This is a genomic window from Streptomyces sp. NPDC028419, assembly GCF_055565515.1.
Map to the genome: position 1 here is coordinate 7,683 of NZ_JBVHUE010000032.1, position 106,677 is coordinate 114,359.

A 106,677-nucleotide genomic window follows, 5' to 3' on the forward strand; every position below is an offset into this window, starting at 1 on the left:
CGGCGCGGTGATGGGCTGCGCCATCGCACCGGACGGCACCTGGCTGGCATCGGCCGGCACGGACGGCTCGGTCCGCGTCTGGGACGTACGGTCAGGACGCTGCCGGACGGTGTTGACCGGCCACGACGGCGCGGTGATGGGCTGCGCCATCGCACCGGACGGCACCTGGCTGGCATCGGCCGGCACGGACGGCTCGGTCCGCGTCTGGGACGTACGGTCAGGCCTGCAACGGCTGTCCTTGACGGGCCACGAGGGCTGGGTCAACGCGTGCGCCGTGGCGGCCGACGGCGCCCTGCTGGTCTCCGCGGGTGCGGACCGCACCGTCCGCGTCTGGGATCCGACCACCGGGCACCTCGGCATCACCCTCTTCGGAGACACCGGAGGCGCCACCTCCTGTGTGCTGGCCCCCGATGCGAGCTGGATCGCCGCAGGTGGTTCGGACACCATGGTCCGCCTCTGGCGCCCGCGGTGGGGTGATCGGGACAGCGGCAGGCTCCGCGGAGCGGCAGCCGTGCGCACCCGGGTGCGCGGCCCGGTCGAACCGGTCCGCGAGTGCGCCGTCTTCCCGGACGGCAGTCGGATCGTCTCCTCGGGCGACGACGGCGCCGTGCGGCTCTGGGACGTCGCCACGGGAGACGAACTGACCGTAAGGAACGCCGGTACCGGCGGGGCGGCGTGCTGCGCGGTCGCGCCGAACGGCTCGTGGATCGCTTCCAGCGGAGCCGCCGACGGACACGACAGCACCCTCCATCTGTGGAAGCCCGACGGTGACGGCCGGCTCCCGCACCTCACCTTAACCGGCCACACGGCATGGGTCGAGCGCTGCGCGTTCACCCCGGACGGCGCACAGGTGGCCACCGTCAGCGGTGACGGGTCGATCCGCCTGTGGGACACCGCGGACGGTGCGCCCCTCGCCGTGCTCGGCACCGATCTCGGCCAGCTGTTCGGTTGCTCGATCTCCCGCGACGGGACCCGGCTCGCCTCGTGCGGCACGGATCGGCTCGTGCGCCTGTGGGACCTCCCGTCCCGCACCCTCATCGCCGTCCTGGCCGGCCACACGAACCGGGTCATCAACTGCACCTTCTCGGCGGACGGTGCGTGGTTGGCCTCCGCCGCCTACGACGGGACCGTCCGCACCTGGGACACCGCTACCGGGACCTCCTTGCTCACCATGGACGGCGGCAGCGCCGTCTGGGACTGCGCCATCTCCCCGAACGACACCCTGATCGCGAGCACCGGCACGGACGGCGTCATCCGGATCTGGGACGCCCTCACCGGCCGGTGCCGGAGCGCGCTGCGCGTGGGGCAGGAACTGCGCTCGTGCGCCTGGGTCTCCCCCTCCCGCCTGTGCGTGTCCGGGTACGCGGGCGTCTACGTACTGGACTACGCGGCTGGAGGTTGAGCTCACCTTCGTGGGGCTCCCTCCGCCGGGATGACGACGGCCGCGGAGCGCGGCGGCAGGTCGAGGCGCCCGTCGCCGACGCTGATCCACGTGTCGTCGCCGACGAGCCGGCAGAGCAGCCGGGAGCCGATCCCCTCGATCCGGACCGATGCGGACTCGGCGGCGTAGTTGGCGACGGCGAGAGCGGGCTCTCGCGTGTGGCGGTGCAGATGGACGGCGTACGGCTGGTGCGGCCGTCCGTCGGCGGACCGCACCTCGGCGCCCACGGTGTCGCGGAACGTGCCGTCCCAGAACCAGTCCCGCAGCTCGGTGCGGAGCGCGTCCATCTGCCGGCCGTAGGCGATGGTCCGGGGGAAGTCGGTCGGCCGTCCCTTGAAGTGGAACGGTTCGTAGCTGATGAGGTACCGGTACAGCAGGCACTGGTTGATCATGTTGCGGTCGTCGAAGCCGCTGACCGCGGTCATCATCGACGCCCGTGGAAGGAGGTAGCGGTGGAGCGGGAGGTGCCCGGGGTCCGCGCTCTGGAGGTACGACAAGTGGTACCGCTCGAATTCCCAGTCGTACAGGCGCTCCCCGGCGTAGAGGAAGTCGGGCGTCCGCAGCGTCTGCCGGGAGAACCGGCGGACGAGCTCGTTGTCGTTGGCGTAGACGGGCCAGGCGAGCGGATGGCCGTGGCCGAGGTCGAAGCACAGCCGGGCGTCGGCGTGGTGCTGGCACTGGTCGAACAGCAGACCCGCCGCGCCCAGCGCGACGACGGTGGCGAATTCCCTCTCGCAGACGGCCAGGTAGCGCTCGCTGCCGAAGCACATCGGGATCAGGTGACGGACGTTGATGCCGAGCAACTGGGTGGGGGTCTGGTAGCGGTAGTAGACGCCGTTGTAGGGGTCGCCGTACGGGTCCTTGACGGTGTCCGCGGCGATCTCCGGGTAACGGGGGGCGGTCCGGTCGCCCCACGTGAACTTGCAGAAGAGCACCACCTTGACGCCGAGCTCCTGGATCTGCGCGATCGCGTCCCGCAGTTCCTCGAAGGAGCCGAGCCGGGGATCGGGCTGGTGGAAGGGGTAGCCGCGGTCCTGGCCGCCCTCGTTCCACCCTACGAGCTGGATCGCACGGATTCCCGCGTTGACGCACTCCCGCCCCACTTCGGGCAACTCTCGGAAGGGGATGCGCAGTTCGTCCTCGGGAGAGTTGAGGTGCAGCTGTAGCCAGGCGTGCGGCTCGCTCGTCCAGGCGGGCGCCGTCGGTCCGGCCATCCACTCCTCGCGCCACCGCCGGTAGATGTCCGCGCCGGTGTGCCAGTCGCCCTGGAACAGTTCGAGCGTGATCGGGGTGAGCGCCTTCGTCGTGCCGGGCGCGATGAAGGGCAGGTGAACGGTGGAGAACCGGATCGTCGCATCCGGGTCCGGCTGTCGGGCGATGGTGTCCGCGTACCCGGGGACCAGCTCGGACCGCCAGCTCACGAGATCGTCACGGCGCTCGGCGACGCCGACGTACATCCCCTGGTCGCGCGCCAAGACCAGCATGAACGGGGAGCCGGGCGTCGCACCGGCATTCGGATCATCGAAGCTGGCCATCTGGGTCGGGTGATCGACGCCGTGGGGTGGGCAGTTGCCCTGGAAGCGCGGCCACAGCCGCTGTTGCACCGCGGTCGCCTGGGACAGGCAGAAGCTGCGCAGCTCCTGGTCCGCGGAGGGTGGGCGGAGGTCCCCGAGGCACGGTGTCCAGACGTTCTCGACGGCGTACTCGGACCGGTTGTCCACGACGGTCTCGAACAAGGCCCGTCGTCCAGTGACGCTGATCCGTTGGATCACGCTGATCGGGTGTTCGCCACCGTGCTCGGAGCGCACCCGCCGCCAGGACAACGTGATCCCGTCGCCAGAGGGGTCGGGCCGGATCTCAGGAGGGTCCTGTCGCACGCCGTCGGCGAGGTTGTTGCGGCGTCCGGGAAGCGGGATGAGCAGGCGGAAGCCGGCCGCCAGGTCGGTTCGGTCGGTGACCCGCCATCCGGTCCCCTTCGCCTCCACCCGCGCCAAGGCACCGGTGCGGCGGTCGATCGCCACCCGGATCCCGTCGCCGGACAGGTGGACCAGGTCGGTCGCCGTCATCGAGCCAACTCCTCTCCGAGTGGGGGCGTTGTCGTCGAAGCCTCCGGCTCGTGCGACGGCCTGGCCGCCCTCGTCGACCCGCACCACCCCCGCGGCCAGCTGCCCAAGAGGCGACCACGGAAGCGGCGTCGCGGTCAACCGGCCCGCGGCCCGGAGGAACGGCCGGCCCGAGCGGGTGTCAGGGGATGCCGGGGGGCCGGGTCGGGTCTCGCCAGATGTCCATCGGGACGGCGCGGACCGCGCGTCCGTCGGCGTCGAGGATCCGGCCCATCCGTTTCACGGTGCGCAGGGACACGCGGCGCTCGGCCACGCGCAGGTCGGGGAACCTGCGGGCCAGAGCGGTTTCCAGCCGCTGGACATCGGCGAGGGAGCGCTGCCAGACGGAGAGGATGAGATTGTGGGCGCCGGTGACGGATACGCACAACCGCACCTCGGGGAGGCGGGCGAGTTGATGGCCGACCTCGTCGAGCCGGTCCGCGGGCAGATCGGCCCGGAAGGTCGCCAGGACCGGTCGGCCGGCGTCGCGGGCGGCGATCTCGCAGCGGAAGCGGATCGCGTCGGAGGTGGCGAGCCGGTCGAGGCGGCGGCGCAGCGTGGACGGGCTGAGCCCGGTGGCGGCGGCCAGCTCGGCCTGGTCGAGGCGGCCGTCGACACCCAGCCTGATGAGCAACTCGCGGTCCTCGGCGCGGACTTCGGCTCGCAGTCCGGACGCCGTCCCGGTGCCCGCCGGGTGATCGTCGTGCAGCTCCACGCGCTGGGCCGGGTCCAGCGAGTCCAGCCGCCAGCGGATCCCCTCGGCGTAGAAGCAGGTCGCCAGGTGGACGCGTACGGCGGTGACCCCGCGGAGTCGGCCGAGGCGTTCGGCGGTGTACCGGGAGACCATCGACAGGTCGGTGAAGGCGGCGGTGACCACGAGGTCGCAGCCCTGGGAGTGATGTTCGATGCTCATCACATGTGGGTCCTCGGCCAGTTCGTCGGCGATCCCCCGCAGCCGGTCGGGCACGCAGTCGAGGTCGAGGTACGCGACGCATCCGCGGTCCTCGGGGTGCGGCAGACCGTACGCCGTCACCCAGGCGATGCCCGCCGCCGAGAGGCGGTGCCAGCGGCGGGCGGCGGTGACGGGGCTGATGCCGAGGGTCTGGCCGAGCAGCGACCATGGCGCCCGGGGCCGCAGCTGCATCGCGTTCACCAGGGCGAGGTCCAGTTCGTCCACCGTCACATCGGGGCCGCTCACCGGTGACATCCGGTGGATTCGTTCATCGAAGGGCCCCTGGTGGTGTCATCCTGCACAATCGCGGGAAACTCCCGCCTCGGCACCAAGAATCAGGGAACAAGATCGCTCTGCACAAGTTCCCGCACCCGTGGGTTCGATGGAGGTACCCGTGTCCCTTTACGACGATGCGCTCGGGCTGGCCCCGGACCTGGTCCGGCTCCGCCACGACCTGCACCGCTTCCCCGAGCTGGGCCTCACCCTCCCGCGCACCCAGGAGCGGGTGCTCAAGGCCCTGGACGGACTGCCGCTGGAGGTGAGCCAGGGCGCCGCGCTGAGTTCGGTCACCGCGGTGCTGCGCGGCGGGCTTCCGGGGCCGGTGGTGCTGTTGCGCGCCGACATGGACGGGCTGCCGATCACGGAGAAGGCCGCGGTGTCGTTCGCCGCCGACAACGGCGCCATGCACGCCTGCGGACACGATCTGCACACCGCCATGCTCGCCGGTTCCGCACACCTGCTCGCCGCACGACGGGAGCGGCTCCACGGCGACGTGGTCTTCATGTTCCAGCCCGGCGAGGAGGGCTGGGACGGCGCCGGAGCCATGCTCGCCGAGGGCGTGCTGGACGCGGCGGGCAGGCGTCCGGTGGCCGCGTACGCCCTGCACGTGGCGTCGACCATGCCGCACGCGGAGTTCAGCTCCCGGCGCGGGCCGATCCTCGCCGCCTCCGATGCGGTGAACGTCACCGTGCGCGGCGCGGGCGGCCACGGTTCGGTGCCGCACCGGGCCAAGGACCCCGTGCCGGCGGCCTGCGAGATGGTCACCGCCCTGCAGACCATGGTGACCCGCCGCTTCGACGTGTTCGACCCGGTGGTGATCACCGTCGGGCTCCTGCGGGCCGGCACCCAGCGCAACGTCATCCCGGAGTCCGCCTACTTCGAGGCGACCGTGCGCACCTTCTCCGCCGAGGCGCGGGCCAAGGTCGCCGACACCGTGGTGGAGCTGGTCGACTCCGTCGCCGCGGCCCACGGCCTGCGGGCGGAGGTCGAGTACCTTCCCGGGTACCCGGTGACCGTGACCGACGGCGCCGAGACCGACTTCCTGGCGGAGACCGTCCGCGAGGTCTTCGGCGAGGAGCGCTACCGGACGATGGCGAATCCGATGACCGGGTCGGAGGACTTCTCCCGCGTGCTCGAAGCCGTTCCAGGAGCGTTCGCGTGGCTCGGCGCGGCCCCGAAGGGAACCGACCCCGCCGACCTGCCGGCCAATCACTCGCCCTACGCGGAGTTCGACGACGCGTTGCTCCCCGAGGGAGCCGCGCTCTACGCCGAACTCGCCACCCGTCGTCTCGCCGCCTGACCCCCTCGACCGAGAACGGAAGGACCCACCCCATGACCGAACCGCGCGACGTGGTCGAGCGGCAGCTCGCCGCGTACAACAGCCACGACATCGACGCCTTCGTCGCCACCTATGCCGAGGACGTCACGGTCCACCGGGCCGACGGCAGCCAACTGCGGGGCCGGCAGGCCCTGCGTGACCGGTACGCCGGGCAGTTCACCGAAGGCCGCTGCAGGGCGGAGATCGTGGGGCGGCTCGGCGAAGGCGACTGGGTGGTCGACCACGAGATCGCCCACGGTCTGGCCGACGAGCCGGTCCGCGTCCTGGTCGCCTACCGGGTGCGCGAGGGTCTCATCGACCGCGTCGACTTCCTCGGCTGAGGAGCCCGGTGCCGAGAGGATCCCGCGCGGGGCCCAGCGGTCGCTCAGCTTTCGTTTCAGCTGTTTCGGCGCACGGGTACGTACTCCCCATGGGTACACGACGCTTTCTGCCCCTCGCCATGACCGCCCTCCTGCTGGGGGTCACCGCTCCGGTCGCCACCGCCGCCCCGGTGACCGCGCCGGCCCCCGCGGCGGATCCCTGCGGGTACTTCACGAAGAACTTCCTGGCCTTCTACAACCACTGCACCACGGACGGTTCCCACATCCAGATCAAGATCGACCGGATCAACGAGTGGGACACCAAGCACTGCGTCCGCCCCGGCGTCACGCAACTCGGCACCACGTCGCAGATCCGCAACGCCTGGTACACCGGCAAGCTCTGCTGAGGGCTCGACCCCGGTCAAGCGCCCGGGTCCGGGGAGCGGGCCGGAGGCCGCTCCTCCCCCGGCCGTGTCTCCAGCGGTCCGGTGCCCGGCTGGGCGCCCGGGCGGGTGTGCGTGAAGTGACCGAGGGTGCCGGTCAGGCGCAGGAGCCGGTCGAGCTGGGTGGTGCGGCTCTCCAGGTGGAGGGCGACCCCGGCGGCATCGGTGTGCCGGCGGACCATGAGCAGGGCGGCCAGGCCGGTGCTGTCGACGGTGGTCAGGCCCGCGCAGTCGACCCGTACCTCGTCCGGTCCGTCGTGCTCCGCGAGGGCGCGGCGGACGGCGTCGACGAGGAGTGCGGCGTGCCGGTGGTCGAGGTCGCCGTGCAGCTCCACGCCGACGACTCCGTCGGCGTAGTGGTGCGACAGGCGCAGCGGGGTGGTGGGGGAAGTCGTCATGCGGTGGTCCCGGTCGGGGTCAAGGGGGTACGGGTGCGGGTGAGCCGAGCCGCTGCCGCCTCCAGAGTGGCCGTGGCCCGGGGGAAGTCGGACAACTGGCGGGCCAGCAGGGCGAGCGCGGGCAGCAGCGAGGTGGCCGGTACGCCCCGCGATTCCAGTACGCCGGCCGTCCACAGCACGAAGCGGTGGAAGAGGTCCGCGTCGTCGGTGTAGAGCGACACGGCGAGGAAGTCGACGATGTGGGACAGGTCCTCCGCGGTGCGTTCGCGCTGGACCTCGCTGTACTCCCGCATCGGCGGGTGGTTCTCCAGGAGTTCGACGAAGACCTCGCGGACCAGCCGCTGCTTTCCGCGGGCCACCAGCGTGTACTCCTGGTCCCGCAGGTGCGGGAGGTCGTCGAGGGGCTGGTGGCCGGGGCTTGGGCGGCCGAGGGGGCCCCGGGCCAGGGCGTCAGCGGCCGTACGGGCGTCCGGCGCCCACGCGTCCGCGCCCAGGAGCCGGGCGTACCGGCCGTCGGGGCCGAAGGCGGCTCCGCCGACGATCACCGGGGTGCCGACGGCCTGACATGCGGTGATCGTGGCGTGCGCCGTGGGCAGGCGGGTGGGCAGGGAGCTGGAGAGGGCCACGGCGTACGGACCGGTGCGGTGCACGTGGGCGATCAGGTGCGGGGCGGGGACCTGGGCGCCGAGGTAATCGACGTGCCAGCCTCGCAGCCTGAGGACTTCGGCCAGCAACCGGGCCGGCAGGGCGTGCCATTCGCCGTCCACGCAGGCGACGGTCACCTTGCCCCGGTGCGGTCGCGTCCGGGCCGCGGGGTGCAGGGCGACCGCTCCGACGGCCCGGTCGTTGATCGCGGTCGCCGCATGCTCCTGGGCCACGGTGATGCGGTTGGCCGCCCATTCCTCGCCGACCCGGCCCTGGACCCGGGCGATGACGTCCAGCAGGGCGGATTCCGGGGCGAGTCCGTGGTCCATGGCGCGCAGTACCGCGGCGACGGCCGCGGCTTCGTCGAGGGCCAGCAGCGACTGCCAGAGCTGCTCCGCGACTTCCGCCGGGCGGGCGTGCGCCGAGCTCGGGGCGGGCGGGGCGGGGGACGCGGAGGTGTGGTGGGGACTCATCCGGTGAACCTGCCCCGTGTGTGGCCGTCCACCGCGCTGAGGTGGTTGGTGCGCGGGGCGGAAATGACCACGACGGCCATGTCGTCGTGGCGCCCGGCGCCGACCCACTGGGCGGCGAGCATCTGTACGCGTTCCACGACGGCCTCGGCGGGCATGGCCGCGCACTCGGACAGGGCACGGCGCAGCCGTTCCTCGCCGAACATCGCCCCGCCCAGCGGGCCGCCGCGGGCTTCGCTGATCCCGTCCGTGTACAGGACGCAGGCGTCGCCGGGGGCCAGCGTCACCGCGGCGGTCTTGGTGGTGATCTCGGGCAGGGCCCCGACGAGGGTGCCCCGGGTGGGAGCCTCCTCGATGCTGCCGTCGACACGCAGGATGAGGGGCGCCGGGTGGCCCGCGCTGGTCAGGCGCAGGCGCACGGCGTTGCCCTCGCGGGCCGCGGAGGCGAGCACCATCGTCGCGAAGCGGGTGCTCGCGGAGTTCAGCAGGGAGGAATTGAGCAGGCTGAGGACGTGGTGGTGGTCGTCCGCCATGGGCAGGAGGGCCTGCAAGGTGGTGCGGATCTTCCCCGTCATGACGGCGGCTTCGAGGCCCTTGCCGCAGACGTCGCCCAGCACCACCAGGGAGGCGTCGTCCCGGCCACCCGCCGGGTGGAGGTCGTAGAAGTCGCCGCCGACGCGCTCGTGGTCCTTGGAGGGCCGGTAGCCGCCCGCGTATTCCACGCCGGACGTCTGCCGGAGCCTCGGCGGCAGCAGTTCGCGCATCAGCGTGTCGGTGACGGCCGCCTGGTCGGCGTACAGGCGCGCCGCGGACATGGCGGCGCCGGCGCGCGCCGCGAACAGTCGGGCGAAGACCTCCTCGTCCTCCGTGAACGGGGCGCCCCCGGCCGCGCGCAGGAGGACCAGGGCGCCGGCGGGCACGCCGTGCCCGGGCAACGGGGTGACGACGATCGATCCGACCCGGGCCAGCCCGTCCGGCAGCAGCCAGTCGGGCGCGACCGCGGGGTCCAGCCAGCGGGAGGGGACGGGCGGGAACCCCTGGAGGGCCTCGGCGAGTCCGGGGGCCTCCCCCGGGTCGACCGCGAGGAGGGCGGTGGACGGGTGGCCGCCTCGGACGCAGGAGACGACGCTCAGGCCGCTGCCGTGGTCGGGGGACAGGACCAGGGCCGCGTCCGCGAAGTGCTCGGCGGCCAGTTGCGCCGTGGCCTCCATGCAGCGGTCGAGGTTGAGGGAGGACAGCAGCAGGTTGGAGGAGCGGACCAGGAACGCGGTGCGTTCGCGTTCGGTGCGCAGCTCCTCGCGGGCGGTCCGGTGGTGTGTTTCGTCCACCAGCCACCACGCCACCGTGCCGTCCTCGCGCGCGGTGGGGTGCGCTTCGTACGAGCGCGGGCCCACCGGCCCCCGGGCGGGGCCCGCCGGCGGCCCCGGCGGGCGCTGCGCGGGCGGTTCGGCGCCCACGCGGCGGGCGTGGGCCGCTGCGATCCAGGCGGGTACCGTGCCGGACAGGGGCGTGCCTGGTCGTGCGCCCGGGAACAGCAGGCGGGCCGCGTCGTTGGCGGCGACCAGGTGGAGCCGCGAGTCGGCCACGATCACGGGGTAGGGGGCTTCGTTCCCCGCGGGACCCGCGGTGGAGGAACCGGACGTGATCTGCGTGGAAGGAACCAAAATGGTCCGGGCCCACTGTGCGGACCCCTCACCTCTTCGTCTGGAGCGGAGACAACGGGAATGTCGTTGCCTTGCGGCAACCATCCTGCATCGACGGCGCCTTCCGCAACCGGACCCCCGGCCTCCGCACATGCAGTGTGACGCGGCGTCACCCGAGCGCACGAGCGCGCGTGCCCTTGTGCGGGACCTGATGCCGCGCGCCGGGCCCCGGCGTAGCAGAATGTCCGGGTGATCGGAGACGAACCGGGCGTCGCGGCGACGACGCGGAGCGGCGCGGCCCCGGGCCGGCCGCGCGGCGGCAGCGCGGTGCGGCGCCTGTTCGACGTGGCCGGCAGCGCGGAGGCGCTCCGGATCGCGGCCGGCATCGACGCGGCGATGGCCCCGTGAGCGGAGCCCGCGCCAGCGACGACGCGCCGGCACCCGACCAGCCGCTGGCACCCGACCTGCTGCCGGCGTGCGACCCCCTGCCGGTGTCCGCCGCGGACGCGCGGGCCCGGGTCCGCGCCCAGCTACCGGCCGGGACCGACCTCGACGGCGTGGGCGTCGCGGACGCCCTGCTGGTCACCTCCGAGCTGGTCACCAACGCCATCCGGCACGGCGGCGGAGTCACCGGCTTCCGTGCCGGCGTCGCCGGGTCGCTGCTGCACCTGTCCGTGGCCGACGCCAGCCCGCTGCTCCCCGTGTCGCGCACGGGTACCGTCGAGCGGCCGGGCGGCTACGGGTGGCCCCTGGTGCAGCGGCTCGCCGCGAGCGTGCGGTGCCGTGCGCACGACGGGGGAAAGACCATAGAGGCCGTGCTGTACCTGGGCTGAGGCCGCGGGACGCCTCACAGGAAGCGGCGCAGCGGCTGCACCGACAGTTCCCGCGCCCGTTCCAGCGCGGAGCGGCGCCGCCAGCGGGCCGGACCGATCGGGGTGCTCCGGCTCAGGTCGTGGTCGAAGTCCGCGTCCAGGGTCCGGGTGAACTCGGTGTCGAGCACGGCCAGCATGACCTCCTCGTCGTGGTCGAGGGAGCGCCGGTTGAAGTTCGACGAGCCGATGAGGGCGGCGATCCCGTCCATCGTGAGGATCTTGGCGTGCATCATCGTCGGCTGGTACTCGTGGATGCGGACGCCCGCGGCGGTCAGTCGCTCGTAGTGGTGGCGACCGGCCAGTTGGCACACGCGCTTTTCGGTGTGCGGGCCGGGCAGCAGGATCTCGACCGTGACGCCGCGGCGGGCGGTCGCGGCGAGCAGGTCGACGAAGTAGCGGTCGGGGGCGAAGTAGGCGGTGGCCAGGCGCACGCGCTCCTCGGCGGACTCCAGGACCACCCGCATCAGCGTCTGCATGTCCTGCCAGCCGAAGGCGGCCGAGCCGCGGACCACCTGGACGACCGCGGAGCCGGCGGGCTCGTGGTCCACGAAGCGGTCCCGGGCGTCGAAGAGCTCGGGGTGGCATTCCGCCCAGTTCTGCGCGAAGGCCGCCGCGATCCCGTCGACGGCGGGCCCCCGCACCTCGGCGTGGGTGTCGCGCCATTCGCGCGGGTTGCGGGCGTCACCGCACCATTCCTCCGCGATGCCCACGCCGCCGGTGAAGGCGGTCCGCTCGTCGACGACCAGGACCTTGCGGTGGCAGCGGTGGTTCTGCTTGAGCGGGGAGAGGAAGGCGGGCTTGCGGAACCAGGCGACGTGGACGCCCGCCCGCTCCATACGATCGAGCAGGTCCTGCTCGATCAGGCGGCTGCCGAAGCCGTCGAGGAGCAGCCGGACCCGGACGCCGTCGAGGGCCCGCGCGGCGAGCGCCTCGGCGAACCGGCGGGCGATGTCGCCCTTCCAGTAGACGAAGGTCATCATGTCGACGGTGTGCCGGGCGGAGGCGACGGCGTCGAGCATCGCGGTGAAGATCTCGTCGCCGTTGCGCAGCGGGCGCACGTGGTTGCCCTCGGTCGCGGCGATGCCGATCAGGCGCTCCAGCCGGCGCCGGACGCGGTGGATGCGCTCGTCCTGGCGGGCTCTGTCGTCCGGGTCGCCGTCGGGGGTGCGGACGTCCTGGGTGAGGCTCACGCGGACGCTCCGCGGGCCGGGACCGCGGTGGACGGCCCGATGGTGCTCCGTGCGGACGCGGCTGCGCCCTCCACGGCCGTGGTCATTCGAGGGCCCCTCTCCCCTGGGCTGCCGCGGTCCCCGCCCGGCAGGGGCAGGGGGCCGTGGCGGATGCCGACGTGTGTTCGACGCCCGTATGGCCGCGATGGCGGGGTTCAAACCGGGGACGGAGCTCCGATCGTCCCGGCTCAGCCGTGCCGGGGCGCGAGGGGCATGACCGCGGCCTCCTCGATGCTGGCGGCCACGGCGAAGGCCCGCTCCGCGCCGGTGACTTCCAGCAGTCGGGCCAGCCGGGGCGGCACGGTGCCCGCCAGGACCACGGGCCGCTCCAGAGTGGGGCGCAGCATGATGCCCAGGGCCGCCGAGTCGACGAAGGTCACCCCGGCCGTGTCCAGTACGTAGCGGGTGACGCCGGGTGCGTCGGGTGCCATCGCGCTGCGCAGTGCGGCCACGGTGTCCATGTCGAACTCCCCCGTCATCACGACGATGCGCACGTCCGCCTCGGTGCGCACGGTGACGCGGCCGGGCGTCTGGCCGCCGTACCCCCGCGCATCCGTAGTCGTGGCCGGGTGGTCGGTCATGTCGGTCCTCCTCGTGTCAGTGCGCGCGCGGCAGTTTGACCACGGTGACGAAGAAGTCGTCGATCTGCTGGATCGCGCGGATGAACTGGTCGAGGTCCACCGGCTTCGTCACGTAGGCGTTGGCGTGCAGTTTGTAGCTGCGCAGGATGTCCTCCTCCGCCGCCGACGTGGTGAGCACGACCACCGGGATGTGCTTCAGCTCGGGGTCGTTCTTGATCTGTTCGAGCACCTGACGGCCGTCGTACTTGGGCAGGTTCAGGTCGAGCAGGATCAGGTCGGGGCGGGGGGCCCCGGTGTGCGCGCCGCGGCGGTAGAGGAAGTCGAGCGCCTCCAGGCCGTCGCGCACCACGTGCAGCACGTTGCCGATCTTGTTGTCCTCGAACGCCTCGCGGGTCATCAGCTCGTCGCCCGCGTCGTCCTCGACGAGGAGGACTTCGGCGGGGGTGGCCTGCGGGCGATCGGCGGGGATGCTCATGAGTCGGTTCCTTCGGAGGGGGTGGCCGGGGCGGCGGGTTCGCCTTCGCCGGCGGTGTCCGGGGCGAGGGGTTCGGCTTCGCCGGCGGTGTCCGGGGCGTCGGCGACGGGGAGGGTCAGGACGATCCGGGTGCCCACCTCGTGGGCGGTGTCGATGCGGATGCGCCCGCCCGCGTTCTCGACGATCTTCTTGCAGAGCGAGAGGCCTATGCCGGTGCCGCCGTACGCGTCCCGGCTGTGCAGGCGTTGGAAGATCACGAACACCTTGTCGGCGAACTCCGTCGGCACGCCGATGCCGTTGTCCGTGACCGCGAAGGCCGCGAAGCCGGGCTCGGCGGCCGGGTCGTCGACCACCGCCACCTCGACCCTCGGGGGCCGGTCGGGCGAGCGGAACTTGACGGCGTTGCCCACCAGGTTCTGCCACAGCATGGTCAGCAGGGTCGGGTCGCCCACCACCTCCGGGAGCCGCTCGGGCCTGCTGACCTCGGCGTCGCCCTCCTCGATGGCGGTGGCCAGGTTCCGCAGGGCCCGGTCCAGGGTGGAGTCGAGGTCGACCCTCTCGCACCCGTCCTGGACCCGGCCCACCCGGGAGTACGTGAGCAGGTCGTTGATCAGGACCTGCATGCGCTTGGCGCCGTCCACGGCGAAGCCGATGTACTGGGTGCCGCGCTCGTCGAGCTGGTCCCCGTACCGCTTCTCCAGCAGCTGACAGAAGGAGGCCACCTTGCGCAGGGGCTCCTGGAGGTCGTGCGAGGCGACGTACGCGAACTGTTCGAGCTCGGCGTTGGAGCGGCGCAACTCCGCCGCCTGGGCGTCGAGTTCCACGGCCGTGCGGTCCAGTCGCTCGGCGTTGCGGTGCGAGGAACGGAGTTCGGCCACGGTGCGCCGGCGCATCGCCTCCACGGAGCGGGCCAGGGCCCGCAGGTCGGAGGGGCCGGCGAACGGGATCTCCTCGTCGAAGGCGCCGTCGGCCACCCGCTGGGAGGCGGTCCTGATCCGGGTGAGCGGGCGCAGGACGCCGATGTGGAGCAGGACCGCGAGTCCGGCCGCCGCCAGGAGGAGGCCGATGATGATCGCCAGCAGAATGTGGTCACGCTGCTCGCGCGCCTCGCTGAAGGTGGTGCGGGCCTCGGCCTGGACGGTGTCGAGCCGGTCCTGCTGTGCGGCGATCCGATGGCGCACCTCGTCGAAGCGGTCCTTGCCGCTCTGCGCCGAAGGTCGCGCCGTGCCGTCGCGCACCGCGCGGATGGCGGGCTCCGCGAACTCCTGCCGCCAGGTGCGCGCGGCCTCCTCCACGGCGGTCAGGTCCTCGCGCTCCGCGGAGTCGCCGCCGCCCTCGCCGTCGAAGACGGTCTTCAGCCGGTCGACGGCGGTGCGCTCCTCGACGAGGCCGCGTTCGTACGGTTCCAGCAGTGCGGGCGCGTCCGCGAGCAGGTAGCCGCGGACCCCGGTCTCCTGGTCCAGCAGGGCCGTCTCCAGGCGCAGCGCGTCGCGTTGGGCGGGCAGGATCCCGTCGACGAGCCGGTCCCCGGCGGTGGTGGTGTGCGAGAGCAGGACCGCGCCGAGCGCGCCGGTGCCGACGACCACGAGGGCCAGTACGACGAGCACGGTGTTCAGCCAGGTCTGCAGGCTCGGGCCGCGGCGGTCCTGCCGGGTCCGCCCTTCGGGGGTGGTTTCGGTTCCTGTGGGGACAGTCACGTGGGGGCGTTCCATTCGAGGTGGAGTACGGCGACGTCGTCGGCCAGGCCGCCCCAGTCCGCGGCGAGGCCCTGCGCCGCTTGGATGAGGGAGTCGACGAAGGGTTCGGCGGGCAGGTCGGCCTGCTGGCGGGCGATCTCCAGAAGGCCCTCCTCGTCGAGGCGGGCGGGTCCGGGGCCGATCCGTCCCTCGATCAGGCCGTCCGTGAAGAGCATCACGGCGCCGCCGGGCGCGACGGGGACCTCGGTGACGGGCCAGCCCGGGCCCCATCCGGGCATGATGCCCAGGGCGGGGCCGCCGGGGACGAGTCGCAGCTCGACCTCGCCGGGTGAGCGCACAAAAAAGCCGGGGTGGCCGGCGCGCTGCACGGAGACCGAGGCCGCTCCGGCGGGTCGGCTCAGGGCGGTGAGGGTGGTGAAGATCTCCGCGCCGGAGCGCTCCGCGAGCAGGATCTGTTCGAGCAGCCGCAGCAGTTCGGCGTCGCGGGCACCGGCCATGACGAAGGCCCGCCAGGCCACGCGCAGGCACACGCCGAGGGCCGCCTCGCTCGGGCCGTGTCCGGAGACGTCGCCGACGACGGCGTGGGTGGCTCCGTCGGGGGTCTGGACGACGTCGTAGAAGTCCCCGCCGAGGAGTGTCTGGGCGCGTCCCGGCTGGTAGCGGGCGCAGACCTGGACGGTTTCGGCCGGGTCGTCCAGGAGGAGGGGCGTGGGCAGCAGCCCGCGTTCGAGGCGGGCGTTCTCCTCGGCGCGCAGGATGCCCGACTGTACGGCGACGGCGGCGAGCTCGGTGTGCTTGCGCTGGATCGCGTAGCGGATGGCCCGCATGAAGACGTCGGCTTCCAGACGCCCCTTGACCAGGTAGTCCTGGGCTCCGGCGGCGACCGCGCCCAGGCCCGCCCGTTCCTCGGAGAGCCCGGTGAGGACGACCACCGCGGCCTCCGCGCAGACGCCCAGGACCTCCTTGAGGCCGTCCAGGCCCTGGGCATCGGGCAGGTGCAGGTCGAGCAGGACGCACTGGGGGGCCTCCGCCTCCAACAGGCGCAGGGCGTCGGCGAGGGAACGGGCCCGGCCGAGGCGGACGTCGATGCCGCTCTCCTCGACGAGCTCTTCGACGAGGACGGCGTCGCCCTCGTCGTCCTCGATGAGCAGGATGTACGGCGGCACGCCGTTCCAGAGCGCCAGGGACTCGTCCGTCTCCGCGACCGGGGCCAGGCGGGGCGGGAGGGCGGTCCGCTGCTGTGGCGCAGCGGCCGTGCGCCGTTGCGAACCCACTCCGATGGTGCTTCCCATGGTGTCGCGCTGGTCCTTCCCCCCGCTGAGCGCGGACACCTGGACGCCCGATTGCGCCGGCGCCACCCTAGTTCGATCATTTGCCTCTAGGCAATATTTTACAAGGTCAATTACCGGCCTGCTCGACCGGGCTCCGGGTCGGGCCGACCGTGCCAGTCGAGGCAGACCACCATGGCGTCGTCGGCGATCTCCACGCCGCCCCGGTGGCCGGCGAGCTCTTCCAGGAGGGCGCGGGGCACCTGCGAGGGCGGCAGCAGCCGGGTGTTCATGACGGCACGGGCGAGGGCGTGCTGGCTGTAGCGCTCGCCGCCCGGCGAGAGGACGTCGTAGACGCCGTCGCTGAGGAAGAACAACCGGTCGCCCGGCAGTACGCGGAAGCTCTGGCAGGAGTAGACGGTGTCCTCGAACATGCCGAGCGGCAGCTGCGCCTCCAGCACCACCTCCTCCACGAGGCCGCCGCGCAGTCGCCAGACGCGCGGCGATCCGGCGTCGATGACCTCGACCTCGCCGGTGTCCAGGCAGAACCGGAGCAGCAGCATCGCCAGGTGCACGCGGCCGTGGTACTGGCCGAAGACGGCCTGGTCGGCCAGGGCCACCTGGTCGGCGAGGCCGAGACCGGACCGCCGGGCGTTGCGCAGGGCGCTGACGGCGAGATTGGTCAGCAGCGCGGCATCGATCCCCTCGCCCATGCCGTTGTTGACGGTCAGCGTCAGGTGGTCGGGGCCGGACGACCAGTCGAAGCTGTCTCCGAAGACGGCGTAGGCGGGATCGAGCTGGGCTCCGAGGTCGTACTCGGGACGGGAGCAGGAGCGCCCCGGCAGCAGCTGCCACTGCATCTCGGCGGCGAGGGTCAGCCGGCGGGCCCGCCTGGCCTGGAGGAACACGTCCGTGTCCCGGTCGGCCACGAGGATCTCGTGGCCGAGCGCTTCGGCCACCTCCTGGAGCGGCCCGAGCCGCGAGCGGTCGTAGGCGCCGGCGGCGTACGCGACGCTCAGGACTCCGAGGCGGTCGCCGCGCACGCTCACCGGCAGGTGGACGACGACGTCGCCCCCGCCGGGACCCGCGGGGTCGTCCGCCCTCCCCCGGGCGACGTACGGTTCCTGGGAGCCGAAGGCCCGACCCGCAGGCCCTTGCCGCGCGGGCACCGACTCGACGGTGAAGGGCTCCTGCGTGAAGGGCTGGAGCCGGGCCGAGGCGTAGTCCGCCATCAGCAGTTCGACGCCGTGTGCGCCGTGCTGTCGGAGCAGCAGTTCACGTACCGCGTCGAACAGCTCGTGGGGGGCCGCCCCCCGCAACGCGCGCCCCTCATCGCCGCCCACCACGTCGACTCCAGCCACCGGACCGCTACCTACCTCTCGCGCAAATGCTAAGAATGGAGGACCACGAAACAGCCCGCCCGCACCAGCGGGATGCACGAATGTCCGGTAGGGAGTGTCACATGAGCCAGCGGCAGGTCCGCTCCGCCCGGCCCGTCGTGGCAGCCACGGAAGGCGCGGAAGCCGCGGTGGCGGAGACGAGCGAGCTGATCGAGATGCTGGCGGTCATCTGGGAGCGCGGCCGGGACACGGCCAGCGCGCCGCCCGTCTCTTCCGCGCAGGCGCGTGTGCTGTTCCTGATCGACGGGCACGGGGAGATGAACCTGCGGGAACTGGGGCGGCTGCTGGAGGCCGCCCCTCCGTCGGTGACCCGGCTCTGCGACCGCCTCCAGGCCGTCGGGTTCGTCGAGCGGCACCCCGGGGCGGACGACCGCCGAGAGGTCCTGCTGGCCCTGACGCCCGCCGGGCGGTCCTACCTCGCGGACCTGCGCGCCCGTCGGCAGGAGGCACTGGCCGCGGCGATGGGGACGATGTCGCCCGCCTCCCGCGCCGCGCTGGCGGTGGGCCTGGCCGAATTCTGCGCGGCGGTCGGCACCCCGCTCCGACTGGCCCGCGAGCGGACGGCGCCGCCCCGCACGGCCTGACCGGAAGGTCGCAGGGCCGCGTGGGGCGCGGGGCCGGCGGGCACGCCCACCCCTCTCGAACGTCAATATCTGCCAAAAAAAGACCGATTCGGTCATCTTCGGTTCAGTTCGACAAGTGGCCGCACGATCCGCGGATCGTTGAAACCATGGCAGGGCTTCGCCGTGCCCCATTCCGCGGGTGCGCGAGTCGCCTGCTGTCGCAGCCCGGACGGGCTGCGCTGGCGGTGCGGGGGGCGGGAGAGCAGCCGGGCGGTGTGCATGCCGTGGCCGGCGGGTCCGTCCTGTGCGACCGCACCGCCGCGGTTTCCCGGGGCCCGCCGGTTCCCGCCGTCGTGGTGCGGCCCTCGGAAGGAGAGGCAGTGACGCCTTCTCGTACGCCCGGAGCATGGCCTTCGCGCCGGACGCACCGCTCCCGGCACCGGCCCCTGATCGCCGCGGCCTGCTCCGCCGCCCTGGTCCTGACCGGCCTGACCGCCTTGGCCGGGACGCCCGCCCAGGCGAGCGCCGGGGGCCGGATGGCCTACGTCACGAACCTGCGCGGCAATTCGGTCTCGGTCATCGACACCGCGAGCGGTACGGTCGCCGCGACCATCCCCGTCGGCCGGTTCCCCGAAGGGGTGGCCGAGTCCCCCGACACCTCCCGCGTGTACGTCGCCAACGACGGGGACAACACCGTCTCGGTCATCGACACGACCACCAACACCGTCACCGCCACCGTCCCCGTCGGCCAGGTACCGGGCCCGCTCGCGGTCTCCCCGGACGGCTCCCTGGTCTACGTCGGCAACAACGTCGCCACGGGGGTCGGCGGGATCACCGTGATCGACGCCGCCACGAGCACGGTCACCGCGACGTTCGCCACCGGCAGCCAGCCCTTCGGAATCGCGTTCACCCCCGGCGGGGCCAAGGCGTACGTGGCGAACTTCGTCGGCAGCTCGGTCTCGGTCGTCGACACCGCCACCAGCACGGTCACCGCCACCCTCACCAACTCCGGTGCCAGGACGCCCGCGGCCGTGTCCGTCACCCCCGACGGAGCCCACGCCTACGTCGCCAACTTCAACAGCAACAGCGTCTCGGTGATCGACACCGCCTCCGACACCATCACCGCCATCATCGGTGGTTTCGGCGGGCCCGAGGGGGTGACCACCACCCCCGACGGGGCCCACGTCTACGTGGCCAACGCGAACTCCAACACGGTCTCGGTGATCGACACCGCCACCAACACCGTCACCGGCGCCGTCCCGGTCGGCAGCGCGCCCGTCACCGTCGTCGCCGACCCCCTCGGCAGCAACGCCTACGTCGCCAACTCCGGCGCCGGCACGGTCTCGGTGATCGACACCGCCACCAACACGGTCACCGGCATCGTCCCGGTGGGCAACACCCCGTTCGGCATCGCCGTGACTCCCGCGCCGTTGGCCGTGACCGGCCTCAGCGTCGGCCAGGGCCCGGCCTCCGGCGGGGCGAGCGTCACCATCACGGGCACCGGCCTGGCCGGCGCCCGCGCCGTACGCTTCGGCGCCACCCCGGCCACCGGTGTCACCGTCGTCAACGACCGGACCATCACCGCGACCGTCCCGGCCCACGCCGCGGGCACCGTGGACGTCACGGTCACCACCCCGGCCGGCACCAGCCCGACGTCCGCCGCCGACCGGTTCACCTACTTCGCCCGGCCGGCCGTGACCGCGGTCGGCCCCGGCAGCGGACCCACCGCCGGCGGCACCCCGGTCACCGTCACCGGCACCGGCCTGAGCGGCACCACCGCCCTCACCTTCGGCACCGGCAACCCGGCGACCGCCGTGTCCTGCCCGACCGACACCACCTGCACGACCACGTCCCCGGCGCACGCGGCGGGCACGGTCGACGTCCAGGTCACCACGCCCGGCGGGACCAGCCCGACCAGCGGCGCGGACCGGTTCACCTACGCCGACCCCGCCGCCGACATCGCCGTCACCGTCACCGGCCAGCCCCACCTGGGCATCCTGGTGCCCTACCTCACCTACACGCTGACCGCCCGCAACAACGGCCCCGACCCGGTCACCTCGGCCACCCTCACCGCGACATTGCCCCCCGGCGCCGGCGCCACCGCCCTCTCCTCCGGCTGCACCAGCACGGCCGGCCACGTGACGTGCGCCTACGGCGGCATCGCCAACGGCGCCAGCGCCGTGAAGTCCTTCCGCGTCCCGCTGAACCTCCTGTCCCTCGGCCCCGTCCAGGTCACCGGCCAGCGCACCGCCTCCGCACCCGTCGACACCATCCCGACCAACGACACCGGCACCGCGACCTGCACCGTCATCTCCATCGTCCTGGCCACCTGCCCGTAACCCCTCCCCCGCCGGGGGGGGGGGGGGGGGGGGGGGGGGGGGGGGGGGGGGGGGGGCGCGGGGGTGGGGGGGGGGGGGGGGGGGGGGGGGGGGGGGGGGGGGGGTGTACGACGGAACCCACCCCCCCCCCCCCGCACCCCCCCCCCCCCCCCCCCCCCCCCCCCCCCCCCCCCCCCCCCCCCCCCCCCCCCGCTCCCCCCCCCCCCCCCCCCCCCCCCCCCCCCCCGGTACGCCCCCAGTGCGGAGGTTGCGCCGAGAGGGCCTCCTCTTGGTGACAACCTGTCGGAAAGCCGAGGCAGCCGGCGCCCCTAGCATGGGTGCCCAACAAGGTCTCGAACGCGTGGAGTTGGGCGAATGGGTGACGTGATTCGAATCGGCTCCAGGGCGAGCAGGCTGGCCAGGGCCCAGGTCGCGGAGTGGCTCGCGCCGATCGCCGAACAGTTCCCCGACGTCACCTTCAAACGGGAGACCATCCTCGAAGGCGGCGATCAGGACCGGGTGACACCCACGCTCGCCGAGGTGGCCAGGACCGCTGGTGGGAGCGCCTTCTCCACGAACCAGGAAGCGGCGCTCGTGTCCGGGCGGGTGGACGTGATCGTGCATTCGCTCAAAGACCTCCCCACCTCCGTGCGCGAGGGCACCCTGCTGCTGACCACCCCCGGCCCGCGCGAGGACGTACGGGACGTCCTGTGCGGGGCGACGCTCGACGGCCTCCCGAAGGGGGCCCGGGTCGGAACCGGGGCTCCGCGCCGGGTGGCTCAACTGCTCGCGCTGCGGCCCGATCTGGAGGTGGTTCCGATCCGCGGCAATGTTCCGGCGCGCCTCGCCCGGACGACCAGGGGCGGCCTCGACGCGGTGGTGCTCGCCGCGGCCGGCCTGAACCGGCTCGGCCTGATGCCCGAGGTGCGCGAAGTCCTCGATCCCGCCGCCTTCCCGCCGTCCCCGGGACAGGGCGCGCTCGGCATCCAGGTCCGCGCCGGTTCCCCGGCCGCGAGGCTCCTGGAGCGGACGGGAGATCCGCGGACCGACGCGTGCGTACGTACCGAGCGCGCCCTGCTGGCGGAGCTGCACGGGGGCTGCTCGGTGCCGGTGGGAGCCTGGGGGCGGGTGGGCCCCGACGGGCTCCTCCACCTCTGCGCCACCGTGACCTCCCTGGACGGCGCCCGGCAGGTCACGGCGTCGGGGCGGGGACCGATCGACGCCCCGGAGAAGCTCGGCGCCTGCGTCGCGGACGATCTCCTCGCTCAAGGCGCCGCCGACGTCCTGGAGCGGATCAGGCGGGGTTGATCCCCCCTCTGGGCGCCGGCGCGCCGCCGCGCGTCAGGCCCCGGCTTGCAGGCGCAGGCCCGCGAGGGTGAGGTCCAGGGCCGAGCGGAACTGCTCCGCGTCGTCGTGGCCGTCGAACTCGTCGACGATCTCGTGGACGAACGGGAACTCCTCGGGGTCGAGCTCGCGCCAGGCCTGGGCGAACCGGCCGAGGAACTCGTCGCGGTCCGTGGCGCCGTCGAGGACCTCCTGGGGCGGCTCCTGGCCCAGGTCGACGGCGGAGCCGACGACCACGCCCGCGACAGCCGAGACCGCGTGGAAGCGCTGGCGCGCCGTCAGATCGAGGCGCAGGGTCGGGCGGCCGAGCTCCTCGTACAGGCGCAGGGAGTTCGACTGGAGCGAGGTGTTGCGCATGAAGTACGCACCGAGCCAGGGGCGTTTCACGATCGCGTCGAACAGGGTCACGGCCATCTCGCGGAGGTCCTCGATGGGGTCGTCGCCGCCCGGGAGCGCCTCGATGTCGACCAACACCGCGCCGATCACGTGGTCGGTGGCCAGGTCGAGCAGCTCGCCCTTGCTCGCGACGTACCAATAGATGCTGGCGACGCCGCCGCCGAGGCGCTGTGCGAGCGCCCGGAACGTCAGCGCGGGCGCCCCGGCCTCGTCGAGGAGGGCCACCGCTTCGGTGAGTACGGCCTCCATCGAATGCGAGGCGCGTCGGCGGGTCGCGCCGCCCCGACGGTTCTGCGGGCGCTCCATGGCGTCCATCCTTTCGCGTCTTGCCTCTCATCGAACGTTGTTCTATCGTACCCGATCGTACGCCGTTCGATACTCGAACCGCGTTCGATCGGAGGAACGTATGAAGACCGCCACATCACCCTCGCCGCCCCGGACACCGTCCGGGTATCCGTCCCTGCGCGCCGCATGGATCCCCCTCGCCGCCCTCTGCCTGGCGTTCTTCGTCGAGATGGTCGACAACACGCTGCTCTCCGTCGCACTGCCGACGATCGGCCGCGACATAGGCGGCGGCACGACCGCGCTGCAGTGGGTCACCGGCGCGTACTCGCTGACCTTCGGCGGACTGCTGCTCACCGCCGGATCGCTGGCCGACCGGCTCGGCCGGCGCCGGGTGCTGCTGGTGGGACTCGCCGTGTTCGGCTCGCTGAGCCTGTGCGCCGTCTTCGTGACCACGGCCGGCGAGCTCATCACCCTGCGCGCCCTGCTCGGTGTCGCCGCCGCCGCGATGGCCCCGATCACGAACTCGCTGGTCTTCCGCCTGTTCGACGACAAGGCCCTACGGATGCGCGCCATGACGGTGATGATCGTCGTCGGCATGTCCGGGTTCGTGCTCGGGCCGCTGCTCGGCGGCACCGCGTTGGCGCACGTCCGGTGGGAGTGGCTGCTGGTCGTCAACGCTCCGATCGCGCTCGTCGCATGCGTCGGTGTCCGGCTCGGCGTCCCGGCCGACCGCCCCGAGGACCTGACCTCCGACCGGCTCGACCTGCCGGGCGCCCTCCTCAGCGTCAGCGCCATCGGGCTCGCCTGCTACGCGCTGACCAGCGGTGTCGAGCACGGCTGGGCCTCGGCCATCACCCTCGCCTCGATCGCGGGCGCCGTCGTGGCCGCGGTCGCGTTCGTGGCGCACGAGCGCCGGAGCGCGGCGCCCATGCTCGACCTGCGCCTCTTCTCCAACGGCGCCGTGCGCGGCGCCGCCCTCGCCCAGATCGGGACGTCCATCGCGATGGCCAGCGTGATGTTCGGGCTGATCCTGCACTTCCAGTACGCCTACGGGTGGAGCCCGGTGCGGGCCGGCCTCGCCAACCTGCCGATCATCGTGACGATGCTCGCCGCGACCCCCCTCTCGGAGTGGCTGGCACGCCGGTTCGGCCACCGGATCGCCTGCCTGATCGGCGCGGCCTGCCTGGCCGGGTCGCTCGCGGGCCTCGCCTGGGGCGTCGATCGCGGGTACGCCGTCATCGCGGTCTGCATGGTGGTCATGACCGTCGGGCTGCGCACCGTGATGACGATCTGCGCGGTCGCGCTCGTCGACGCCATGCCGAGCAACCGCACCTCCATCGGCGCGGCCCTCAACGACACCGCCCAGGAAGTCGGCTCCAGCCTCGGCACCGCCGTGGTGGGCACGCTGATCGCCCTGCTGGTCACGACCCGGCTCCCGGACGGCACCTGGAGCGGTGAGCTGGTCGCCTCGTTCTTCCACGGCGAGCGCGTCACGTACGCGCTGCTCGCGGTCGTCGTCGGAGTGATCGCTACGGGCGGCGCACTGAGCCTGACCGACTCCCACTCGTCCGAGGAAACCCGCCCCGACCCGACGGGCGGGTGAGTCCGACCCGGCAGGCCGCGCGCCCGTCGGCGCCCGGGGATGGGAAGTCGCCGACCCCGTCAACGAGCCGAACGGCGGGGTCATCGGCGGAGCCGACGTCGTCGAGATCGGTGCGGGCCCCCGCATCCCCGGAGGAGAAGGCCACGGGGCTCCGCCCCCGGGGGCGGAGGGCGTCGGCATGGTGGCCCGGGCCGTGCGCGTGCCGAACCGGGGATTGGATCTTCGGGATCCCATAATGCCGTCATGGGTTATCGCCGGAATCTGTCGGGCACTGGGCAGGTGGTCCTCTCCTTGGGCCTCTTGGGGTGCCTGCTCGGGGCTGCGCCGAGGGGTGGCTCGGACAGTGGCGTGCTGCGGCTCTCGGTCGCGACCAACACCGTGTCCCGGCCAGGGGTGCATGTCCGCGTCGGGCAGCGCCTCGTCCGTGTGTACCGGCTGCGCAACTACGCGGAGTACGGCCTGGACGACCTGGAGGTGCGCGACGCGCAGGCCCCCGGTGGACGCGCCCGGTGCCCCGAGCCTTCGCTGGCGCCCCTGGGGACCATGACCTGCCGGGCGGAGATCGTGGCCTCGGCGGGCCCTCACCCCGTCCGTGTCACGGCGACGGGCGTCGCGGCATGGGAGGGACTCCCGGATGGCAGCGCCGATGCCCAGGCGGGCTACGAGGCCCATCACTCCGCCCTGGTGCTCCAGCGTTCCGCCTCGCAGAAACGTCTCTCCTATCGCCTGCTGTACGCCGGTCCCACCCGTCTCGACGACCTCCGGCTGAACGACCCCCTGCTCGGGAACGCCGGTGCGCTGCGCTGCTCCGGCGGGGCGGGACTTCCGGGCCGTCTGCTGCCCGGCGGGAGCGTCGATTGCTGGGCCCCTGCCCCGGCCGGGCCGGGCCGGCACGGATCAGTGGCCCGGGCGACCGGCACCACGGCGGACCGCGCCGTGTCCTCCACGGGTTCGCTCCTTCCGCCGCTGCCTCTCGCCGCCGAGGCCGCGGCCGAGTACGTCGTACCCGCTCCGCCCCGCGCGATCCGGCCGCCCGCTCCGCCCGGCGGCCCGAGCCCCGGACCCTCCCGCACGCCCGCCACGCCGGGGAAAGTTCGCCCGCCAAGGGCACCGCGGCCTCCCCGGGCGCAGCGCCCTCCCCGTGCGCCGCGCCCGCCCGGCGAATCGATTCGCCCCGGCGCGTCGACCCCGGTCGCGCCTCCCGGTGTCGCCGCGCCTCCCGCCGGCACCACCCCCGGCGGCGTACCGCCGGGGGCCGGCCCCGGGCAGGTGCCGGGCGCCGGGGCCGGGGAGGCCGTCGCGGGCGCCGTGTTGCAGCCTCCCGGTGCGCCCACCGCGCCGGGCCGACAGTTCCTTCTGAACGCGAACCCCCCGGCCCGGGTGCCTGCCCGGCCGCCGGCCACGCCCGGCGCGGTGTCGCCCGCGCACCCGCCCCCGCCCGGCCGAGCCCTGTCCCGTCACCAACCGTCGTCGCCACGGCGCGAGACGCTCATGGACCGCGTGGACTGGGCGGTCCTGACCCTCCTGATCGTGCTCATCCCCGCTCTCCTGGCGGCGATGAGCTTCGAATCGCGCAAAGCGACCTCGCGTGGGAAGGACGACTGACATGTTCGGTCCGGGCATCTGGTTCGCCCTCGTGGGGGCGGTGACCGCATGTGGTCTGACATGGGCGCTCTCCCGCAGTGAGGCGTCGCGGAAGGCGCACCTGGAAGCGCCGGCGCTGGGCTTCGTGGGCAGCGCCACGCTGGCGCTCTTCGTGCTGACCGCGGCGTTCCTGGTGGCGAGTTCATGGCAACAGCGCAACGCCGCGAGCGACCACACCTACCAAGAGGCCCGCGGGCTCGAAGCCGCCTACGCCGACAGCCACGAACTCGCCGACCCCGTACGCCTGCGGGCCCGTCGGCAACTGCGCCAGTACACCGCGGAGGTGGCCGGCCCCGAATGGCTCATGATGCGCGAGCGGCAGATGAGCCCGCGGGCCGCCGGCCTGCTCGACCAGGCGCGGCTGACGAGCGCCCGCACCCCGGGCACGAGCCAGGAGCAGCAGGCCGCCATGGACACCGTCACCACCTCGTTGGACGCCGTGGTCACGGCACGCAACCAGCGCTCCAGCGACATGCGGTGGGCCGTCCCCGAGCCGATCTCCTACGCCCTGATCGCCACGGCTCTGCTGGTCGTCCTCTTCCCGGCCCTGGTGGGCATCAACGCCGGTCCCCGGCACATGCTGGTGATGGTGCTGCTCGGAACCGTGCTCGGGTTCGGTGTGTACCTGGTGTCCGTCCTCCAGCATTCCTTCGCCCCGCCCCTGGGCATCGAACCGGACGCCTACCTCCAGGCCTTGACGCGTTTCGACCAGCTCGACGCGGCCAAGTAGCGGGCGGGTGCGCGCAGTCCGCGAGCCGCCGTCCGCTCACCGAGGTGGAATCCCGTTGAGCTGACCGGGCTAAAGCGCTGGCGCACGGCAGTGTGGCCAACGGCTCGTCGACGTCGGCGGTGCATGGTGTTGCGATGCGAGCCAATCGATCAGCACAGTCCTCCGGCGGGTCCGCCGGGCCCGGTTCCCTTTCCCGGCGAGGTTTCACCCTCGGCTCCGCGGCGGCGGCGGCCATGGCCGCCGTCGCTTCGGCGCCGACCGCGGCCGCGGGCCACACGCGGCTCGCCCCGCCGTCCGCGCCGTCCCGGCAGGGCGTCCAGCTCGCACAGGCGCTGCTGATGCGCGGCCCCGACGGCCACGACCTCATTCCCTCCTACCTGCGCGTGCTGGTCGGCGACGGGCTTCCGCGGTCCTCGGCCCCGCCGAAGAAGGTGCTGGTCGTGGGCGCCGGCCCGGCGGGGCTGGTGACGACACTGCTGCTGAAGAGGGCGGGCCACGCGGTCACGCTCGTGGAGGCCAACGGCAACCGTGCGGGCGGCCGGATCAAGACGTTCCGTACGGGCGGCCACGAGGGCGCCGCCCAGCCGTTCGCCGACCCGCGCCAGTACGCCGAGGCCGGAGCCATGCGCATCCCGGAGAGCCACCGGCTCGTGACGGCGCTCATCGCCCATCTGGACCTGAAGCGGCAGAAGTTCCGCCTCGTCGACGAGAACGCGGACGGCACCCGCGCCGAACGGACCTGGATCCACGTCAACGGCATGCGCGTGCGCCGAGGCGACTACGCGCGCGCTCCCCAGCGGGTGAATCGTTCCTTCGGTGTGCCCAAGGCGTTGTGGGACGTCCCGTCCGCGAAGATCCTCAGCGATGCGCTGGCCCCGGTGCGGGACGAGTTCAGCACCGTCGGCTCCGATGGCCGCCGGGTCGACAAGCCGGTCGAGCAGCTGATCGCCGGCTGGGCGCGGGTCATCGAGCGTTTCGGGGACTGGTCTATGTACCGCTTCCTGAGCGAGTACGCCAAACTCGACGCCGGCACCATCGACCTGATCGGTTGCCTGGAGAACCTCACGTCACGGCTGCCGCTCTCGTTCCTGCACAGCTTCCTCGACGCGGCCCTCATCAGCCCCGACACCGCCTTCTGGGAGCTGAGCGGCGGCACGGCGACCCTCCCCGACGCCCTGCTGGAGCAGGTGCGTGACTGCGTCCGCTTCGACCGGCGCGTCACCCGGATCGAATACTGGGACCCGTCCCGGCCCCACACCGACACCCCGCACGTGAGCGCGAAGGGGCCGCACGTCTGGCTCGACACGGTCTCCGAAGGGCGCGACGGGACACCCGACCGGGAGCAGTTCACCGCGGACCTCGCCGTCATCACCGTCCCGTTCTCCGGACTGCGGCACGTCCAGGTCGCCCCCCTCATGTCGTACGGCAAGCGCAGGGCCGTCACCGAGCTCCACTACGACAACGCCACCAAGGTCCTGCTCGAATTCAGCCGCCGCTGGTGGGAGTTCAGCGAGGCCGACTGGAAGCGCGAACTCGCCACCATCGACGCGGACTTGTACGCCGCCTACCAGACGGGCCGCGCGTCGGCCGACGGAAGCCTGCTGGGCCGGCACGACTCCGTCACCGGCGAGTTCCTCACCGCCGGGCAGCGCACCTACTACGCCGCCTATCGAACGGTCGGCCGGGACCAGCCCGGAGCCGTGGCGAGCCTGGGCGGAGGCTCGGTGAGCGACAACCCCAACCGGTTCACCTTCAACCCCTCCCACCGCGTACCCGGCAGCCCCGGCGGAGTCGTCCTCGCCTCCTACACCTGGGCCGACGACGCCGGCCGCTGGGACGCCCTCGACGACGACACCCGGTACCCGCACGCCCTGGCGGGCCTGCAGGAGATCTACGGCCAGCGCATCGAGGTCTTCTACACGGGCGCCGGGCGGACCCAGAGCTGGGCCCGGGATCCCTACGCGTACGGCGAAGCGTCCGTCCTGCTGCCCGGCCAGCACACGGAACTCTTCCCCGACATCGCCACCCCCGAGGGCTCCCTCCACTTCGCCGGCGACCACACCTCGCTCAAGCCCGCTTGGATCGAAGGCGCGTTGGAGTCCGCGGTTCGCGCCGCCCTCCAGGTCCACACGGCTCCGAGGCCCGCGGCCCGATGAGCCACCGCGGCAGGCCTGCCCCCAGGGCGTGCGGGTACCGGGTGCCGAGCATCTCGGCGGCCCGGCCCATGGTGTAGGCGGGGCCGACACGATTGCGCTTCTCCGGCCGGTGGATCCGTGTGCGGCCGGCACCGCCCCGATCTCGGCCTCCGGCCGGACGCCACCGCGGTCCGTCCCGGCCGGCTGCCGGGACGGACCGCGGTGGTGGGCCGGGGCCGGGCTCAGTTCGTGCTTGCCCGCCGGCGCCGGCGGAGCACGACGGCGCCGGCCGCCAGCGCGAGTGCCGCGCTGGAACCGCTGGCGAGGAGCAGGGCGGAGGACGAGGTGTCGTCCCGCGTGTGCTGGAGGCCGTATCCGCTGGAGTAGCCCTTGGTGGCGTACTCCGAGCCGGGGAGCTTGTCGGCGTAGCGGGCCTTGACCAGCTTCTGGTAGTCGCTGAGCGACACCGATGCCTGGCCGTCCAGTCCTTGCCGCGCCTGGTCGTTGAGGGGCTCGACGGTGGTGAGTTTGAGTTGGTACCAGCCGCGGATCTGCGGCTCGGTGAAGACCAGCGTGCCCAGGGTGGCCTTGCCGGCGTAGGTGGCGTCGCTGTCGCCGTCGCTCACGGCCGCCAGGTGCCAGCCGCCGCCCTGGGTGGGGGCGAGCACGACGGTGGCGTTGCGGCCGTTGACGGTGGCGCTCAGCGAGGAGACCAGCTGGGTCAGCCTGATCGCCTCGATGGGCAGGGGCTTCGCGGTACCCGCGACGAACCCGGGGGTGATCTCGTTCCGCGCCACCGGGTCCTTGATCGTGAAGGCCGGCAGGCCCTGGCACGGCTCGGCCGTTTCGGGGATGGACTGCACGGGGCCGCCGGCGCCGTTGGGCACCGGGGTGCGCAGGAAACGGCAGACGGTGTTGAGGACCTCGGCGGACTTCACCGCGTCGAGGGCGGCCTGGTAGTCGGGGATGTCGGCCGGGAGGGGGTCCTTGGCGGGGGCCGCGTGCGTCGGACCGACGACGGACAGCAGCGCGGACGCGCTCATGGCGATGACGAGGGCCAGACGGGAGGAGCGAGTGACCGCCCGCTTGTTGGACGTTTCGGTGTCGCTGGTGTCGCGCATGTCGCCTGCCTTAGCGGGAGATACCGATGCGGGAGTGGGTCCACTTCGACGAGCTGTTGCTCACGTAGTCGGCGTAGTTCCACCACGTGTACGTGGTGGTGTCCGGCCACGGGTCGGCCACGGCGATCGTGTTCTTGGAAGTGTCGAAGCCGTAGACCACGTTCATGTGGCCGCCCCCCGACGTCCACCCGATGCGGGCACCGATCGGCCGGGCCGCCTTGACGTCGGTGTACACCTGATCGAACGAGGCCGCGGTGCTCAACCCGGTGCCGGTACGGGTCAGCCCGAGGCTGCTCCACCCCTTGGCCATGTCGTCGAGCGTGGCGGGCTGGTTGTTGCAGCCGTAGTAGGGATTGGCCCGGCTGCAGAAGTCGGTCTGCGTGGAGCCGAAGCCCTGGAACTTGGCGATGGTCAGCCCGGAGGCGACCCAACACCACTGGGTCTTCTCCTGCTTGTACATGGCGATGTTGTCCTGGCCCGCTTCCGCGTGAGCTGTGCCTCCCGCGGCCGCGAGCGATCCCAAGGCGGCCAGCGCGATCGCGGCCACCGTGGTGCCGTACCTGAACCTGCCCATTTTCCTGCCTTCCCCTGACGGGTTGAACGAGATGAACGGGGCAATCGGGCAGGAATATGACAGCGCATCATGTCCAGGACACATAGCCAACGCACAGGAATTACCCCGTATTGGCTATTCGTCGGGTGATAGTCGGAATCGGCACTCGCGGCCCACACGGGACCGCTCACGCACCCTGCACAACGGTGGTTCGGGAAAGGCGTGTGGGACGACGCGCCGGCGGGGTCCTCCCGGAGGAGGAGGCCGGACCGGGCCCCAGGTCTCGGATCGGGGGTGGGCAGGACCGGGGTCCTCGTGCCCTTGGGCGATGTGCCGCACCAGGGCGGGTTCCTAGCCTCGGGGCATGCGATCACACCTAGCGGACGATGCTCAAGGACACCCCGTGACCACTGTCGGCCCCGCCGCACGCCGCGCCCTGGCCGTGGGCCTCGCCCTCGCCGCCTGTCTCACGTCCTCCCCCGCCCTGGCCACGGCCGCCGAGGCCCCCACCCGGGGCGACTCCGGGGCCGGACTGGACCGGTACTACCGCCAACACCTCGGCTGGGGCAGCTGCGTCAAGGGCCCCGACGACACCACGGGCCGCGATCTGGACCGGGCGGGCGTGCAGTGCGCGGACGTGACCGTGCCCCTGGACTACACCGACCCGCGGGGGCGCACGATCACCGTGGCGATCTCCCGGCTGGGGGCCTCCGACACCCGCCACCGCATCGGCGCGATCCTCCTCAACAACGGCGGTCCGGGCGGTCCCGCGCTCCAGTCCCCGCCGCAGGCCCGTGCGGCGATGAAGGAGGTCGGCGCGCGCTACGACATCATCGGCTTCGACCCGCGCTTCATCGGGCGCAGCACCGCGCTGGACTGCGGCTTGCCCGTCGGCATGACCTGGCTGTCCGCCGGCACCGGCCGGGCGGGCTTCGACCGCCAGGTCGCCCTGCAGAAGAGCGTGGCCGACAAGTGTCGGGCCGCCGACGCCGCGGTGCTCCCGCACATCACCACCCGCAACACGGCCCGCGACATGGACGTCATCCGCGGCGCGCTCGGCGAGCGGAAGATCTCCTTCCTGGGCTACTCGTACGGCACCTACCTGGGCACGGTCTACACGCAGATGTTCCCCGGCCGCCACGACCGGATGGTGCTGGACGGGGCGATCAACCCGAGCGACTACCGCCCCCGGCTGCTGAAGGGCACCGAGCGCGAGAACGAGAAGGCCCTGTCCGACTGGGCCGCTTGGGCCGCGGAGCGCCACGACACCTACGGCCTCGGCCGCGGCCGCGGCGAGGTCCTCGCCGCCGTCGACCGCATCGTCGCGGCGGCCGCGCGCGCTCCGTTGACCATCGGCGCCGGCGCCGATGCCTTCCGGATCGACGACAGCCAGGTCCCGCTCCTCCTCTTCTCGGGCATCGCGGACGACACCGCGCCGGCGCGGGCGTCGTTCGGCGAGCTGCTTTCCGTACTGGCCGAGGCCGCGGAGGGCCGGCCGACGACGGTGCCGCCGATGCTCGTCCCGGGGCTCCGGTACGCGCTTCGCGGTGAGGGCGAGCCCACCGGCGCGCAGTCCGCCGTCATCTGCGGGGACGTGGCCGCCGCGCGCGATCCCGAGCTCTACTGGCGGGACATCGAGCGCAACCGCGGCGCGCACCCGCTGTTCGGAGCCCTGACCAACAACATCAACCCGTGCGCCTTCTGGGACTCGCCGCGCGAAGAGCCCACGCGGGTGCGGCGCGATGCCCCCGCACTGATCGTCGCCGCCACCGGTGACCCGCGTACGACGTACAGGGGGAGCGTCGAACTGCACGAGCAGCTGCCGAGCTCCCGGCTGGTCACCCTCGAGGGCGCCAACCGGCATGCCCTCTTCGGGCGCTACGGCAACGCGTGCGTGGACGACCACGTCAACCGGTACCTGGCCACCGGCAAGCTGCCGGCGACGGACCGGACCTGCGTCCAGCAGGCGGGGTAGGGCGTAGGGCCCGCGGTGCACGTTCACTTCGCGTGGGTCGGGGTGAGCGCACCTCGGCAGCAGGCGTTGTCGAGCACCGATTCGACCTCGCTCCGACTCTCGCAACAGGGGTCTGACCAGCGGCGTTACGGATCCGCACTATTGTTTCGATCATGCGTATGAACACCATCGTCCTCGTAGGCGTCGTGAGCGCGGGTCTCCTGGCCACGGGGTGCGGGGGCACCGGATCCCGGTCCGCCGCGCCCGCGCCGTCCGTCAGCCAGCTGCCGATCCGGCTCGACCGACCCGCTCCCCGGCCCGAGGGCGACCTGCAGCCCTCCCCCGCCGCCGACGCACCCTTCGCGGCGAACCTGGAGTACGAACTCCGCAAGAAGACACTCGCCTTGGCCAACGCCACCGGCGAGGTCACCGCCAAGTGCCCGCAGGACGTGGCTTCCAGAAAGGGCACCACGGTCGTGTGCACGTCCCACTTCAAGGGTGCCGATGTGGAGTGGGACGTCGCCATCGGTGACAAGCCCGGCTGGTCGCAGAACTACGTCACCTTCACCGCTCGCGCGCGCCAGGGCATCATGTCGCGGGAGGGCGCCCAGCGGATCATCTTCGGCAACTCCGACGGGACCCTGGACCACATCCGGTGCACCGACATACCGGAGGCCGTCGCGGTACCCATGGGCCCCACCCCCCAGTACGCGTGCCAACAGGTCATGAAGGACGGCCAGGTGTACTACCCGCAGGCGATGCGCGCCACCGAGGACGGGCCGCGCGCGTACTGACGGAAGAGGAGGTCCGGGCATCGCCGGAAGGCCGGCTTGGCCGGGCACGGGCACCGGGCGCGGAGACGGTCCTGCCTATCGTGGGCGGCATGGACGTATTCGACGAGTTGTTGCGGGGCGTGCGGGGCAAGGGGGCGGTGTTCGGGCGTTCGGTGTTGTGGGCGCCCTGGTCGCTGCGGTTCGCCGACGGGCCCTACCTGACGATGCTCCTGCCGCTCCGTGGCGCGGGGTGGATCGTGCCGGAGGACGGGGAGCCCCGGCGCGTCGCGGTCGGCGAGGCCGCGATCGTCCGGGGGCCGGCGCCGTTCTCCTTCACCGACGACCCGGCCGACGCCACGGGGACGGGACGCGCCGCCGGCGTGCGGGAAGTGCGCTGGGGCGAGGAACCGGCGGACGCGGCCGAGCCGGAGCGGGAGTTCAGCGGCCCGACGGTGCTGCTCGCGGCCGCCTACGACGTACGGGCCCAGGTGCCGCAGCGGTTGCTGCGCGCGCTGCCGCCGGTGCTGGTGGTGGCCGACGAAGCGGACTGCACTCCGCTGCGCGACTACTTGGAGGCGCAGATCGGCATCGGCGGGCCGGGGCGCCAGACCGTTCTCGACCGGCTGCTGGACTGGCTGTTGGTGTGCACGTTGCGGGACTGGTTCGACCGGCCCGAGGCGCGGCCGCCGGGGTGGTACGCCGCGCTCGGCGACGAGGTGGCCGGTCCGGCGCTGCGTGCGATCCACGCGGATCCGGCGCACTCCTGGTCGACGGCGGAGCTGGCGGCGCGGGCGGGAGTGTCGAGGACGACCCTGGCGAAGCGGTTCACCGAGCTGGTCGGCGACGGACCGGTGGCGTATCTCACCGAGTGGCGGATGACGCTCGCCGCCGATCTGCTGACCAGTACCGAGCTCACGGTGGCGGGGGTGGCCCGGCGGGTCGGCTACGCGGACGCCTTCGGCTTCGGCGCCGCGTTCAAACGCCTGCGGGGCGTGAGCCCCGGCGCCTACCGCCGCGAGGCGGCCCCGGCGCCGGACCGGGCCGCTCCGGCGGGCTGAACCGGGCGCGCTCCCCCGGCTGGCCGCGGGCGGCCGGTACGACTGCGGGGCCGGGGCCGGACCCGGTGCGTCAGGCCCAGGCGCCCGCGGCCGCCGCGGCGCGGGCGAACTCGGCGACGTCGCGCGGCGGGCGCCCGAGCGCGCGGCGGACGCCGTCCGTGAGCGGAGCCTCCCGGCTCGTGCGGATCGGGTCCATCGCCTCCGTCCAGACCGCGGCCTCCTCCTCGGGCACTCCCTGTGCCACGAGGTGGGCCCGGTACGCCGACGGTTCGACCGGCACGTAGGCGGCGCGCACGGCGGTGACCTGCGCGATCTCACCCAGCACGTCGGCGACGCTCAGCGCACGGGGGCCGGACAGCTCGTACACCTCTGCGTGGTGACCGTCCTCGGTGAGGGCCGCGACGGCGACCGCCGCGATGTCGTCGGCGTCGATGAACGCGGCGGTCCCGTCCCCGGTGGGCAGGGCCAGTTCACCGGCGCGCACGCCGTCGCGGAAGGCACCCTCGCTGAAGTTCTGGGCGAACCAGCCGGGACGCAGGATCGTCCAGGCGACCCCGGAGGACCGGACGGCCGCCTCGCTCTCCCGGTGCGGGGCGCCGACCACACCGGAGAGATGGCCCGGGGTGTCGATGCCGCGGGCCGAGAGCAGCACCAGCCGGCGCACGCCGCTCGCGACCGCCCGCTCGACGAAGGCGGGCGTCGGGGACGGGGAGGTCTCGGGCCCGACGACGTAGACGGCGTCGGCTCCGTCGAGGGCCGGCTGCCAGGTGTCGGGGTCCGACCAGTCGAAAGGCGTGTCGCCGGATCGGGAGGCCGCTCGGGTCTCCACGCCCGATGCGCGCAGGAGGGCGACGACCCTGCGGCCGGTCTTGCCGGTGCCGCCGAGGACCAGGACGGTGGTCGGGGCGATCGTGGTGTCGGTACGAGGGCTGTGGGTAAGGGAGTTGTCGGTGCGGGAGTTGTCGGTGTGTGTCATGCGTCGAGCCTCACAGGACGGGGCGCCGGCTGCCATGGGTGATCGTCCGCAAGACATGTTCGAGCGTCCGGGCTCTGCCGGGGCCGACGTGCGACACCGCTCCGGGGCCGGGGCACCGCGCGGCGCCGACGCGGTGCCCGCGGCGCCGCGGGCATCGGGGAACGGGCGCGGGGCACGGCTGCCGGATGGCCGCCCCTCCTACCGGAAGGGCGACACTCAGTCCGGCCGCGGGCCGAGGACCCGGGTGCCGTCCTCGACCGTGATGGCTTGGGCCGGGCACATGTCGGCCGCGTCCAGGACGCCTTCCCCGGGTGGGACGCCGTCCGCGCGGGGGCGCGCCCGGTCCTCGTCCAGTACGAACACCTCGGGGGCCGTACCCGCGCAGATGCCCGAGCCCTGGCACAGCTGCCGGTCGACCCGAACCGTCCACGCCCCGTCGGCGCTCACCAGGCCACCGGCATGACGCGCGGACCGCGCACCAGCATCTCGGTCTTCCAGGTGATGTCGCCCGCGAGCCGGAGGCCGGGGAAGCGCTGGAGGAGCGCGTTCAGGGCCTCCTGGAGTTCCATCCGGGCCAGCGGGGCTCCCAGGCAGTGGTGGACGCCGTGACCGAAACCCAGGTGCTGGCCCGCGGGACGCGCGATGTCGAGGACCCCGGGGGCCGTGAAGCGCAGCGCGTCGCGGTTGGCGGCGCCCGTCGCGACCACGACCGGGTCCCCGGCGGCGACCAGGGTGCCGCCGACCTCGATGTCCTCGGTGGCGTAGCGGGCCTGGCTCGCTCCGCTGCCCAGCGGGACGAAGCGCAGCAGTTCCTCCACGGCGTTCGCGATGAGGGCCGGGTTCCCCCGCAGCAGCGCGAGCTGGTCCGGGTGATCGAGGAGGGTGAGGACGAAGTTGGGAATCTGCGAGGCCGTCGTCTCGTGGCCGGCCACCAGGACGGCCACGCAGAGGTCGATGAGTTCCAGTTCGGAGAGGCGGTCGTCGTCGGCCTCGCGGGCGTCGATGAGGGCCGTCATCAGATCGTCCTGCGGGCTGCTCCGGTGCGCGTCGATGAGATCCGCCATGTAGGCGCGCAGTTCCTCGCGGTTGGCGTGGAACTCCTTCGCGGTCAGCGAGCTCGTCGACAGGGCGGCGTCGCTCCACACCCTGAACCGCGGCCGGTCCTCGACCGGAACCCCGAGCAGGTGGCAGATGACGGCGACCGGCACCGGCAGCGCGTACCGGTCGACGAGGTCGGCGGGCGGCCCGGCCGCCTCCAGCTCGTCGAGCAGCCCGGCGGTGAGCGCGCGTACCCGTGGCCTGAGCTTCTCGACCTGCCGGACGGTGAACGCCTTGGCGACCAGGGACCGCAGCCGGGTGTGGTCGGGCGGATCCATGCCCAGGATCCCGGCGTCGGTGCGGCCCTCGGACTGGCGGGGCTCGTCGTGTCGGCTCGCCAGCGCGCGACTGAACCGTACGTCGCCCAGCACGAGCCGGGCGTCGGCGTAGCGGGTGACCAGCCAGGCGGCCTCCCCGTACGGCATCCGTACCCGTAACAGTCCGGGCCGCTCGCGCACCCGCTCGTACTCCTCGGCCAGCCCGAGCCCCTCGGCGGTGTTGAAGGGGTAGGCGAAGGGGGTGGTCTCGACACGCGTCACGTCGGCCTCCTCGATGTAAGCAGCTGCTTACACGCTAGGACCGGCCACCTGACCGGTCAACGACGCTTTACAGCCGTTATCCTGACGGGCCTTCCGAGAGGACCAGGTGAGTGAGCGAATCCCTCCGGCCACGACCGACGGAACGACAGGAGCGACCGCGCAACGCCGCGGCCACGCGCCGCAGGCTGCTCGACGCGGCCGCCGACCTCTTCGCGGAGCGGGGCTACGAGCGCACCACGGTCCGGGCGATCGCCGAGCGCTCGGGGGCCAACCAGGCCCTGCTCTTCCGCTATTTCGGCTCCAAGGAGGGGCTGCTCACCGAGGTCGTCGCCCGGGGCAGCCTGGAACGGCTGCGCGCCACCCCTCCGGAGGAGCTGTTCGAGACCGCCCTGCGCTCGATGTTGACCCGCAGCGCTCCCGGGGCCGACCGCTCCCTGGAGGTGTACCTGAGGTCCGTCGGTCGGGGGGACGAGGCCAGCGGGACCCTGCGGGAGCTGGGAGCGGAGTACCAGAAGGTGCTGGCCGGCCTGGCGCCGTCCGAAGACGGCGCCCTGCGCGCCGATCTGGCGATGGCCTGGCTCCTGGGAATCGGCCTCATGCGGACGGTCGCCGCACGCGAACCCCTCGCCGGAGCGGACCCGGACACGGTCTGCCGGCTTGTGCTGGACACCCTCGCGCCGTTCTGGACCACGCCGGAGGCGGCCGGGCCCGGGGAGGACGACCGGTGACCTGACCCGGCGGGCGCCCCTTCGCGTCAGCCGGTGGGTGTGCCGATCGGCGCGTCTCGCAGCGGACGAGGGGCCGCGCGGAGGCCGATCCCGTACGTCCACGGCGGCGGCCTCGCCGTCGGCATTTGACATCGACCCCCACTTCGGAACACCCTTTCACTACTTAATTAGTGAAAGGGAGGTGAGGCGTGTGGCCCTCGCCGACAGAACCGAGGGTGCCGGCACGGCCGGTGCCATCGAGTTCCGGATCGACCGCCGCTCGGGCGTCGCCACGTACCTCCAGATCGTGCACCAGGCCAAGCAGGCCCTCCGTCTCGGCCTGCTCGCGCCGGGCGACAAGCTGCCCACGGCCCGGGAAGTCGTCGAGGCGACGGCGATCAACCCGAACACCGTGCTCAAGGCGTATCGCGAGCTGGAGCGCGAGGGCCTCGTCGAGGGCCGCCGCGGCCTCGGCACCTTCGTCACGAAGGGCCTGGGCGCCAGCGCCGGCGCCGGTTCGCCGCACCGCCCGGCCCTCGTCGCCTGGATCGCCGGGGCCCACCGAGCGGGCCTGGAGCGCGACGACATCACCGCGCTCTTCGAGGACGCGCTGAACGAGACCATTCCGCAGGGAGACACCCGATGAACCGCGCCCACACCGCCGCGCCGGCCGTTCTCGAAGCGACCGACCTGACCATGTCGTACGGTCGCGGCCGCCGTGCGAAGCCCGTCCTGGACGGCCTGTCGTTCCGCCTCCCGCAGGGCGTCGTCTGCGCCCTGGTCGGTGCGAACGGCGCGGGCAAGTCCACGCTGCTCTCGCTCGCCACGGGCCTGCTCCGCCCCACGAGCGGCACGCTGCGCGTGCTCGGCGAGGCCCCGGCCGCCGCCCGTTCCCGCGTCGCGTACGTCGCCCAGGGCAAGCCGCTGCACCCACAGCTGACCGTCGAGGCCACCCTCCGCCTCGGGCGGGACCTCAATCGGGGCGGGTTCTGGGACATGGCCGCCGCCGAACGCATCGTCTACGCGGGAGACGCGGGAGACGGCCTCGACCCGAAGGCGAAGATCCGCTCCCTCTCCGGCGGTCAGCGCACCCGTGTCGCCCTCGCCCTCGCCTTCGGGAAACGACCCGAGCTGATGCTGCTCGACGAGCCCATGGCCGACCTCGACCCGCTCGCCCGCCAGCGGCTCACCGGCGCCCTGATGTCCGAAGCCCTCGAACACGGCACCACCATCGTGATGTCCTCCCACGTCGTCGCCGAGCTGGAGGACTCGTGCGACCACCTCCTCCTGACCGCAGGCGGTCGTGCGCTGCTCTGCGGTGGCATCGAGGACATCGTCGACGCCCACGCCCTCCTCACGGGCACGGGCGACCTCACCGGCACCGACGTCATCGAGGAACGCCCCACGGGCCGCGGCCGCAGCGCCCTGGTCCGCCCGCGCGGCCCCCTCGACACCCACGCCGACTGGGCCGTGGAACGCCCCTCCCTGCAGGAGGTGCTCCTCGCCCATCTGCGCAACCCCGGGGCGCCCGCGCTCATCACCGACAACGCTCACCCCGCACCGTCCGCACGGCAGGAGATCACCACATGACCGGCTCCACGCTCACCGCGCCCCGCACGCCGTCCGCACACCGCACCGGGGCCGTCTCCGTCGTCCTGCGCCTGCACCGCGCGTCCCTCCTGATATGGACCGCGTACGTCGCCATCACCGCCGGCATCCTCTTGTGGATGCTCGGCCCGGGCGGCGCCCACGCCGTCGACGAGATGGCGGAGTGCGCGCGCTCGAAGGCCTGTGACAGCCATCCCGCCGTAGGGCTCTACAAAATCGCGCTGCTCGCCGTGCAGTGGCTGATCCTGGCCCCGTCCTACCTGCTCCCGGCCTACGCCGCCGCCGCGCTGGTCGGCCGCGAACTCGAAACGGGCACCGCACAACTGGCCTGGACCCAGAACGTGTCCCCGACCCGCTGGCTGGCCACCAAGCTCGCCGTGGCCGCCGCCGCGGTCACCCTCGGCATGACGGTCCTCGTCCTGCTCCTGCGCACGGTCCGCGACCACCGCTTCGGCATCGGCAACTGGTCGCTCTACGACCCCTTCGTCTACCACGACGCCGCACTGCTCGCCATCGCCTATCCCCTGCTCGGCCTGGCGCTCGGCGCGCTCGCCGGCATCCTCCTGGGCCGCGCGATGGCCGCGCTCGCCACGGCGACAGCCGTGACCGCCGTCCTCGCCTACGTCTACTCCCTGGTCCGCTTCCACTTCTGGCCGTCCGTCACCCTCACCACCCCGGCGGACGCTCCCTACCCCGGCGGCATGATCCTCTCCACCGAGCTGTTCTCCAGCGACGGGACCCGCCTCTCGGGACTGGAGCTCATGCGCCGGAGCGGCCCGGATGTCCACGGTTCGTACGCCGTCCACAAGTACCACCCGGTCTCCCACTTCTGGCCCCTCCAGGCCGTCGAGACCGGCTCCCTCCTCGCCCTCGCCGCCCTGGCCGGCTTCGGCGCCTTCTTCCTGCTACGACGCCGCACGGCATAGCGGGGCGCCGGCGAAGGACGGTCCGACCTCGCGGGTGAAGGGGTCAGCGGTCGTGGGCGGTCACGTCCACGGGTGGTTCGGGGGCGGCGGAGGGCAGCTCCGGCTCCAGGCCGTCGGCCACCGCTGCGGGCGGTAGCCCGCTCTCGGCCCGCCAGGCCTGGAAGGCGAGGGTGGTGGCGGTGACCACGACCAGGCCCAGCAGCCAGCCCCCGACCACGTCGCTCACCCAGTGCACGCCCAGCGCGACCCGGGTGTAGCCCACGCCGACCACGGAGGTCAGTGCCAGGACCCACGCCACGGGGCGCCGGGCCCGGGGCACCATCGGGAGCAGGACCAGCAGCAGGACGGCGCAGGAGGTGGTCGCCGTCATGGCGTGGCCGGAGGGGAAGGAGTAGCCGGGCGCGTGCGAGACGGGATCGGGCAACTGCGGCCGGGCCCGCTCCACGGCGTTCTTGACCAGCAGGCCGATCTGGCTGCCGGACAGGGCGGTGACGGCCGCCCACGCGGCCAGCCGCCAGGCGCGCCGGACCAGCAGCCACACCACCAGCGCGGCCACCATCAGCCGCATCGTCACCGGGTCCCACAGGACACCCGTGAGGAACTCCAGCACGCGCACCCACGCCGGGTGGGCGAGGGCGGTCTCGTGCAGCCGCTGCGCCGCTCCCCGGTCGAGCCGGTGGAGCGGGGGCCACCCGGACTCCACGAGTACGAGCGCCAGCGCGAAGGGCACGGCCGTCACCGCGGCGGCGGCCGAGGCCAGCAGCAGCCGCGTCCCGTAGGTGGCGTCGGGCCCCGAGTGGCGGGCGAGGAAGGTCTGGAGGGGCAGGACGAGCCGGGCGAGCCGCCCGGGCCGCCGGGTGGTGCGCTGTGCCATGGTGGCGGCGCCTCCGTTCGGGTCGCAAGGGTCGGGCGCGGTACGAGCCCGTCGGGCGGGAGCTGGGGGCCGGGCCGGTCAGACGCCCGGGTCCGGCGTGATCGGATCCTTGACCCCGGCGCGTACGGCTTCCAGTTGGGCCGCGAAGGACAGCCCGAGGAAGAGGGCCATCGAGGTGAGGTAGGACCACAGGAGCAGGGACATGACCGCGCTGAGCGGCCCGTACACGCTGTTGAAGGAGCCGCTCGCGCCGACGTACAGGCTCAGCCCCCACGTGGCGGTGAGCCAGAGCACCAGGTGGACCACCGCGCCGAAGGCCAACCAGGTGTAGCCGGGTTGGGCGCGGCGCGGGGAGAGGCGGAAGATCGCGCTCGTCGCCAGGACGGCCAGCAGGATCCCGACGGGCCAGCGCAGTATCTCCCAGGCGCGGGTGGTGTCCGGGCCGAGCCCGTAGACCTCGGCCACCGCCCGCGTGAGGTCGTGGCCGAGGACGGTGAGGATGAAGCTGAGCCCGAGCGGGAAGCCGGCCAGGGCGGCCATGAGCAGGCCGCGCGTGTACTTGCGCAGGAACGGCCGGTCCCGCTCGTTGCCGTAGATGCGGTTCGCCCCGCGCTCGACCTGGCAGAGCCCGGTGGTGACGTTGACCATGGCGAACAGCAGGCCGAACCAGAGGGCCGCCTCGCCGCCCCCGTGGCGCCGGCTCCGGCCCAGCGCGTCCTCGACGAGGTCCTGGCTGGGCCCGCTCGTGGTCTGGCGGATGGTCAGCTCGACGATGCGGCCCACCTCCTCGGTGTGCAGGACACCGGACAGGCCGACGGCCGCGATCGCCAGCGGGACGAGCGTCAGGACGGTCTGCAGGGCGAGCGCGCGGGAGTGGCTGAAGCCGTCGGCGTAGCGGAAGCGCAGGAAGGAGTCGCGCGCGAGGCTCCAACCGCCGTAGCGGCGCAGGGCGGCCCAGGCCTCGTCGGCGGACAGTTCCTCGCCCTCCACGTCGCGTCTCTGCGGAACCCGTGTCGCGGTGCCCATCGTCTCCCTGCCTGCCTGTCTACTGGTTACTGGTTACTGGTTACTGGTTACTTGTTGCTGGCGGCGTCGCCTGGAACGTGCCCTGCCGGTACGGGAGTTCAGTGCTGCGGGGTCGGTGCCGCGGCGGGAAGCGGTGCGGCGGGCGGCGCCTCGGCTCCGGTGCCGGGCAGCGCCCGCGGCAGCCGTACGCGCAGGGCGCCGGGTTCGATCTCCGCGGTCAGGCGGACTCCGGGGGCGACGGCGTCCCCGTCCATCTCCCGGGGCTGCGGGGCGGTGCAACGGATCTCGACCCGGGTGGCGGTGAAGTACTCCAGCACTCCCCCGGCCACCTCCCCCGCCTCCGCTCCGGGCCCGCCCGGGGCGGGGGTGCGCAGGGTCCGCCGGGTGAGGTGTGCGGCGGCGGCCAGCCAGCCCGCGGGCCCGCGGGGTGCGAACAGCACCACGTCGAGGCGGCCGTCGTCCGCCCGGGCCCGGGGCAGCAGCGGCAGGCCTCCCTGGAGCATGCCGACGTTGCCGATCACCACCATCCGGGCCCGGCGCCGCAGGGGGCGCCCGCCGTCGAGCCGGATCGTCAGCCGGATGCCGGGGTCACCGAGGTGGCGCAGGGCGGACACGACGTAGGCGGCCCAGCCCAGCCGGGACTTGAGGCGCGGCGACGCGTCCTGGACCATGGCCGCGTCGAAGCCGACGCCCGCCATCACCACGAACCGGGCCGGCTCGATGCCGTCGCCCCGTATCCGGCCCACGTCGATGCCGTGGCACCCGCCCGACAGGGCCTGCTCCAGGGCGGTCACCGGATCCGGTGCGAGCCCCAGGTTCCGGGCGAGCAGGTTGCCCGTACCGCACGGCACGACCACCAGGTCGATGCCGGTGCCCGCCAGCAGTTCGGCGCACGCGCGGACCGTGCCGTCGCCGCCGCAGACCACGACGAGGGCGACCGGAGCGGCGTCGAGTTCCACGGCGAGGTCACCGCACGGGAGTTCCTCGCCGGTCAGGATCCACTGCTGCGCGGCGTGACCGTGCCGGGCCAGCACGGCCCTGACGCGCCCGGCCAGTTCGTCATCGCAGCCGTGCGGATGCCGTACGACGAGAGTACGTCCGCCCCCTGACGGGACCGGCGGAATCGTGGTCGGTGAGGCCTCGGGGGCAGTCCCTCCCGGCTCCGGGGTCCGCAGGCGGCCGGCGAGCAGGACGGTCCCGATCACGGCGAGCGTCACCGCGCCGTTGAGCAGGCCGCCCAGCACGTCGGAGGGGTGGTGCATCCCCCGGTACAGCCGCGAGGCGGCCACCGCGAGCGGCACCAGCAGCAGGAGCGCGGCCACGGGCCGGCGCCAGGCACCGCGCGTCCCCCCACAGGTGAGCACGGCGAGGCCCCCGTACAGGGCCATGGCCGCGCCCACGTGCCCGGAGGGAAAGCTGGAGGTGGGCGGTGCCAGGTCCAGGTGGGGGACGTCGGGACGCGGCCGCTGCACGACCAGGGTCACGAGGAGGAACATCGCCGACTGGACGGCGACGGCCGCGGCGAGGAACCCCGCCTCGGCCCACCGCGGCGCCGGCGGCGTCAGCAGCAGGGCCAGCACGCAGACCAGCGTGAAGCCGGTGATCACCTGGGTGTTCGCCAGCAGTGACAACCATTGGGTGAAGCTGTTCAGGAGCGGCTCGCGGTGGGCGGCCAGGGCCCGGTTGACCCCGTCCTCCGCCGACAGCGGCCAGTAGCCGGCGAGCGGGCCGGCCACCGACCGGCCGACGACCATCAGCAGCACCAGGTGGACCGGCAGCACCAGCAGGAACCGGGCACGTCTGAGGGCCCCCTGGCCGCGGGTCCCGCTCACGCGGCGACCGCCGTGGGCACGCTCCGACCCTTGCGATCGGCCCCGTGGTGGCGCCTCTGATCGGCCTCGGGGTCGTGATCCGCCTCGTACGCGGCCTCGGCGGGCGGGGGGAGACATCGACACGGGGGTTCCCTTCACTTGCCTGGCCATTGCCCCCCGCCTGCCCGCGAACGCCGGCCGGATGCGCCCCGCCGACGCCCGTCCGCCGGCGGGAGGGCTCCTTCCGTCCTCCTGCCGGGTGGCGACGGCCGCACCGCGGGACGGGCGCGGACGGGTGGTCCGTACGGGCCCCACGGGATGGCCGAAATGCCGCCGTAGCGGGGGCACTTGATTTGCGCTGGTGTTTGGCGAACGCCTAATCGAGTAGGCGTACACCCGTCCGCCCGCCCCTCTTCCGTCGTGCTCGCGCTGCCCCTGGTCCTCACGTGGTCACACCGCGTGGGGATCGTCCGCCGACGACGCCGTCGCACCGAGCGGCGTCCCCTTCGACCCCAGGAGCACCATGACCCCGATCCTCTTCGTCTATGCCAAGGGCGGCCCTCCCCTCGAGTACGCGCTCCCGCGGATCGCCGCCCACGCCGAGGTGCACGTCCTGGCGCTCGCGCCGCTGCCCCGCGTCACCGAGTCGGTGTGGCGGCCCGGGTGCGCGTCGGTCACCACCGCTCCGCCCGGCGAGGGGGTGGAACTGGTCGATCTGATCTGTTCCCACGCCCGCCGCGTCGGCGCGGAGGCGGTGCTGACCCTGTCGGAGTACGCGGTGGTCGCCGTCGCCCACGCGAGCCTGCGGCTCGGCCTGCGCGGCGCCGGGGAGCGGGTCGCCGGGGCGCGCGACAAACGGCTGATGCGCCGGATCTGGCGGGACGCCGGGGTGCCCGTACCGGGCTTCACGGAGATCAACGGACCGCAGGACATCACGACGGCCTTCGAGGACCTCAGGCCCCCGCTGCTGCTCAAGGCCGCCTGGAGCGCGGGGTCCACGGCCCACCTCACCGTGTGGAACGAGCAGCAGGCCGAGGAGGGCTGGAAGACCGGACGTTCCGTCATGGAGGCCTCGTCCGCGCAGGGGTACGCGGAGCTGCACGCCGCGGACGAGGGCGTCAGCGATTTCCTGCTGGAGGAGATCGTGACCGGGAAGGCCTCCGACTGGTTCGACGGGGCCGGTTGGGGCGACTACGTCAGCGTGGAGGGGATCGTCGCCGGCGGCCGCTACCACCCGTTGTGCCTCACCGGGCGCCTGCCGACCGTCGCGCCCTTCACCGAGCGGGCGAGCCTGGCCCCGGCCGCCCTCCCGGTCGCGGCGCAGCGCCGGATCGAGGAGGTGTCGCGCGCCGCCGTCGACGCGCTCGGACTGGACACCTGCGCCACCCACACCGAGATCAAGCTCGGCGCGGACGGGGCCGTGTGGCTGATCGAGACCGCGGCCCGCTTCGGCGGGGTGATGACCACCCGGCAGGCGGAGACGGTCTTCGGAGTGGACATGATCGGCATGCTGGTGCGCGAGTTGCTCGGCCGGGACGTCAGCTACCCGGAACGGATGCTGACCGAGGGCGAGGGCGCCGCCGGCTCCCTGGTCGTCCTCGCCGTCGGTCCCGACGGCGAGCCCTGGGCCGAACTCCCGGCCTGGGACTTCGCCGCGGTCGACTGGTCCGCGCTGGTCGCGCCGGGGTCCCGGGTGGAGCTGGTGCGCGAGCACAGCCTCCCGCCGGGCACCCCGGTCCCGGCGTACGAGGAGGCGGGCGGGGCCAATTCCATGGCCGCCCTCTGCTTCCTGCGCGCCGCGTCCGGGCCTGAGCTGCTGGCCGACTGCGGCCGCATCCTCGCGGCCCTCCCGAACGCCCTCACCCAGGCGTCCGCCCCCGCCGCCTCCCCCTCCCCCACGTCCGCCGACCGCTCGACGCCCGGGAGCGCCGCATGACGCACGCCGACACCGACACCGACACCGCCGCCCCCGCGCCGTCCCCCCGGGGCGCCGCCGTGGACACCCTGCTCACGCTCCCCCTGTTCGAGCAACTGGCCGGGGTGCTGGGCGGGCACCCGTACGTGAAGGTGGTCGTGGACCGGGAGCGCGGCCTGTGGCACGTGCTCGACAGCGCCGTGCACTCCTTCCACGTCAACTACATAGCCACCGAGATCCAGGGGTTGACCCTCGAACAGCTCGACGCCGAACTCGACCGCTTCAACCACGACGTCTACCAGGACCCCGCGCGCCGGTTCCTGCTCGGCGTCCTGTCGCTGCGCTCCCTGGGCGGTCCGGACCACGACGAGCCCTTCATGGTGCTGGAGACCACCGAGGCCGACACGATGGGCGCGGAGCTGCTGATCGAGTTCCACGCCTTCGTCCGGGCCCACCTCGATCCCGCGCTCGAACTGCTGGTGAAGCCGGCCAACCACGGCCAGGAGAACGCCCTCGCGGCGGTGCCGGAGACCGTGGTGCCCCGCGCCCGGGGGCACGCGCTCCTGGCGACGGCGCCCTTCGTGCCCCTGACCCTCGCCCGCGCCACCGGCCGGCTCCGCGCGTTCGCCTCGAGCAAGGAGTACCTGGCCGCCCGCGCTGACCTGGCCTGGTACGACATCGTCGCCATGCCGGTGGTCCCCGACGACATCCCGCGGCTCGCCGGTCTGATCAACGCCCTGCCCACCACCCCGCTGTCGCACACCAACATGCTGGCCGCGGGCTGGGGCATCCCCAACGCCATCGTCCGGGGAGTCCTCGACACGATCGCCGACGAGAAGTGGGACGGCGCCTGGGTCCGTTACGAGGTCACCGCCGACGGATTCGTCCTCGACCCCGCCGAGGAGCCCGCCGACCTCGCCGAACCGACGTGGCACACCCAGCGGGTGCGCCTGGACGCCCCGCACGTGACGGACGTACCGCTGGTACCGCTGTCCGCCTTGCGCGCCGTCGACCGCAACCGCTACGGCACCAAGGCAGCCAACCTCGGAGAGCTCCACCACGTCCTGCGCCACGGCTCGTCCCGGCTGACCGGCTACTACTCCGTGCCGCGGCCGCCCCGGGCCGATCTGCTCGGGCACTTGGCCGCCCGGCTGCGGATGCCCGAGGACGGCGATCTCGCCCAGCACGCGAGCGAGTTCCTGACCCGGCACGTCCGGGCGCCGGCGGGCGTCGCCGTCCCCTTCTCCGTCCAGCAGCGCTTCCTGGACTCCTCGCCGGCCGTGCAACAGAGCATCGGCAAGCTGAAGATGGCCCTGGAACTGGGCGCGATGGACGCCGTGGACACGACCTGCGTCCAGCTGCAGCACCTGGTGCGCACCCTTCCCGTACCCGAGGACCTGGTGCGGGCCCTGGACGCCCAGGTCGTCGAGCACCTGGCGGGCACGAGCCGCTTCGCCGTGCGGTCCTCCTCGAACGCCGAGGACCTGCCGGGCTTCTCCGCGGCCGGGATCTACGAGTCGCACACCAAGGTGGCCGACCTGCCGGGGCTGCTGGACGCCATCCGCCAGGTGTGGGCCTCGTTGCTCTCCCCGCGCAGCGTGCGGCTGCGCCACCAGGCCGGCATCTCCCTGGACGACACCTACATGGGGGTGATCGTCCAGCGCTACGAGCCGTCCCCGCTCGGCGGCGTCATGGTCACCTGCAATCCGACCAACCGGGCCGACTTCCGCAACGTGTACCTCAACTGCGCGCACGGGTCCCCGGCCGATGTCGTCGACGGCCGGACCCTGCCCCTGCAGTACCTGTACAACACGGTCGAGGGCGGCGGCCGCACCACCTCGCTGGGCGCGGCCCCGGAGGACCTGCCGCAGGAGACGCGGGACCACCTGGCCCGGTTGGCCCTGGCGGGCCGGCTGCTCCAGTCGCACTTCGCCACGGACTACACCTTCGCCGGGCCGCTCGACGTCGAGTGGCTGCTCGGACCGGACGGCGCGCTCCACCTCCTCCAGCTCCGGCCGTACAGCGCCTGACCCGTCCGCCACGTCCGCCACGTCCCCCACACCGCCCCACCGAAGGTCGACCCATGCCCCTCCCGCTCCTGCGCGCGCGCTCGACACGGCGCGTCCGGCCGCCCGCCGCGGTGCTCCGCGCGATCCGCTTGAACAACGGCTTCCAGCTGCTGTTCAACCTGCTGTGGTGGATGCCGGTCTTCTACGAGTACCAGAAGCGGGCAGGCCTGTCGGACAGCCAGATCTTCGGCATCCAGAGCGTCTACTACGTGGCGTTCTGCCTCTTGGAGATACCCACGGGCTTCATCGCCGACCGCATCGGACAGCGACGCTGCATGCAGCTCGGGGCGGTCGTGATGGTCGCGGCGAACCTCCTCCCGGTCGCCTCGCCCTCGTTCGCCGGCTTCATGGCGCACTTCCTGGCCATCGCCGCGGCCCGGTCGCTGGTGTCCGGGGCTTCCAGTGCCTACCTGTACGAGTACCTGCGCGAGCACGGCGCGCAGGCGCACTACGTACAGGCCGAGGGCACCGCCCGGGCCCTCGGTCTCTGGGCGAAGATCGCCTGCTGGCCGGTCGTGGGCGTACTGATGCACGTCCGCCACGACGCGCCGTACGTCCTGACGGCGCTCTCCGCGCTCGGTTCGCTGGCCTGCGCCGCCGCCCTCCCCGCGATCGCGGCTCCGCGCGGGGCCGACCATCCGCCCGTGGCGCGCGCCGGGCTCCTCGACTCGGCCCGTCAGGCCGTCGGGGTGCTCGGCAGGTCACGGTCCCTGGGGCCGCTGATGGTGCAGGGCGTGGCCGTGTTCACGCTCGCCCGCATCTGCCAGGTCAACCTCTTCCAGCCGCTGCTCCTGGAGAAGCACCTCCCCGTCGCCGACCACGGCGCCGTGCTGTCGGCGATGACGGTCGCCGAGGCCGTGGGGTCGGCGAGAACCGGCTGGATGCGCAGCAGGGTGTCCGACACCACCGCGGTGAGCGTCCTCAGTGTGGTCATGGCCCTCACGCTCGCGGCGACCACGCTGTCCGGGGCGCCTGGCACGATCGTGTGGCTGTGCGTCTTCGCCGCGGCGGCGGGCCTGGCCTATCCCGTGCAGCGCAACCTGATCAACGCGGCCATCCCGGCGACGCCGTACCGGGCGACCCTGCTGTCGGTGGAGTCCATCATCGACCGCGGTGTGTGCGCGCTGGTGGCGCTGGCCGTCGGCGCCTACCTGGCCGCGGACCGGCTGGACGCACTGCTCGTGCACGCGGCGGTGGGCACCTGCCTGCTGCTGCTCGTGGTGGGCGTCGTCCTGGGACGGCTGCGCCGGCAGGGGGCGCGGTCGGCGGCCGATCGGCCGTGAGGCGGCGCGATGGCCGTGGAGCGGCGGCGGGACGGTCGCGGTGTCCGCATTCCGGTCCGGGCGGACACCGGCGCGGGGGCCGCGTCATGATGTGCGCATGACGGACAGCGACGACGAGCACACCGACTCCCCGGCGATCGCCCTGCTCAAGGAGCTGGGTGCCGGGACGACCAAGCACTCCGGCGGAACCCTGTTGACCCACCTGCTGCGCGTCGAGGCGCTGCTCGCCGAGTGGGGTGCACGGCCGGCCCTGCGGACCGCGGCCCTGTGCCACGCCTGCTACGGCACGGACGGGCTGCCCCTGAGCCTGCTGGAGCTCTCCGAGCGCGATCGCCTCGCCGAGGCGATCGGCGAGGAGGCCGAGGCACTCGTGTACTTCTACGCCAGCTGCGACCGCGGGGCCTCCTATCCCGGCCTGGCCGCCGCGGACGGGGCGTCGGTGACCTTCCGCGACCGCTTCACCGGGGAGGAGTTCACCCCGTCCCCGCGGCAGCGCCGTGACTTCGCCGAGCTCACGGTGGCCAACGAACTGGACCTGGCCAAGGTGAACGCGTCCTTCCGCGAACGCAACGGGGCGGGCCTGTTGGAGCTCTTCACCCGCTGGACCCCGCTCCTGTCGGAGGCGGCCCGCCGCGAGGTGACCGCGGTCCTCGGCTGAGCGTGCGCCGGCCATCAGTCCCGCGGGCCGCGCGGGGCACGGAGCCGGGTGGACAGGCGGCCCCATACGGAGTCCGTGGGGCGGTTGCGGGCGTGCCGGTCGAGTTCCTCCATGAGGCGCTGGGAGCGCGTCTCGACGTCCAACTCGTCCAGGACCCGGTCGATCTCGGTGAGCAGTGCGCCGTGCAGCTGCCAGTGCTCGGGCTGTGCGCGGGTGCAGGCCAGCAGCAGCTCCGCGAGCCGGTCGCGGTGCTCCCGGGCCACCGCGAGCTCTCCGGTCAGCCGTGCTTCGGCCTGCTCGGCGTTGGCGCTGACCTGGGCGGTGATCAACTGGGCGAAGCTCTCCACGGCGATCGCGGTGTGCCGCAGCACCTGTTGGAGGGCGGCCGTGGTCACGGCGTCGAAGAGCGGCCCGTCGGGGCGCGCTGTGGCCAGGTCGCTCAGCGTCCGGCAGGCCACGCGGAGCACCACCGCGCAGATCTCCAGGGTGTCGAGACCGGTGCGCAGCACCAGCCTGAAGAGCAGGCCCTCCTTGACCCGCGGGTTGAGGCGGAGGCTGTCCTCGGCCTGGCGGAGGGCGGCGTCGACCTGGGCTATGTCGTTGTCGAGGCGGCGCGCCTCGTGCAGCCGGGCCGCGGCCCGCGCCACCCGGCCCGGGCCGAGGGGTTCCTCACCGAGGTGGTCGAGCAGCCGGCTCATGCGCGCGGCGAGGTCGGTGATCGCGACGCCCGCCGGGCCCACCCAGAGCGGCGGCGCCAGCAGCAGGTTCACGAGCAGTCCGATCACCGCGCCGATGACGGTCTCCAGGACCCGGTCCCAGGCCGTGTCCGTCACCTGGCTGACGCCCAGGACGAGCATGGCGCTGATCGCGACCTCGGGTACGAACTCGTCGACCCGGACGAGGTGGCCCACCACCAGGGAGGCCAGGATGAGCAGGCCGAGGCTCCACCAGGTGAGCCCCACGAGCGCGCTGAAGCCGATCGCGATCAGGACGCCGACGACCACGGCGTTGACCCTGCGGATGCTGGTGGTCAGCGTCGAGTACAGGGTGACCTGGACGACGAGCAGCGCCGTCAGCGGGGCGGTCAGCGGGCTCGGCTCATCGCTCAGGCGCAGGGCGACGGAGTAGCTGACGACGGCCGCCGCGGTGGACCGCAGCGCTTGGACGGCGACGGGCTCGCGGCGGCGGCGCGCGACACGGGTGAGGAGGTTGGTGATCATTTCTGGCATGTTCCGGTCCTGCCCGGGACCTCGCCGATGACGCCTGTGGGCTGGCCGTTTCTACGCCACGGGAGTGTGGCGGGGCGCACGCGCCCGATCCGGTCGGACGTCGGGTTGCCGATCGGCACGGCTGACGCGCGCGATGCCGGGCACACGCGTATGCGGCGGGCGGAGGTCCCTCCGTCCGTCCCCTCGTGAGGAGGACCTGATGCTGCGAGCAGTGGGCTGGGCCCGATCGTTTCCGGTGTCGTACGGGGTGCGCGCGGCGCGCACCTGGACGCGGGAGCACCTGGAGTCGCTGCGCTGGACGGCCGACGCGCCGGAGACGGTCGACGCGATCCTCGTGACCGTCTCCGAACTGGTGACCAACGCCCACGTACACGCCAGGAGTCCGGCCCAGCTCGTCCTCACCTGGGACAGCCGCTGTCTGCACGTGAGCGTCAGCGACGAGGACGCGCACCTCCCCGCTCCCCGGGACCCGAGCTCCACGGCGACCTCCGGCCGTGGACTCGCGATCATCGACGCGCTCTCCGACACGTGGGACGCGCACGCCCGCCACGGCGGCAAGGCCATCACCGCCTGCTTCCGGCCGCCGGGCGGACCGGACCCGCACGACGGTCGGCCCCTGGCCGGATGACGACCGGGGGCCGGGGCCGCGTACGGGCCGCCGCGGGGCTCAGGCCACAGGGACCGGCGTCGTCGTGTCGTCACCGACGGCGTCCCAGGGCGGCGCGGCCCCCGACGCGGTCCACGCCGCCAGGGCCTCCCCGTCCACGCAGACGATGCCGCACAGGGCGGCGTACTCCAGGGCAGGGGCGGTGAAGGAACTGGTGGTCACGAGGATCGCGACGTCCGCCTCGTGGACGGCGAAGCAGGTCCCGCCGAACCGCTGGAGGTCCTGCGACCCGACCCGGTTGCCGTCGCCGTAGTGCTTGCACTGGACGACGACGCGCAGCCCCTGCGCGGTCGTGGCGAGGACATCGGCGCCGAGGTCGCCCGCACCGCCGACGACCTCCACCGCGGTGCAGCCGTCGCGGGCGCACAGCGCGGCCACCGCGTGCTCGAAGCCGTCGGCGTCGACCGCGGCGTGGTCCAGCGCCCCGGATCCGATGTCGGGCACCTCCTCCGCCGCCGGTATCGCGTACGCGTCGGGCTCCGCATACGCGTCGACGGTGCTCGGCGCGCTCGGCAGGTCCGCGACGTCCGTACGGGCGTGGCGGCGGTCGGGTGCCAGGCCCCGCTTCGCCAGGGCCACGCCCGTCGCCAGCAGCACCGCGGTGCCGAGCGGGAGCACGAACGCCCCGGCCCCGTCCGCTCCGGTACTCCGCAGGAAGACGGCCAGGCCGCCCAGGCAGATCGCCACCAGCCCGACCGCCAGCACCACGTCGCGCACCAGGGACGCCGGGCCGCGCCCGGATGTCCCTGCGCCCCGCCTCGACGGCCTCGTCCTCGACGACCTCATACCGGAGTCTCCCCTCACTCGTTCGCGCAGGCCGCGGCCTCGAACCCCAGACGGGTTCGAGACCGCGGACGTCTCGCGTGTGGCCGGGAATCCAGTCCTCAAACAGGGAGTGACACCGGGGTGTCGCCGGATGCCGCGCCGGACCCGGCGTTGGTGGCGTGTTGGTGGGCCGTTGGTCGGCGGTTGGGAGGGGCGAGCACAGTGCTGTTCGTGCACTCCCCACCGAGCGGCACCTGTGACGGAGCGAGCGGAAAGCGCGCGGCGTCCAGCCAACGACCTGCCATGACAATGGAGATACCGTGAAGAAGATCGCCCAGGCCGCCTTGACGGCCACCGCGATAGCCGCCTTCGGACTGTTCGCCGCCGGTCCCGCGAGCGCGGCGTCCTCCGTCTGCGAGGGATACACCTGCACCAGCGGAAGCGTGCCGGCCAACGGCAACCACCAGGTCTGCTTCTCCGGCACCCACACCGGCCTCGCCTACTGGGGTCGGGCCGAGCTCTGGGACGCCGACACCGGCGTCATGGTCGGCTCCTTCCCCACCAACGGCTTCGAGACCAAGAGCACGTGCGTGGGCGGTCTGTACGGCCAGCACTACTACGAGCGCGGCAGCGGCGGCTTCTTCTACGGCAAGGTCTGGAACTGATCCGCGACCGGACACCGCATCACGAACGGCCCCTGCCGGCAGATCCGGCGGGGGCCGCTCCCCTGCCCGCTCCCCTGCCCGCTCCGCTCCGGAGCGGGCACTCGGGGGCCGGCTGGGAATCCGCCACCGCCTGACGGGAATCGGCCAGGTCGGGCCGCGCTCCCCCGTGCCACCGGGGGCCGGTGTCTACGCTGCTCGGCATGACGGTCGTGGAAGAGAAGATGCCGCCCAGGGGGCCCGTCACGCCGAAGCCGAGCGGGCGCCCGCCAGGGCCCGTCACGCCGGACAAGAATCCTCCCTCGCCGCCGGACCACCGTCCCCCGCCCGGGGCCTGAGGTGACGTCCGGGCGCGTCAACTGGGCGCAGCTCCCCGAGGGGCTGGTGGCCGCCGTCGGGGAGCGCCTCGGCACCACGTTCACCGCCCGCGACGCCGAGCACTCCGCCGCGGCGGGCATCGCCTCCGTGCTGGACCTGGAGTCGGGGGGGTGCGTCTTCGTCAAGGGGCAGCGCGAGCGTACCCCCGTCGCCGGTGCGGATCTGGGGGAGGACGACTCGTGGTGGGGGCCCGGCTGGTCGCCCGTGGACGAGTTGGATCTCGAAGAGGCGGTGAACCCCCACCTGCCCGCGAGCGCGCCACGGGTCCTGTGGCGGCTGGCCGGCCACGGATGGCACCTTCTCGCTTTCGAAGGAGTCCGCGGCCGGGACGCGGATTTCGTGCCCGGCTCGCCGGACCTCGCGCCGGTCGTCGCGGCGCTGGCCGAACTGGCGCCGCTGCCCGCGCCGCCCGCGGTACGGCTGCCGACCGCCTGGGACCGTTGGGGGTACTACTGCGCCGACGGGGACGCGGAGCTCCTCGCCGGTTCGCGCCTGCTGCACACCGACCCCGCCTCGACCAACCTCCTGGTGGAGGGCGGCGGCCGGGCCCGCCTGGTCGACTGGTCATGGGCCTCGGTCGGTCCGGCCTGGATCGACACGGCGTTGTGGGGAATGCGGCTGGTGTCCACCGGCGGGCACTCCCCCGAGCAGGCGTGGCAGTGGGCGGCACGGGTGCCGGGCTGGACCGACGCCGACCCGAGGGCCGTCGCGGTCCTCGCGCGGGCCGAGGCCCGACGCTGGCACGACCTCGCCGCCGAACAGCGGGCCACGGCCGACTCGATCGCCCGGGCCGCCGACGCGTGGGCCGCCTTCCTCGCCACCCGCGGCAGCACCTGACCTACGAGGTCGGCTTCTCCTTCCGCTTGCCGGTGCGGCGCTGGTCCTCGGTGCCGGAGTTCCGGGCCTCGCCCGCCCCGCCGTCCTTCGTGCCGGGGACGATGGCGTCCTCCGCCGCCCGTCGGGCCGCGCGGTCGCCGCTCTCCCCCGGTGCTTCGGAGGGCGGGGTCGGCTTGCGGTGTTCCTTCGCGGTCATCGTCTTCCCTTTCAGGCTCGGTGAGCGCGGGACGTCGGTGCACGCCCCCGGCGCGCTCCGCGCCTACCCCTCATCGGCGCGGCCACCCGCGAGGACCGCCCCGACGTTTCCTTCTCTGCCATGGGCGCCGCGCGACCGGGTCGCGGAGCGGGTGAGGCGCGGAGCAAGTGGGGCGCGGAGCAAGTGGGTCAGCTCTTCGCGCTGGGGACGGCGAGCGGCTCGCCCGGGGCGTTGGCCCGGCCCGTCGGGCGCCGCCAGCGGGCGCCCCGTCGGGGAGCTCTACCCCGCGCACCCGCGTGGCGCTCGGGAAATGCGGCCGATAGCCCGCAACCGGGGACGTGTCCACGCCGTCCGCCGTTCACACGGCGGGCGGGAACCTGTCCCAGGCCCGGTGTTCGGCAAGGGCGGCCGCGATGCCCGCGACCGCCGCCGGGCCGTCCTCACCCGAGGTGACACCCGGCTCGTCCGATGTGATCCCGGCACCGGCGAGGAGCTCGTCCGCGCCGTTCCACCCGCCGATGGCCTTGCCGTGTCGGTAGGCCTCGCTGACGAGCAGCAGGACGCGCGGGTCGGGGGCTCGCGGCGGCTCGGTCGCGCCCGCCTTGGCGTCGCGGGCTCCGTAGGCGTCGGCTCCCGCTTCGGGAGTCCCGGCCAGCAGGAGGGCGTCGAATTCGACCGAGCGGGCGGTGGCGAAGGTGCGCTGGACCGCGATCGGGTCGCCGTGGGGGTCGAGGGTGCCGCCCGTCGGGGCGATGACGAGGGGCACCATGCCGGCGTCCAGAAGGGCGCGGCGGGCTGTTCGTACGCCGTCCAGGTCGGCGTCCGGGTCGGCGACGATGCCGACCACGCGTCCGTCCGTCGGCCAGGTCCCTCCCAGTTGGGAGAGGGCGGGGCTGGGGTCCGCGGCGACGAGGGGCACGGTGGCTCCCGGTGCCGGCAGCCCCAGGCCGGTGGCGACCTCTTCGCACAGCTGCGGGTCGATGTTGGCCAGGGCCTTGAGGGTGCGTTCCTTGACGGCCTGCTCGTAGCACTTGTTCAGTTCGAAGGTGTAGGCGGCGATGATGTGCTCGCGCTCGGTCGGGGTCATGCTGAGCCAGAACAGCCGGGGCTGGGTGAAGTGGTCCGAGAAGGAGGCGGGCGCCTCGCGGACCTTGCTCGCCGCGGGGACCTTCACGGGCGTCTCGACGAAGGCGCTCGTGTCGGCGCCCGCGAAGAAGGGGCAGCCGCCGTCGAGGCTGTTGGGGTGGTAGGGCGCGACGCCGGTGTGGACGGCGCTCTGGTGCATGCCGTCGCGGAGCATGTCGTTGACGGGGGCGTGCGGCCGGTTGATCGGGATCTGGCCGAAGTTGGGGCCGCCGAGCCGACTGATCTGGGTGTCGAGGTAGGAGAAGAGCCGGCCCGCGAGCAGCGGGTCGTCGGTGACGTCGATGCCGGGGACCAAGTGGCCGGGGTGGAAGGCGACTTGTTCGGTCTCGGCGAAGTAGTTCTTGGTGTTCGCGTTCAGGGTCATCAGCCCGACGGGCTGGACCGGTGCGAGCTCCTCCGGCACGAGCTTCGTGGGGTCCAGGAGGTCGATGCCCTCGAAGGTCTGGTCTTCGGTGTCGGGGAAGACCTGGATGCCCAGTTCCCACTGCGGGAAGGCGCCGGATTCGATGGCGTCGAAGAGGTCGCGGCGGTGGAAGTCGGGGTCCATGCCGTTGAGCAGCTGTGCTTCCTCCCAGACCAGTGAGTGCACGCCCAGCTTCGGCTTCCAGTGGAACTTGACGAGCACGCTCTCGTCGGCCGCGTTGACCAGTCGGAAGGTGTGGACTCCGAAGCCCTCCATCATCCGGTAGGACCTCGGAATCCCGCGGTCGGACATGTTCCACAGGGTGTGGTGGGTCGCTTCGGTGTGCAGGGACACGAAGTCCCAGAAGGTGTCGTGCGCGCTCTGCGCCTGCGGGATCTCCCGGTCCGGATGCGGCTTGGCCGCGTGGACGATGTCGGGGAACTTGACCGCGTCCTGGATGAAGAACACCGGGATGTTGTTCCCGACCAGGTCGAAGGTGCCCTCGTCCGTGGAGAACTTCGTCGCGAAGCCTCGGGTGTCACGGACCGTGTCCGCCGAACCGCGCGAGCCGAGCACGGTGGAGAACCTCACGAACACCGGTGTCTCCACGCCCTTGGCGAGGAACGCGGCCCTCGACACCTCACCGGCCGTGCCGTAGCCCTTGAAGACACCGTGGGCGGCCGCCCCCCGCGCGTGGACGACGCGCTCCGGGATCCGTTCGTGGTCGAAATGCGTGATCTTCTCGCGCAGGTGGTGGTCCTGCAGGAGTACGGGCCCCCGTGCTCCGGCCTTGAGCGAGTGATCGCTGTCGTGGAGCCGCGCGCCCTGGGCGGTGGTCAGGTACGCACCGCTCTGCGCGAAGCGTGCCTGGTCCGCGCCCGTGGCCTGTCCGGTGGGGCTCACCGTCCCGGGGCCGTCCTGATCCGCCTTCGGGGGCAGCGGCTCCGTCGGCCGCGTGGGCTCGACCAGGGGCGGCGACACCGGGCCCGGCTTGCCCGGCAGCCCGCCCTCTCCCGACTCCGGCGCGGCTGGGGTGTGCTTCGCAGTCATGCTCGTCTCCTGCTCAGAGGATGTCGTCAGAGGCTGATGCAGGGGCTGTCGAGGACGGGCCCGGTGCACCGGCCGACGGCCGCTCGCGCATCGGGACCGGTGGGGTTCGTCCGGGACATCCCCTCGCCTTCTCGACGCGCGTGCCCCCGGCCGTACCGATCAACCGGATTCGCCCGGACTTCCGGCTGCGGGTGTCCGGAGCGACACGGTGGGTGACCGAGGGGCACCTGCGCATCAGCCCCACCTCCCGGGGCAACCGCCGGACATGAAACGACGTGCGAACGACGGACGCTCCTACTGGATGCGAACGGCCGACCTGCCGTCCTTCGCCCCCCTGGTGGGGACGGCGCAGGCGGATGCGGCGGTGATCGGCAGCGGCATCGTCGGCCTCAGCGCGGCATGGGAACTCGCCCGCTCGGGCCTGCGCGTCGTGGTGCTGGAAGCGGACCGGCTCGCCGGAGGCGTCACGGGTCACACGACGGGGAAACTCACCGCCCTGCACACCGCCGTGTACGACACGCTCCGGACGCAGCACGGAGAGGACACCGCGCGCCGGTACGCCGACTCGCAGAGCGCAGCGCTGCGTCACGTCTTCGACGTGGCCGCGGAGCTCGGGATCGACTGCGAGCTGGAGGAACGCCCGGCCTACACCTACTGCCGCGATCCGGACGCGGTGGAGGCTCTGCGCGCGGAGGCGAAGGCGGCCCGGGCAGCGGGTCTGGGCGCTTCGTTCGTCTCCGCGACCGGTCTGCCCTTCCCGGTCGCCGGCGCCGTGCGGGTCGAGGACCAGGCACAGTTCCATCCGCTCAAGTACCTGTCCGGTCTGGTCGAGGACATCGTCGCGCGCGGCGGAAGCATCCACGAGGGCACCCGCGTCACCGGGCTCGACGAGGGCGATCCGTGCCGTCTCACCACGGCCTCGGGAGCCACCGTCACCGCCCGGCACGTCGTCGTGGCCACCCACCACCCCGTCTTCGACCACGCCCTGCTCGCCGCGCGGTTGACCCAGCACCGTGACCTGGTGATCGCGGGCCCCCTGCCCGCCCCTCTCGATCCCCAGGGGATGTACATCACGGAGGAGGGCGGCAAACGCTCCGTCCGTACCGCGCCGCTCGACGACGGCAGCCGCCTCCTGATCGTCACCGGAGAGGCGTTCGCCCCCGGCGAGGGGGAGGACACCGAGGCGGGGTACGCCCGCCTGGAGGCCTGGGCCGCGCAGCGCTTCCCCGGCGTCACGATCACCGATCGGTGGGCCGCGCAGGACAACAGCGTCACGGACACCCTGCCCCTCATCGGTCGAATGCCCGGCGGCGGCGGGCACGTCTACGTCGCCACGGGCTTCGCCGGGTGGGGCATGACCGGCGGGGTCCTGGCCGGAACGGTCATCGCCTCCCTCATCGGCGGGGAGGAGCAACCGTGGGCCGGCATCTACGACCCCGCCCGCCTCGGCTCCACGCCGCGCTCCGCGCCGCAGCTCCTCAAAGCCCAGTGGGACACCGGCAAGCGCTTCGTCAAGGACCGCCTGGACACGCTCGGCGACGGCACCAACGGGACCGTGCGGAGCCTGCGGCCGGGTGAGGGGACCGTGGTCCGGTCCGGTGGCACACCGTGCGCCGTGCACCGCGACGACCGGGGCGGACTGCATGCGGTATCCGCCGTCTGCACCCACCTCGGATGCCTCGTCGCCTTCAACAACGCGGAACGGACCTGGGAGTGCCCCTGCCACGGCTCCCGCTTCGGCATCGACGGCGAGATCCTCCAAGGGCCGGCACTCGATCCCCTGGAACGGCTCGACACCGAAGAGCTGTGAGCCCCACCTCGACCATCGACGTACGACGGCACCCCGCCCGGCGCGAGCCGGCAGCAGCTCGGAGCGCCAGTTCTGCAGGGTCCGGCTCCAGAAGTCCGGCCTCCTCCATCGACCCCCGGATCGTGAGGGCCACCCGAATCGGGGTACGCGCCCCATGACCGCGAAGCGTGCGCCGGCTACGGAGGCCGGCATCACGCCGCGAGGATCCGGCGCCGAGGATTCGGCAGACGACAGCAGGAGGAGTTTTCATGGCCGTCCGGCATCAGCTCATCCATCGCTCGCCGCGTACCACGTGGGCCGTGCTCGCCGACCCCGAGCTCTACGGTGAGTGGGTCGTGGGCCCGTCCGAGTCCACACCTCTCGATCACGACTGGCCGGCCCCCGGGTCCCGGCTGCGCTACACGATCCGGCTGGGCCCGTGGTCGACGGAGGGAACCACCACCGTTCGCCACCAGGAGGCCCTCAGGGAGCTGGAGCTGGAGGCTTCCTTCAAGTCGCTCGGCACCGCCAGGATCTTCCTCCAGCTCAGGCCCTGGGGCGAGGAAACCCTCATCGTGTGCGACGAACACCCCCTGCGCGGCCTGGGAGGGATCCTGCACAACCCCGTGACCGAAGCGGCCCTCCAGCTCCGGCACCGGGGCATGCTGGCCCGTCTGGCCAAGCTGGTGGAACAGCAGCCCGCCGAGGCCCTACGCGCATGAGGGCCCCGACCGGCCGGGGGGGGTGGCCGATCGGGGCGGGCCCGGGCCAGCCGGGGGGGGGTGGCCGGCCACGGGCGTTCAGGGGTGGGGGCGGGCGGATGACATCAGCACTCGCCCCTACAGATAGATGAACGGTCAACCAGGACGTATTGTTCCCCGCCCGCAGGAACCGGTTTCTACGAAGTGGGCGTGGGGTTCGTCGCCGGGCCGAGGCGGTGCAGGGCCACTCGTTCCTCGGCAGCGGTGAGTGCGGCGTGGACGGTGCGCTCGCCCATGAGGATGCACAGCGTGTACGCGGCGTTCGCCAGTATGGTCCGCAGGGTCGGGTCGGTGGGGGCGGCCAAGGTGCGCCGGCGGGCGGCCCGTAGGTGGGTCAGCTGTTGACGCAGGACGACCGGGGGCGGGAGAACGACGCCCGCCGGGTAGGACGGCAGCCGGCGGGCCGCTTCCACCCCGGCGCGCAGGGCACGTTCCAGCACCGGGGACACCGCGGCGTCCCCGGTACGCAGGGTCGCCGCCGCCGCGGCCGCCTGGGCCGGCGTGGCATGCGCGGTGCGGGCCGCCTGGGCCAGGATGTGCTCGGCGTGCTCGGCGGTGCACGGCACCAACGCCATCAAGATCCCCTTGGCGCTCTCCCAGCCGACATCACCCTGCAGAGCGGTGACGGCCTCGGGCATCTCGCCCGAGCTGATGTCGGTGGCAGGGGTTGGGGCTGGTTCTGCGTTCATGGGGCCTCGGTCCTCGCAGAAACGGAACATCACGGTTCGCCGAACCTAGGGGCGTCGTGGGCGCCGCCCGGCCGGGTTCAGGCGGACCACGCCGTGGTTGCCTCGGATGGCTCGATCCGGTGCGCCCCGCGCACTTACCCCCGAAGCCGGCGCTCATACCCATCGCCACCGCGAACGTGGAACGCGTTGCGGGGTCCTGGTGCCGATGCACCAGGACCCCGAAGGAACTGCTACACCACCGCTCAAGCGGCGACCGACTGGGGCCGGCGCAGTTCCGCCTGGCCGAAGAGGAGGGCGTAGCCGTCGGGCAGGTTCTGGAGGATCCGGGCGAGGAGCTCGGGGCCGGCGAGGCGGTTGACGGCGGCGAGTACGGCGCCGGTGTCCCAGCGGGCCGTGGCCGGGGTGGCGCCGGTGCGGGCGGCCAGGTCCTTGACGAAGCCCCAGCCGGTGAGGCGTTCGGTGTCGGGGATCTGAGCGGTCAGCGAGAGGGCGGCTTCGACGGGCAAGCGCTGGGCGAGGTCCACGCGTTCGTCGCCGGTGAGCTGGCGGCCGAGGGCGGCCAAGACGTGGTGGACGGCCTCTTCGGCGCGCTCGCGGGTGGGATAGGCACCCTCGTAGCGAACGCGCTCCAGCATCTGCTCGAACGTCGCGAAGGTGCGGGACGGGTTCGCTCGGGGCTGGTCGTACATGGCTGCGGGGTGCCTTTCTCTGCGAAGGATCCGGCGGTCCGGTGGCCTGCCGGTCGCGCCGGCGGGGCAGGTGGGCTGGATGTGGCCGAAGAGGACGTCGTAGTTCCCGATGAAGGAGGGCGGAGGGCGGGCGCCGGGGGATCAGGACTTCCCGCCCTCCGCGGCCGGCTGACGGGGGCTTCAGCCGGAGATCTGCTTGCGGCCGTCGCGGCCGCCGATGCTGACCTTGCGGGGCTTGGCGCGCTCGGCGATCGGAATGCGCAGGGTCAGGACACCCGCGTCGTAGTCGGCCTCGATGCGCTCGGTGTCCAGGGTGTCGGCGAGGACGATCTGGCGGGAGAAGACGCCCAGGGGCCGCTCGGACAGCTCCACCTTCACGGAGTCGGCCTTCGCGACCGGGCGGCGCTCCGCCTTGACGGTCAGCATGTTCCGCTCGACGTCGATGTCGATCGCCTCGACGCTCACACCGGGCAGGTCGAAGGCGATCACGTACTCCTCGCCCTCGCGGTAGGCGTCCATCGGCATCACCGACGGCTTCGACCACGTACCCGACGTACCCGAAAGCTGCTGGACGATCCGGTCCATCTCGCGGAACGGGTCAGTGCGCATCAACATCGCGAAAACACCTCCAGTTGGCTGCGGCAGAAACTGCCAATGCGCTTCAACGTGCACCTGTTGTAGCATGTCATCAAAACGATGACAAGCAACGGAGTCGCCTGATGGATGACCGAGAAGAGAGGGAGACGCGAGACCCGGTCGCGCGCCGCGGTCCGGCCTCCTCCCACTCCACCGCACGCGCCCTGCGGAGCATTCACGCGGCGATCGGCGAAGCGCACGGCGCCGACGCGGACGAGGCCGGCGCCCCGGCCGACGCGCTCGCCGCCCTACAGCTGCTGCGCGAGGTCCGCGAGGAGCTCGCGGCGTGGGAGAGCGGCCTGATCGAGACCGCTCGCTCCACCGGGGCCAGCTGGGCCGACCTCGCAGCCCCCCTGGGCGTCGCCAGTCGGCAGGCCGCCGAACGCCGCTACCTGCGCCTACGCCCCGGGGCCGCCGACACCACCGGTGAGCAACGCGTGCAGTCCGTCCGCGACCAGCGCGCGGCCGACCGCACGGTGGCCGCCTGGGCCGAGGGCAACCTGAGCGCACTGCGCCAGCTCGCCGGACAGATCCTCGGGCTCAGCGACCTCCCCGCGGGATCGGGCGGCCGGATCGACGAGCTGACCGCGGCCCTCGGCCAGCCGGGCGCCGCCCGGCTCGTGGAGGCACTCACCGCCACCCAGCCCGACCTGCGCGAACACCACGGCGACCTCGCCGGGCGGGTCGACGCCCTGAGCAGGCAGACCCGTCGGCTCCGGTCCGACAGCGACGAGCGACGCAAGGCTTGAGCACCCCGTCACGGGCGCAGCCCCCTCCCCGACGACCCGCACCCCCGGAGTGCCGCCTCATGTTCACCCACCACAGCCGCCACCCCGGTGCGGACGGATTCCCCATCGAAGTGACCGCGAACGCCGTCACCGTCCGCCTCCACGGTGAGATCGACATCCTGACCAGCGGCGAACTCCACCTCACCCTCGGCGAGGCACTGGACAGCACCTCGCCCGCCCGTCCTCTCGTCGTCGACTTCAGCAGCCTCACCTTCTGTGACTCCGCCGGCCTGCACGCCCTCCTCACGGCCCGCATCGCCGCCGAGAAGAAGAACACCGAGATCCGCCTGACCGGCCTCGGCCACCAGGTGCGCCGCCTCTTCGAAGTGACCGGCACCCTCCCCCTCTTCGTCAGAGCGTGAGGGCGGGTTCGAGGACGTCCTGGCACCACTGCCGGAACCCGGTCTCGGCGGCGAAGGAGCCCCCGCGCGGTTCGGCGTCGTACATGCCGTCGTTCTGCGCATGGACCATCTCCGCCATGTCCTTGGCCAGCGCGGGGCTCGCACCGTGGCGCACCATCGTGGACCGGAAGTCGGCGAGGGCGATCTGGCGGTAGCCCACCCGGCTCCGCAAGGTCTCGGAGACGATCTCGGCCATGGCCACCGGGGTCGGCGCATCGGGGCCGACGACGGGGACGCGGGCCCGGCCGCTCCAGGAGGGGTCGAGGAGGAGGGCGGCGGCGGCTTTCGCGACGTCCCGGGTGGCGACGGTCGGCAGGGGGCGGTCCGCGGCGTTCGCCATGGCGATCGTTCCCTGCCTGATCGCCGGGGCCTGGCGCAGCAGGTTCTCCATGAAGAAGGGCAGGGCCAGGGCCCGGTAGGCGATGCCGGCGGACTCGATCATGGCGTCCATCTCCAGGGCGGCCGTCAGGAGCCCGGCCTCGCCCGCGTATCCGTGTCCCAGGGACGTGACGCCGACCATCCGCACCTCCCGCCTCGCGGCCTCGTGGGCGGCGTGCCGGGTGAAGTCGAGGTAGTGCTGCCTGGCGTCGCCGGCATCGTGGAAGCCGGCCGGGGGCACGAGCCAGAACATCCGGTCGGCGCCGTCGAGCGCCTTGGCGATGGTGTCGGCGTCGCGGTGCGAGCCCCGCACGACCTCGGCTTCGGCGCGCACGTGCTCCGGCAGCCGCGCGGGATCACGGACGACCACACGAACCGCCTCCCCGGCGTTCAGGAGCCGGTCGATGAGCTGTCGACCGATGTCTCCGGTCGGTGTGGTGACGACGATCATGACGGGCCTCCAGGAGGGGATGTACGGGCGAAAGGGGTGAGTCGCCGTACGTGGAGTCAATCGGGCGTGATCCACGAGGTGAAGGACCGTTTCCCACCGGATTGATACCCTGGAGGTATGAGTGACGTGGAGGTGCGGCAGCTGCGCTACTTCGTGGCGGTCGCGGAGGAACTGCACTTCGGCCGCGCGGCCGATCGGCTGGGCATGGCACAGCCGCCGCTCTCGCGCGCGATCCGCGAGCTCGAGCGGCGGCTCGCCGTGCGACTGTTCGAACGCACCACTCGGCAGGTGGACCTGACCGCGGCGGGAGAAGTTCTCCTGCGCGACGCCCGGACCGCTCTGGAAGCGGTCACGGCCGCCACCCACCGGGCCCGGGAGGCGGGGCGCGCCTCGCCGCGACTGCGGATCGCCTTGAAGGCCGACATCGACGGGGGCCTGCTGCCGCAGATCCTGAGCGCCTACAACGCCGACGGCGCCTCCTCGGCGCCGGAGCTGGTCCTCGGCGGGTTCGGTGAGCAGTCGCAGGCTCTGCGCGAGGGGCGCGCCGACGTGGGGCTCGTCCTGTGCCCTTTCGACGACCGCGGACTGGACAGTGAACCGCTCCTGTCCGAACCGGTCCTGGTCGCTCTCGCGGCCGCCGACCCGCTGGCCGCCCGGACCACCCTCCGTCTGGACGACCTGGCGGGCCGCGAAACCACGGGAGGGGCGCCGGCCGACCGGGGGCAGCCCGTCGAACACCGCGCTCGACCCGACGCGCCGCGGCCCGCCTCGAACCTGTCGGAGATCTTCAGCCTCGTCGAGACCGGCAGCATCGTCTTCTTCGCCCCGGCCTCGGTGGCCCAGCGCTATCCGCGCCCCGAAATCGCCTACCGACCGGTCACCGACGTTCCCGACTCCGTCCTGGCCGTCGCCTGGCCGCAGGACGCGCGCTCCCCGGCCGTCGCCGCCTTCGTGCGCGCGGCCCGCGCGGTCGCGGCGGCAGCACAGGACGGCCTGGCAGCCCACCACGGCCCGCCGGATGGACGGGCCGTGGTGGGCGATGGGCCTCAGCCCAGCTGGTCGTAGTCGAACTGGCGGTCGTACAGCGGCGCCCAGACCTCGGGCCAGGGAGTGGTGGTGCTCCCGCACGCGCCCAGGACCACGGGAGAGCGCCGGCCGGTGTCGCGAATGCACTGGCCGGTGCTCGCCTCGACGAGCTCCCAGCGGTTCGGATAGGCCTCCGTACCGCGGTAGTTCCAGGTGAACGCGGCGCAGCCCCAGCCGTTGGTCAGGACCAGCGGCGTGCCGGGCGCGGTGCCGCCCTGGGTGCCCAGGCAGTAGGTCCCGAAGGCGCCGACGGTGAAAGTGCCGCCGCCCGTGCGCTGGAAGGTGAACCGCTGGTGGAGCGCGTTCTTGCAGTCGAAGGTCTGGATGACCGCACCGACCTGGGGCGCCCCGCCGCCGCGGATGTCCAGGCACTTCCAGCTGACGGCGGCCCGTAGCTCGTAGATCGCCGCGTTGTGGAAGTTCGTCGTGTAGCTGATTGCGGGGTTCTCCGCCGCCTGCGCCGCAGACGTCGGCAGTAGCAGGGCCAGCAGCGCCATCAGGGCGGCCGCGAGGGCGGGTCGGCCTAAGCGGATCGACTTTCGGGTCACGCGTTCTCTCCTGTTCCGAGTACGTCCTTGACCCGACGAAGCTAGCGAGGGCGCCCGGACCCCCGGTACCCGCCCATTCAGGGGGGCACCGGGGGTCCGGGGGCAGGAGGTGCGGGCGGGATTACTCGATCACGAGTTCCACGGGGATGTTGCCGCGGGTGGCCTTCGAGTAGGGGCAGACCTCGTGGGCCTGCTTGACGAGCAGGGCGCCCGTCTCGCCCGCGAGGGCCTCCGGCAGCTCGATGCGCAGGGTCACGGCGAGGCCGAAGCCCGTGGCGTCCTGGCCGATGGAGGTCTCCGCGGTGACCGACACGTCGCTGGTGTCGACCTTGGCCTGGCGGCCGACGAGGCCGAGCGCGCTGGCGAAGCAGGCGGCGTAACCGGCGGCGAAGAGCTGCTCGGGGTTGGTGCCCTGACCGTTGCCGCCCAGCGCCGGAGGCATGGCCAGCGCGAGGTCGATCTGACCGTCGGAGCTGACGGCGCGGCCCTCGCGGCCGTTGGCGGTGGCGACAGCGGTGTACAGCGCGTCCATCGGAGTTCCTCTCGGAGGGGTGAACCTGTGCGACCGGGGTCCGACCGCTCCACCAATGAAGCACACAACTGAACGGAACACAACTAAGCTGTGCACAACTCAATTGCTGACAAGGGTCTCGGGGTACACTGGTTCCCATGACCGAGCAGCAGCGCGCCCCCCTCTCCGACCAGGACTTCCTCCGGCTGGACGGACAGATCTGCTTCGCGCTCAACGCCGCGAGCCGCGCCTTCGGCGGGCTGTACCGCGTCGTCCTCAAGGACCTGGGCCTCACCTACCCGCAGTACCTCGTGATGCTGGTGCTCTGGGAGCACGGCGAGATGCCGGTCAAGCAGCTCGGACAGCACCTGCGCCTCGACTCGGGCACCCTGTCACCGCTGCTCAAGCGCCTGGAGGCGGCCGGCCTGATCCGCCGCGAGCGCAGCACCGAGGACGAGCGCTCGGTGCACGCGGTCCTCACCCCGGCGGGCGCCGGGCTGCGGGACCGCGCGGTGGAGGTGCCCCGCCGGATCGCGCGGGCGACGGGCTTCGAGCTGGAGGAGATCCGTGACCTCCAGACGCGGCTGAGCCGCCTCACGGAGGCCCTGGACACCGCCACCGCGGACGAGAGCGCGAAGGACGGCGACGACACCCGCGAGCGGTGACCTCAGCGCCCGCCCCCCTCGCACAGGGGCCCTCCGCGAGCCGGACCCGTCTCGGCGAGCGTCAGCCCCGGAAGCGTTCCAAGGCCTCCACGATCAGTGCGTGGTCCTCGAGCTGCGGGAGCCCCGACACCGTCACGGACCCGATGACGCCCGCGCCCTCGACGGCGATCGGGAACGAGCCGCCGTGTGCGGCGTAGTCGGCGGGATCGAGGCACGCGTCGATGTCGAAGTTCCGGCCGCGCGAACGGAACCGGGTACCGGTCAGCAGCGAGGAGACGCCGAATCGCTCCACGGTACGGCGCTTGCGATCGGCCCAGGCGTCATTGTCGGCGCTGGCCCCGGGCAGCGCGCAGTGGAACATTTGCTGCGCCCCGCGCCGGATGTCGATCACCACGGGCGCCGACCTTTCACGGGCCAGCGATACGAGCAGCTGGCCGAGCGCCCAGGCGTCGTCATGGGTGAAGCGGGGCAGGACGAGGCGGGCCTCCTGCGCCTCCAAAGCGGCCACGTCGGCGGCGCTGTCGGGTAGGGATACGGGTGCGGGGGTCTCCTGGGCAGTCATGCGCCCACTTTGGCAACAGCGTTGCCGAAGTGCAAATGGCCCGGGCGCTCGCTCCGGAGCGAAGGCTGCCCGGTCGCGCGCGGTGGTCAGGGCGTGTCGCCGGAGTAGTGCAAGCGGCACACCACCCCCGGGGCGCCCGGCGGACGCGGCTCGCCGGGGCGCGGGTCGTAGAACGCTCGGCCGCCGGGCCACCGCGACAGCTCGGTGGACAGGGCGACTCCGTCGTCGACTTCCTCCGGCCGCAGGCCCGTGATGTCGAGCAACAGTCCGTCCAGGGGCCCGCCGACGAGGACCGCGTACTTCCGGTGCGGCAGCGGGCCGGGGACGGGGTCGTCGTGGTCACGGCCGTACACCCGGCCTCGCAGCACCTGCTCGTCATCCGCGTTCATACGACCAGCCTCGCAGCCACCACCGACAACACGTGCCCGGTCCCCGGCCGGGCCGATGGAGGGTCAGTGGCCGGTGCCGGCCTTGACCGCCTTCGTGGCGAAGTAGCCGGAGAGCCAGCCGGCGGTGGCGTCCGAGTGGTGCGGCGCCTCGGCGAAGCCGGTGATGGCGAAACCCGCCGCGATCTGGCCGCCGAGCTGGTCGGTGAGCGTGTGGCTGTACTCCAGCGGCGCGTCCAGGCCCCACAGTCGTTCCCGCTCGGCGGGCTCCAGGTGCGTGAGGTCGCTGTAGGGCAAGCGGTGACGCACCACCAGCTCGCCGCGCGCCTCCAGCGGCTCGGCGTCGAAGAGGTAGACGTCCGGGTTGAGGAAGCCGGACAGCAGCGTTGCGCCCGGGCGCAGCACGCGGTGGCACTCGCGCCAGACCGGCGCCGGCTCCGGGATGAACAGGTTGGAGACCGGGTGGAAGACCAGGTCGAACGAGGCGTCCGGGAACGCGCTCAGGTCGCGCGCGTCGCCGAGCACGGTGCGCAGGTCGAGGCCCTCACGCGCCGCGACCATCTCGTCCTGTGCCAGCTGGCGGGGCGAGTTGTCGAAGACGGTCACGCGCGCGCCCGCTGCGGCCAACACCGGACCCTGCTGGCCGCCGCCGGAAGCGAGGCAGAGCACGTCGCGACCGGCGATGTCCGGCGGGAACCAGGTCGGGTCGACCGGCTCGTGCCCGATCAGGACGACGGACCACTGGCCGGCCCGAGCCTTCGCGATCACCTCGGGGCCGACCGGGCGCGACCACTCGTTGTCCGCCTCCACCTCGCGGTCCCAGGCGAGGCGGTTGTGCGCGACCGGGTCGACGGGGTCCACGGGATCCGCGGAAGTCTCATTCATGCGCCACACCCTAATGCCGCGTCAGGCCATGGCCGGGGCCCGGTGGCGGACCTGATCGAGGCCGCCGCCCGGGCTACTGGATGCTCCAGCGGTGCGGATGGTCGGGATCGGTGGGGCAGGCCAAGACGTTCAGCTCACCGAATCGGCCCACGGTGACCTGCGTCGGGGTGGCGCAGCGGTGGGCGGGCAGGTCTCGATCCTCCAGCGGCTTCCAGCTGCCGCTGCCGCCGTCCCACTCCGAGCTGTCGATGGTCAGCAGGAGGTGCATCGGCGTCCGGCAGGTCCGGCAGTCCATGGGATACGGGTCGGTGGCGTGCCAGGAGGCGAAGCCGCCGACGCGCCAGCCGGGCGGGATGGACAGGTCGTACTGGTAGCCGACCGGATCGGCCGCCATCTCGTCGGACGACCGCTCGGCCAGCTCGGCCTGGGCTTCGTCCCAGACGTCGAGCCGGTCGCGCAGCCCCTCGGGCAGGAGGCCGGCGAACGGGTAGCTGGCCACCCGCTCCGGGTGCAGCACACACGGCTCGGGCACGAACCTGTCGGACCCGACGACCAGCGGCTGCGGGGGAACGGCCAGGACTTCCCCGACCTCCCACGACCGCCGCCAGCGCAGCAGCAGATTCAGGTCGTGCCGGCTCGGGCCGTGCGCGTCGAAGGGGCACCAGAACACCTGGAGCAGGTCGCAGTCCTCCGGCCCCTTGGGCAAGTCCGGGACATCGCGCCGGTACAGCTGCGCCAGGCCGATCATCGGCAGCGGATCCGCTGCCGCCACTTCGGGGAGCCGGCGCTCCACGTGCAGCGCGACCAAGAGCTCGCGTTCCGCCTCCGTCGGGCCCGGGCTCTGTTCCCGAGCCCATGCGGCGTCCAGGATCCGCCGGTAGCTGTGGATGTCGGCCGGGCGCCGACCCCGCCCGTGGCCGTGGGCCTCACCGCACACCGGCCACCGCTCCCCCACCGGCCACGACATCGGACCACCCACCGAGCTGGCGGACGGCTCCGGGCTGCCCGGCCTCGGGTGGAGCCTCGTGGTCGTGCCCCGGTGGGCGGCCAGTTCCGGGAAGAGCGCCTCGACATCGAGCGGGCGCGGCGGCGTGGTCCTCGTCATGGAACGCGACCTTAGGCACCCGGCGACCTGAGCCGTCGAGCACCCCGGGGATGAATCGGTCGTTCGGCGGTCGGATCCGGCCGACCGGCCGATGTGCGTCCGGCCCCGAGGCCGCTATTCCAGAAGGGACCCCCGAAGTCCTCACGCAAAGGTGCAAGGTCATGTCGATACGGTTGACCGGCGCCTACCTGGTCGCCCTGCTGCTCACGGTCGCGGGGCTGGCCGTCGCCGTGGCCCGGTGGTCCCTGATCGCGGGTTCCTCGGCCCTCACGGACTACGCCGCCCTCGGTGTCGTGTGCACGGCCGTCTTCGCGGGCGGCGCCGTGGCGGCTCTGTCGTGGATCCGGCGGCGCACCTCGCGTCGAACGCTCCGGTTCCTGGGGGCCGGCCTCGTCTGGGCCCTGGCCTGCGGCCTGACCGTGGCTTCCCTGTTCACCTGGGCCAGCGGTGACGTCCAGGGCCGCTACAACCGTTCCTTCGGCGGCGCGGGGCGCTGCCTCGCGGGCACCCCGTACGCCGGCCCGCACGTCACCATCGCGTCCCTTCCCGACATCGAGCCCAAGAAGGCCACCGCCACGCAGCCGGCGCAGCCCGGAATCCGGGGCCGGTTCGCCGTCCGCCCGGACGGCGAACCCATCGGCACGCGGCTCGTCCTGAGCGCGCCCGGCAAGTCCGACGCCCCCACCCCCGCCGACGCCCGTACCCGGGCGGTCCTCGCCCAGTACGGGTGCCGCTGATCGGCCCGGAGCCGCGCCCTTGACGGCGAACGTACGCACCGCTGAGCAGAAAGCGCGTGCGAACAGGAAGCGCCACAGAGGTTCAACCTTCATCCAAAACTGGACTGATGGCCCCCGCCCCCGCCGCGCGCCGTACCGTCGCTTCCTTCATCGCGACCACGTCGTTCCGGCACCGGGACGGCGGGGCGGATCGCACGGAGGGAGGGGGGACCATGGCCGTTCCTGTGGGCGCTCACACCTTGTCGGTGGAGCAGATGGGCCTGGGGGATCACGCGTTCGCGCACTACGCGGACGACGAGGTGCGCTGGGGGGTGCTGGGGGTCTTCGCGACGCTCGGGCTGGCCCGCAACGAGAAGGTCGTCGTCATGGCCGACCCGGACGTGCCGCACGATGAGGTGGTCCGGCGGATGTTCCCGGACGAGCTGCCCGTTCAGGCGCTGGAGCGCGGCCAGCTGCGGCTCACGAGCATGCGGGAACTGATCGGTCCGCACCGGCGATTCACCGCCGGGCGGCAGCTGGGCCGGCTGCGCGAAGAGACCTTGGCGGCTCGGGACGAGGGCTACGGGGGCCTGCGGTCGGTCATCGACATGGCGTGGGTGGCGGACCTCGACATGGACATCGAGGGCGTCATGCACCGGGAGACGCACGCGGAGGGCCTGTTCGCCGACCGCTCGTACGCGGAGATCTGCACCTACGACCGCCGCCGGTTCCCCGCCGACACGGTGGAGGCCATGCGGGTGGGCCATCCGGTGGCGCTCCTGGAGCGTCCCGGGGATCTGGGCGCCTTCCACTTCGGCCACGGGGTGCGGATGGTGGGCGAAGCGGACTGGTCGACGCGCGGGCCGTGGAGTTCGGCCCTGGGCGCCGCGCTGGAGGTGGCCGGAGCGGGCCGTCCGCTGCTCCTGGACCTCACTCCGGTCTCGTTCCTGTCGGTGACGTGCGCCGCGGAGCTGCTGCGGCAGGTGCGGCACGCCGATCGGACGTCGCGGGTGGAGGTCCGCTGTTCGACGTTCCACGCGGGTCTGCTCCGCCGGCTCGGCGCGCTCGCGGTGGGCGGCCTGCGCCTGGTCGAGGACGAAGGAGCTCTGGGATGACCCGGTCGCCGGCTCGCGAGTCGGCCTCGGCGGGCGAAGAACTGGTGTGGGAGACCCGCTTCCACGCCGCCGACCTGGGAAAGCTTCGCCTGCGGATCGACGGGCTCGCCCTGGACGCCGGTCTCCCGCGGCCGCGCCGGGACGCGTTCGTCCTGGCCGTGCACGAGGTGACCTGCAATGCGGTGCGGCACGGCGGTGGGTCCGGCACGCTCAGGCTCTACCGGGGCCCGGACGCCCTGCGCTGCCAAGTCACCGACGAAGGTCCGGGTTTCACCCCGGACAGCGTCCCCCGCGCGCTGCCCGACCCGGGCACCGCCGAGGGCGGGCGCGGTCTCTGGCTGGTGCGCGAGATCACCGACGGCCTGGAGATCGCCGGACGTGACCTCGGCGCCGAGGTCACCTGCGTCATGCGGCTCGCCGACCTGTAGCCGCGTGTCCGCCGCGCGTCGTGCCTCTCGCTACTCCCCGATGAGGGCTCGGATGCGGGGCGTCGCGAGGACCATGACGCAGCCGGCGAGGACGGCGAGGGTGCCCAGGGCGAGATAGAGGACCGTTCCGGTGAGGCGGGAGGCCACTTGGGCGCCGAGGGCGTCACCGGTGGAGGCGGAGAGGAAGAAGAGCCCGGCCAGTTGGGATCCCATGCCGGCGGGGGCGAGCTTGTGGCTGATGGACAGCCCGGTGGGGCTGAGGAAGAGTTCGCCGACGGTCTGGAGGAAGTAGAGGCCGACGAGCCACAGCAGGCTGATCCGGACGGCCCCGCCGGCCTGTGTGGCGGCGACGGCCAGGAGGAGGAAGGACGCGCCCGCGAGGACCAGTCCGGTGGCGAACTTCGCGGGGGCCGATACGTTCACGCGCTTCCACACCGCTGCCAGGACGCCCGCGAACAGCACGATCATGATCGGGTTGAGGGCCGCCTGCCAGGTGGTGGGCATGCCGAGCATGTCGACGTGCCGGTCGGCGAAGAGTTGGACGCTGGATGCGGCGAGATCGAAGATCGCCCAGAAGACCACGGCGCCGATGAACAGGCAGAGGTAGGCGCGGAGCCCGTCGCGGCCCCGCTCGTCGAGGTCGGGCGTGCGCAGGAGCCTCACGAAGTATCCGGCCGGTACCAGGACGGCGAGGACGGCGAAGGCGCTGAGGCACCCGGTCAGGGTGAGGTGGTCGGTATCGGCGAGAGCCGCGGCGACGGCCGCCGCGCCGAGCAGGACGAGGGCGGTGGTCCGTACGACGCGGCGCCGTTCGGCGGTGGTGAGGGGGTGCGCCGGGCGGTCGTCGATGGCGCGCAGGCCGCTGGAGCCGACGAACACGACGAGGCTCGCGGCCATGGCGACGGCGGCGGCCGAGAAGGCGACGGGCCAGCCGAATTCCACCCCGAGCCAGCCCACGAGCAGGGTGGCCAGGAGTCCGCCGATGTTGATGCTGGCGTAGAACTTGCTGTAGGCGGCGTCGCGCCGGCTGTCGCCGTGGTGGGTGAACAGGGTGCCGACCAGGGCCGTCATGTTGGGCTTCTGCAGGCCGGTGCCGACGGCGACGAGGACCAGGCCGGTGTACAGGCCGGCGGCGCCGAGGTCGAGCGCGAGGACGACGTGGCCGGCGAGTATGACGACCCCGCCCGCGATCGCGGCCCGTCGGGCGCCGAGTATCCGGTCGGCGATCCAGCCCCCGGGCAGGGCCGTGAAGTAGCAGGCGGACAAGTAGCTGCCGACGAGCGCGGTGGCCACGGCCGGGGACATGCCGAGGCCGTGGGCCGTGTCGACGAGGAAGAGCGCGAGGACGGCCCGCATGCCGTAGAAGGAGAACCGCTCCGCCGCCTCGCTCAGGCACAGCGGGAGCAGTCCCCGTACCGGCGCCGTCGTCCGGGTGGTCGCTTCCGGGCCCGCGAGGGTGGGAGGTGCTGCGGTGGGCATGTGCGGATCTCCTCTTGGCTGCCGCGGGAGGGCTGCCATCGTCCTGGTGCGTCCGGCACCGGCACCGGCAGGGCGTCGGTTCGCGGGGGCGCGCCGTCCGACGCCGAGGGTCGTCCGCCCCCGGTGACCAGGGGACCGCGCCGTTGAGGGAGCCGGCGGCGGCTTCCTCGCGGTCGCGTGCCCGGGTCCTGCCGCCGGGTGGCCCTCAGACACATTTGTACCCAATGGGGACCGGGCTCGTCGCGGGCCCTTCGGCCTGAACTCCCCCTGGATTCCCCCGGCCGAAAGGACGAGGGCCGCCCGCGGCCGCCGACCCGGTTCAGCCGAGGGTCAGCCGGAGTTCGTAGCGGTCGGCGCGGTAGGCCTCGCGGGTGTGGGCCACGATCGCTCCGGCCGCGTCGAGGGACGTGCGCACGGTGAGCAGTACGGGCTCGCGCACCGCCAGGTCGAGCGCGGAAGCCTGGTCCGCGGTGGCGGGGGCGGCTCGGACGCTGAGGCGGGCCGTGGCGGGGGCGTGCCCGGTGGAGGCCAGGTGGGCGAAGAGCGATCCGGTCGTGAAGTCCACCGCGCCGATGCCCGCCGCGACGGCGCGGGGCACGAGGTCGTGCGTGAGGCAGACGGGCAGCCCGTCGAGGTGGCGCAGCCGGCGCAGTTCGAAGACCGGGGCGCCCGGTGCGACGTCCAGCAGGTCCGATTCGGCGGACGAGGCGCGGCGGGTCCTGCGCTGGAGGACCTCGGCCGTCACGGCCCGGCCCAGGTCGTGGTTGAGGGCGGTGAACCCTTCGAGTGCGGCCCCGCCGGCCGCGTGGCTGAAGGCGGCGGTGCGCACCTGCCAACCGCGGCGCTCCGAGGCCTCGATCACGCCGAGTTCCCGCAGCGCTCCCAGGGCCCGGCGCAGGGTGCCCCGGCTGACCGCGAGCTGTGCGCACAGGTGCCGCTCGGAGGGGAGGCGGGAGCCTCCGGGCAGGGTGCCGGCCGCGATCGCGTGCGCCAGGGCGTCGCGGACCAGGACGTACGGCGGGTGCGCCCCGTCGGCCTCGACGGGGGCGAAGGCGGGATCCGGCATGGGTGTCGAGTCCAAGGGGGTCTCGGGTGTCGGGAGGTCAGGATATGCGCCCCCGGGCGGCTCGCCGGGGGCGTACCGACTTCGGACTCTGCACGAACTGGTACATGTCTGGTACTCATGGGAGGAGGTGGTGGCCACGGAAGCTGACCGTCCGGTTCGCCCGGCCCCCTGCGCCCAGCCGCACGTACGGGAGGAATGCTCGACCGATGAGGAGCCGCACCGGAAGCAGAACGCCTTCGCGCACGGGCTGGCTGCACGCCGTCACCCGCGTCAGGCCGGTGCCGGTCGATCGCGCCCTGGTGATCCGCGGAGCGATCGGCATGGCCGCTCCCCTCGTCGTCGGCCAGCTCGTCGGCCAGCCCCTGCTCGGAGCCGCGGCCGGCCTCGGCGCGTACGGAGCCGCCGTCGACGACAGCTCCGCCCCCCTGCGCACGCGGGCGCTCACCCTCGCCCTGCCCCAGCTCGGCGGCGCGATCGGGCTGGCGCTGGGGCGGGCCGCGGGCGGCTCCGCCTGGCTGGAGGTCCTCGCGGTCATGCTCGTCGCCGCCTGCTCCGGACTGCTCTCCCCCGTCGGCCGGATCACCTCCATGACCACCCTGGTCTGGCTCCTGGCCACCGTCATGGGGATCGGGCTGCCCACCACCACACCCTGGTGGCAGAACCCCCTGCTCTTCCTGGTCGGCGGGCTGCCGCTGATGTTCCTGTCCCTCGCCGGCGCGCTGCACGACCCGTACCGAGGAGAACGCGCCGCCGTCGCCGCCGCCTACGACGCGGTGGCCGACCTCCTCGAAGCCGACCCCGCCACCTGGACCTCGGCCCGCCACCGCGTCACCGAGGCCATGGACCACGCCCACCTGACCCTGCTCGTGCACCGGCTGCGGCCGCCCCGCCCCGGCAGCGCCGCGCACCGGCTCGCCGCGCGCCTCGACGTCCTCGTCGAGATCATCGCCGCCGCGCCCACCATCCGCCGCGCCCGCACGCGCGGGCCCGGCCGCCACCCGGCCGCCCTGCGCGCGGCCGCCCGGGCCGTGGCCGCGAGGGAGCCCGTGCCCAGCGCCGTGCTCCCCCGGGCCGAAAACGACCGGGCAGACCAGGCAGACCGCACCGACCGCACCGACGGGACGGGCCAGGAGACGGGCGCGATCCACGCCGCCGTCGACCGCCTCTCGGACGTCGATGACGGCGCGACCCGCGCGCGCCTGCCCCACCGGCAGGAGCCGGGGGCCCGGTTCACCGGTGCTTGGTCCCGGCTCATCCGCCAGGACCGGGCCCTCGTCTTCGCGGCACGGCTCGCCGTGTGCCTGGGCGCCGCCCAGGCCGTGGCTTCGCTCACCGACCTGCCGCACGCCGGATGGTCGGTCCTCACCGTCGCCCTCGTCATCCGGCCCGACCTCGGCACCGTCCCCGCACGCCTCGTGCTGCGCGCGGGCGGCACCGTCACCGGCGTACTCGTCGGCCTGGGCGTCCTGGCATGGGTACCGAACGGGTGGGGGCGCATCGCCGTACTCGTCGCGCTCACCGCGCTGCTCCAGGCGTACGCACGCCGTTCCTACGCGATCCAGACCCTGCTCCTGACCCCGATCATGGTCCTGCTCGCCGACCCGCTCGGCCTCGGCGGCGCCGGCGTACCCGAAGCCCGCCTGTGGGCCACCCTCCTCGGCTGCGCGACCGCCTTCGTCCTGGGGTACCTCCTGTGGCCCGAGGACGTCCGGGGCCGGATGCCCCACCGCCTGGCGCGGGTCTACGACGACCTGGCCGCCTACGCCGAACACACCGCCTCCGCAGCACCCCGCGGGACCACCGGCCACGCACTGCGCCGGCGCATCCACCGTGACCTCGCCGCCACCCGCACCGAACTCGACCGGCTGCGCACCGACCCGCGCCACGCCCACGCCCTGCGGAACTGGCAGCACGTCCTGGACCACGCCCACTCCCTCGCGGAAGACCTCGCCGCCGACGCCGCAACCGGTCCCGGCTCCGGTTCCGGCGCCGGCGCCGGCCGTCCGACCTCGGACACCTCGGCGCTCCCCGCGCGGCTGCGCGAACGCGCCCGACGCCTGCGGCAACGCTGACCGCGGCCGTGCGGCCGCACGGCCGTGCGAGTGACGCGTTCGGGCGAATCCGAGGGCGCCGGGATCGTGTCCACGGCCCGACGAGCGGGCGTCGGGGGATCATCCGGGGCCGTCCCGAGCTCGCTTCCGTTCCTGCGCCCGAGACCCGATGCCCCACCCCGCCGGGCCACGTGCCCGTGGTCCCCCGCCCGAGAGGTCCTTCCGTGCCGCAGACCAGCTTCACCCGCGAGGAGATCCAGTCCTTGGCCCGGCTCTCGCCGTTCGAGCTGAAGGACAAGTTCATCCAGATCGCCACCGCCGTTCAGGCCGACGAGCCCGGCCAGAAGGACACCACCGCCCGTGCGATGCTCAACGCGGGCCGCGGCAATCCGAACTGGATCGCCACCGGACCGCGGGAGGCCTTCTACGCGCTCGGCTACTTCGCCCTGGAGGAGTCCCGCCGAGTGTGGACGGCCGACAACCTCGGCGGCATGCCGGAGAAGAAGGACATCGGGGTCCGCTTCGACTCCTGGGCCCGGCGCCACCCCGAACTCCCCGGTGTCGAGCTGCTGGAGAAGTGCGTCCACTACGCCGTCGACCGGTTCGGATTCGACCGCGACGCCTTCGTGCACGAGCTGACCGACGGCATCACCGGTGACAACTACCCCGTCCCGGACCGGATGCTCGTCCACACCGAGCAGGTCGTCCGCGGCTACATCGCCGACGAGATGTTCGACAAGAACCCCCCGGCCGGCGGCTACTCGCTCTTCGCGACCGAGGGCGGCACCGCGGCCATGTGCTACGTCTTCGACTCCCTGATGAAGAACGGACTCCTCCACAAGGGCGACAGGATCGCCCTGATGACCCCCGTCTTCACCCCGTACATCGAGATCCCCGAGCTCGACACCTTCGAGTTCGACGTCGTCTACGTCCAGGCGAACAACTTCGCGGAGACCGGGGTGCGCGAATGGCGCTACCCCGCGCAGGAGATCGCCAAGCTCGCCGACCCCTCGGTGAAGATGGTGTGCCTGGTCAACCCGTCCAACCCGCCCTCGCTGGCACTGAGCGACCGGGTCGCGCACCAGATCAAGGACATCGTCGCCACCGCCAACCCGAACCTGCTGATCGTCACGGACGACGTGTACGGCACCTTCGTGCCGGGCTTCCGCTCGATCGCCGCCGAGCTGCCCCGCAACACCCTGCTCGTGTACTCGTACTCCAAGCACTACGGCTGCACCGGCTGGCGGCTCGGTGTCATCGGCCTGCACGACGACAACGTCATCGACGAGATGATCGCGAACTTCCCGGCCGAGCAGAAGGCCCGGCTCGCCAAGCGGTACGGCACCCTGAGCCTGCGTCCGCAGGAGATCCGCTTCATCGACCGGCTGGTCGCCGACTCCCGCTCCGTGGCGCTCCGCCACACCGCCGGTCTCTCGCTGCCCCAGCAGGTGATGATGGGCCTGTTCTCGCTCTTCGCCATGCTGGAGGAGGGGCAGGCCTACAAGGAGAAGATCCGCCAGATCGTCCACCGGCGCCTCGAACTCCTCCTCGAAGGCGCCCAGATGAAGATCTCGGATGACGACAAGCGGGCCGGGTACTACATCGAGCTCGACCTCCTGGCCGAAGCCGAACGCGTCCACGGCAAGGACTTCGCGGACTTCCTGGAGAAGAACTACGAACCGGTCGACGCCCTGTTCCGCCTGGCCGAACAGACCTCGGTGGTCCTCCTCAACGGCGGCGGTTTCGACGGGCCCCAATGGTCCGTGCGCGTCTCCCTCGCCAACCTCGACGACCTGGACTACCTGAAGATCGGCCATCACCTGCGCGCGATCTTCGAGCAGTACGCCGAGGAATGGCGGCAGACCAGGGCCTGAAGCGACCGGCACGGCACCGGCCCGGCGGATTCGGCGGGAACGGAGGGTTCTTGTCCGGTGCGGGGTTGCTCGCAGGACGCCCCGGCGGAGGCGACGACGAGGGACGGGCCGGCGGCCGACGGGCCGAAATCGTCATGCCCCCACCGTAGCGACCACCAGGACCGGACCCACCCGAAACCGCCGAAGCCCGTCCGGCGGCCCCCCGCGAAGGCACGGCCCCGGACGGTCTTTCAGGCGTCCTCGCCGCAGTCCTGGTGGAGTTGGGCGGTGAACTGGGCACCGGCCAGGAGCGCGAGGTTGGACAGCCAGAGCCAGATCAGGAAGACGACGATCCCGGCCAGGGATCCGTACAGGTGGCTGTAGGTGGACACCAGGGAGGTGTAGAGGGCGAATCCCGCGGAAACGATCAGCCACAGGATCGCGGCCAACGCCCCTCCGGGCAGGCTGTGGTGGCGGCCCCGGGACGACGGCGGCCCCGTGTGGAAGACGACGACCACCAAGAGGGTGGCCAGGGTCAGCAGGAGGGGCCAGCGGGCGAGGTCCCATACGAACGAAAAGCTGCCGTCGAGGTGGAGCAGGTGGCCCAGGGCTCTGGCGACGGGACCGCTGACGATCAGGATGAGGGCGCACACGCCGAGCAGCAGGAGCAGGGACAGCGCGGTGGCGACGATGCGGTGGGCCTTGCGCCAGGGTGAACGGCGGTCCGGAACGCGGTGCATGCGGTGCAGCGCCCGGCGGAAGACGGCCAGGTAGCTGCAGGAGGACCAGAGCGCGCTGACGGCGCCGCCGACGAGCAGGGTCCACGCGGCCGATCGTCCGTCGAGCGTGCGGGTGAGGAGGCCGTGCAGCTCGGTCCCGGACTGTCCCGGGGCGTAGTGGGTGACGCGCGCGATCAGTTGTTCCGCGGTCCCGGGGTCGATGAGGGCGAAGGCCAGGACGGTGACGAGCAGGGTCGGCAGGATCGCCAGGATGGCGTAGTAGGTGAGGGCCGCCGCGTAGTCGCTGATGTCGTCGCGCCACATGATGAGCGGGGTACGGCGCAGGGCGGCCCACCAACGCCGGGTGGTACCGGGGGTGGCGGCGCGGTCGGGGGTGAGGGGGCCGGCGTCAGCGGACACGCGGTATCCGGTGGCTGCGGTGGCTCAGGTGCACTCGGGTCTCGATCTCGTACGGGGCGGTGTGGGGAGCGGAAAGTGGTGTGGGGATCTGGCCACACGTGCGGGTGCAAGCTTAGGCGCGCGCGGGCCGCACGACGCGCACGGTGAGGCCCTCCGCTCCGCGTGACCGGCCGGAGCGGACGGCCGGGCCTGCCACGAACGAACCAAGGACCGTTTCGCGAACGGTGCGCGCGGGGAACCGGTGTACCCAGTCCACCGGACGCCCCCGTCCACAGGACACCTATGCGCTGCCACGGAGGACGCGGAAGATGACGCAGGGGAATGTCGTACCGAACGGTGATCGAGCGTTGCAGGACCTCGTGTCGGCCGTGTCCAAGGGAGCGCCGGAATTCCGCGCGTGCCCGTACCCGGTCTACGCCGCCCTGCGCGCGCAGGACCCGGTGTGCCGGCTGACGCCCGCGCACGGGGTGGAGACCTACCTCATCACCCGTTACGACGATGCCCGTGACGCCCTGTCGGACCCCCGCTTCAGCAAGGACATGCGGGGGGCCATGGACATCTACCACGCGGTGTTCGGCAGCTTCTTCGACGCGCTGGACGACAACGTCCTCTTCGCGGACCCGCCGCGGCACACGCGGCTGCGCCGGGTCCTGCGGCGCGCCTTCACCCCCGGGCGGGTGGAGGCCATGCGGCCGAGGATCACGGAGATCACCGAGGAGCTCCTGCGGGAATGCCGCAAGAGCAACCGGGTGGACCTCATGTCCGCCCTGGCGTTCCCCCTTCCCGTCGCGGTGCTGTGCGAGCTGATGGGCATCCGGGAGGCCGACCGTCCGGACATCCTGGAGCAGTTCGGTGTGGTGACGCGGTCCCGGTTCAACCCCGCGTTGAAGGCCGAACTGAAGGCGGCCGAGGAGTGGCTGCAGAGGCGCTTGGGAGAGCTCGTCTCCCACGCGCGGCTCCATCCGTCGGACGGCTTCCTCAGCGACCTCATCACCGCGGAGGACGGGCTCGACGACGCGGAGCTGGTCGCGTCGATGTGGGTGCTGTTCTTCGCGGGCCACAAGACCACGGCGTTCCAGATCGGCAACTCCATCCTCGGCCTGCTGGCCCACCCGGATCAGCTGGACCTGCTCCGCCGGGATCCGTCGCTGATCCCCGACGCCGTCGAGGAGCTCGTACGGTTCGACGGATCGGTGGAGACCTCGACGTTCCGGTACGCCACCGAGGACGCGGACATCGCGGGCACCGTGATCCCCCGGGGCGCCCTCGTCCAGATCGCCCTGAACTCGGCCAACCGCGACCACGAGAGGTTCGAGTCGGCCGACGTCCTGGACGTGACGCGCGTGGGGCTCCGCGGGACGCAGCTCGGCTTCGGGCACGGAACGCACTACTGCCTCGGGGCCCCGTTGGCGCGGCTCGAACTCGACATCGCGCTCGCCTGCCTGCTCCGGGAGTTCCCGGAGATGGAGCTGGCGGAGGGTGAGGAGAGCGGGGGCGCGTGGCTCAAGGGACCCGTCGCGGCGTTCCGGGGGCTCGAACGGCTCCTGGTCGTCCTGGAGCCGGAGCGGCCGGCCGAAGATCTCGCGATGGCGCCGACGGTCTCCGTCAAGTGACCGAACCCGAAGGGCGTTGGACTGCCATGCACGAGAGCGGGAACCCCTCGGGGCCGCACGTGAAGGAGCACCCGGAGGTGCCCGTCGAGGACGCCGGTAGGCGGGTGCGCGCCGCGGGGGGCGCGGCGCCCCCCGGTCCGGTGCGGGGTCACGGGATCCAGCCGAAGATCGACATGCACCACCACTTCTGCGCACCGGAATGGCGCGAGTGGGCCGTGCACCACGAGCTGATCGAACCGGGGCAGCTGCCCCGCTGGGCCTACCTCGGTGCCGAGGACGCGATCGCCTTCATGGACCGCGCGGGGATCGGGACGGCCGTGCTCAAGCCCATGCTGCCGGCGCGCTACCGTTCCTCGGCGCAGTTGCGCGAGGCCATCACCATCACCTTGCGTTCGGCGATGGAGGTGGTGCGGGCGCACCCGGCCAGGTTCGCCTTCTACGTCCCGCTGTTCCTGGACGACCTCGAAGCCTCCTCGTGGGCCGTGCGCCGCGGGCTCGGCCAACTCGGCGCCGTCGGCGTGAACGTGACGGCCAACTACGGGGGCGTGTACCTCGGCGATCCCGCGTACGACCCGATCTTCGCCGAGCTGAACGAGTTCTCGGCGGTGGTGGACACCCATCCGCACCATCTCCCGGGCGCCCGGCCGGGCCGAACGACCGTTGCGGGCATCCCCGACTTCCTGTGCGACTTCCTGCTGGACACCACGCGCGCCGCCGTCAACATGATCAGCAAGAAGACCCTGGACCGTTTCCCCGACCTCTCCGTGATCCTGCCGCACGCCGGCGGGTTCCTCCCGTACATCGCTCCTCGGCTGGAGGCGCTCGGACGGTTCTGCGATCCACCGATCGACCCGGCGTCCGTCCGCCATCACCTGCGCCGCTTCTACTACGACACGGCGGGCCCCATGGCCCCGGCCGCGACCCTCCTCGCCCACGTGCCCGCCGACCACGTCCTCTTCGGCACCGACTGGCCGGCCGCGCCGCAGGACACGGTCATGGACCTGGCGCTCCCCGCCCTGGAGGCGGACCCGGCCTTCACTCCCGAGCAACTGGGCGGAATCTACCGCGAGAACGCCCTGCGTCTGATGCCGCAGTTGGCCACGGTCTGACCGCCGGCCGGTCGGCCCGATGACCGGCCGGCCCGGACCGGGTCCCGAACCGAGCCCCGCGCCTCGAACGAGCGCGGGGTTCGGCATGTACGGGCGCGGCGGCTACGGACCGGTCACCGCGGGCCGCCCGGCGTGGGACCGGGACCGGCCGGGCCGGGGCCCGCCTGATCGGGGCGGCCGGGGAGGAGGAGGGAGCCGAGGGCCGCGCAGGCGGTGAAGAGGGCCGCGACGAGGAAGGCGTGCCCGTAGCCGGCGGTGAGGGCCCGCGCCCCCGGGCTGGAGCCGCCCCCCGCGGTGTGCGAGGCGATGGTCGCGAGGATCGCGAGGCCGAGCGCGCCGCCGACCTGGCGGGAGGTGTTGACCAGCCCGGAGGCCAGTCCCGCTTCGCGCCGGTCCACGCCGGCGGTGGCCGCGGCGGTGACCGGCAGCATCGCCAGTCCCAGACCGAGGGCGCAGAGCACGAAGGGCGCGGCCACACCGGTGACGAAGGAGCCGCCCACGGTGATCCCCGACAGCCACAGGAACCCGAAGGTGCTCAGGCCCATCCCGGTGACCAGCAGGGGCCGCGGGCCGGTGCGCCGGACGAGGTGCGTGGAGACGCGGGCGCCGATGACGACCGCGAGACAGCTGGGCAGGAAGTACAGGCTGGTCTTCAGCGCGCTACAGCCGAGCACCTGCTGCATGTAGAGGGAGAGCAGGAACCACATCGCGAACATCGCGGAGCCCAGACCGATCATGACCAGGTTGGCGATGGCCAAGGTACGACGGCGCAGCACGGCGAGGGGAACCAGCGGGGCGGCGACCTTCGACTCGATGACCACGAAGACGGCCAGGAGCGCGATGCCGACGGCGAGGGCGGCCCAGACGTGCGGGGAGGTCCAGGACGCGCTCGCCGTGGAGATGATCCCGTAGACCAGGGCGGTCAGACCGACCGTGACCGACAGCGCCCCGGGCAGGTCCAAGCGGCCCAGGCCGCCACGGCCGCCACGACCTCCGTGCGCGACCGGCGGGGCGGGCGCGTGGAGGAGCGCCGCGGTCAGGATCGCGATCCCGATGGGGAGGTTGACGTAGAAGACCCAGCGCCAGCTGCTGTACTCGGTCAGGAGCCCGCCGATCACCGAACCGGCCGCGCCGCCGACCCCGTTGACCGAACTCCAGGCGCCCATCGCGCGGGCGCGGGCCCGGGGTTCGGTGAAGGTGGTCATGATCAGCGTCAGGGTGGCGGGGGCGAGGACCGCGCCCCCGATGCCCTGGACCGCTCGGGCCGCGATCAGCGTCGCACCGTTGTCGGCCAGCCCGCAGGCGAGCGACGCGGCGGTGAAGGTGGAGAGGCCCGCCAGGAAGGTGCGGCGGGCGCCGACCAGGTCGGCGGCCCGGCCGCCCAGGAGCAGCAGCCCGGCGAAGGCCAGGGTGTAGGCGTTGACGATCCACTGCTGCCCGGCCGCGCTCAAACCGAGGGACGCCTTCATGTCGGGGAGTGCCATGTTCACGATCGCGACGTCCAGCACGACCATGAACTGGGCCGAACAGGCGATCACCAGGACCATCCCCGTCCACGCGGCGCTGCGCGTGGGCGGTGGGGGGTCGGTCCTGAGTTCGGGCGCAGCGTTCGACATGGGGATCCTCAGGGGCAGGGGACGGATGCGGATCGAGTACGCGTTCCATGAGATCCCTGCCCCTGTGCACGGCCGGCGTCACGGGCGAGCGGGCCAACCGGGTGATGGTTACGGAGGGCCCGCGCGGCCCCGGAAGCGGCGGTGGGGCGTGGTCACCGGTGGGGTAGGGCGGCCAGCCATTGGTGGACGGTGTGGGCGGTGGAGCGCGCGTGGCTCTCCAGGAGCGTGTAGTGGTCGCCCGGGACGGTGACTTCGGTGTGGGGCAGCGGCCATGCGGGAGCCGGCGCCGTGTCGGGCAGTGGTGCCCCGGCACGGACGAAGAGGGTCGGTGCCGCCGGCCGCGCGGGGCGCCACTCGGAGAACAGGGCGAAGTACGCGGCCATGGCCGTGAGGCGGTCGGGGTCGGTGGAGGCGAACTCGGCGGCCCGGCCGAGCATGTCGGACGTCATCGGGGAGAGGGCTTCGTCGGCGTCGGCGCGGGCGGCGGGATGGGTGTCCAGCAGGACGACGGCGGCCGGGGCCTCCCCCTGCGTCGCCAACCGTTCCGCCACGGCCTGGGCCGCCCAGCCACCCGCGGAACGCCCGAGGAGGGCGAAGGGCTCGCCGCCCGCGGCGGCCCGGACGGCGGCGGCCTGCGCCGTCACGAAGGCGTCCAGTGTGGCCGGCAGTCGCTCCGGCCGCTGGAAACCGGGATGCGGCAGGGCCGTGACCGGTTGCAGTCCCCGCAGCCCCCGGGCCAGCCGGGCGTACTCCTGCGGTCCGGAGAGCGCGCTCAGCGCCGGGAGGCAGAGCACCGGCAGTCCCGTTCCGCCGCGGGCCAGCGCGACGGCCGGCGGCGCGGCCGTCGGCGCCTCGGCGCGGTCGAAGGTCGGGCGCAGCCGCGCGGCGATCGTCAGCAACCCCATCGCGTCCATGGTCCGTCCCCGCGCGCAGGCCGCGCGGAAGAGGCCGCTCAGGGAATCCGGGAGGGCCTCCTGCGACGCCGGCCCGCCGTCCGCGGGGTCAGCGGCGGCCCGCGGATCCGTGGTCCGGGTCCGGTCGGGGGGCGGTGGGGCGTACCGCTGCGCCAGGTGGGTGGCGACCGCCCGGGGGCTCGGGAAGTCGAACAGCAGCGTGGCCGGGAGCGCGGTACCGGTCGCGGTCGCGAGGCGGTTGCGCAGCTCGACCGCGGCCAGGGAATCGAGCCCCCGGTCCGCCAACAGGTCGTCCGGGTCGATCGCCCCGTCGTCCTCCGTGTGGCCGAGCACCTCGGCCGCCCGGGCCAGGACCTCGCCGAGCATCAGCTCGACGCGCTGCTGCGGCGGCGCGTCGGCGAGGCGCCGGATCAGGGCGGAGGGTGGCGGGGTGGGCCGGTCGACGCGGCCGTTCCGGCCGGCCGTGCCGGTGGGCGGGGTACGAGGGGTGCGTGGGGTGCCGGGGCGGGCGGCCACGAGTACCGGATCGAGGCGGGCCGCCACCGGGGCCGGGTCGGCGCCGCGAACGGCCTCGTCGAAGAGGGCGAGGCCCTCCTCCGGTGCGAGCGTGGCGAATCCGGCACGGGCCATCCGCGACAGGTCCCGTTCCGTCAGGTGCGCCATCATGCCGCCGCTCTGCCGCCAGGGCCCCCAGGCGATCGAGGTGCCCGCCAGGGCGAGCCCGCTCCGATGCCGGGCCAGGGCGTCCAGGACGCAGTTGGCCGCCGCGTAGCCGGCCTGCCCGGCGGAACCGAAGGCGCCGGCCACCGAGGAGAAGAGGACGAACAGCGCGAGGTCGCGGTCCGCGGTCAACTCGTGCAGCGCGAGGGCTGCGTCCGCTTTGGGCCGCAGCACGCGGTCGAGCCGTTCGCCGTCGAACGCCACGACGATGCCGTCGTCCAGGACGCCCGCGGTGTGCACCACCCCGGTCAGCGGGTGGGCCGCCGGTACGTCGTCGAGCAGGGCGGCCAGTGCCCGCCGGTCGGCGACGTCACAGGCCCGGACCGTCACCCGAGCGCCCCGTGCGGCCAGTTCGTCGCACAGCTCCGCCATCCCCGGTGCCTCGGAGCCGCGCCGGGCGGCGAGCAGCAGGTGGCGGACGCCGTGCGCGGCGACCAGGTGGCGCGCCGTCACCATCCCGAGCGAGCCGCTCGCGCCGGTGACCAGGACGGTGCCCTGCGGGTCGAGCCGCCGTCCGGGTTCCGCTTCGGCCGCCGGCGCGGGCGCGCGGACGAGTCGCGGGAGGTGGGGCACCCCCCGGCGCACGACGGTCTCGGGCTCCGCTCCGGCCAGGAGTGCGGGCAGCGCGGCCGCGGAGCGGGGGTCGTCGTCCAGGTCGATCAGGGTGAGACGGCCCGGGTTCTCGCGCTGCGCCGAGCGGACCAGTCCCCACACCGCGGCTTGGGCGAGGGCGCGTACGCCGGCGTCGGTGGCAGTGCCCCGCTTAGGCTCCGCGGTGCCCGTGTCGACGGCGCCGGTGGTGACCAGGACCAGGCGGGAGTCGGCCAGGCGGGGCTCCAGCAGCCAGGCCCGCACCAGCGCCAGGGCCCATCGGGCCGTTCGGTGCACCTGCCCGGCCGGGCCGGGGTCACCGTCGGTGGTGGCGCCGGGCGCGGGGCAGGGGGCGACGACGACCTGCGGTGCGTCGGCGACCGCCCCCGCGAGGTCGGCGTACACGGGGACCTCGGGGCCCGCGGGAGCCGGGGCGGGCCACGACTGGGCGTCGGTCAGCAGGCCCCACGTGGGTACCGGAGCGTCCGCGGGCGGCTGCGGCCGGGGTGCCCAGGTCGTCCGGAAGAGCGCCGCGGCAGGCGGTTCGGCCAGGGCGGGATCGGTGGGCGACGGGGACGAGGGGGACGAGGGCCGCAGGTCGAGCCGGTCGATCGTCGCGACGGGCGCTCCCGTCTCGTCGGTCAGCTCCAGCCCGATCCGACGGTCCGCCGCTGCCCCTTCGGGTCCGCCCCGGCCCGGTGCCACGGGCGACACCAGGCGCACCCGCAGCCGCCGGGCGCCCGCGGCGTGCAGGCGCACCCCGGTGAAGGAGAACGGCAAGGCGACGGATTCCGCGCGCGCTTCGGGTCGGGGAGGCTCCTCGTCCTCGCCCCGTGCCCGGTCCTGATCCGGGAGGAGGGCGGCGAGGGCGACCGTGTGCAGCGCGGCGTCGAGCAGTGCGGGATGCAGCGCGAATTCCGTCGCGGTCGCGGCCGCGCCCGACGCGCGGACGTCGGCGGTCTCGGGCAGGGCCACCTCGGCGTACACCTGCGCGCCGATCCGCCACGCCGCGCGCAGCCCCTGGAAGGCGGGGCCGTAGTGGAGTCCGGCTCGGGACAGTCGCGCGTACACCCCTGCGGCCGGCCGCTCCCCCGCAGGGCCGTCGAGGTCGATCGGCACCGCGCCCGGCGGGGGCCAGGGGCGCTCTCCCACCGACCTGGTGTACCGGTCCGGGTCCCCTTGCGGTACGAGCGTCCCCACGGCGTGCCGGCACCAGGGGCCCGTGTCCGCCGTGGCGCCGTGGGGGCGGGCGTGGACGGTGACGGACCGTCGGCCGGCGGCGTCCGCGCCCGCCACCTTCACCTGGAGCTCGACGCCGCCGTCCGCGGGCAGCGGCAGGGGCGCGGTCAGGGTGAGTTCGTCGAGGACCGGAGCGCCGGCGCGCGCGCCCGCGTACAGGGCCATCTCGACGAAGGCGGCCCCGGGCAGCAGGACGGCGTCGGCCACGACGTGGTCGGCCAGCCAGGGGTGGTCGCGGAGGGAGAGCAGCCCTTCCAGCAGCAGGCCGTCGTCGTCCGCCGTGGCCGTCAGGGAGTGCAGGAAGGACCTGGCCGGGCCGCCCTGCCCGGGGGCCGGGTGCGGCGGATCGGCGTCCAGCCAGAAGCGGCGGCGCTGGAACGCGTACGTGGGCAGCGCGGTGCGTCGTGCGCCGCGCCCCGCGAAGACGGCTCGCCAGTCGACCGGAACGCCGTCCGCGTGGAGCGCGGCCACGGTGTCGAGCAGTGCGCCCGCTTCCGGCCGGTTGCCGCGCAGCGTGGGGAGGATCAGCGGGGCGGGCTCCGGATCGGGCCGCGGCGCGGTGAGGCAGCTGCGCGCCAGGGCGGTGAGTACGCCGTCCGGGCCGAGCTCCACGAAGCGGGACGCCCCGCGCTCGCGGAGGTGTGCCAGGGAGTCGGCGAACCGGACCGGTCGGCGGACGTGGTCCACCCAGAACTCCGGTGTGCGCAGCTCCTCTTCGGTGGCCGCGCGACCCGATACCGCGCTCACCAACGGGAGTTCGGGGACTGCGAAGGACAGTCGACCCACCACCTCGGCGAACTCCGCCAGCATGGGCGCCATGTGGGCCGAGTGGAAGGCGTGGCTCACGCGCAGCGGCGTCGCGGACCGGCCGAGGGCACGGAAACGGGCGACGATCTCCCCCACGGCGCCCTCGTCCCCGGAAACGACCACCGAGGCCGGCCCGTTCACGGCGGCGATCTCCACCACCCCTGCCACCTGGGCCAGATGGGTGGCGATCTCGTCCTCACCGGCCGCCACGGCGGCCATGGCGCCGGCCGGCAGCGCGTCCATCAGCCGGCCCCGGGCCGCCACCAGGGTGCAGGCGTCGGCGAGGGACAGCGCACCGGCGGCGTGCGCCGCGGCCACCTCTCCGATCGAGTGCCCGGCCACCAGGTCGGGGCGCACGCCCCAGGACTCCAGCAGCCGGAACAAGGCCGTCTCCAGGGCGAAGAGAGCCGGTTGCGCGAATCGCGTCGTCCGCAGGAGGTCATCGGCGTCGCTCCCTCGGGCCCCGGTGCCGGCGGCGCCGAACACCACGTCGCGCAGGGGTGCGGGCAGTAGCGGGTCGAACAGCGCACAGCACTCGTCGAAGGACCGCGCGAAGGCGGGGTGCGTCGAACGTCGTCCGTACAACTCCCGTCCCATTGCGAGGCGCTGGCTCCCCTGCCCGGTGAAGAGGACGGCCAGGGAGCCCCGCGCGCGGGCGGCGCCGGTGTGCGCGCCCGGGCGGTTCCTTCCCTCGGCCAGCGCCCGCAGCGAGGTGAGCAGCTCCGCCCGGTCCTGGGCCACCACCACGGCCCGGTGCTCGAAGGTCGAACGGGTGGTGGCGAGGGAGTACCCGACGTCGGCCCGCGCCGCGTCCGGGTGGGCTTCCAGGTGGTCGAGCAGACGCCCGGCCTGATCGCGCAGCCCGGGCACGCTCCTGGCCGAGAGGACGAACGGCAGGGGCTCTCGCGACGCTCCGGTCGGGGCGGCGGGGGTGTGCGGAGGGTCCTCGGGCGGGGGCTCTTCGAGGACGACGTGCGCGTTGGTCCCGCTGATGCCGAAGGAGGAGACGCCCGCCCGGCGCGGGCGGTCCGCCGCGGGCCACGGCACGGCCTTCGTCAGCAGGGCCACCTGCCCCGACGGCCAGTCCACGGCGGGGTTCGGTTCGTCGGCGTGCAGGGTGCGCGGCAGCACGCCGTGCGCCATCGCCTGCACCGTCTTGATCACGCCGGCCACTCCGGCGGCGGCCTGGGTGTGGCCGATGTTCGACTTCACCGAGCCGAGCCAGAGCGGGCGTTGCCGCGGCTCCCGTCCGTAGACGGCCAGGAACGCCTCCGCCTCGATGACGTCGCCGATCCGGGTACCGGTGCCGTGTGCCTCGACCGCGTCGACGTCCGCGGGCGCCAGCCCGGCGTCGGCCAGGGCCTGGCGGATCACGCGTTGCTGGGCCGGGCCGTGCGGAGCGGTCAGCCCGTTGCTCGCACCGTCCTGGTTCACCGCCGAGCCGCGCACCACGGCCAGGGCCGTGAGCCCCCTGCGGCGGGCCTCGGACAGGCGGCTCAGCAGCAGCATCCCGGCGCCCTCGCCCCAGCCGGTACCGTCGGCGGCCGCCCCGAAGGCCTTGCAGCGGCCGTCCGGGGACAGCGCCCGCTGCCGGCTGAACTCCACGAAGGACGCGGGTGTGGACATGACCGTCACCCCGCCGACCAGGGCGAGGTCGCACTCGCCCCGGCCCAGTGCCCGGGCCGCCAGGTGCAGGGCGACCAGGGACGAGGAGCAGGCGGTGTCCACGCTGATGGCGGGCCCTTCCAGGCCGAGGGTGTAGGCGATGCGGCCGGAGGCGACGCTGCCGGCGTTGCCGATGCCGAGGTAGCCCTCCACCTGCGCGGGCGTCACGGCGAAACGGCTCGCGTAGTCGCTGTACATCAGCCCGGCGTACACCCCGGTCGCCGATCCGCGCAGGGTCCGGGGGTCCATCCCGGCACGTTCGACGGCCTCCCAGGCCACTTCCAGCAGCAGCCGGTGCTGCGGGTCCATCGCCAGCGCCTCGCGGGGGGAGATGCCGAAGAACGCCGGGTCGAAGCGGCCGGCGTCCGCGAGGAAACCGCCCTCGCGGACGTACGTGCGCCCGGAGCGGCCGGGATCGGGATCGTAGAGACCGTCGGTGTCCCAGCCCCGGTCGGCGGGGAAGGGGCCGATGGCGTCCGTGCCGTCGGCCACCAGCCGCCACAACTCCTCGGGGGTGCTCACCCCACCGGGGTAGCGGCAGGCCATGCCCACGATGACGACCGGATCGTCGCCCTCCGCGGCCTCGTCGACGCCGAGGTCGCCGGGGCGTTCCGCGCCCGGACGCGGGCGCGGCGCCGTCGCGGTGGTGGCCCGCTCGGCGGTGACGAGCGATCCGAGGTGGGCGGCGAGTGCGGCGGCCGTCGGGAAGTCGAAGGCGACGGCCGCCGAGAGCCCGAGCCCGGTGGCCGCGGACAGTCGCTCCCTCAGCACCGTCGCCGTCAACGAGTCCATGCCCAGGTCCCGCAGCGCCGTCGCCGGCTCCACCGCCTCGGGCGCACAGCCCAGGACGTCGGCCGCCGCGCGCACCACCAGGGCCAGTACGTCCGACGCCGCGTTCAACTCGGCCGGCGCGGCCCGGCGTTCGGCCGGCGGCCCTTCCAGCAGTCGCGCGGGCAGGTCGGCGAGCGCGTTCCGGCGTACCTTCCCGGAGGCCGTACGGGGGACCTCCTCCACCTCGTACAGCTCGGCGGGGACCTTGACGGCGGACAGCTCCCGGCGGCACGCGGCCAGGATGGCGGCGCGATCGAAGCCCTCGTCGGACCGCCGGCCCCGTTCGCGGACGACGTAGCCGACCGGTACCTCGCCGAAGACGGGGTGCGGGCGACCGGCCACGGCGGCGTCCGCGACCCCGGGCAGTCGCCGCAGGAGCGCCTCCACCTCCGCGGGGTGGACGTTCACCCCGCCCCGGATGATCAGGTCACCGGCCCGGCCGGTGATCACGAGTTCCCCGCGGGCGTCGACCCGGGCGAGGTCACCGGTACGGAACCACCCGTCGCGCAGCACCTCGGCGGTGGCGTCCGGCCTGCCGTGGTAGCCGGCCATCACCCCGGGCCCGCACACCCACAACTCGCCCTCGCCCACGTGCTGTCCGTCCGCCCCGCCACCGACCCGGACCCGGGTTCCGGGCAGGATCCGGCCGCACGACTCGGCCGACACCGGGTCGCCCGGCGCCGTCATGGTGACCGGGCCCGCCTCCGTACTGCCGTAGTGCTCCAGGTAGGGGACCCCGCAGATCTCCTCGAACGAGCGGCGGAACGCGGCCCCCGCCGAGGCCCCGGCGCTGATGCACCCGCGCAGGGCGCTCGTGCCCAGGGCGCTCGTGCCCTCGGCGCTCGTGCCCGGGGCGGCGCCGTCGCGCACCTCGTCGCGCACCTCGTCGAGCAGGGCGGCGTAGGTGGTCGGCACCCCTCCGAGGAGGGTGTACGGGGCGTCCGTACGGCGCAGTTCGGCGAGTGCCGCCGCGACCGCGAACCGGGGCTGGATCATGGCGCTCGCCCCGGTCGCGGTCACTCCCACCGCGCAGACCACGTGGCTCATGGCGTGGTGCAACGGCAGGGGCCACAGCAGCCGGTCCCGCGCGGACATGCCCAGGACGCCGGCGAGTCCGGCGGCCACCGGGGCGAGCCGGTTGCGCTGGGTGAGCAGGACGCCCTTGGGGACTCCGGAGGAGCCGGAGGTGTAGAGCAGCCAGGCCACCTCGTCCAGTCCGAGGTCGTCCGGCGCCGGGGTCGCCGGCTCGGTGCCCACCAGGTCCTCGTAGCGCAGCTCGACGCGGTCCGGGCGGCCGTGCTCCGCAGCGACTGCCTCGTCGCCCGGCGGGTCGACGACCAGCACGGTCGGACCGGGGCGCGCCGCCAGCAGCGCAAGCAGCAGGGGAAGCCGGGCGCGCTCGGTGATGATCACGCGGGCGCCGCTGTCGTCCAGCAGGTGGGTCAGCTCCGGCGCGGAGCCGGCGGGGTCCAGCGGCACGCCGACCGCGCTCGCCCGGGTGACGGCCAGCAGGCTCTCGACCGCCTCGACCCGGTTGCCGAGCAGGATCGCCGCCCGCTCTCCGCGCCCCAGCCCGAGCCCGACCAGATGCCCCGCCAGGCGCCCGGTCCGCCGTTCCAGATCACGGTAGGTCAGCCGGGTGCGGCCGTCCTCGAAGGCGACCTTCTCCCCCGTGCTCCGGGCGTGCTCGCGCAGCAGCACCGGGATCGGCCTGACGATGGACGCGTCCTTACCCGTACCCGCTGTACCCACGTGATCCTTCACCTGCTCGAAACCCCCACAGTGGACTCGTGGTTGAGGATGCGCTCACGGCCCCGGGGGTTGCCTGCCGCTCCGACGCGATGTCCGCCGGCCGGAGCGGCAGCCGCGTCAGCGTCCGGCGGCTCCGGGGCCGGTCGTCGGCAGGTAGCGCGGTGCCCGCCAGGCGTGCAACTGGCGCTCGACCGCCGCCCCCAAGGACAGGAGCGCCGCGTCCTGGTGCGCGCCGGCCATCAGGAGGACGCCGACGGGGAGTTCGCCCACGGATCCGGCGGGGACGCTGAGCGAGGGGTAGCCCGCGACGGCCGCCGGTGTGGACGAGGGGATCACGTCGTTGTCACCACGCGCGCAATCGGTCGTCCAGGCGGGCGGGTTGGTCGGTGCGGCGATCGCGTCCAGGTGGTGCGCGGCCATCGTCTCGTCGATCGAACGCCGCGACAGGTCACGCAGCTCCGCGCGCCCGGCAAGGTATCCGGGGTCGGTGGTCGGCGGGGCCGAGAGGGCCTGCTCGAAGAGTTCCTGGCCGGGGAAACAGCTCTGTTCCGCCGGGTTGGCGCGGTTGAAGGCGATGAGCTGGGCGAGGTCGTGCGGCCCGTTGCGGGTGGCGAGGTAGGCGTCGATGTCGCGGTGGAACTCGCTGAGCAGCGCCGGGAACTCCAGGGCCGCGAGCCGTTCCTGGTAGGGCGGGGTCACCTCGACGACGTGGGCGCCCGCGTCCCGCAGTCGCCGGGCCGTGCGGGTCATGACCGCGTCCACCTCCGCGCCCAGCACGGGCAGCCGCCACAGTCCGATCCGCTTGCCCCGCAGGTCGCCGCCGCCGACCGGTGCGGCCGCGGGGCCGCCGTCCTCGCGCGGCGCGCGTTCGGACATCGCCGCCAGGGTGAGGGCGACATCGGCGACGTTGCGCGCCATGGGGCCGGCCGTGTCCTGTTCGGCCGAAATGGGCACCACCCCCTGGCCGCTGACCAGGCCGAGGGTAGGTTTGAGGCCGACCACGCCGTTCATGCCCGCCGGGCAGACGATCGAGCCGTCGGTCTCGGTGCCGATGGCCACCTGGGCCAGCGACGCGGCGAGCGCGGCGCCCGACCCCGCGGACGATCCGCAGGGGTTGCGGTCGAGCACGTAGGGGTTGCGGGTCTGCCCGCCGACCGCCGACCATCCCGAGGTGGGCTTCTGCGCCCGGAAGTTGGCCCATTCGGACAGGTTGGTCTTGCCCAGGATCACGGCGCCCGCCCGGAGCAGGCGGGTCACGAGAGCGGCGTCCGAGGCGGGCGGGCTCCCCGCGAGGGCGAGCGAGCCCGCCGTCGACGACTGGCCCTTGGTCTCCACGTTGTCCTTGATCAGTACGGGAATCCCGTCGAGCGGGCCGAGGGTCGTGCCCTTGCGGTGCCGTGCGTCGCTGGCGGCTGCCCGGGAGAGGGCGGTGGGATCGGTGCGGAGCACGGCGTGGATCGTGGGATCGATCCGCTCGATCCGCTGCAGGTAGGCGCGGGTCAGCTCCGACGACGTCAACGATCCGGCCGCCATCCGGGCCTGGAGCTGCACGATGGTGACGGTGTCGAGGTCGAGTCGTGCGGGGTCCCGTCGGGGCGCCGCACCCGTGGTCCCGGTGGCGCCGCCGCCCTCGGCGGTGGCCGCACGCGCGGCCTGGGCGGGGGCTCCGGCCCAGAGCGAACCGGCGAGCGCGGCGGCCACCAGCACGGCCGCGCCGCCGCGGCCGCCCGCCTTCCGGCGGCGGGGCGGGGTGGTGCGCGGGGTCCGTAAGGACGTGGGTGTCTGCGGGGGCTTCATCCGCCCAGCCGACTACAGACCGCCGGACCGCACAAGTGCGCCCCGCCGCTTCCCTCGACGCCGGCGCTCCCGGGCGTGGGATCGGGCCGAACGGCGGACGGGAGGTGACGGGCGGAGCTAAGGTCTCCGGCAGGGCGGAGCAGGAGCAGGAGCAGCAGGGCAGGGGAAACGCGGATGGCTGGTGCGGAGTTGGCGCTACTGGCGGCGCAGGCGAGCAGCGCCCTGATCGCTGCCGCGGACACGGAGCTCTGGAACCAGATCCGCGACCGGTTCGCCCGCCTGTTGGGGCGCATGGACGCCGACCGCGAGCACCGGGAACTGGAGCGCCTGGAACGGACCGCCAACGAGCTGCGGGCCGTCCCTCCGGGCACGCCGGACCGGGACCTCGAAGAGTCCCGGCACGTCTGGAAGGACGTGTGGCAGGCGCGGCTGGAGAGCCTGCTGGAGGACCAGGACCCGGCCGACAGCGCCCTCTCGGTCACCGAGTTGCGCACCCTCCTGGCCGAGATCGGATCCACCTTCGTCTCCGGGACACACGTACAGCGGCCGGTCGTGGCGAACACCGGTCGCGTCGTGCTCAGCGGTGTGATCGTGGGTGACCAGCACCGCATCGCGGGCCCGTCCCGGGCCAGTTCCGAGGGGGGCGGCGGCGATGCCGGGCCGTCCATCGCGATCACCGGCGACGCCACGATCGTCCAGAGCTCCCACATCGGCGTGGTGACGCTCGGCGGGCACATCCGGCCGAGCTGGCCGCACCGGATCGGGCCGTTGCCCCGACGGGCCGACGCGTTCCGTCGTACGCGGACGGTCGGCGCCCTGGAGTCGGCCCTCGGGGCCTCGGGAACCGTCGTCCTGATGGGCCCCGCCGGCGTCGGCAAGACACAGGCCGCCGCCGACCTGGCGGCCCGGGTCCTCCCGGCGCGGGGCGCGGACCTGTTGGTGTGGCTGACCGCCGGCTCGCGGGCCTCCGTCGTCGCCGGATACGCGCAGGCGGCGGCCGACATCCTCGGCGACCGGGATCCGGACGCGGAGCTCGCGGCGCAGCGGTTCCTGGCCTGGCTGTCGAACCGGCCCGCCGGTGGTGTCCAGCAGTGCCGCTGGTTGGTCGTGCTGGACGACGTCGCGGACCCGGCGGACCTGCGCGGGCTGTGGCCTCCGGACCACCCGCAGGGCCGGGCTCTCGTCACCACGCGCATCCGGGACGCTTCGCTGTACGGCGGCGGCAACAGGGTCGTGCCGGCGGGGGTGTTCACCGAGGCGGAGTCCGTGGCCTACCTCACCGAGCGGCTCGCGGTCCACGACCGCCGGGAGGACAGCGCCGAGTTACGAGCCCTGGCGGCCGAACTCGACCACCTGCCACTGGCGTTGAGCCAGGCCGCCGCCTACCTCATCGACGCCGGCATGGACTGCGCGTACTACCGCCGTCGGCTCGCCGACCGGGCGACCGGCCTCGCCGACCTCACCCCCGCCTCCGGGATGCTGCCCGACGACCAGACGACCACCCTGGCCGCCGCCTGGTCCCTGTCGGTGGAGAGCGCCAACCAGATGCGGCCGGTCGGACTGGCCCGGCCCATGCTGCGGCTGCTGTCCCTGCTCGACCCGAACGGCGTTCCGGAGCCGGTCCTGACCGGCCCTCCCGCGCTGCGCTTCCTCGCCGCGCAGCGCACCACCGACCCGCCGCGGCAACGCGAGCCCGCTCCGCCGACCACCGACGAGGCGACCCTCGCCCTGCGGGCGCTGCACCGCTTCAGCCTGATCGACCACGACCCGGCCCAACCCGAACAGGCGGTGCGCGTCCTGGAGACCGTGCAGCGCACCACCCGCGAGTCGTTGACCGCCGACGAGCTCGACACCGCCGCCGTCGCGGCGGCCGACGCCCTGCTCGAAGCCTGGCCGCCGGTCGCCCGCGACAGCACGCTCGCCCAGGCGCTGCGGGCCAACGTCTCCGCACTCACCGACCACGCGCTCCGCTCCCTCTTCGGCGGCGGGCACGCCCACCCGGTCCTCTTCCGGGCCGGCGAGAGCCTCGGGGCGAGCGGGCAAGTGGGCGCCGCCTGGGGCTACTTCGACATGCTCGCCGCGGCCGGGGCCGAATTCCTCTCCCCAAGCCATGCCGACACCCTCGTCGCCTTCAGCCGTACGGCCTTCTGGCTCGGGGAGTCGGGGCGGATCCAGGAAGCCCTGGACGCCTACCGGCAGGTACTGGAGCGGCTCAGGGAGACGCTGGGGCCGGACCACCCCGAAACCCTCACCACCCGCGCCGAACTCGCCTGGTGGCAAGGGCACGCCGGCGATGTGACCGAAGCGGTCTCCGCCACCTCCGACCTGCTCGGCGACCTGTACCGCGTGATGGGGCCGGACCACCCCGCCACCCTCACCGCCCGGCACAACCTGGCCTGGTGGCGCGGCAAGGCGGGGTACATCGAGGAGGCCGCCACCACCACCGCCGAGCTGCTCGACGACTTCGTCCGAGTGCTCGGCCCCGACCACCCCGCCACCCTCACCGCCCGGCACAGCCTCGCCCAGTGGCGCGGCGAGGGCGGCGACGCCGCCGGCGCGGCCGCCGCGTACGAGGAGCTCCTCGACCTCATGCGCAGGGTGCTGGGCCCGGATCATCCGGCGACCCTCGCGGGACGGCACGACCTCGCGTGGTGGCGCGGCCAGGCCGGCGATGCCACGCGTGCGGCCGCCGCGTACGAGCAGGTGCTCGACGACCGGCTCAGAACCCTCGGCCCGGACCACCCCGACACCTTGGCCACCCGCGCCGACCTCGCCTGGTGGCGCGGTCAGGCCGGTGAGGCCGCGGCCGCGGCCGCCGCCTACGAGCACGTGCTCGACGACCGGATGCGGATCCTCGGACACGACCACCCCGACACGCTCGCCACCCGCGCCGACCTCGCGTACTGGCAGGCCATGGTCGGCCAGACGAGCGAGCGCGGCGGCAGCGGCGGCGCGGCCGGCAGTGCCGGACCGGGCGCGCCCGGTTGCCGGGTCGGGCTGACCCTCCTCGACGACGAGGACCCGGGCGTCGCGCGGCCCATCCGCATCGCCCTGCGCCTGCACCCCGACCCGGGGCACCCCTGGGCCGTGCCCGACGCCCGGCGCCTTCCGCCGCTGGAGGTGGTGGCGACCGCGCTCGGAGCGGCCCGCATCGAACCGACCCGGGTCCTCTACGACCAGGTCCACGACGTGGAGTTCACCTTCCTCGCGCGCCGTCCCGGCCGCCACGTCATCAGGTTCACGCTGTACGAACACGCCAGCGGAACCGCACTGCAACAGGTGGAGACCGAGTTGACCCTGACCGGGGCCGCGCAGGACGAGGAAGCGCTCGTACCGGCGCCCGAGCGACGCGGGCGGCAGTGAGTCGATGCCCACTCCCCTGCCCGTACGGGTGGTCCAGGACCCCAGCGACGGCTACCGACGGCTGCCCCACCTGGAGACCGTCGAGCCCGATCTCCGCATCAGCTTCGACCTGCTCGACGGCGGCCGCATCCAGGCCCGGATGTCCGGCCCCGCGCTACCCACCCTGCGCGGGGGCGAGCACAAGGTAGTGCTGTCCGCCAGTCCCGGGGACGTGCGCTCCTCCGCCGCCCGGTTGTGCCGCCGTTGGAACCAGGTCTTCGTCGACTACCAGCCCAAGGACTCCGAGGGCCGGCCGCTGGCCGATCGACGCCGCCCGTACGCGACGGCGGCCGATCTGCGCCACGAACCGGGCGACGAGCTCGCCGACACCGTGTCCCGCCTCACGGGCATGGGAGCATCGCTGCTCTTCGACGTGCTGCTCGGCGGGAACGACGAACGCGTCGAGATGTTCCGCAACTACCTCGCGATGATGCTGGCGGGCGAGGGGCTGCGGATCCGTTTCGACTCCCAGGACTTCCACCTGCCGTGGCCCATGCTGTGCGTGAAGCCGCACCACCTCGCCCACGCCCCCACCGGGGTCGCCACCCCGGCCGGTGAACTGGACGGACTCTTCTCCTTGTTCCTCGGCCACCGCCACCAGATCGAGCACACCGGCGACGCCTACCAGTGGCTGCGGCTGCCGCAGCCCACCGCCGCGGGTCCGATATCCGTGAGCCTGAACCACAACCCCACGATCGGCCCCAAGACCTGTGCCCACGCGGTCGCCGCCGCACTGACCGAGGGCAACCGGTGCGCGGTCCGCACCACGTACGCGGACCTCGTGCGCGACCTCGGCAGGCCGGACGTCGACGAGCAGTTGATGTACTTCTGGGGCCACGGCGGCTTCGAGGCGAACGGCACGCAGGCCCCCCATCTGGTCATCCGGCTGCACGACGAGATCCCCTTCGACGGGCAGACCGTGATCGAGGTCCGGGCCGAACACGGCACCGGGACCTTCCACCCCTTCGTACTCCTCAACGCCTGCCAGGCGGGCAACGTGGCCGCCGACGCCGACCGCTCCTTCCTCGGCCGGGTGCTGATCCACTACGGCGCGCAGGGTGTGCTCGGGCCGCAGATCGACATGCCGCAGGCGTTCGCCGCCGAGTACGCGCGGGCGTTCCTGCACCGCTTCCTGCGCGGTGGTCCCCAGGACACGGCGGGCCGGATCGTCTGGCAGCTGGCCCGGCACTTCGCCGCCGAGTATCGCAACCCGCTCGGCCTCGCCTACGCCCTGCACTGCGGCATGGACACGCGGATCCGTCTCCCCGAGGCGCACCGGGTGCCGGAGCCAGGACGTCCGGACGAGATCCGCGCCGCCGAGATCAGCGCCGCCGAGGGCCGGCCGGCCGGGAACCGCCCGGCCGGCAGAACGGAGCACGCATGACCCACCGCCGCACGCACGCCTCCACCGGGCCGGGAGCTGCCCCGATCTCGGCCGTCGACCTCGACGAGAGCGGTTGGCTGCTGGACGAGGACACCGGCGAACCGGTCGCCGAGCACCACCTGCGGACGTACTTCGCCGAGCGGCTGGCGCCACCGGCCTGGGCCACCGACATCGTGGTCTACGTCCACGGGTGGCAGACCCCGCCGCGGGCGGCCGCCCGCGCGGCCGCGCGGCTCCAGGCACTGGCGACGCGGGCCTTCGGCGCCGCCCCGTACCGCTATCCGTACGTCGCGGAAGCCGGTTTCCGCCCTTGGACGGTGGTGGTGCGCTGGCCGTCGTCCAGCCGTCCCGGCCGGACGGGCTACCACATGATCCGCGAACGCGCCCACGCGATGGGCGCCCGGGGCGGCACCGGGCACGCCGCGCACGTGCTCGGCCGACTGCTCGGCTACCTGGATGCGGAGCGCCCCGACCCGGGCGACTCTCCCGTCATGGCCAACCGCGAGGGCCAGTACCTGCACCTGGTGGGGCACTCCTTCGGCTGCCGCTTCCTGTGCGAAGCGGTGCAGTGGGCCGCGGAGGCCTCGCTCGGCGACACGCTGGGCTGGAGCCTGGCCGAGGAGCTGCCGTCCCGCCCGTTCACTGCCGACAGCATGCTGCTGTTCCAGATGGCCGCGCCACGGGACGCCTTCGGCTCCCTCTTCCCCGCCCTGTTGCCGGCCGCCACCGGCGAGCACGACGGGGCTCCCTTGCGCGGCCCGGTCGTGACGACGTACTCCCGTCACGACCGGGCGACCGGCTTCTGGCACCTACGGGCGGAACACGAGCGGGGCATCGGCCACAGCGGGATGGCTCCGGTCCCGCGGGAACCCTCCCGGATCCACCTGCTGCCGACGACTCACCGCTACCCGTTCGACGCGCTCGACCACCGGTTCGTCAGCGTCGACGCCTCCGCCTTCTACGTGCGCGGCAGGCACGTGAAGCTGGGCGGCGCCCACTCCGACCACCTGCGCCCCGAATCCGCGCACCTGCTGCTGTCCCTGGCGGACTGCTCCCGTTACCGCTGATCGCGCCTCTGCGCTCCGCTCCCCTCCTTCTTCGACTCCTCCTTCGACTCCTCCTTCGACGCGACCCGCCCGAGCGGCTCCGGGCCGACGGTCAGCGCGTCCTGGGCGGTCTGCCACGCGTCGTCCCCGGGGTAGAGCGTGCTGCGCAGGTAGGCCCAGGTGAGGCGTGCGACCGCGGCGACCCGTTCGGGGTTCTCGTCCGTGGTCTCGGCGACGTCGTATCCGGAGATCCCGCCGAGCCCGTGCTCCGCGCCGAACAGGGTGAGCAGCGAGGCGGGGCCCGGGGAGAGCACGTAGGGGTCGGTGTGCCAGGCGGGGCCGGCGACCGTGAGGAAGGCGGAGGCGTCCTGGTCTCCGGCGACCACGAGCGCGGGGGTCGTCATCGTGGAGAAGTCCGTGGTGAGGAAGAACGGGTAGTGCTCGACGGTGAAGTCGGTGAGGGCGTCCCCGCCGCGGCCGGGTGCGGCGAGCAGCACGCCCGCCGTGATCCGCGGATCGGCCAGGTCCACCTCGCTTCCGTCGTGCGGGTCGGTGAGCCGGGCGCCCAGCAGCAGGCTCGCGGTGTGGCCGCCCATCGAGTGCCCGGCCACGGCGATCCGGCTCCGGTCGAGACGCCCGAGCAGTTGCGGGACGGCGGCCTCGATCGCGTCCAGTCCGTCCAGGACGCGCTTCATGTCCTCGGCCCGGGTACGCCAGTGCGCTACGGGCACGGGCGCGCCGGGATCCGGGGTCAGCGTCCTGGAGTCCAGGTGCGTCGGCTGGATCACGACGAAACCGTGCGCCGCCCAGAAGTGCGCGAGCGGGGCGTAGCCGTTCAGGGAGGAGAGGTTGTTCGAGTGGCCGAGCCCGTGCGAGAGGAGGATGACCGGCAGTTCGCTCCCGGTCATCGGGGCGGAGACGCGGACCTGTAGGTCGACGGTGCGGCCGGGGGCCGGCAGCACCACCGGGGCGACCGAGAGGACGGGTGCGGGCGCCGCCCCGGCCGAGCCGAGGACGTCGTTCGTGCGTGCGGGAGTGCTCATGGTGAGCGTGCCTTTCGATGGACCCCTGCCGCCGGTCGTCGTACCCGGCCGGCGATGGGTAGGGCGGAGCGCCCGCCGTCAGCTAGGCTGAAAGCGGATCGTTGTTCCACTTACGATACGGATCACTGTTCCGTTTCGTCAATGACCCCTGGACGGAGTGCGTGATGGCCACTGTGGATCGGTCGGACCAGCCGGAGCGGCCGGACCGGATGGACCGGGCAGACCGGGCGGATCAGCCCAAAGGGGCGTCCGCGCGCAGCAAGAGGGCGGACGCGGTGCGCAACCAGCAGACGCTGCTCGATGCCGCCGCGGAGGTGTTCGTGACCTCGGGGATCGATGCGCCGATCCGGCAGATCGCGGCCCGGGCGGGCGTCGGGCTGGGCACGCTCTACCGCCACTTCCCGACCCGGGCGGACCTCGTCACCGCCGTGTACCGCCACCAGATCGAGGCGTGCGCCGAGGCGGGCCCGCGCCTCCTGGGCGAGGTCGCGTCCCCGTTCGAGGCGCTGCGCCGGTGGATCGACCTCTTCGTCGACTTCCTGGTCACCAAGCACGGACTCGCGGACGCCCTCCAGTCCGACAACGACCGCTTCACCGCGCTGCACACGCTCTTCCTCGACCGCTTGATGCCCGTCTGCGGCCACCTGCTCGACGCCGCGGCCGACGCCGGCGAGATCGAGCCCGGCATCCAGCCGTACGAACTCATGCGCGGCATCGGCAACCTGTGCATCGGGCAGGACGGCGATCCCCGCTACGCACCCCGCCGACTGATCGACCTGCTCCTACGGGGGCTGCGGCGACCGACGGGCGCCGGGAGCTGACGCCGGCGGCACCCCACGCGCCGGTCGCGCGGTGGGTGATGTGGCAGGATGCCGCGATGATCTCTTCCTCGGCCATACCGCACGTCGTTCCAGCAGGCCGTTTGGCCGACATGGAGCAGCCCGTCCTCGCGCTGGCCAGTGGCTGGCAGCTGCGTCCCTGGCGCCTCAGCGATGCCGATGCGCTGGTGGCGGCCGGTCAGGACGCGGCGATCCGCCAGTGGAACCGCCTGCTGGTCGGCTCCGCGGAAGAGGCGGGCACGAGGATCGAGCGCATGCGGCAGCGGTGGCGGGCCGAGCTCAGCGCGATCTGGGCCATCGCCCGGCCCGGCGGCGGGGCTGCGGGGCTGATCGGGTGGGGCGACATCGACCTGCAGGGCGGCAGCGCCGAGATCGTCTACTGGTTGCTGCCCGCGGCGCGCGGCGCGGGCGTCGCCGTGGAGGCGACGGAACGCGTCAGCCGGTGGGCGCTCGACGATCTCGGTCTGCATCGGCTGCGGTTGTGCCACGCGGTGGCCAACACGGCTTCCTGCCGCGTGGCGGACAGGGCCGGGTACTCCCTCGAAGGCACCCTGCGCAGTGCGTTGCTGCACGCCGACGGGTGGCACGACGAACATCTCCACGCCCTGGTCCAGGGCGACATCTGAGGCCGCGCCGGTGGGTCCGCCGCCACCAGGGGCGACGGCGCCCGCCCGGGTCGGGATCTGCTGCGGGCAGATCCCGACCCGGGCGCAACCACCGGGCGGAACTACGGGTGGGCGATCAGGCGAACCACTTCGGGTCGAGGGCGATGGCCTTGAGCTGCGCCATCGTCAAGAGGGGCTTGGCGCGGGTGGCCGCCTTGGCCTGGTCGCCGGTGTTGAAGGCCGACACGACCACGCGGCGCCCGTCCGGGCGCAACGTGTCGACGCTCCACCAGAGCACGCCCGAGCCGCCCTTCTCGCCCGACTTCTGCTCCGACAGCACCCGGGTGCCGTCGGGCAGGACGACGACGCTCGCGCCGTTGAAGCGGTCCTTGAGGGCGTCGCCCATGTCCTCTTGGACGTTGACCTGGACCAGCGAGGCGCCCTTGCCGTCATCGAGCACGAGCGAGCCGAAGCCGGGCTGCCCGGCCCTGCGCAGGACCTTGATGCCGGACTTCGGCACCAGGGATTCCAGGACCGCGACCGTGGGGCCGTAGTGGACGCTGTCCTCGTCCGAGTCGCCCCGGCCGGCGTCGCCCGGATCGGGCGTCTGGACCGTTCCGCCGGACGGCTGCGCAGCGCCGGCGGTGGAGCCGCCCGCACCCTTGGCCCGCTCGGGGGTCGAGCCGACGGTGGTGCCGGTGCTCGCGCCGGTGGAGGCGCCCGGGGCCGCCGCGGTTCCCGTATCGGTGGCGGAGGCCGTTCCCGACGGCGCCTGCTGGGGCGCGGGCAGCCGGCTGGCGACCTGGCGCCAGAGGGCCGAGGTGGTGAAGGCCTTCAACTGCGCCTTGGTCAGCGGCGGGTTGGTCCGGGAGACGGGCTGCCCCTTCTCCGCGGGGGCGTTCCACTCGGAGACGTCGACCTGGTAGCCCTCGCGGGTGACCAGGATCGCCCGCCAGAGCTTGGTGGGCTCGCGCTTGTCCGGGTACTCGTAGCCCTGGAAGATGTTCAACCTGCCGCCGTCCGGCAGCGTCTCGACGGTACAGGCGTCGTACGGGACCACCTTGCGGTCGGGGCACTTGAGCATGTCCTCGGCCGGCTGCCCGTGCGGGTCGGTGCGGGAGAGGCCGACGGCGATGGCCGCGCGGCCCTTGCCGTCGTCGTACACGCCGGCCACCGCCGCGTTCGGCGACGGGTCGGCGCCGCTCGGCACGGTCGCCGCGGTGTCGCTCACGCGGCCGTCCGTCAGCAACTGCCGGTAGATCTCGATCAGTCGGGCCGCGGTCACCCCGCCGCCCGGCTGTCCGGCGGTCGGGGAGGAGGCGGCGGCCGTCTGGGTGTTGGGGAGGGGAGCGGTGGCGACGTTCGGCCTGTTGTCGCTCGCGGTGCCGACGGCGATCAGGCCGCTCCCGTAGGCGCCGACGGATCCGACGACGGCCAGGGCCAGCGCCGAACCGCCGACGACGGAGGCCCGGCGACGCGCCAGCAGTCGGCGGCCGCGCCGCTCGCCGGCGGCCACCAAGTCCGGGCGACCGGGGACGAATCCGTCCCCCGCGCTCCGCAGGGCCGCGCCGAGCTCATCTTCAAAGGGCATGCCGAATCACCTTCCGGGTGGTAGTGGGCAAACACGCGCCGGTGTGGTCCGGCGGCGGACGTGACGGGATCGACGGGTGGCACATCGCGTAGGTGGGTCCCCCGTCCTCAGGTGGCCACGAACACGCTGAGGCTGCCGCCCAACTCCGCCCGGAGACGGGCGAGCGCGCGGGAGCTGCGCGTGCGCACCGCCGCCGAGGTGACGTTCATGGCTTCCGCGGTCTCCTCGACGCTGCGGTCCTCCCAGTACCGCAGCACGAGCACCGCCCGGTCCTTGGGGGCCAGGTGACCCAGGGCCTCCAGCAAGGTCAGCCGCAGGGCCGGATCGGCCCCGGCGACCGGGAGCGGCGTCGCACCGCCCGAGTCGGTCGGAACGGCGAAGGGCCGCTCCCCCGCGGAGCGCCGGCGCTTGTGTTTGAGGAACTCCCGCACCAGCACCGTCTGCGCGTACGCCGCCGGATTGTCGATACTGGAGGTCCGCCCCCAGATCAGGTACATCCGGCCCAGGGTTTCCTGCACGAGGTCCTCGGCGAGATGGGTGTCCCCACTCGCCAGCAGACAGGCCGACCGGTAAAGACTCCCCGCCCGGCCTTCCGCGAACTCGCGGAACCCCTCCCTGCGCACTTGCCGCATCCCCGTCCCCCCTCATTTCCGACTCACCCCATAGACGCGTCGGGAGGAGGGGAATGTTTCACCTCGTGGGAAGGGAATTAACGGAACTCAGGCGTCCAGCGACGGCACGCACCACGGGGCGGGTCGGCCCCGAGGGGAATCTTCGGGGCCGACCCTCAATCCCAGCGGCTCGGATCGTGGAGGGCCCGGGTCCACTGGGCCTCGAACTCCTCTTGGCCGATCACGAACGGCATCCACGCGGGGTCGTAGCGGTCCACCCACGGCGGGTTGAAGGGCCAGTCCTCCGGGGTGCTCCGATAGGCCGCTCCGTCCTCGGCCAGCTCGACCTGGCGGAGCCGACGACCGTCGGGGCCGACCTCCATCAGGTAGGTCATCGGGTCGTCGTCCTCGTCCCACCGGCGGCTCAGATAGAGCGGGTCCCGGCCGACCAAGGCGCCGAAGCCCGGCATACCGCGCTGGGCCTCTCGTTCGGCTCGGGCTTTGGCCAAGCCGGGCGGTGTGGCCGGTCCGTCGACGTCGGCCTCGTCGAGGCCCCAGGTCTCGGCCTCCGCGCGGGTGGCCCCGGCATGCACGACTTCCACATCGGCGAAGGTCTCCAGCACCTCCTGTTCGGACCGGGCGTGGACCCACCACCAGGTACCGCCCATGCCGTAGTCGTTCAGGACCAGAAAACGTGTCTTCGATACAGCGTCGGAACGGTCCACCCACACACCCTATGGCGTGCCTGCGGACCGGGGCGCGCCGCTGGGGCTACTCGGCGACCCGCACGGCTTCCGGGCCGGGCCCGAAGCCCTTGACGATCAACCGGCCGGCCAGCGCCAACTCCCAGGCGAACACCGGGAGCGCGGCCACCGACCCCGCCACGGAGAGCTGTGCGTAGGCCCCGAACATCACGGCGACGGCCGAGGCGCAGATCAGCGGACCGCCGATCAGCCCGAGCACGGCGACGAAGCGCGGAACGAGACGTGCGCGGTGGGCGAGGTAGGCGAGGAGGACCGTGTTCAGGCCGAGGGCGATGTTGGGGCCGAGCAGGAACGTCCAGTCGTGCACGGCCACCAGAGCGGCATCGGCGCCGGCGGCGCCGTCCGCCGCCCCCGCGTCCCGCCGCAGGGTGACGAGGGCCAGGACGCAGACGATCCCGAGCGCGATGACGGCCGCCTCCAACAGCCGCCCGAAGGCGTACCCGAGCGCGAGCCCCTCGCCGTGGCGCCGCAGGACGGGGAACAGCGCCGCCCCGGTGCCCGCCACCGCCACCACCAGCACCACCTCGCAGAGCACCCCGAGCAGTGCCCGCGTATCGGCGCCCTGGGAGAGGCGGCCGTCCACCGCACCCAGCAGGGGGCGGTAGAGAACCGCCCCCGCGATCGCGGCGACTTCGGTCAGCAGGAACAGCACCCCGGCTGCCGCCGCGGTTCTCCGGTCCGGACTCATCTTCTCGCTACCCCTCGCTCGATGGAGGTGTACGCCGTACACCTTCTGGCGACCATAGGTGTACGACGTACACTCGTCAAGGAGAAGGAGTTCGAGAAGCTGTCGAGAGGGAAGGAGCCCGGCCGAAGTGACCCGGCAGGAAGCCACGCACACGCAACGGGTCCCGCTGAACCGGGACCGCGTCCTGCGCGCCGCCGTCGCGCTCGCCGACACCATCGGCATCGAGGCGCTCAGCATGCGCAGGCTCGCGCAGGAGCTGGACGTCGTACCGATGGCCCTCTACAAGCACGTGGCGAACAAGGAGGAGCTGCTCGACGGCATGGCCGACGCGGTCGTCGGCGAGGTCGACCCGCCGGCCGTGGACCCCGACTGGCGGCGCGTCGTGCGCGACCGGATCCTCTCGGCCCGCCGAGCCCTGCTGCGTCACCCGTGGGCGGCTCGGGTCATCGAGTCACGGACCGGCCCCACCCCGGCCGTGCTCGCGTACCTGGACTCGATGGCCGGAACCTTCCGGAGCGGCGGCCTCTCGGCCGACCTCACGCACCACGTCATGCACGCGATGGGCAGCCGCCTGCTCGGCTTCAGCCAGGAACTGTTCGACACCTCGGCTTCCTCCGGACCTCCGGACCCCGCCCTGGCCGCGGCCTACCCGCACATCGCGGAACTGGCGTCGACGGCTGCGCACGACGGGGGCTCCACGGTCAGCGGCGGCTGCGACGACCAGTTCGAGTTCGAATTCGCCCTGGACCTCCTCCTGAACGGCTTCGAAACCCTCCGCCGCGAGGGCTGGACCTCCACCCGGACGCCCTAGGTGTATTGACCCGCAGGGTTGTTCACACGGCTGATGGGTGGGTTACCGTGGAGTGCGGTGTGGCAGCGGTGGTGGTTGTAGGTGTGGAGGAAGTCTGCCAGGGCTTCGGTCCGCTCCTGGTTTGAGGTGTAGGCCCGCAGATAGGCCCACTCCTCCAGGAGGGTGCGGTTGAAGCGTTCGACTTTGCCGTTGGTCTGGGGCCGGTAGGCGCGGGTGAGTTTGCCGGTGG

At 73.3% G+C, this 106,677-nt stretch carries 91 protein-coding genes; 45 read left to right on the forward strand and 46 right to left on the reverse strand.

The annotated features are described in order from the left end of the window. On the forward strand, positions 1-1,402 hold a 1,402-nt coding region (locus tag ACZ4UB_RS30480), incomplete at its 5' end, for a WD40 repeat domain-containing protein (protein ID WP_468075080.1). A 2-nt stretch (positions 1,403-1,404) separates the two neighbouring features. Here the strand turns inward: ACZ4UB_RS30480 and ACZ4UB_RS30485 are convergent. Then, positions 1,405-3,507: a DUF6259 domain-containing protein gene (locus ACZ4UB_RS30485; RefSeq protein WP_468075082.1), complete on the reverse strand. Its 2,103-nt coding sequence runs from the start codon at positions 3,505-3,507 to the stop codon at positions 1,405-1,407. Between the two features lie 178 nt (positions 3,508-3,685). Beyond that, entirely contained in the window at positions 3,686-4,741 is a 1,056-nt protein-coding gene (locus tag ACZ4UB_RS30490; RefSeq protein WP_468075084.1) for an Lrp/AsnC family transcriptional regulator, read from the reverse strand. Between the two features lie 148 nt (positions 4,742-4,889). Here ACZ4UB_RS30490 and ACZ4UB_RS30495 point away from each other — a divergent pair, with 148 nt between their 5' ends. The 3 genes from ACZ4UB_RS30495 to ACZ4UB_RS30505 all read left to right on the forward strand — a co-directional run bounded on the left by ACZ4UB_RS30495 (position 4,890) and on the right by ACZ4UB_RS30505 (position 6,819). Beyond that, a complete protein-coding gene (locus ACZ4UB_RS30495; RefSeq protein WP_468075086.1) occupies positions 4,890-6,074 on the forward strand; it encodes a M20 metallopeptidase family protein in 1,185 nt (394 codons plus the stop codon). A gap of 32 nt (positions 6,075-6,106) precedes the next feature. Next, positions 6,107-6,433 (forward strand): nuclear transport factor 2 family protein, encoded by a 327-nt coding sequence (locus ACZ4UB_RS30500; protein WP_468075088.1) that lies wholly within the window; start codon positions 6,107-6,109, stop codon positions 6,431-6,433. Between the two features lie 89 nt (positions 6,434-6,522). Continuing rightward, on the forward strand, positions 6,523-6,819 hold the full coding sequence (locus tag ACZ4UB_RS30505; protein WP_468075090.1) for a DUF6355 family natural product biosynthesis protein: 297 nt from the start codon (positions 6,523-6,525) through the stop codon (positions 6,817-6,819). A 14-nt stretch (positions 6,820-6,833) separates the two neighbouring features. On the opposite strand, the gene ACZ4UB_RS30510 is transcribed toward ACZ4UB_RS30505, so the two are convergent. Genes ACZ4UB_RS30510 through ACZ4UB_RS30520 form a run of 3 tightly spaced genes read right to left on the reverse strand, consistent with a single transcriptional unit; the run spans position 6,834 to position 9,960 of the window. Continuing rightward, positions 6,834-7,253, reverse strand: coding sequence for an STAS domain-containing protein (locus ACZ4UB_RS30510; RefSeq protein WP_468075092.1), 420 nt, complete (start codon positions 7,251-7,253; stop codon positions 6,834-6,836). Beyond that, entirely contained in the window at positions 7,250-8,371 is a 1,122-nt protein-coding gene (locus ACZ4UB_RS30515) for a cobalamin B12-binding domain-containing protein (RefSeq protein WP_468075094.1), read from the reverse strand. Before ACZ4UB_RS30515 ends, ACZ4UB_RS30510 begins: the two co-directional genes overlap by 4 nt. Next, positions 8,368-9,960: a PP2C family protein-serine/threonine phosphatase gene (locus ACZ4UB_RS30520; RefSeq protein ID WP_468075096.1), complete on the reverse strand. Its 1,593-nt coding sequence runs from the start codon at positions 9,958-9,960 to the stop codon at positions 8,368-8,370. Before ACZ4UB_RS30520 ends, ACZ4UB_RS30515 begins: the two co-directional genes overlap by 4 nt. Positions 9,961-10,260: 300 nt before the next feature. Here ACZ4UB_RS30520 and ACZ4UB_RS30525 point away from each other — a divergent pair, with 300 nt between their 5' ends. After that, positions 10,261-10,419 (forward strand): hypothetical protein, encoded by a 159-nt coding sequence (locus tag ACZ4UB_RS30525; RefSeq protein ID WP_468075098.1) that lies wholly within the window; start codon positions 10,261-10,263, stop codon positions 10,417-10,419. Beyond that, entirely contained in the window at positions 10,416-10,844 is a 429-nt protein-coding gene (locus ACZ4UB_RS30530) for an ATP-binding protein (RefSeq protein ID WP_468075099.1), read from the forward strand. The genes ACZ4UB_RS30525 and ACZ4UB_RS30530 overlap by 4 nt, the downstream gene beginning before the upstream one ends. 14 nt (positions 10,845-10,858) lie before the next feature. Here the strand turns inward: ACZ4UB_RS30530 and ACZ4UB_RS30535 are convergent, their stop codons facing one another. From ACZ4UB_RS30535 to ACZ4UB_RS30560, 6 genes are all read right to left on the reverse strand, one after another. Next, complete coding sequence (locus tag ACZ4UB_RS30535; protein WP_468075248.1) at positions 10,859-12,004, reverse strand: phospholipase D-like domain-containing protein; 1,146 nt, start codon at positions 12,002-12,004, stop codon at positions 10,859-10,861. 296 nt (positions 12,005-12,300) lie between these two features. Then, positions 12,301-12,693, reverse strand: a complete 393-nt coding sequence (locus ACZ4UB_RS30540; protein WP_468075101.1) for an STAS domain-containing protein — start codon at positions 12,691-12,693, stop codon at positions 12,301-12,303. 16 nt (positions 12,694-12,709) lie between these two features. After that, positions 12,710-13,168, reverse strand: coding sequence for a response regulator (locus tag ACZ4UB_RS30545; RefSeq protein WP_354384220.1), 459 nt, complete (start codon positions 13,166-13,168; stop codon positions 12,710-12,712). Continuing rightward, on the reverse strand, positions 13,165-14,865 hold the full coding sequence (locus tag ACZ4UB_RS30550) for a sensor histidine kinase (protein WP_468075104.1): 1,701 nt from the start codon (positions 14,863-14,865) through the stop codon (positions 13,165-13,167). The genes ACZ4UB_RS30545 and ACZ4UB_RS30550 overlap by 4 nt, the downstream gene beginning before the upstream one ends. Further along, positions 14,862-16,157 (reverse strand): PP2C family protein-serine/threonine phosphatase, encoded by a 1,296-nt coding sequence (locus tag ACZ4UB_RS30555; protein WP_468075106.1) that lies wholly within the window; start codon positions 16,155-16,157, stop codon positions 14,862-14,864. The genes ACZ4UB_RS30550 and ACZ4UB_RS30555 overlap by 4 nt, the downstream gene beginning before the upstream one ends. A gap of 110 nt (positions 16,158-16,267) precedes the next feature. Next, complete coding sequence (locus ACZ4UB_RS30560) at positions 16,268-17,494, reverse strand: PP2C family protein-serine/threonine phosphatase (RefSeq protein ID WP_468075108.1); 1,227 nt, start codon at positions 17,492-17,494, stop codon at positions 16,268-16,270. Between the two features lie 101 nt (positions 17,495-17,595). Here ACZ4UB_RS30560 and ACZ4UB_RS30565 point away from each other — a divergent pair, with 101 nt between their 5' ends. The 3 genes from ACZ4UB_RS30565 (at position 17,596) to hemC (ending at position 21,722) form a co-directional block, all read left to right on the forward strand. Next, on the forward strand, positions 17,596-18,117 hold the full coding sequence (locus tag ACZ4UB_RS30565) for a MarR family winged helix-turn-helix transcriptional regulator (protein ID WP_468075110.1): 522 nt from the start codon (positions 17,596-17,598) through the stop codon (positions 18,115-18,117). 359 nt (positions 18,118-18,476) lie between these two features. Next, positions 18,477-20,435 carry an IPT/TIG domain-containing protein gene (locus ACZ4UB_RS30570; RefSeq protein ID WP_468075112.1) on the forward strand — a complete coding sequence of 653 codons (1,959 nt, stop codon included), beginning with the start codon at positions 18,477-18,479 and terminating at the stop codon, positions 20,433-20,435. Positions 20,436-20,789: 354 nt separating this feature from the next. After that, positions 20,790-21,722 carry a hydroxymethylbilane synthase gene (hemC, locus tag ACZ4UB_RS30575; RefSeq protein WP_468075114.1) on the forward strand — a complete coding sequence of 311 codons (933 nt, stop codon included), beginning with the start codon at positions 20,790-20,792 and terminating at the stop codon, positions 21,720-21,722. Positions 21,723-21,755: 33 nt separating this feature from the next. Here hemC and ACZ4UB_RS30580 read toward each other — a convergent pair whose 3' ends face one another. Beyond that, positions 21,756-22,403: a TetR/AcrR family transcriptional regulator gene (locus ACZ4UB_RS30580; protein ID WP_468075250.1), complete on the reverse strand. Its 648-nt coding sequence runs from the start codon at positions 22,401-22,403 to the stop codon at positions 21,756-21,758. 157 nt (positions 22,404-22,560) lie between these two features. On the opposite strand from ACZ4UB_RS30580, the gene ACZ4UB_RS30585 reads away from it, so the two are divergent. The 3 genes from ACZ4UB_RS30585 (at position 22,561) to ACZ4UB_RS30595 (ending at position 28,572) form a co-directional block, all read left to right on the forward strand. Continuing rightward, the gene (locus ACZ4UB_RS30585) at positions 22,561-24,042 is read left to right on the forward strand and encodes an MFS transporter (RefSeq protein WP_468075116.1); all 1,482 of its coding nucleotides are present in this window, start codon (positions 22,561-22,563) and stop codon (positions 24,040-24,042) included. A 1,606-nt stretch (positions 24,043-25,648) separates the two neighbouring features. After that, entirely contained in the window at positions 25,649-26,416 is a 768-nt protein-coding gene (locus ACZ4UB_RS30590; RefSeq protein WP_468075118.1) for a bestrophin-like domain, read from the forward strand. Between the two features lie 233 nt (positions 26,417-26,649). After that, positions 26,650-28,572 (forward strand): flavin monoamine oxidase family protein, encoded by a 1,923-nt coding sequence (locus ACZ4UB_RS30595; protein WP_468075120.1) that lies wholly within the window; start codon positions 26,650-26,652, stop codon positions 28,570-28,572. Positions 28,573-28,793: 221 nt separating this feature from the next. On the opposite strand, the gene ACZ4UB_RS30600 is transcribed toward ACZ4UB_RS30595, so the two are convergent. Both ACZ4UB_RS30600 and ACZ4UB_RS30605 read right to left on the reverse strand, forming a co-directional pair. Continuing rightward, a complete protein-coding gene (locus ACZ4UB_RS30600; RefSeq protein WP_468075122.1) occupies positions 28,794-29,672 on the reverse strand; it encodes a hypothetical protein in 879 nt (292 codons plus the stop codon). 10 nt (positions 29,673-29,682) lie between these two features. Next, on the reverse strand, positions 29,683-30,246 hold the full coding sequence (locus ACZ4UB_RS30605; protein WP_468075123.1) for a papain-like cysteine protease family protein: 564 nt from the start codon (positions 30,244-30,246) through the stop codon (positions 29,683-29,685). Between the two features lie 382 nt (positions 30,247-30,628). Between ACZ4UB_RS30605 and ACZ4UB_RS30610 the strand changes: the two genes are divergently transcribed. From ACZ4UB_RS30610 to ACZ4UB_RS30620, 3 genes are all read left to right on the forward strand, one after another. Next, positions 30,629-32,200 (forward strand): alpha/beta hydrolase, encoded by a 1,572-nt coding sequence (locus ACZ4UB_RS30610; RefSeq protein WP_468075124.1) that lies wholly within the window; start codon positions 30,629-30,631, stop codon positions 32,198-32,200. Between the two features lie 152 nt (positions 32,201-32,352). Beyond that, positions 32,353-32,973, forward strand: coding sequence for a hypothetical protein (locus ACZ4UB_RS30615; protein ID WP_468075126.1), 621 nt, complete (start codon positions 32,353-32,355; stop codon positions 32,971-32,973). Between the two features lie 89 nt (positions 32,974-33,062). Continuing rightward, entirely contained in the window at positions 33,063-34,010 is a 948-nt protein-coding gene (locus ACZ4UB_RS30620; protein ID WP_468075128.1) for an AraC family transcriptional regulator, read from the forward strand. A 70-nt stretch (positions 34,011-34,080) separates the two neighbouring features. Here ACZ4UB_RS30620 and ACZ4UB_RS30625 read toward each other — a convergent pair whose 3' ends face one another. The 3 genes from ACZ4UB_RS30625 to ACZ4UB_RS30635 all read right to left on the reverse strand — a co-directional run bounded on the left by ACZ4UB_RS30625 (position 34,081) and on the right by ACZ4UB_RS30635 (position 36,623). Then, entirely contained in the window at positions 34,081-34,986 is a 906-nt protein-coding gene (locus ACZ4UB_RS30625; protein ID WP_468075130.1) for an NAD(P)H-binding protein, read from the reverse strand. A gap of 216 nt (positions 34,987-35,202) precedes the next feature. After that, positions 35,203-35,433: a ferredoxin gene (locus ACZ4UB_RS30630; RefSeq protein ID WP_468075132.1), complete on the reverse strand. Its 231-nt coding sequence runs from the start codon at positions 35,431-35,433 to the stop codon at positions 35,203-35,205. Then, complete coding sequence (locus ACZ4UB_RS30635) at positions 35,430-36,623, reverse strand: cytochrome P450 (protein WP_468075134.1); 1,194 nt, start codon at positions 36,621-36,623, stop codon at positions 35,430-35,432. The genes ACZ4UB_RS30630 and ACZ4UB_RS30635 overlap by 4 nt, the downstream gene beginning before the upstream one ends. A 110-nt stretch (positions 36,624-36,733) precedes the next feature. Between ACZ4UB_RS30635 and ACZ4UB_RS30640 the strand changes: the two genes are divergently transcribed. From ACZ4UB_RS30640 to ACZ4UB_RS30655, 4 genes are all read left to right on the forward strand, one after another. Further along, positions 36,734-37,351 (forward strand): TetR/AcrR family transcriptional regulator, encoded by a 618-nt coding sequence (locus ACZ4UB_RS30640; RefSeq protein WP_468075136.1) that lies wholly within the window; start codon positions 36,734-36,736, stop codon positions 37,349-37,351. 190 nt (positions 37,352-37,541) lie between these two features. After that, a complete protein-coding gene (locus ACZ4UB_RS30645) occupies positions 37,542-37,976 on the forward strand; it encodes a GntR family transcriptional regulator (protein ID WP_468075138.1) in 435 nt (144 codons plus the stop codon). Then, positions 37,973-38,920 carry an ABC transporter ATP-binding protein gene (locus tag ACZ4UB_RS30650; protein ID WP_468075140.1) on the forward strand — a complete coding sequence of 316 codons (948 nt, stop codon included), beginning with the start codon at positions 37,973-37,975 and terminating at the stop codon, positions 38,918-38,920. The genes ACZ4UB_RS30645 and ACZ4UB_RS30650 overlap by 4 nt, the downstream gene beginning before the upstream one ends. Further along, positions 38,917-39,864, forward strand: a complete 948-nt coding sequence (locus ACZ4UB_RS30655) for an ABC transporter permease (RefSeq protein WP_468075142.1) — start codon at positions 38,917-38,919, stop codon at positions 39,862-39,864. Before ACZ4UB_RS30650 ends, ACZ4UB_RS30655 begins: the two co-directional genes overlap by 4 nt. A gap of 43 nt (positions 39,865-39,907) precedes the next feature. Here the strand turns inward: ACZ4UB_RS30655 and ACZ4UB_RS30660 are convergent, their stop codons facing one another. From ACZ4UB_RS30660 to ACZ4UB_RS30670, 3 genes are all read right to left on the reverse strand, one after another. Then, positions 39,908-40,738, reverse strand: a complete 831-nt coding sequence (locus tag ACZ4UB_RS30660) for a phosphatase PAP2 family protein (protein ID WP_468075144.1) — start codon at positions 40,736-40,738, stop codon at positions 39,908-39,910. 78 nt (positions 40,739-40,816) lie between these two features. Continuing rightward, on the reverse strand, positions 40,817-41,764 hold the full coding sequence (locus ACZ4UB_RS30665) for a YihY/virulence factor BrkB family protein (RefSeq protein ID WP_468075146.1): 948 nt from the start codon (positions 41,762-41,764) through the stop codon (positions 40,817-40,819). A gap of 98 nt (positions 41,765-41,862) precedes the next feature. Then, positions 41,863-43,596, reverse strand: a complete 1,734-nt coding sequence (locus tag ACZ4UB_RS30670) for a bifunctional phosphatase PAP2/diacylglycerol kinase family protein (RefSeq protein WP_468075148.1) — start codon at positions 43,594-43,596, stop codon at positions 41,863-41,865. Between the two features lie 502 nt (positions 43,597-44,098). Between ACZ4UB_RS30670 and ACZ4UB_RS30675 the strand changes: the two genes are divergently transcribed. The 4 genes from ACZ4UB_RS30675 (at position 44,099) to ACZ4UB_RS30690 (ending at position 49,500) form a co-directional block, all read left to right on the forward strand. After that, entirely contained in the window at positions 44,099-45,511 is a 1,413-nt protein-coding gene (locus tag ACZ4UB_RS30675) for an ATP-grasp domain-containing protein (protein WP_468075150.1), read from the forward strand. After that, the gene (locus tag ACZ4UB_RS30680) at positions 45,508-47,520 is read left to right on the forward strand and encodes a PEP/pyruvate-binding domain-containing protein (RefSeq protein ID WP_468075152.1); all 2,013 of its coding nucleotides are present in this window, start codon (positions 45,508-45,510) and stop codon (positions 47,518-47,520) included. Before ACZ4UB_RS30675 ends, ACZ4UB_RS30680 begins: the two co-directional genes overlap by 4 nt. A gap of 53 nt (positions 47,521-47,573) precedes the next feature. Next, a complete protein-coding gene (locus ACZ4UB_RS30685; RefSeq protein WP_468075154.1) occupies positions 47,574-48,842 on the forward strand; it encodes an MFS transporter in 1,269 nt (422 codons plus the stop codon). 97 nt (positions 48,843-48,939) lie between these two features. Then, positions 48,940-49,500, forward strand: a complete 561-nt coding sequence (locus tag ACZ4UB_RS30690; protein WP_468075156.1) for a DUF6817 domain-containing protein — start codon at positions 48,940-48,942, stop codon at positions 49,498-49,500. A 14-nt stretch (positions 49,501-49,514) separates the two neighbouring features. Here the strand turns inward: ACZ4UB_RS30690 and ACZ4UB_RS30695 are convergent, their stop codons facing one another. After that, positions 49,515-50,729: an FUSC family protein gene (locus tag ACZ4UB_RS30695; RefSeq protein WP_468075158.1), complete on the reverse strand. Its 1,215-nt coding sequence runs from the start codon at positions 50,727-50,729 to the stop codon at positions 49,515-49,517. 199 nt (positions 50,730-50,928) lie between these two features. Here ACZ4UB_RS30695 and ACZ4UB_RS30700 point away from each other — a divergent pair, with 199 nt between their 5' ends. Beyond that, entirely contained in the window at positions 50,929-51,357 is a 429-nt protein-coding gene (locus tag ACZ4UB_RS30700; RefSeq protein WP_468075160.1) for an ATP-binding protein, read from the forward strand. A gap of 39 nt (positions 51,358-51,396) precedes the next feature. Here ACZ4UB_RS30700 and ACZ4UB_RS30705 read toward each other — a convergent pair whose 3' ends face one another. Continuing rightward, positions 51,397-52,113, reverse strand: coding sequence for a restriction endonuclease (locus ACZ4UB_RS30705; RefSeq protein WP_468075162.1), 717 nt, complete (start codon positions 52,111-52,113; stop codon positions 51,397-51,399). Positions 52,114-52,481: 368 nt separating this feature from the next. Between ACZ4UB_RS30705 and ACZ4UB_RS30710 the strand changes: the two genes are divergently transcribed. Together ACZ4UB_RS30710 and ACZ4UB_RS30715 are read left to right on the forward strand one after the other, a co-directional pair. Next, positions 52,482-52,826 (forward strand): hypothetical protein, encoded by a 345-nt coding sequence (locus ACZ4UB_RS30710; protein ID WP_468075164.1) that lies wholly within the window; start codon positions 52,482-52,484, stop codon positions 52,824-52,826. Positions 52,827-53,207: 381 nt separating this feature from the next. Next, the gene (locus tag ACZ4UB_RS30715) at positions 53,208-54,038 is read left to right on the forward strand and encodes an aminoglycoside phosphotransferase (protein WP_468075252.1); all 831 of its coding nucleotides are present in this window, start codon (positions 53,208-53,210) and stop codon (positions 54,036-54,038) included. A 1-nt stretch (position 54,039) separates the two neighbouring features. Here the strand turns inward: ACZ4UB_RS30715 and ACZ4UB_RS30720 are convergent, their stop codons facing one another. Next, positions 54,040-54,234: a hypothetical protein gene (locus tag ACZ4UB_RS30720; RefSeq protein WP_468075166.1), complete on the reverse strand. Its 195-nt coding sequence runs from the start codon at positions 54,232-54,234 to the stop codon at positions 54,040-54,042. Between the two features lie 358 nt (positions 54,235-54,592). Next, on the reverse strand, positions 54,593-56,833 hold the full coding sequence (locus ACZ4UB_RS30725) for a catalase (protein WP_468075168.1): 2,241 nt from the start codon (positions 56,831-56,833) through the stop codon (positions 54,593-54,595). Positions 56,834-57,134: 301 nt separating this feature from the next. On the opposite strand from ACZ4UB_RS30725, the gene ACZ4UB_RS30730 reads away from it, so the two are divergent. Both ACZ4UB_RS30730 and ACZ4UB_RS30735 read left to right on the forward strand, forming a co-directional pair. Continuing rightward, positions 57,135-58,643, forward strand: coding sequence for an FAD-dependent oxidoreductase (locus tag ACZ4UB_RS30730; protein ID WP_468075170.1), 1,509 nt, complete (start codon positions 57,135-57,137; stop codon positions 58,641-58,643). A 248-nt stretch (positions 58,644-58,891) separates the two neighbouring features. Next, complete coding sequence (locus ACZ4UB_RS30735; protein ID WP_468075172.1) at positions 58,892-59,344, forward strand: SRPBCC family protein; 453 nt, start codon at positions 58,892-58,894, stop codon at positions 59,342-59,344. 176 nt (positions 59,345-59,520) lie between these two features. Here the strand turns inward: ACZ4UB_RS30735 and ACZ4UB_RS30740 are convergent, their stop codons facing one another. The 3 genes from ACZ4UB_RS30740 to ACZ4UB_RS30750 form a co-directional block, all read right to left on the reverse strand. Next, entirely contained in the window at positions 59,521-60,072 is a 552-nt protein-coding gene (locus ACZ4UB_RS30740; protein ID WP_468075174.1) for a DUF5133 domain-containing protein, read from the reverse strand. Positions 60,073-60,314: 242 nt separating this feature from the next. Next, positions 60,315-60,761: a DUF2267 domain-containing protein gene (locus tag ACZ4UB_RS30745; protein WP_468075176.1), complete on the reverse strand. Its 447-nt coding sequence runs from the start codon at positions 60,759-60,761 to the stop codon at positions 60,315-60,317. Between the two features lie 180 nt (positions 60,762-60,941). Then, the gene (locus ACZ4UB_RS30750; RefSeq protein ID WP_468075178.1) at positions 60,942-61,376 is read right to left on the reverse strand and encodes an Hsp20/alpha crystallin family protein; all 435 of its coding nucleotides are present in this window, start codon (positions 61,374-61,376) and stop codon (positions 60,942-60,944) included. A gap of 104 nt (positions 61,377-61,480) precedes the next feature. On the opposite strand from ACZ4UB_RS30750, the gene ACZ4UB_RS30755 reads away from it, so the two are divergent. Together ACZ4UB_RS30755 and ACZ4UB_RS30760 are read left to right on the forward strand one after the other, a co-directional pair. Then, entirely contained in the window at positions 61,481-62,146 is a 666-nt protein-coding gene (locus ACZ4UB_RS30755) for a hypothetical protein (protein WP_468075180.1), read from the forward strand. 59 nt (positions 62,147-62,205) lie between these two features. Further along, on the forward strand, positions 62,206-62,547 hold the full coding sequence (locus ACZ4UB_RS30760; protein WP_468075182.1) for an STAS domain-containing protein: 342 nt from the start codon (positions 62,206-62,208) through the stop codon (positions 62,545-62,547). On the opposite strand, the gene ACZ4UB_RS30765 is transcribed toward ACZ4UB_RS30760, so the two are convergent. Then, positions 62,537-63,415 carry an NAD(P)H-binding protein gene (locus ACZ4UB_RS30765; protein ID WP_468075184.1) on the reverse strand — a complete coding sequence of 293 codons (879 nt, stop codon included), beginning with the start codon at positions 63,413-63,415 and terminating at the stop codon, positions 62,537-62,539. The genes ACZ4UB_RS30760 and ACZ4UB_RS30765 overlap by 11 nt on opposite strands. Before the next feature lie 117 nt (positions 63,416-63,532). Here ACZ4UB_RS30765 and ACZ4UB_RS30770 point away from each other — a divergent pair, with 117 nt between their 5' ends. Continuing rightward, the gene (locus ACZ4UB_RS30770) at positions 63,533-64,480 is read left to right on the forward strand and encodes a LysR family transcriptional regulator (protein ID WP_468075186.1); all 948 of its coding nucleotides are present in this window, start codon (positions 63,533-63,535) and stop codon (positions 64,478-64,480) included. Here ACZ4UB_RS30770 and ACZ4UB_RS30775 read toward each other — a convergent pair. Then, positions 64,462-65,049: an RICIN domain-containing protein gene (locus ACZ4UB_RS30775; protein ID WP_468075188.1), complete on the reverse strand. Its 588-nt coding sequence runs from the start codon at positions 65,047-65,049 to the stop codon at positions 64,462-64,464. The two genes, ACZ4UB_RS30770 and ACZ4UB_RS30775, sit on opposite strands and share 19 nt — an antisense overlap. Positions 65,050-65,170: 121 nt before the next feature. Further along, positions 65,171-65,581 carry an organic hydroperoxide resistance protein gene (locus ACZ4UB_RS30780; RefSeq protein WP_330328408.1) on the reverse strand — a complete coding sequence of 137 codons (411 nt, stop codon included), beginning with the start codon at positions 65,579-65,581 and terminating at the stop codon, positions 65,171-65,173. A gap of 137 nt (positions 65,582-65,718) precedes the next feature. Between ACZ4UB_RS30780 and ACZ4UB_RS30785 the strand changes: the two genes are divergently transcribed. Then, complete coding sequence (locus ACZ4UB_RS30785) at positions 65,719-66,225, forward strand: MarR family winged helix-turn-helix transcriptional regulator (protein WP_468075191.1); 507 nt, start codon at positions 65,719-65,721, stop codon at positions 66,223-66,225. A 61-nt stretch (positions 66,226-66,286) separates the two neighbouring features. Here the strand turns inward: ACZ4UB_RS30785 and ACZ4UB_RS30790 are convergent, their stop codons facing one another. The 4 genes from ACZ4UB_RS30790 to ACZ4UB_RS30805 all read right to left on the reverse strand — a co-directional run bounded on the left by ACZ4UB_RS30790 (position 66,287) and on the right by ACZ4UB_RS30805 (position 69,163). Next, positions 66,287-66,787, reverse strand: a complete 501-nt coding sequence (locus tag ACZ4UB_RS30790; RefSeq protein WP_468075193.1) for a heme-degrading domain-containing protein — start codon at positions 66,785-66,787, stop codon at positions 66,287-66,289. Between the two features lie 86 nt (positions 66,788-66,873). Beyond that, positions 66,874-67,176 (reverse strand): hypothetical protein, encoded by a 303-nt coding sequence (locus ACZ4UB_RS30795; protein WP_468075195.1) that lies wholly within the window; start codon positions 67,174-67,176, stop codon positions 66,874-66,876. 63 nt (positions 67,177-67,239) lie between these two features. Beyond that, positions 67,240-68,058: a class I SAM-dependent methyltransferase gene (locus ACZ4UB_RS30800; protein ID WP_468075197.1), complete on the reverse strand. Its 819-nt coding sequence runs from the start codon at positions 68,056-68,058 to the stop codon at positions 67,240-67,242. Positions 68,059-68,131: 73 nt separating this feature from the next. After that, entirely contained in the window at positions 68,132-69,163 is a 1,032-nt protein-coding gene (locus tag ACZ4UB_RS30805; protein ID WP_468075199.1) for a hypothetical protein, read from the reverse strand. 161 nt (positions 69,164-69,324) lie between these two features. Between ACZ4UB_RS30805 and ACZ4UB_RS30810 the strand changes: the two genes are divergently transcribed. The 3 genes from ACZ4UB_RS30810 (at position 69,325) to ACZ4UB_RS30820 (ending at position 71,422) form a co-directional block, all read left to right on the forward strand. Beyond that, positions 69,325-69,900, forward strand: coding sequence for a hypothetical protein (locus ACZ4UB_RS30810; protein ID WP_468075201.1), 576 nt, complete (start codon positions 69,325-69,327; stop codon positions 69,898-69,900). 212 nt (positions 69,901-70,112) lie between these two features. Continuing rightward, positions 70,113-70,994 carry an MEDS domain-containing protein gene (locus ACZ4UB_RS30815; RefSeq protein ID WP_468075203.1) on the forward strand — a complete coding sequence of 294 codons (882 nt, stop codon included), beginning with the start codon at positions 70,113-70,115 and terminating at the stop codon, positions 70,992-70,994. Beyond that, positions 70,991-71,422, forward strand: coding sequence for an ATP-binding protein (locus ACZ4UB_RS30820; RefSeq protein ID WP_468075205.1), 432 nt, complete (start codon positions 70,991-70,993; stop codon positions 71,420-71,422). The genes ACZ4UB_RS30815 and ACZ4UB_RS30820 overlap by 4 nt, the downstream gene beginning before the upstream one ends. Before the next feature lie 30 nt (positions 71,423-71,452). Here ACZ4UB_RS30820 and ACZ4UB_RS30825 read toward each other — a convergent pair whose 3' ends face one another. After that, entirely contained in the window at positions 71,453-72,901 is a 1,449-nt protein-coding gene (locus ACZ4UB_RS30825) for a peptide MFS transporter (protein ID WP_468075207.1), read from the reverse strand. 319 nt (positions 72,902-73,220) lie between these two features. After that, a complete protein-coding gene (locus tag ACZ4UB_RS30830) occupies positions 73,221-73,967 on the reverse strand; it encodes a GntR family transcriptional regulator (RefSeq protein ID WP_468075209.1) in 747 nt (248 codons plus the stop codon). A 206-nt stretch (positions 73,968-74,173) separates the two neighbouring features. Between ACZ4UB_RS30830 and ACZ4UB_RS30835 the strand changes: the two genes are divergently transcribed. Together ACZ4UB_RS30835 and ACZ4UB_RS30840 are read left to right on the forward strand one after the other, a co-directional pair. Then, entirely contained in the window at positions 74,174-76,039 is a 1,866-nt protein-coding gene (locus tag ACZ4UB_RS30835; RefSeq protein WP_468075211.1) for an FUSC family protein, read from the forward strand. 203 nt (positions 76,040-76,242) lie between these two features. Beyond that, positions 76,243-77,892: a bifunctional aspartate transaminase/aspartate 4-decarboxylase gene (locus ACZ4UB_RS30840; protein WP_468075213.1), complete on the forward strand. Its 1,650-nt coding sequence runs from the start codon at positions 76,243-76,245 to the stop codon at positions 77,890-77,892. A gap of 230 nt (positions 77,893-78,122) precedes the next feature. Here ACZ4UB_RS30840 and ACZ4UB_RS30845 read toward each other — a convergent pair whose 3' ends face one another. Next, positions 78,123-79,010: a YihY/virulence factor BrkB family protein gene (locus tag ACZ4UB_RS30845; protein ID WP_468075215.1), complete on the reverse strand. Its 888-nt coding sequence runs from the start codon at positions 79,008-79,010 to the stop codon at positions 78,123-78,125. Positions 79,011-79,318: 308 nt separating this feature from the next. Between ACZ4UB_RS30845 and ACZ4UB_RS30850 the strand changes: the two genes are divergently transcribed. Beyond that, on the forward strand, positions 79,319-80,623 hold the full coding sequence (locus ACZ4UB_RS30850; protein ID WP_468075217.1) for a cytochrome P450 family protein: 1,305 nt from the start codon (positions 79,319-79,321) through the stop codon (positions 80,621-80,623). Between the two features lie 26 nt (positions 80,624-80,649). After that, positions 80,650-81,732 (forward strand): amidohydrolase family protein, encoded by a 1,083-nt coding sequence (locus ACZ4UB_RS30855; protein WP_468075219.1) that lies wholly within the window; start codon positions 80,650-80,652, stop codon positions 81,730-81,732. Between the two features lie 113 nt (positions 81,733-81,845). Here ACZ4UB_RS30855 and ACZ4UB_RS30860 read toward each other — a convergent pair whose 3' ends face one another. The 3 genes from ACZ4UB_RS30860 to ACZ4UB_RS30870 form a co-directional block, all read right to left on the reverse strand. Continuing rightward, positions 81,846-83,348 carry an MFS transporter gene (locus ACZ4UB_RS30860; RefSeq protein WP_468075221.1) on the reverse strand — a complete coding sequence of 501 codons (1,503 nt, stop codon included), beginning with the start codon at positions 83,346-83,348 and terminating at the stop codon, positions 81,846-81,848. A gap of 152 nt (positions 83,349-83,500) precedes the next feature. Beyond that, the gene (locus ACZ4UB_RS30865; RefSeq protein ID WP_468075223.1) at positions 83,501-91,867 is read right to left on the reverse strand and encodes a type I polyketide synthase; all 8,367 of its coding nucleotides are present in this window, start codon (positions 91,865-91,867) and stop codon (positions 83,501-83,503) included. Between the two features lie 117 nt (positions 91,868-91,984). Further along, the gene (locus ACZ4UB_RS30870; RefSeq protein ID WP_468075225.1) at positions 91,985-93,664 is read right to left on the reverse strand and encodes an amidase family protein; all 1,680 of its coding nucleotides are present in this window, start codon (positions 93,662-93,664) and stop codon (positions 91,985-91,987) included. Between the two features lie 174 nt (positions 93,665-93,838). Here ACZ4UB_RS30870 and ACZ4UB_RS30875 point away from each other — a divergent pair, with 174 nt between their 5' ends. Genes ACZ4UB_RS30875 through ACZ4UB_RS30885 form a run of 3 tightly spaced genes read left to right on the forward strand, consistent with a single transcriptional unit; the run spans position 93,839 to position 99,517 of the window. Beyond that, positions 93,839-97,027 carry a tetratricopeptide repeat protein gene (locus ACZ4UB_RS30875; protein ID WP_468075227.1) on the forward strand — a complete coding sequence of 1,063 codons (3,189 nt, stop codon included), beginning with the start codon at positions 93,839-93,841 and terminating at the stop codon, positions 97,025-97,027. Positions 97,028-97,031: 4 nt separating this feature from the next. Further along, positions 97,032-98,450: a CHAT domain-containing protein gene (locus ACZ4UB_RS30880; RefSeq protein ID WP_468075229.1), complete on the forward strand. Its 1,419-nt coding sequence runs from the start codon at positions 97,032-97,034 to the stop codon at positions 98,448-98,450. After that, positions 98,447-99,517, forward strand: a complete 1,071-nt coding sequence (locus ACZ4UB_RS30885; RefSeq protein WP_468075231.1) for a hypothetical protein — start codon at positions 98,447-98,449, stop codon at positions 99,515-99,517. Before ACZ4UB_RS30880 ends, ACZ4UB_RS30885 begins: the two co-directional genes overlap by 4 nt. On the opposite strand, the gene ACZ4UB_RS30890 is transcribed toward ACZ4UB_RS30885, so the two are convergent. Beyond that, complete coding sequence (locus tag ACZ4UB_RS30890; RefSeq protein WP_468075233.1) at positions 99,508-100,539, reverse strand: alpha/beta hydrolase family protein; 1,032 nt, start codon at positions 100,537-100,539, stop codon at positions 99,508-99,510. The two genes, ACZ4UB_RS30885 and ACZ4UB_RS30890, sit on opposite strands and share 10 nt — an antisense overlap. Before the next feature lie 209 nt (positions 100,540-100,748). Between ACZ4UB_RS30890 and ACZ4UB_RS30895 the strand changes: the two genes are divergently transcribed. Further along, entirely contained in the window at positions 100,749-101,360 is a 612-nt protein-coding gene (locus ACZ4UB_RS30895; protein ID WP_468075254.1) for a TetR/AcrR family transcriptional regulator, read from the forward strand. A 56-nt stretch (positions 101,361-101,416) separates the two neighbouring features. Further along, positions 101,417-102,004 (forward strand): GNAT family N-acetyltransferase, encoded by a 588-nt coding sequence (locus tag ACZ4UB_RS30900; RefSeq protein ID WP_468075235.1) that lies wholly within the window; start codon positions 101,417-101,419, stop codon positions 102,002-102,004. A 115-nt stretch (positions 102,005-102,119) separates the two neighbouring features. Here the strand turns inward: ACZ4UB_RS30900 and ACZ4UB_RS30905 are convergent, their stop codons facing one another. From ACZ4UB_RS30905 to ACZ4UB_RS30920, 4 genes are all read right to left on the reverse strand, one after another. Next, positions 102,120-103,574 (reverse strand): hypothetical protein, encoded by a 1,455-nt coding sequence (locus ACZ4UB_RS30905; protein ID WP_468075237.1) that lies wholly within the window; start codon positions 103,572-103,574, stop codon positions 102,120-102,122. 107 nt (positions 103,575-103,681) lie between these two features. Continuing rightward, positions 103,682-104,206: a SigE family RNA polymerase sigma factor gene (locus tag ACZ4UB_RS30910; RefSeq protein WP_354382079.1), complete on the reverse strand. Its 525-nt coding sequence runs from the start codon at positions 104,204-104,206 to the stop codon at positions 103,682-103,684. 155 nt (positions 104,207-104,361) lie between these two features. After that, positions 104,362-104,910, reverse strand: a complete 549-nt coding sequence (locus tag ACZ4UB_RS30915; protein ID WP_468075240.1) for a hypothetical protein — start codon at positions 104,908-104,910, stop codon at positions 104,362-104,364. 46 nt (positions 104,911-104,956) lie between these two features. Next, on the reverse strand, positions 104,957-105,637 hold the full coding sequence (locus ACZ4UB_RS30920) for a DUF4386 domain-containing protein (protein WP_468075242.1): 681 nt from the start codon (positions 105,635-105,637) through the stop codon (positions 104,957-104,959). 127 nt (positions 105,638-105,764) lie between these two features. Here ACZ4UB_RS30920 and ACZ4UB_RS30925 point away from each other — a divergent pair, with 127 nt between their 5' ends. Next, on the forward strand, positions 105,765-106,448 hold the full coding sequence (locus tag ACZ4UB_RS30925) for a TetR/AcrR family transcriptional regulator C-terminal domain-containing protein (RefSeq protein ID WP_468075244.1): 684 nt from the start codon (positions 105,765-105,767) through the stop codon (positions 106,446-106,448). Here ACZ4UB_RS30925 and ACZ4UB_RS30930 read toward each other — a convergent pair. Beyond that, the coding region (locus ACZ4UB_RS30930; RefSeq protein WP_468075246.1) for an integrase core domain-containing protein at positions 106,445-106,677 on the reverse strand (233 nt) is incomplete at its 5' end. The two genes, ACZ4UB_RS30925 and ACZ4UB_RS30930, sit on opposite strands and share 4 nt — an antisense overlap.

Bases quoted from the DNA above. Each gene is read 5' to 3' on its own strand.
- ACZ4UB_RS30660 (WP_468075144.1), bottom strand. From the start codon at position 40,738: ATGGCACAGCGCACCACCCGGCGGCCCGGGCGGCTCGCCCGGCTCGTC.
- ACZ4UB_RS30505 (WP_468075090.1), top strand. From the start codon at position 6,523: ATGGGTACACGACGCTTTCTGCCCCTCGCCATGACCGCCCTCCTGCTG.
- ACZ4UB_RS30685 (WP_468075154.1), top strand. From the start codon at position 47,574: ATGCCCCTCCCGCTCCTGCGCGCGCGCTCGACACGGCGCGTCCGGCCG.
- hemC (WP_468075114.1), top strand. From the start codon at position 20,790: ATGGGTGACGTGATTCGAATCGGCTCCAGGGCGAGCAGGCTGGCCAGG.
- ACZ4UB_RS30760 (WP_468075182.1), top strand. From the start codon at position 62,206: ATGTTCACCCACCACAGCCGCCACCCCGGTGCGGACGGATTCCCCATC.
- ACZ4UB_RS30870 (WP_468075225.1), bottom strand. From the start codon at position 93,664: ATGAAGCCCCCGCAGACACCCACGTCCTTACGGACCCCGCGCACCACC.
- ACZ4UB_RS30785 (WP_468075191.1), top strand. From the start codon at position 65,719: ATGACCGAGCAGCAGCGCGCCCCCCTCTCCGACCAGGACTTCCTCCGG.
- ACZ4UB_RS30545 (WP_354384220.1), bottom strand. From the start codon at position 13,168: ATGAGCATCCCCGCCGATCGCCCGCAGGCCACCCCCGCCGAAGTCCTC.
- ACZ4UB_RS30880 (WP_468075229.1), top strand. From the start codon at position 97,032: ATGCCCACTCCCCTGCCCGTACGGGTGGTCCAGGACCCCAGCGACGGC.
- ACZ4UB_RS30835 (WP_468075211.1), top strand. From the start codon at position 74,174: ATGAGGAGCCGCACCGGAAGCAGAACGCCTTCGCGCACGGGCTGGCTG.
- ACZ4UB_RS30890 (WP_468075233.1), bottom strand. From the start codon at position 100,539: ATGAGCACTCCCGCACGCACGAACGACGTCCTCGGCTCGGCCGGGGCG.
- ACZ4UB_RS30910 (WP_354382079.1), bottom strand. From the start codon at position 104,206: ATGCGGCAAGTGCGCAGGGAGGGGTTCCGCGAGTTCGCGGAAGGCCGG.
- ACZ4UB_RS30595 (WP_468075120.1), top strand. From the start codon at position 26,650: ATGGCCGCCGTCGCTTCGGCGCCGACCGCGGCCGCGGGCCACACGCGG.
- ACZ4UB_RS30510 (WP_468075092.1), bottom strand. From the start codon at position 7,253: ATGACGACTTCCCCCACCACCCCGCTGCGCCTGTCGCACCACTACGCC.
- ACZ4UB_RS30740 (WP_468075174.1), bottom strand. From the start codon at position 60,072: ATGAACGCAGAACCAGCCCCAACCCCTGCCACCGACATCAGCTCGGGC.
- ACZ4UB_RS30780 (WP_330328408.1), bottom strand. From the start codon at position 65,581: ATGGACGCGCTGTACACCGCTGTCGCCACCGCCAACGGCCGCGAGGGC.
- ACZ4UB_RS30680 (WP_468075152.1), top strand. From the start codon at position 45,508: ATGACGCACGCCGACACCGACACCGACACCGCCGCCCCCGCGCCGTCC.
- ACZ4UB_RS30565 (WP_468075110.1), top strand. From the start codon at position 17,596: ATGAGCCAGCGGCAGGTCCGCTCCGCCCGGCCCGTCGTGGCAGCCACG.
- ACZ4UB_RS30585 (WP_468075116.1), top strand. From the start codon at position 22,561: ATGAAGACCGCCACATCACCCTCGCCGCCCCGGACACCGTCCGGGTAT.
- ACZ4UB_RS30765 (WP_468075184.1), bottom strand. From the start codon at position 63,415: ATGATCGTCGTCACCACACCGACCGGAGACATCGGTCGACAGCTCATC.
- ACZ4UB_RS30730 (WP_468075170.1), top strand. From the start codon at position 57,135: ATGCGAACGGCCGACCTGCCGTCCTTCGCCCCCCTGGTGGGGACGGCG.
- ACZ4UB_RS30600 (WP_468075122.1), bottom strand. From the start codon at position 29,672: ATGCGCGACACCAGCGACACCGAAACGTCCAACAAGCGGGCGGTCACT.
- ACZ4UB_RS30750 (WP_468075178.1), bottom strand. From the start codon at position 61,376: ATGTTGATGCGCACTGACCCGTTCCGCGAGATGGACCGGATCGTCCAG.
- ACZ4UB_RS30690 (WP_468075156.1), top strand. From the start codon at position 48,940: ATGACGGACAGCGACGACGAGCACACCGACTCCCCGGCGATCGCCCTG.
- ACZ4UB_RS30620 (WP_468075128.1), top strand. From the start codon at position 33,063: ATGGACGTATTCGACGAGTTGTTGCGGGGCGTGCGGGGCAAGGGGGCG.
- ACZ4UB_RS30905 (WP_468075237.1), bottom strand. From the start codon at position 103,574: ATGCCCTTTGAAGATGAGCTCGGCGCGGCCCTGCGGAGCGCGGGGGAC.
- ACZ4UB_RS30665 (WP_468075146.1), bottom strand. From the start codon at position 41,764: ATGGGCACCGCGACACGGGTTCCGCAGAGACGCGACGTGGAGGGCGAG.
- ACZ4UB_RS30860 (WP_468075221.1), bottom strand. From the start codon at position 83,348: ATGTCGAACGCTGCGCCCGAACTCAGGACCGACCCCCCACCGCCCACG.
- ACZ4UB_RS30745 (WP_468075176.1), bottom strand. From the start codon at position 60,761: ATGTACGACCAGCCCCGAGCGAACCCGTCCCGCACCTTCGCGACGTTC.
- ACZ4UB_RS30830 (WP_468075209.1), bottom strand. From the start codon at position 73,967: ATGCCGGATCCCGCCTTCGCCCCCGTCGAGGCCGACGGGGCGCACCCG.
- ACZ4UB_RS30770 (WP_468075186.1), top strand. From the start codon at position 63,533: ATGAGTGACGTGGAGGTGCGGCAGCTGCGCTACTTCGTGGCGGTCGCG.
- ACZ4UB_RS30500 (WP_468075088.1), top strand. From the start codon at position 6,107: ATGACCGAACCGCGCGACGTGGTCGAGCGGCAGCTCGCCGCGTACAAC.
- ACZ4UB_RS30790 (WP_468075193.1), bottom strand. From the start codon at position 66,787: ATGACTGCCCAGGAGACCCCCGCACCCGTATCCCTACCCGACAGCGCC.
- ACZ4UB_RS30820 (WP_468075205.1), top strand. From the start codon at position 70,991: ATGACCCGGTCGCCGGCTCGCGAGTCGGCCTCGGCGGGCGAAGAACTG.
- ACZ4UB_RS30815 (WP_468075203.1), top strand. From the start codon at position 70,113: ATGGCCGTTCCTGTGGGCGCTCACACCTTGTCGGTGGAGCAGATGGGC.
- ACZ4UB_RS30515 (WP_468075094.1), bottom strand. From the start codon at position 8,371: ATGAGTCCCCACCACACCTCCGCGTCCCCCGCCCCGCCCGCCCCGAGC.
- ACZ4UB_RS30540 (WP_468075101.1), bottom strand. From the start codon at position 12,693: ATGACCGACCACCCGGCCACGACTACGGATGCGCGGGGGTACGGCGGC.
- ACZ4UB_RS30655 (WP_468075142.1), top strand. From the start codon at position 38,917: ATGACCGGCTCCACGCTCACCGCGCCCCGCACGCCGTCCGCACACCGC.
- ACZ4UB_RS30725 (WP_468075168.1), bottom strand. From the start codon at position 56,833: ATGACTGCGAAGCACACCCCAGCCGCGCCGGAGTCGGGAGAGGGCGGG.
- ACZ4UB_RS30590 (WP_468075118.1), top strand. From the start codon at position 25,649: ATGTTCGGTCCGGGCATCTGGTTCGCCCTCGTGGGGGCGGTGACCGCA.
- ACZ4UB_RS30895 (WP_468075254.1), top strand. From the start codon at position 100,749: ATGGACCGGGCAGACCGGGCGGATCAGCCCAAAGGGGCGTCCGCGCGC.
- ACZ4UB_RS30850 (WP_468075217.1), top strand. From the start codon at position 79,319: ATGACGCAGGGGAATGTCGTACCGAACGGTGATCGAGCGTTGCAGGAC.
- ACZ4UB_RS30615 (WP_468075126.1), top strand. From the start codon at position 32,353: ATGCGTATGAACACCATCGTCCTCGTAGGCGTCGTGAGCGCGGGTCTC.
- ACZ4UB_RS30580 (WP_468075250.1), bottom strand. From the start codon at position 22,403: ATGGAGGCCGTACTCACCGAAGCGGTGGCCCTCCTCGACGAGGCCGGG.
- ACZ4UB_RS30800 (WP_468075197.1), bottom strand. From the start codon at position 68,058: ATGAATGAGACTTCCGCGGATCCCGTGGACCCCGTCGACCCGGTCGCG.
- ACZ4UB_RS30810 (WP_468075201.1), top strand. From the start codon at position 69,325: ATGTCGATACGGTTGACCGGCGCCTACCTGGTCGCCCTGCTGCTCACG.
- ACZ4UB_RS30605 (WP_468075123.1), bottom strand. From the start codon at position 30,246: ATGGGCAGGTTCAGGTACGGCACCACGGTGGCCGCGATCGCGCTGGCC.
- ACZ4UB_RS30885 (WP_468075231.1), top strand. From the start codon at position 98,447: ATGACCCACCGCCGCACGCACGCCTCCACCGGGCCGGGAGCTGCCCCG.
- ACZ4UB_RS30805 (WP_468075199.1), bottom strand. From the start codon at position 69,163: ATGACGAGGACCACGCCGCCGCGCCCGCTCGATGTCGAGGCGCTCTTC.
- ACZ4UB_RS30695 (WP_468075158.1), bottom strand. From the start codon at position 50,729: ATGCCAGAAATGATCACCAACCTCCTCACCCGTGTCGCGCGCCGCCGC.
- ACZ4UB_RS30700 (WP_468075160.1), top strand. From the start codon at position 50,929: ATGCTGCGAGCAGTGGGCTGGGCCCGATCGTTTCCGGTGTCGTACGGG.
- ACZ4UB_RS30650 (WP_468075140.1), top strand. From the start codon at position 37,973: ATGAACCGCGCCCACACCGCCGCGCCGGCCGTTCTCGAAGCGACCGAC.
- ACZ4UB_RS30735 (WP_468075172.1), top strand. From the start codon at position 58,892: ATGGCCGTCCGGCATCAGCTCATCCATCGCTCGCCGCGTACCACGTGG.
- ACZ4UB_RS30900 (WP_468075235.1), top strand. From the start codon at position 101,417: ATGATCTCTTCCTCGGCCATACCGCACGTCGTTCCAGCAGGCCGTTTG.
- ACZ4UB_RS30825 (WP_468075207.1), bottom strand. From the start codon at position 72,901: ATGCCCACCGCAGCACCTCCCACCCTCGCGGGCCCGGAAGCGACCACC.
- ACZ4UB_RS30755 (WP_468075180.1), top strand. From the start codon at position 61,481: ATGGATGACCGAGAAGAGAGGGAGACGCGAGACCCGGTCGCGCGCCGC.
- ACZ4UB_RS30555 (WP_468075106.1), bottom strand. From the start codon at position 16,157: ATGGGAAGCACCATCGGAGTGGGTTCGCAACGGCGCACGGCCGCTGCG.
- ACZ4UB_RS30675 (WP_468075150.1), top strand. From the start codon at position 44,099: ATGACCCCGATCCTCTTCGTCTATGCCAAGGGCGGCCCTCCCCTCGAG.
- ACZ4UB_RS30795 (WP_468075195.1), bottom strand. From the start codon at position 67,176: ATGAACGCGGATGACGAGCAGGTGCTGCGAGGCCGGGTGTACGGCCGT.
- ACZ4UB_RS30875 (WP_468075227.1), top strand. From the start codon at position 93,839: ATGGCTGGTGCGGAGTTGGCGCTACTGGCGGCGCAGGCGAGCAGCGCC.
- ACZ4UB_RS30720 (WP_468075166.1), bottom strand. From the start codon at position 54,234: ATGACCGCGAAGGAACACCGCAAGCCGACCCCGCCCTCCGAAGCACCG.
- ACZ4UB_RS30855 (WP_468075219.1), top strand. From the start codon at position 80,650: ATGCACGAGAGCGGGAACCCCTCGGGGCCGCACGTGAAGGAGCACCCG.
- ACZ4UB_RS30485 (WP_468075082.1), bottom strand. From the start codon at position 3,507: ATGACGGCGACCGACCTGGTCCACCTGTCCGGCGACGGGATCCGGGTG.
- ACZ4UB_RS30920 (WP_468075242.1), bottom strand. From the start codon at position 105,637: ATGAGTCCGGACCGGAGAACCGCGGCGGCAGCCGGGGTGCTGTTCCTG.
- ACZ4UB_RS30625 (WP_468075130.1), bottom strand. From the start codon at position 34,986: ATGACACACACCGACAACTCCCGCACCGACAACTCCCTTACCCACAGC.